Annotated in this window: 88 protein-coding genes, 4 tRNA genes, 8 pseudogenes and 1 riboswitch (1 of these 101 cut by a window edge); of the genes and pseudogenes, 44 read left to right on the top strand and 56 right to left on the bottom strand. The window is 66.2% G+C overall.

Annotated features, from left to right (window positions below; translation table 11 throughout):
- Positions 1-253 precede the first annotated feature (253 nt).
- The 8 genes from kdsB (at position 254) to C0541_RS10660 (ending at position 5832) form a co-directional block, all read left to right on the top strand.
- Positions 254-1033, top strand: a complete 780-nt coding sequence (gene kdsB / locus C0541_RS10625) for a 3-deoxy-manno-octulosonate cytidylyltransferase (RefSeq protein WP_115048223.1) — start codon at positions 254-256, stop codon at positions 1031-1033.
- Positions 1030-1494, top strand: coding sequence for a low molecular weight protein-tyrosine-phosphatase (locus C0541_RS10630; RefSeq protein ID WP_115048224.1), 465 nt, complete (start codon positions 1030-1032; stop codon positions 1492-1494). The genes kdsB and C0541_RS10630 overlap by 4 nt, the downstream gene beginning before the upstream one ends.
- 23 nt (positions 1495-1517) lie before the next feature.
- Positions 1518-2936 (top strand): hypothetical protein, encoded by a 1419-nt coding sequence (locus C0541_RS10635; RefSeq protein ID WP_161960009.1) that lies wholly within the window; start codon positions 1518-1520, stop codon positions 2934-2936.
- A complete protein-coding gene (gene uvrC, locus C0541_RS10640; protein ID WP_115048226.1) occupies positions 2933-4789 on the top strand; it encodes an excinuclease ABC subunit UvrC in 1857 nt (618 codons plus the stop codon). Before C0541_RS10635 ends, uvrC begins: the two co-directional genes overlap by 4 nt.
- On the top strand, positions 4789-5421 hold the full coding sequence (gene pgsA, locus C0541_RS10645; protein WP_016902574.1) for a CDP-diacylglycerol--glycerol-3-phosphate 3-phosphatidyltransferase: 633 nt from the start codon (positions 4789-4791) through the stop codon (positions 5419-5421). Before uvrC ends, pgsA begins: the two co-directional genes overlap by 1 nt.
- A 36-nt stretch (positions 5422-5457) precedes the next feature.
- A tRNA-Gly gene (locus tag C0541_RS10650) sits at positions 5458-5533 on the top strand.
- A 68-nt stretch (positions 5534-5601) separates the two neighbouring features.
- Positions 5602-5675: transfer RNA gene (locus C0541_RS10655), tRNA-Cys, on the top strand.
- Positions 5676-5756: 81 nt separating this feature from the next.
- A tRNA-Gly gene (locus tag C0541_RS10660) sits at positions 5757-5832 on the top strand.
- Positions 5833-6402: 570 nt separating this feature from the next.
- Here C0541_RS10660 and C0541_RS10665 read toward each other — a convergent pair.
- Positions 6403-6486, bottom strand: a tRNA-Leu gene (locus tag C0541_RS10665).
- A 142-nt stretch (positions 6487-6628) separates the two neighbouring features.
- On the opposite strand from C0541_RS10665, the gene C0541_RS10670 reads away from it, so the two are divergent.
- The gene (locus tag C0541_RS10670; RefSeq protein ID WP_115048228.1) at positions 6629-7921 is read left to right on the top strand and encodes a nucleotide sugar dehydrogenase; all 1293 of its coding nucleotides are present in this window, start codon (positions 6629-6631) and stop codon (positions 7919-7921) included.
- On the opposite strand, the gene C0541_RS10675 is transcribed toward C0541_RS10670, so the two are convergent.
- On the bottom strand, positions 7905-9167 hold the full coding sequence (locus C0541_RS10675) for a TIGR03862 family flavoprotein (RefSeq protein WP_115048230.1): 1263 nt from the start codon (positions 9165-9167) through the stop codon (positions 7905-7907). The genes C0541_RS10670 and C0541_RS10675 overlap by 17 nt on opposite strands.
- An 11-nt stretch (positions 9168-9178) precedes the next feature.
- Positions 9179-9613 (bottom strand): FKBP-type peptidyl-prolyl cis-trans isomerase, encoded by a 435-nt coding sequence (locus C0541_RS10680; protein WP_161960010.1) that lies wholly within the window; start codon positions 9611-9613, stop codon positions 9179-9181.
- Positions 9614-9674: 61 nt separating this feature from the next.
- Between C0541_RS10680 and C0541_RS10685 the strand changes: the two genes are divergently transcribed.
- The 3 genes from C0541_RS10685 to C0541_RS10695 all read left to right on the top strand — a co-directional run bounded on the left by C0541_RS10685 (position 9675) and on the right by C0541_RS10695 (position 11695).
- Positions 9675-10040 (top strand): DUF6164 family protein, encoded by a 366-nt coding sequence (locus C0541_RS10685; protein WP_115048232.1) that lies wholly within the window; start codon positions 9675-9677, stop codon positions 10038-10040.
- A 35-nt stretch (positions 10041-10075) separates the two neighbouring features.
- Positions 10076-10837, top strand: a complete 762-nt coding sequence (locus C0541_RS10690; RefSeq protein WP_115048235.1) for a sulfurtransferase — start codon at positions 10076-10078, stop codon at positions 10835-10837.
- Between the two features lie 210 nt (positions 10838-11047).
- On the top strand, positions 11048-11695 hold the full coding sequence (locus C0541_RS10695) for a response regulator (protein WP_016904564.1): 648 nt from the start codon (positions 11048-11050) through the stop codon (positions 11693-11695).
- 183 nt (positions 11696-11878) lie between these two features.
- Here C0541_RS10695 and C0541_RS10700 read toward each other — a convergent pair whose 3' ends face one another.
- On the bottom strand, positions 11879-15622 hold the full coding sequence (locus C0541_RS10700) for an Rne/Rng family ribonuclease (protein WP_115048237.1): 3744 nt from the start codon (positions 15620-15622) through the stop codon (positions 11879-11881).
- A 411-nt stretch (positions 15623-16033) separates the two neighbouring features.
- Here C0541_RS10700 and C0541_RS10710 point away from each other — a divergent pair, with 411 nt between their 5' ends.
- Complete coding sequence (locus C0541_RS10710; RefSeq protein ID WP_115048243.1) at positions 16034-17020, top strand: RluA family pseudouridine synthase; 987 nt, start codon at positions 16034-16036, stop codon at positions 17018-17020.
- 222 nt (positions 17021-17242) lie between these two features.
- On the opposite strand, the pseudogene C0541_RS21685 reads toward C0541_RS10710, so the two are convergent.
- The 4 genes and pseudogenes from C0541_RS21685 to C0541_RS10725 form a co-directional block, all read right to left on the bottom strand.
- Positions 17243-17443 (bottom strand): annotated as a pseudogene (locus tag C0541_RS21685) (zinc transporter ZupT); the annotation flags it as partial.
- 111 nt (positions 17444-17554) lie between these two features.
- Positions 17555-18071, bottom strand: a pseudogene (locus tag C0541_RS21690) (ZIP family metal transporter); the annotation flags it as partial.
- Between the two features lie 278 nt (positions 18072-18349).
- Positions 18350-18772: an energy transducer TonB gene (locus tag C0541_RS10720; RefSeq protein ID WP_115048245.1), complete on the bottom strand. Its 423-nt coding sequence runs from the start codon at positions 18770-18772 to the stop codon at positions 18350-18352.
- Positions 18769-19125, bottom strand: a complete 357-nt coding sequence (locus C0541_RS10725; protein ID WP_065031443.1) for a 4a-hydroxytetrahydrobiopterin dehydratase — start codon at positions 19123-19125, stop codon at positions 18769-18771. The genes C0541_RS10720 and C0541_RS10725 overlap by 4 nt, the downstream gene beginning before the upstream one ends.
- A gap of 89 nt (positions 19126-19214) precedes the next feature.
- On the opposite strand from C0541_RS10725, the gene C0541_RS10730 reads away from it, so the two are divergent.
- The 3 genes from C0541_RS10730 (at position 19215) to C0541_RS21330 (ending at position 22128) form a co-directional block, all read left to right on the top strand.
- The gene (locus C0541_RS10730) at positions 19215-19814 is read left to right on the top strand and encodes an NfuA family Fe-S biogenesis protein (protein ID WP_115048247.1); all 600 of its coding nucleotides are present in this window, start codon (positions 19215-19217) and stop codon (positions 19812-19814) included.
- Positions 19815-19827: 13 nt separating this feature from the next.
- Positions 19828-21633: a transmembrane repetitive protein gene (locus tag C0541_RS10735; RefSeq protein ID WP_115048249.1), complete on the top strand. Its 1806-nt coding sequence runs from the start codon at positions 19828-19830 to the stop codon at positions 21631-21633.
- A gap of 141 nt (positions 21634-21774) precedes the next feature.
- Positions 21775-22128, top strand: a complete 354-nt coding sequence (locus C0541_RS21330) for a DUF3653 domain-containing protein (protein WP_238601306.1) — start codon at positions 21775-21777, stop codon at positions 22126-22128.
- Between the two features lie 444 nt (positions 22129-22572).
- On the opposite strand, the gene C0541_RS21695 is transcribed toward C0541_RS21330, so the two are convergent.
- The gene (locus tag C0541_RS21695; protein WP_429001345.1) at positions 22573-22764 is read right to left on the bottom strand and encodes a TraX family protein; all 192 of its coding nucleotides are present in this window, start codon (positions 22762-22764) and stop codon (positions 22573-22575) included.
- Positions 22743-23144, bottom strand: a complete 402-nt coding sequence (locus tag C0541_RS21700; protein ID WP_429001346.1) for a TraX family protein — start codon at positions 23142-23144, stop codon at positions 22743-22745. Before C0541_RS21700 ends, C0541_RS21695 begins: the two co-directional genes overlap by 22 nt.
- Before the next feature lie 58 nt (positions 23145-23202).
- On the opposite strand from C0541_RS21700, the gene C0541_RS10755 reads away from it, so the two are divergent.
- A complete protein-coding gene (locus tag C0541_RS10755; protein ID WP_057679068.1) occupies positions 23203-23487 on the top strand; it encodes a hypothetical protein in 285 nt (94 codons plus the stop codon).
- A 64-nt stretch (positions 23488-23551) separates the two neighbouring features.
- Positions 23552-24802: a XopAP family type III secretion system effector gene (gene xopAP, locus C0541_RS10760; RefSeq protein ID WP_115048253.1), complete on the top strand. Its 1251-nt coding sequence runs from the start codon at positions 23552-23554 to the stop codon at positions 24800-24802.
- A gap of 98 nt (positions 24803-24900) precedes the next feature.
- On the opposite strand, the pseudogene C0541_RS21705 reads toward xopAP, so the two are convergent.
- From C0541_RS21705 to C0541_RS10780, 3 genes and pseudogenes are all read right to left on the bottom strand, one after another.
- Positions 24901-25046, bottom strand: a pseudogene (locus C0541_RS21705) (DNA-binding protein); the annotation flags it as partial.
- A 951-nt stretch (positions 25047-25997) separates the two neighbouring features.
- Positions 25998-27041, bottom strand: a complete 1044-nt coding sequence (locus tag C0541_RS10775; RefSeq protein WP_115048255.1) for a YopJ family acetyltransferase — start codon at positions 27039-27041, stop codon at positions 25998-26000.
- Positions 27042-27332: 291 nt separating this feature from the next.
- Positions 27333-27476, bottom strand: a pseudogene (locus C0541_RS10780) (DNA-binding protein); the annotation flags it as partial.
- A gap of 1 nt (position 27477) precedes the next feature.
- Between C0541_RS10780 and C0541_RS10785 the strand changes: the two are divergent.
- Positions 27478-28326, top strand: a pseudogene (locus C0541_RS10785) (transposase); the annotation flags it as partial.
- A 233-nt stretch (positions 28327-28559) separates the two neighbouring features.
- Here C0541_RS10785 and C0541_RS10790 read toward each other — a convergent pair.
- From C0541_RS10790 to C0541_RS10810, 5 genes are all read right to left on the bottom strand, one after another.
- Positions 28560-29363 carry an SDR family NAD(P)-dependent oxidoreductase gene (locus C0541_RS10790; RefSeq protein WP_115048258.1) on the bottom strand — a complete coding sequence of 268 codons (804 nt, stop codon included), beginning with the start codon at positions 29361-29363 and terminating at the stop codon, positions 28560-28562.
- A 43-nt stretch (positions 29364-29406) separates the two neighbouring features.
- The gene (locus C0541_RS10795) at positions 29407-30936 is read right to left on the bottom strand and encodes a GMC family oxidoreductase (protein WP_115048259.1); all 1530 of its coding nucleotides are present in this window, start codon (positions 30934-30936) and stop codon (positions 29407-29409) included.
- On the bottom strand, positions 30933-32291 hold the full coding sequence (locus C0541_RS10800; protein ID WP_115048261.1) for an alpha/beta hydrolase: 1359 nt from the start codon (positions 32289-32291) through the stop codon (positions 30933-30935). The genes C0541_RS10795 and C0541_RS10800 overlap by 4 nt, the downstream gene beginning before the upstream one ends.
- A 276-nt stretch (positions 32292-32567) precedes the next feature.
- On the bottom strand, positions 32568-33212 hold the full coding sequence (locus C0541_RS10805) for a LuxR C-terminal-related transcriptional regulator (protein ID WP_115048263.1): 645 nt from the start codon (positions 33210-33212) through the stop codon (positions 32568-32570).
- Positions 33205-34644, bottom strand: a complete 1440-nt coding sequence (locus tag C0541_RS10810) for an ATP-binding protein (RefSeq protein WP_115048265.1) — start codon at positions 34642-34644, stop codon at positions 33205-33207. The genes C0541_RS10805 and C0541_RS10810 overlap by 8 nt, the downstream gene beginning before the upstream one ends.
- Before the next feature lie 216 nt (positions 34645-34860).
- Here C0541_RS10810 and C0541_RS10815 point away from each other — a divergent pair, with 216 nt between their 5' ends.
- Positions 34861-35769 carry a bestrophin family protein gene (locus tag C0541_RS10815; protein ID WP_115048268.1) on the top strand — a complete coding sequence of 303 codons (909 nt, stop codon included), beginning with the start codon at positions 34861-34863 and terminating at the stop codon, positions 35767-35769.
- 14 nt (positions 35770-35783) lie between these two features.
- Positions 35784-36698: a universal stress protein gene (locus C0541_RS10820; protein ID WP_115048269.1), complete on the top strand. Its 915-nt coding sequence runs from the start codon at positions 35784-35786 to the stop codon at positions 36696-36698.
- A 293-nt stretch (positions 36699-36991) separates the two neighbouring features.
- Here C0541_RS10820 and C0541_RS21480 read toward each other — a convergent pair.
- A pseudogene (locus C0541_RS21480) lies at positions 36992-37555 on the bottom strand (LysR substrate-binding domain-containing protein).
- 86 nt (positions 37556-37641) lie between these two features.
- On the opposite strand from C0541_RS21480, the gene C0541_RS10830 reads away from it, so the two are divergent.
- Positions 37642-38088: a GNAT family N-acetyltransferase gene (locus C0541_RS10830; protein WP_115048271.1), complete on the top strand. Its 447-nt coding sequence runs from the start codon at positions 37642-37644 to the stop codon at positions 38086-38088.
- A 166-nt stretch (positions 38089-38254) separates the two neighbouring features.
- Here C0541_RS10830 and C0541_RS10835 read toward each other — a convergent pair whose 3' ends face one another.
- The gene (locus C0541_RS10835) at positions 38255-38563 is read right to left on the bottom strand and encodes a hypothetical protein (protein ID WP_115048273.1); all 309 of its coding nucleotides are present in this window, start codon (positions 38561-38563) and stop codon (positions 38255-38257) included.
- Between the two features lie 595 nt (positions 38564-39158).
- Here C0541_RS10835 and C0541_RS10840 point away from each other — a divergent pair.
- On the top strand, positions 39159-39434 hold the full coding sequence (locus tag C0541_RS10840; RefSeq protein WP_115048275.1) for a hypothetical protein: 276 nt from the start codon (positions 39159-39161) through the stop codon (positions 39432-39434).
- 132 nt (positions 39435-39566) lie between these two features.
- Here C0541_RS10840 and C0541_RS10845 read toward each other — a convergent pair whose 3' ends face one another.
- Entirely contained in the window at positions 39567-40595 is a 1029-nt protein-coding gene (locus C0541_RS10845) for a Gfo/Idh/MocA family protein (RefSeq protein ID WP_115048277.1), read from the bottom strand.
- Positions 40596-41079: 484 nt separating this feature from the next.
- Here C0541_RS10845 and C0541_RS10850 point away from each other — a divergent pair, with 484 nt between their 5' ends.
- The 6 genes from C0541_RS10850 (at position 41080) to C0541_RS10875 (ending at position 45335) form a co-directional block, all read left to right on the top strand.
- The gene (locus C0541_RS10850) at positions 41080-42075 is read left to right on the top strand and encodes an acyl-CoA dehydrogenase (RefSeq protein ID WP_193725913.1); all 996 of its coding nucleotides are present in this window, start codon (positions 41080-41082) and stop codon (positions 42073-42075) included.
- Entirely contained in the window at positions 42063-42824 is a 762-nt protein-coding gene (locus tag C0541_RS10855) for a PIG-L deacetylase family protein (RefSeq protein ID WP_115048279.1), read from the top strand. Before C0541_RS10850 ends, C0541_RS10855 begins: the two co-directional genes overlap by 13 nt.
- Positions 42821-43417, top strand: a complete 597-nt coding sequence (locus C0541_RS10860; RefSeq protein ID WP_115048281.1) for a class I SAM-dependent DNA methyltransferase — start codon at positions 42821-42823, stop codon at positions 43415-43417. Before C0541_RS10855 ends, C0541_RS10860 begins: the two co-directional genes overlap by 4 nt.
- A complete protein-coding gene (locus C0541_RS10865) occupies positions 43414-44094 on the top strand; it encodes a glycosyltransferase (protein ID WP_115048283.1) in 681 nt (226 codons plus the stop codon). Before C0541_RS10860 ends, C0541_RS10865 begins: the two co-directional genes overlap by 4 nt.
- Before the next feature lie 411 nt (positions 44095-44505).
- A complete protein-coding gene (locus tag C0541_RS10870) occupies positions 44506-44724 on the top strand; it encodes a hypothetical protein (RefSeq protein WP_238601308.1) in 219 nt (72 codons plus the stop codon).
- 242 nt (positions 44725-44966) lie between these two features.
- The gene (locus C0541_RS10875) at positions 44967-45335 is read left to right on the top strand and encodes a response regulator (protein WP_115048287.1); all 369 of its coding nucleotides are present in this window, start codon (positions 44967-44969) and stop codon (positions 45333-45335) included.
- Positions 45336-45494: 159 nt separating this feature from the next.
- Here C0541_RS10875 and C0541_RS10880 read toward each other — a convergent pair whose 3' ends face one another.
- The 3 genes from C0541_RS10880 to C0541_RS10890 all read right to left on the bottom strand — a co-directional run bounded on the left by C0541_RS10880 (position 45495) and on the right by C0541_RS10890 (position 48323).
- Complete coding sequence (locus C0541_RS10880) at positions 45495-46178, bottom strand: thermonuclease family protein (RefSeq protein WP_115048289.1); 684 nt, start codon at positions 46176-46178, stop codon at positions 45495-45497.
- 406 nt (positions 46179-46584) lie between these two features.
- The gene (locus tag C0541_RS10885; RefSeq protein ID WP_115048290.1) at positions 46585-47910 is read right to left on the bottom strand and encodes a PQQ-dependent sugar dehydrogenase; all 1326 of its coding nucleotides are present in this window, start codon (positions 47908-47910) and stop codon (positions 46585-46587) included.
- Positions 47907-48323: a hypothetical protein gene (locus C0541_RS10890; protein ID WP_115048292.1), complete on the bottom strand. Its 417-nt coding sequence runs from the start codon at positions 48321-48323 to the stop codon at positions 47907-47909. Before C0541_RS10890 ends, C0541_RS10885 begins: the two co-directional genes overlap by 4 nt.
- Positions 48324-49048: 725 nt before the next feature.
- On the opposite strand from C0541_RS10890, the gene C0541_RS10900 reads away from it, so the two are divergent.
- A complete protein-coding gene (locus C0541_RS10900; protein ID WP_202975392.1) occupies positions 49049-49687 on the top strand; it encodes a carboxymuconolactone decarboxylase family protein in 639 nt (212 codons plus the stop codon).
- A gap of 85 nt (positions 49688-49772) precedes the next feature.
- Here the strand turns inward: C0541_RS10900 and C0541_RS10905 are convergent, their stop codons facing one another.
- Positions 49773-50048, bottom strand: a complete 276-nt coding sequence (locus C0541_RS10905; RefSeq protein WP_115048294.1) for a hypothetical protein — start codon at positions 50046-50048, stop codon at positions 49773-49775.
- Between the two features lie 992 nt (positions 50049-51040).
- Here C0541_RS10905 and C0541_RS10910 point away from each other — a divergent pair.
- On the top strand, positions 51041-53824 hold the full coding sequence (locus tag C0541_RS10910) for a S8 family serine peptidase (RefSeq protein ID WP_115048296.1): 2784 nt from the start codon (positions 51041-51043) through the stop codon (positions 53822-53824).
- Positions 53825-54052: 228 nt separating this feature from the next.
- Here the strand turns inward: C0541_RS10910 and C0541_RS21710 are convergent.
- Together C0541_RS21710 and C0541_RS10920 are read right to left on the bottom strand one after the other, a co-directional pair.
- Positions 54053-56754: pseudogene (locus C0541_RS21710) on the bottom strand (autotransporter outer membrane beta-barrel domain-containing protein); the annotation flags it as partial.
- 186 nt (positions 56755-56940) lie between these two features.
- Positions 56941-65609 (bottom strand): annotated as a pseudogene (locus C0541_RS10920) (autotransporter-associated beta strand repeat-containing protein); the annotation flags it as partial.
- Between the two features lie 731 nt (positions 65610-66340).
- On the opposite strand from C0541_RS10920, the gene C0541_RS10925 reads away from it, so the two are divergent.
- Positions 66341-68155 (top strand): EAL domain-containing protein, encoded by a 1815-nt coding sequence (locus tag C0541_RS10925; protein WP_115050244.1) that lies wholly within the window; start codon positions 66341-66343, stop codon positions 68153-68155.
- Positions 68156-68275: 120 nt separating this feature from the next.
- Here the strand turns inward: C0541_RS10925 and C0541_RS10930 are convergent, their stop codons facing one another.
- The 4 genes from C0541_RS10930 to C0541_RS10945 all read right to left on the bottom strand — a co-directional run bounded on the left by C0541_RS10930 (position 68276) and on the right by C0541_RS10945 (position 72207).
- Positions 68276-68974 (bottom strand): DUF1349 domain-containing protein, encoded by a 699-nt coding sequence (locus tag C0541_RS10930; protein WP_115048300.1) that lies wholly within the window; start codon positions 68972-68974, stop codon positions 68276-68278.
- A 135-nt stretch (positions 68975-69109) separates the two neighbouring features.
- Complete coding sequence (locus C0541_RS10935; RefSeq protein WP_115048302.1) at positions 69110-70030, bottom strand: M14 family metallopeptidase; 921 nt, start codon at positions 70028-70030, stop codon at positions 69110-69112.
- A gap of 460 nt (positions 70031-70490) precedes the next feature.
- Positions 70491-70748 (bottom strand): KGG domain-containing protein, encoded by a 258-nt coding sequence (locus C0541_RS10940; protein ID WP_024940389.1) that lies wholly within the window; start codon positions 70746-70748, stop codon positions 70491-70493.
- 328 nt (positions 70749-71076) lie between these two features.
- The gene (locus C0541_RS10945) at positions 71077-72207 is read right to left on the bottom strand and encodes an NAD(P)/FAD-dependent oxidoreductase (protein WP_115048304.1); all 1131 of its coding nucleotides are present in this window, start codon (positions 72205-72207) and stop codon (positions 71077-71079) included.
- Positions 72208-72444: 237 nt separating this feature from the next.
- Here C0541_RS10945 and C0541_RS10950 point away from each other — a divergent pair, with 237 nt between their 5' ends.
- The 6 genes from C0541_RS10950 to C0541_RS10975 are packed head-to-tail and all read left to right on the top strand — an operon-like array spanning position 72445 to position 78473.
- Positions 72445-73629 carry a glycosyltransferase gene (locus C0541_RS10950; RefSeq protein ID WP_115048306.1) on the top strand — a complete coding sequence of 395 codons (1185 nt, stop codon included), beginning with the start codon at positions 72445-72447 and terminating at the stop codon, positions 73627-73629.
- A gap of 52 nt (positions 73630-73681) precedes the next feature.
- Entirely contained in the window at positions 73682-74455 is a 774-nt protein-coding gene (gene rfbF / locus C0541_RS10955) for a glucose-1-phosphate cytidylyltransferase (RefSeq protein WP_115048308.1), read from the top strand.
- A 4-nt stretch (positions 74456-74459) separates the two neighbouring features.
- Positions 74460-75509, top strand: coding sequence for an NAD-dependent epimerase/dehydratase family protein (locus C0541_RS10960; RefSeq protein ID WP_115048310.1), 1050 nt, complete (start codon positions 74460-74462; stop codon positions 75507-75509).
- Positions 75506-76087, top strand: a complete 582-nt coding sequence (gene rfbC, locus C0541_RS10965; RefSeq protein ID WP_115048312.1) for a dTDP-4-dehydrorhamnose 3,5-epimerase — start codon at positions 75506-75508, stop codon at positions 76085-76087. The genes C0541_RS10960 and rfbC overlap by 4 nt, the downstream gene beginning before the upstream one ends.
- Positions 76084-77385: an NAD(P)H-dependent oxidoreductase gene (locus C0541_RS10970; protein WP_115048314.1), complete on the top strand. Its 1302-nt coding sequence runs from the start codon at positions 76084-76086 to the stop codon at positions 77383-77385. Before rfbC ends, C0541_RS10970 begins: the two co-directional genes overlap by 4 nt.
- A gap of 32 nt (positions 77386-77417) precedes the next feature.
- On the top strand, positions 77418-78473 hold the full coding sequence (locus C0541_RS10975) for an acyltransferase family protein (protein ID WP_238601309.1): 1056 nt from the start codon (positions 77418-77420) through the stop codon (positions 78471-78473).
- Between the two features lie 58 nt (positions 78474-78531).
- On the opposite strand, the gene cobA is transcribed toward C0541_RS10975, so the two are convergent.
- The 7 genes from cobA to C0541_RS11010 form a co-directional block, all read right to left on the bottom strand.
- Complete coding sequence (cobA, locus tag C0541_RS10980; protein WP_193725938.1) at positions 78532-79278, bottom strand: uroporphyrinogen-III C-methyltransferase; 747 nt, start codon at positions 79276-79278, stop codon at positions 78532-78534.
- A 68-nt stretch (positions 79279-79346) separates the two neighbouring features.
- The gene (locus C0541_RS10985; protein WP_161960011.1) at positions 79347-82145 is read right to left on the bottom strand and encodes a nitrate reductase; all 2799 of its coding nucleotides are present in this window, start codon (positions 82143-82145) and stop codon (positions 79347-79349) included.
- Entirely contained in the window at positions 82142-82507 is a 366-nt protein-coding gene (nirD, locus tag C0541_RS10990) for a nitrite reductase small subunit NirD (protein WP_161960012.1), read from the bottom strand. Before nirD ends, C0541_RS10985 begins: the two co-directional genes overlap by 4 nt.
- Entirely contained in the window at positions 82504-84921 is a 2418-nt protein-coding gene (gene nirB, locus C0541_RS10995; RefSeq protein ID WP_238601351.1) for a nitrite reductase large subunit NirB, read from the bottom strand. Before nirB ends, nirD begins: the two co-directional genes overlap by 4 nt.
- A gap of 58 nt (positions 84922-84979) precedes the next feature.
- On the bottom strand, positions 84980-86149 hold the full coding sequence (locus tag C0541_RS11000) for a nitrate/nitrite transporter (protein WP_193725914.1): 1170 nt from the start codon (positions 86147-86149) through the stop codon (positions 84980-84982).
- A gap of 733 nt (positions 86150-86882) precedes the next feature.
- Positions 86883-87953 (bottom strand): CmpA/NrtA family ABC transporter substrate-binding protein, encoded by a 1071-nt coding sequence (locus tag C0541_RS11005; RefSeq protein ID WP_115048322.1) that lies wholly within the window; start codon positions 87951-87953, stop codon positions 86883-86885.
- A gap of 4 nt (positions 87954-87957) precedes the next feature.
- On the bottom strand, positions 87958-88530 hold the full coding sequence (locus tag C0541_RS11010) for an ANTAR domain-containing response regulator (RefSeq protein WP_115048324.1): 573 nt from the start codon (positions 88528-88530) through the stop codon (positions 87958-87960).
- Positions 88531-88612: 82 nt separating this feature from the next.
- On the opposite strand from C0541_RS11010, the gene C0541_RS11015 reads away from it, so the two are divergent.
- Positions 88613-89611, top strand: a complete 999-nt coding sequence (locus tag C0541_RS11015) for an NAD(P)-dependent oxidoreductase (protein WP_115048326.1) — start codon at positions 88613-88615, stop codon at positions 89609-89611.
- Positions 89612-89639: 28 nt separating this feature from the next.
- Here C0541_RS11015 and C0541_RS11020 read toward each other — a convergent pair whose 3' ends face one another.
- Genes C0541_RS11020 through C0541_RS11030 form a run of 3 tightly spaced genes read right to left on the bottom strand, consistent with a single transcriptional unit; the run spans position 89640 to position 91855 of the window.
- On the bottom strand, positions 89640-90002 hold the full coding sequence (locus tag C0541_RS11020) for a hypothetical protein (protein ID WP_115048328.1): 363 nt from the start codon (positions 90000-90002) through the stop codon (positions 89640-89642).
- On the bottom strand, positions 89986-90555 hold the full coding sequence (locus C0541_RS11025; RefSeq protein ID WP_115048330.1) for a molybdenum cofactor guanylyltransferase: 570 nt from the start codon (positions 90553-90555) through the stop codon (positions 89986-89988). Before C0541_RS11025 ends, C0541_RS11020 begins: the two co-directional genes overlap by 17 nt.
- Positions 90556-90601: 46 nt before the next feature.
- On the bottom strand, positions 90602-91855 hold the full coding sequence (locus C0541_RS11030; RefSeq protein ID WP_115048332.1) for a molybdopterin molybdotransferase MoeA: 1254 nt from the start codon (positions 91853-91855) through the stop codon (positions 90602-90604).
- A gap of 204 nt (positions 91856-92059) precedes the next feature.
- Between C0541_RS11030 and C0541_RS11035 the strand changes: the two genes are divergently transcribed.
- Positions 92060-92350: a PQ-loop domain-containing transporter gene (locus tag C0541_RS11035; protein ID WP_115048334.1), complete on the top strand. Its 291-nt coding sequence runs from the start codon at positions 92060-92062 to the stop codon at positions 92348-92350.
- A 10-nt stretch (positions 92351-92360) separates the two neighbouring features.
- Here C0541_RS11035 and xth read toward each other — a convergent pair whose 3' ends face one another.
- A complete protein-coding gene (gene xth / locus C0541_RS11040; protein ID WP_115048336.1) occupies positions 92361-93359 on the bottom strand; it encodes an exodeoxyribonuclease III in 999 nt (332 codons plus the stop codon).
- Positions 93360-93792: 433 nt separating this feature from the next.
- Positions 93793-94008, bottom strand: coding sequence for a hypothetical protein (locus C0541_RS11050; RefSeq protein ID WP_115048340.1), 216 nt, complete (start codon positions 94006-94008; stop codon positions 93793-93795).
- A 104-nt stretch (positions 94009-94112) separates the two neighbouring features.
- Between C0541_RS11050 and moeB the strand changes: the two genes are divergently transcribed.
- The gene (gene moeB / locus C0541_RS11055) at positions 94113-95255 is read left to right on the top strand and encodes a molybdopterin-synthase adenylyltransferase MoeB (RefSeq protein WP_115050252.1); all 1143 of its coding nucleotides are present in this window, start codon (positions 94113-94115) and stop codon (positions 95253-95255) included.
- Between the two features lie 271 nt (positions 95256-95526).
- On the opposite strand, the gene C0541_RS11060 is transcribed toward moeB, so the two are convergent.
- The 8 genes from C0541_RS11060 to ndk all read right to left on the bottom strand — a co-directional run bounded on the left by C0541_RS11060 (position 95527) and on the right by ndk (position 103597).
- The gene (locus tag C0541_RS11060; RefSeq protein WP_115048342.1) at positions 95527-96747 is read right to left on the bottom strand and encodes a molybdopterin molybdotransferase MoeA; all 1221 of its coding nucleotides are present in this window, start codon (positions 96745-96747) and stop codon (positions 95527-95529) included.
- A 210-nt stretch (positions 96748-96957) separates the two neighbouring features.
- On the bottom strand, positions 96958-98355 hold the full coding sequence (der, locus tag C0541_RS11065) for a ribosome biogenesis GTPase Der (RefSeq protein WP_115048344.1): 1398 nt from the start codon (positions 98353-98355) through the stop codon (positions 96958-96960).
- A 10-nt stretch (positions 98356-98365) separates the two neighbouring features.
- On the bottom strand, positions 98366-99583 hold the full coding sequence (gene bamB / locus C0541_RS11070; protein WP_161960013.1) for an outer membrane protein assembly factor BamB: 1218 nt from the start codon (positions 99581-99583) through the stop codon (positions 98366-98368).
- A complete protein-coding gene (locus C0541_RS11075; RefSeq protein ID WP_115048348.1) occupies positions 99583-100221 on the bottom strand; it encodes a YfgM family protein in 639 nt (212 codons plus the stop codon). Before C0541_RS11075 ends, bamB begins: the two co-directional genes overlap by 1 nt.
- Before the next feature lie 70 nt (positions 100222-100291).
- Entirely contained in the window at positions 100292-101152 is an 861-nt protein-coding gene (locus C0541_RS11080; RefSeq protein ID WP_115048350.1) for a helix-turn-helix domain-containing protein, read from the bottom strand.
- The gene (gene pilW / locus C0541_RS11085; RefSeq protein WP_115050254.1) at positions 101149-101937 is read right to left on the bottom strand and encodes a type IV pilus biogenesis/stability protein PilW; all 789 of its coding nucleotides are present in this window, start codon (positions 101935-101937) and stop codon (positions 101149-101151) included. The genes C0541_RS11080 and pilW overlap by 4 nt, the downstream gene beginning before the upstream one ends.
- A 10-nt stretch (positions 101938-101947) precedes the next feature.
- A complete protein-coding gene (rlmN, locus tag C0541_RS11090; protein ID WP_115048352.1) occupies positions 101948-103153 on the bottom strand; it encodes a 23S rRNA (adenine(2503)-C(2))-methyltransferase RlmN in 1206 nt (401 codons plus the stop codon).
- A gap of 18 nt (positions 103154-103171) precedes the next feature.
- Positions 103172-103597 carry a nucleoside-diphosphate kinase gene (gene ndk, locus C0541_RS11095; protein ID WP_024940120.1) on the bottom strand — a complete coding sequence of 142 codons (426 nt, stop codon included), beginning with the start codon at positions 103595-103597 and terminating at the stop codon, positions 103172-103174.
- Between the two features lie 216 nt (positions 103598-103813).
- Between ndk and C0541_RS11100 the strand changes: the two genes are divergently transcribed.
- The 3 genes from C0541_RS11100 (at position 103814) to C0541_RS11110 (ending at position 108212) form a co-directional block, all read left to right on the top strand.
- Positions 103814-104446, top strand: a complete 633-nt coding sequence (locus C0541_RS11100) for a TetR/AcrR family transcriptional regulator (RefSeq protein WP_024940119.1) — start codon at positions 103814-103816, stop codon at positions 104444-104446.
- 25 nt (positions 104447-104471) lie between these two features.
- Positions 104472-106844, top strand: a complete 2373-nt coding sequence (locus C0541_RS11105; RefSeq protein WP_115048354.1) for a 3-hydroxyacyl-CoA dehydrogenase/enoyl-CoA hydratase family protein — start codon at positions 104472-104474, stop codon at positions 106842-106844.
- 162 nt (positions 106845-107006) lie between these two features.
- The gene (locus C0541_RS11110; protein WP_115048356.1) at positions 107007-108212 is read left to right on the top strand and encodes an acetyl-CoA C-acyltransferase; all 1206 of its coding nucleotides are present in this window, start codon (positions 107007-107009) and stop codon (positions 108210-108212) included.
- A gap of 343 nt (positions 108213-108555) precedes the next feature.
- On the opposite strand, the gene crcB is transcribed toward C0541_RS11110, so the two are convergent.
- The 5 genes from crcB to C0541_RS11135 form a co-directional block, all read right to left on the bottom strand.
- On the bottom strand, positions 108556-108957 hold the full coding sequence (gene crcB, locus C0541_RS11115) for a fluoride efflux transporter CrcB (RefSeq protein ID WP_115048358.1): 402 nt from the start codon (positions 108955-108957) through the stop codon (positions 108556-108558).
- A gap of 114 nt (positions 108958-109071) precedes the next feature.
- A riboswitch (Fluoride riboswitch) is annotated at positions 109072-109140 on the bottom strand.
- 2 nt (positions 109141-109142) lie between these two features.
- Entirely contained in the window at positions 109143-110432 is a 1290-nt protein-coding gene (locus C0541_RS11120) for a replication-associated recombination protein A (RefSeq protein WP_429001351.1), read from the bottom strand.
- Positions 110433-110591: 159 nt separating this feature from the next.
- The gene (lolA, locus tag C0541_RS11125; RefSeq protein ID WP_115048362.1) at positions 110592-111221 is read right to left on the bottom strand and encodes an outer membrane lipoprotein chaperone LolA; all 630 of its coding nucleotides are present in this window, start codon (positions 111219-111221) and stop codon (positions 110592-110594) included.
- A gap of 97 nt (positions 111222-111318) precedes the next feature.
- The gene (locus C0541_RS11130; RefSeq protein ID WP_115048364.1) at positions 111319-113253 is read right to left on the bottom strand and encodes a DUF3857 domain-containing transglutaminase family protein; all 1935 of its coding nucleotides are present in this window, start codon (positions 113251-113253) and stop codon (positions 111319-111321) included.
- 185 nt (positions 113254-113438) lie between these two features.
- Positions 113439-114898, bottom strand: the 3' portion of a protein-coding gene (locus C0541_RS11135; RefSeq protein WP_115048366.1) for a DNA translocase FtsK. The gene runs 898 nt beyond the window's last position; only the last 1460 of its 2358 coding nucleotides appear in the window; its start codon lies beyond the right edge, outside the window; the stop codon is at positions 113439-113441.

The raw sequence follows: 114898 nt of genomic DNA on the forward strand, positions 1-114898 counted from the left end.
ATAAGAGACAGCCCGCAGACAGGAAGGCTCTGACGCGGCATCCATGCCGCGTCAGGTCCCGCGACGGCGGGCGGGCAAGGACCAATCAGGATGGTCTGTGTGTAAGTGCGAGCAATGCATGCAGCGGCGTGCTGGTGCTAGGTAGGGCATCGCTGCCAGACTGAACACCGCGATTTCGCTCAATCACACAACGAAATCACGCGATTCGGTCATCTCGTCTTTCACACATTCCAGCATCCAAGAGCGCGCACGTATGACTAATTCAACGCCTGCAGATTTCGTCGTCGCCATTCCCGCGCGTTACGCCTCTACGCGCTTGCCCGGCAAGCCGCTGCAATTGATCGGCGATCGCCCGATGATCCAGCATGTGGCCGAGCGGGCACTGCTGGCCGGCGCGCGCGAGGTCTGGGTGGCCACCGACGATGCGCGCATTGCCGAGGTGATCGACGGCCTGTCGGGCGTGCACGTGGCGATGACCGGCAATGCGCACGTATCGGGAACCGACCGGCTTGCCGAATGCGCGCGGATCGCCGGCTGGGACACCGACACCTGCGTGGTGAACCTGCAGGGTGACGAGCCGTTCGCGCCTGCGGCCGGTATCCGTGCGGTGGCGCAGCTGCTGCTGCACTCCGGTGCCGAGATGGCCACGCTGGCCGCGCAGGTCGACGAGGCGCACGAGCTGTTCGATCCGAATGTGGTCAAGCTGGTGCGTAGCGCTGGCGGCGACGCCTTGTATTTCAGCCGCGCGCCGATCCCCTGGCATCGCGACAGCTTTGCCGATCAGCCCGATACCTTGCCCGGTGACGGGCAGTGGCTGCGCCACATCGGGATCTATGCCTACCGTGCGGGGTTTCTGCAGCGCTTTGCCGCAATGCCGCCCGGCATGCTGGAGCGCGTCGAGTCGTTGGAACAATTGCGCGTGATGGAGGCCGGCTACCGCATCGCGGTGGCAGTGACGCCGGAGCCGTTCCCGCCGGGCATCGATACCCCGGACGATCTGGCGCGCGCGCAGACGCGCCTGGCATCGGCATGAGGGTGCTGATCGTGTGCCTGGGCAATATCTGCCGCTCGCCGATGGGCGAGGGCGCCCTGCGTGCGCGGCTGGACGAGGCGCGCCTGTCGCGGCGGATCGAGGTCGATTCGGCCGGTACCGGCGACTGGCATGCCGGCGATCCACCCGACCCGCGCGCGATCCGCTGTGCACGCGGCCACGGCGTGGACATCTCCGGGTTGCGCGCGCGCCAGGTGCGTCGCGCGGACTTCGAACACTTCGACTGGCTGTTGTGCGCCGATGGCAGCAATCTGCGCGATCTGCAGCGCCTCGCCCCGGCGCCGCTGCGCGACAAGCTCGCGCTGTGGCTGCCCTGGGCAGGTGTGGAAGAGCGCGACGACATCCCCGACCCCTACACCGGTGGCATGGACGATTTCGAGCGTGCCTGGCAGCTGGTCGATACCGCTGCGCGCCAGACCGTGGCCAGGCTCACCCGGAGCTAATCGGGCTTGGGCATAATTGCGGCATGACTGCCCAGCTCACCCAGGAACTGCCGGAGTTTCCTACCTGGCTCAATGCCAGGCCATCCACCTTGCAGGAGCATCGCGGTCGTGCGCTGGTGCTGGCATTCGTCAATGCCAGCTCGGTGTGGTGCGCCGAGCGCCTGGCCGAGCTGGCGCACTGGCAGGCGCGCAGCCCCGGCCGGCTGCAGGTGATCGTGGTGCAGGTGCCGCGTTTCGACAGCGAACGCGAGCCACAACGTGCGCTCAAGCAGCTGCGCGGACACGGCGTCAGTGCGCCGATCCTGCTCGACAAGGACTGGGAGACCTGGCGTCGCTTCGGCATCGACGCCTGGCCCACGCTGGTGCTGCTCGACGCCTACGGCCGCGAGCGTCAGCGCCTGGTGGGCGTGACCGGCGATCTCGACAAGGCGCTGGTCGCCCTGTGCGAGGGCCAGCAGCTGCCGTCCGATGCCGATCTGCATGGGGTAGCCGAGCGCGATCCCGAGCCGCGCCTGCAGCTGCGGTTTCCAACCGGCCTTGCCGCCACCGAAGACCGCCTGTACATCGCCGACACTGGTCATCACCGCGTGCTCGAATGCACCCATGGTGGCCGCGTGCTGCGCCAGTTCGGCCACGGCAATGCGGACTTCATCGATGGTGGTGTCGGTGAAGCCGCGTTCCGGCGTCCGCAAGGGCTGGCGCTGGAGCGCGACCAGCTGTATGTCGCCGACACCGGCAATCACGCCCTGCGCCGCATCAATCTGCGCAACGGGCAGGTCGACACCTTGTGCGGCACCGGGCGCTCCGGCGCGCCGGTCGAAGGGCCGCTGGCGTCCTCCGCCGCCTCGGCGCTGAATTACCCGCAAGGGCTGGCGGTGGCCGACAATCAGGTGTTGATCGCGATGGCGGGCGACAACCGCATCTGGAGCTATGACCTGGGTCGCTCCGCACTGAGCGCACGCGCCGGCACCGGCGCGCTCGAAATGCGCGACGGCAGCGGGCACCTGGCTGCGTTCGCGCAGCCGGCCGGGTTGGCGGCGGTGCAGCAGGTGGCCTATGTCTGCGACGGCCTGGGCTCGTCGATCCGCACCATGCAATTGCGCGGGGATCTGGTGCAGACCCTGGTCGGCGGGCAGGGCGCCTGGCAGTTCGGCGACGCGGACGGCCCGCGCGGCACTGCGCGCCTGCAGTTTCCGCAAGCCATCGCCCTGGCTGCCGATTCGCCGGTGCTCTGGGTGGCCGATACCGGCAACGGCCGCCTGCGCTGCCTGCGCCTGGGTGGCGGCGAACTGACCACGGTCGCGCTGCCACGCCGGCTGCATGGCCCGGCCGGGCTGGCGGTTTCCGCCGGTGCGGTGTGGATTGCCGAAACCGATGCCCATGCCGTGTTGCGCTACGACCTGGCGAGCGGCGAACTGCGCGATGTTTCGATAGACGAATGAACGCAAGGCCCCGATCCGAGTTCGATGGCAAGGCGTTTGCCGCCCAGCTGAGCACCGCGCCCGGCGTCTACCGCATGTACGCGGGCGACGACACCTTGCTGTACGTCGGCAAGGCCGGTGCATTGCGCAAGCGCGTGGGCAGCTATTTCAACGGCACGCCGAAGAATGCGCGGCTGACCTCGATGCTGTCGCAGGTCGCGCGCATGGACGTCACCGTGACCCGCAGCGAGGCCGAAGCGCTGCTGCTGGAAAACCAGCTGATCAAGTCGCTGTCGCCGCGCTACAACGTGTCGCTGCGCGACGACAAGAGTTATCCCTACGTGTTGCTGACGCGCGAGCAGTGGCCGCGCATCGCCTTGCACCGTGGCCCGCGCGCCGTGCAGGGGCGCTATTTCGGCCCCTATACCGGCGTCACCGGCGTGCGCGAAACGCTGAGCCTGATGCACAAGCTGTTCAAGCTGCGCAGTTGCGAAGACAGCGTGTTCCGCAACCGCTCGCGCCCGTGCCTGCAGTATCAGATCGGCCGCTGCAGCGCGCCCTGCGTGGAACTGGTCGCTGCGCCCGACTACGCCGAATCGGTGCGCCGCGCCACCATGTTCCTGGAAGGCAAGAGCGACCAGCTCGGCGAAGAAATCATGCAGTCGATGCAGCAGGCCAGCGAAGCGCTCGAGTTCGAGCGTGCCGCGCGTCTGCGCGACCTGCTGTCCTCGTTGCGCAGCATGCAGAACCGCCAGTACGTGGACGGCCGCGCAGCGGATCTGGACGTCCTGGCCTGCGCCACGCAAGCCAGCCAGGCCTGCGTGCTGCTGCTGAGTTTTCGCGATGGCCGCAACCTGGGCACGCGCTCGTTCTTTCCCAAGACCAATGGTGAAGACAGCGCGGACGAAATCCTGGCTGCATTCGTATCGCAGTACTACGCAGAACATTCCCCGCCACGCGAGATCCTGCTCGATCGCGAAATTCCCGACGCCGAATTGATCGAGGCCGCGCTCAGCAGCGCCGCCGAACACAAGGTCACGTTGAAGTGGAACGTGCGTGGCGAGCGTGCCGGCTATCTGCTGCTGGCGACCCGCAACGCGCAGCTGACCCTGGTCACCGAGCTCACCAGCCAGAGCGCCCAGCACGCACGCAGCGAAGCGCTGCGCGAGATGCTGGGGCTGGCCGAGCAGGTCAAGCGGGTGGAGTGTTTCGACATCAGTCACACCATGGGCGAGGCGACGGTGGCTTCGTGCGTGGTGTTCGATGCCAGCGGGCCGGTGCGCGGCCAATACCGGCGCTTCAATATCTCCGGGATCACGCCAGGTGACGACTACGCCGCGATGCGCCAGGCCATCGAGCGGCGTTTTCGACGCGCGGTGGAGGAAAACGGCGTGTTGCCGGACGTGCTGCTGATCGACGGCGGTGCCGGCCAGCTGGCGCAGGCGAAGGCCGCGCTGGCGGACCTGGGCATCGAGAACGTGCTGCTGGTCGGCGTGGCCAAGGGCGAGGAGCGCAGGGCAGGGCATGAAGCGCTGATCATGGCCGATGGCCGCGAGCTGCGGCCGGGCGCGGCATCGCCGGCACTGCAGTTCATCCAGCAGGTACGCGACGAAGCGCACCGTTTTGCGATCACCGGTCACCGTGGCCGCCGCCAGAAGGCGCGCATGACCAGCAAGCTGGAGGATATCCCCGGCATCGGTCCGCGCCGGCGCGCGAGCCTGCTCAAGCATTTTGGCGGCCTGGTCGGGCTCAAGGCCGCCGGCGAGGCCGAGATTGCGCGGGTGGAGGGCGTCAATGCCGCACTTGCCGCGCGAATCTACGCTAACCTGCACGGGCTGGCGCTTCCCGATGCGGCAGGCGAGTCGAGTCCGTAATGAAGTTGACCATCCCCACGTGGCTGACACTGCTGAGGATCGTGATGATCCCGGTGTTGGTCGTGGTGTTCTACCTGCCGTACACCTGGACCAATTTCGCCTCCGCCGGCGTGTTCGCGCTGGCCGCCATCACCGACTGGCTGGATGGCTGGGTCGCGCGGCGTTATCACCAGTATTCGGCCTTCGGCGCATTCCTGGACCCGGTGGCCGACAAGTTGATGGTCGCGGTGGCGTTGTTCCTGATCGTGCAGGGCCATCCCACGCCGTGGATGGCGTTCTGGGCGGCGGTCATCGTCGGCCGCGAAATCGCGGTGTCGGCGTTGCGGGAATGGATGGCCGAGATCGGCCAGCGTGCCAAGGTGCGGGTGGCGGTGATCGGCAAGGTCAAGACCACCGCGCAGATGGTCGCGCTGCTCTGCCTGCTGTATTCGGTCACGCCCGGGCAGATGCCCACGCACGAAATCTGGTTCGGCAACCTGATCTTCCGCGCCGGTTACTGGACGCTGGCGATCGCCGCACTGCTGACATTGTGGTCCGGATTCCAGTACCTGCAGGCCGCCTGGCCGAGCCTGCGTGCCGACGAAAAAGCCGCGATTACCAGCAAACCGAAAAAAGTCGAAAGCAATAGTTGACAGCGATGCTGTTCGCTGTAGAATTTCGCCTCCCAAGCGGGAATAGCTCAGTTGGTAGAGCGCAACCTTGCCAAGGTTGAGGTCGCGAGTTCGAGTCTCGTTTCCCGCTCCAGTTGTAGACAAGGCCCCTTGCCGGAGGTCTCGTTGTTTCAAGGCAGGATGCCTTGGGTTTGATGTTTCGGCCTGGTGGTAGAGTGGTTATGCAGCGGACTGCAAATCCGCGTACGCCGGTTCAATTCCGGCCCAGGCCTCCACATTGCATGCCTTGTTTCATGCGTCGGCAACGACGACAGGACTGGCGCAACGAAGTAACAAGCTGTACAATTTTGCTCCACGCGGGAATAGCTCAGTTGGTAGAGCGCAACCTTGCCAAGGTTGAGGTCGCGAGTTCGAGTCTCGTTTCCCGCTCCAAATTCAAGCCCCGGATATCACGCGATATCCGGGGTTTTTTATTGGTCGATGGGTCGAGTCAGTCGGCGTGTCTTGGAAGGAGGGCAGCGGTCTGCCTTGGTTCCCGCAGGTGGTGGGCCGCGAACCTGGCGCCAGAGCGGTCGTCACGCCGCGCGTGGCGCCTGGCATCGGGCCTTCCACTGCAAGCTAGATCGAATCGTGACGCGCGGTGCGCTGCGCAGGTGCCTTGGCGGATGCGCGCATGGCAGCCCTGCTGCCTGCACTCGCTACGCAAGCGCGCGCCGCTCGATTTCGCTCACCGCAGCGTCGGTGCCACTGTCGATGTCAGCCGTGGCGTTGGTCAATGATCTGCTCGCGGTCTCTCTCGTCGGGCCGGCACGCGCTGAACGTGGCGGTCCTTCGGGGCAGGGGAGCTGCCTGAGGGCGCGCGATGCGTTTGCCCGGGCACGACGCAAAGGTGTGACCGATCGCCATGCGCTATGGCAGCGACAACGCAACTGGGGAGACTTGTCGGTGCGTGGATGGCGTTGCGCGATTCACGGCGCGATGATTCACGGCGCGATGAGAGTGTGCCCGGGGCGGGGATCGAACCCGCATAGCCTTGCAGCTGAGGGATTTTAAGTCCCTTGCGTCTACCAGTTTCGCCACCCGGGCATTGCGATAGCGTGCCTGATTGCGCGCCGATTGTGAATCGCCGTGCCGCAGGCGCGCTGCACTGATGGCCGCATGGCTGCCTGCGCTATGCTGCCACCGCGCAGGGGCGCAGCAACCGGCTGCGCACGATTGAAGGAACCGCATGTCCAGCACCACGTTACTCGCTCCGCTGCAGGCCCGCATCGCCGTGATCGGGCTGGGCTATGTCGGCCTGCCGCTGGCCGTCGCCTTCGGCGAACAGCGCAACACGCTGGGCTTCGACATCGATGCGCAGCGGGTCGGGCAACTACGCGATGGCCATGACGCCACGCTGGAGCTGGACGACACCGAGCTGGCCGCCGCCACCCGCCTGCGCTACACCGCCAACGCTGCGGACCTGGCCGCGTGCAGCATCTTCATCGTCACCGTGCCGACGCCGATCGACAGCTTCGAGCAGCCCGACCTGGAACCGCTGCGCAGTGCCACCATGCTGATCGCCGCTGCGCTCAAACCCGGCGACCTGGTGATCTACGAATCCACCGTCTACCCGGGCACCACCGAAGAAGTCTGCGTGCCCTTGCTCGAGGCCGCCTCCGGATTGCGCTTCAACGACGACTTCTTCTGTGGGTACAGCCCTGAGCGCGTCAATCCCGGTGACCGCCAGCGCCGCCTGCGCGATATCCGCAAGATCACCTCAGGCTCCACCGCCGAAGCGGCCGATGCGGTCGACGCCTTGTATGCCAGCATCATCACCGCCGGCACCTGGCGGGCGCCGTCGATGCGCGTGGCCGAGGCTGCCAAGGTGGTGGAAAACATCCAGCGCGACGTCAATATCGCCCTGGTCAACGAGTTGGCGTTGATCTTCGACAAGCTGGGCATCGATACGCTGGATGTGCTGGAGGCGGCCGGAACCAAATGGAATTTCCTGCCGTTCCGGCCCGGCCTGGTCGGTGGCCACTGCATCGGGGTGGATCCGTATTACCTGATGCACAAGTCCGAAAGCGTGGGCTACCACCCGGACCTGATCCACACCGCGCGCCAGGTCAACAACCGCGTCGGCCGACACGTGGCCGAGCGTGTCTGCGGCATGCTGGCCACGCGAGGTGTGGTGCTTGCGCAGGCGAGGGTGCTGGTGCTTGGCGCCACCTTCAAGGAGAACTGCCCGGACCTGCGCAACAGCCGGGCGCTGGAACTGGTGCAGCTGCTGCAGGCAGCGGGTGTGCAGGTCGACACCTGCGACCCGTGGGCCGACCCTGCAGAAGCACTGCATCATGCCGGCGTGCAATTGTGCGAGCTTGCAGACGAAGGTGCGTACGACGCCGTGGTGCTGGCAGTGGCGCACGCGCAATACCGCGACTACGACGCCCGCCGCATCGCAGCGCTGGGCAAACCCGGTGCGGTGATCTATGACGTCAAATCGGTATGGCCGCGCGAGGCGGTCAGCGATCGGCTGTAGCGCGCTCGCCCGGTCGCTGCAGCCACTGCACCGCGCCATGCGCGGCACGTAATCCGCTGGCGAAGCAGGCGGTCAGCAGATAGCCACCGGTCGGTGCCTCCCAGTCGAGCATTTCGCCGGCACAGAACACGCCGGGCCGTGCACGTGCCATCAGCTGCGCATCCAGCGCCTCCAGCTGCACGCCACCGGCCGAGCTGATTGCCTCGGCAAGCGGGCGCGGTCGCAGCAGCCGTAACGGCAATCGCTTGAGTGTGCGCGCCACCAGCGCGAGATCCTCGCCCGCCTGCTTGCCCAGGTGTTCGTAGAGCAAGGCGGCCTTGACGCCGTCGATGCCGAGCTGCCGGCGCAGATGCTCGCTGAAACTGCGTCCCTTGCGCGGTTTTTCCAGCTCGGCGCCGACGCGTTCCAGCGTGCGCCCGGGTATCAGGTCCAGCACCAGCTCAGCCACGCCATCGGCATCGATCTGCGCGCGCAGATCCGCAGCCAGCGCATAGATCAGGCTGCCCTCGATGCCGGTGGATGTCGCCACGCACTCGCCCTGCAACTGATGCGGCGTGCCATCGCGATCCTGCCAGTGCGCAACCACGGGCTTGAGTGGCGTACCGGCATGTCGCTGCACAAAGTGCGCGCTCCAGGCGATGTCGAAGCCGCAGTTGGCCGGTACCAGCGGCGCCACCGCGATGCCGCGTTCCTGCAGCACCGGTTGCCAAAGACCATCGGAACCTAGCTGCGGCCAGCTGCCGCCACCCAGCGCCAGCACCACCGCATCTGCAGCGCATTCGACGTCGCCGGTGGGCGAGTGGAAGCGCAATGCTCCGTCATCGCTCCAGCCGAGCCAGCGATGCTGCACATGAAACACCACGCCCTGTTCCTTGAGTCGGTGCACCCAGCCGCGCAACAACGGCGCGGCCTTGCGATCCATCGGGAACACGCGTCCGGAACTGCCGACGTAGGTTTCCACGCCGAGGTCGCGCGCCCAGGCGCGCAGCGCATCCGCATCGAAGGCCTGCAGCCACGAGGCGACCGCCTCGGTGCGCTCGCGGTAGCGCTGCGCAAATACCGGCATCGGATCGGAGTGGGTGAGGTTCAAGCCGCCCTTGCCGGCGATCAGGAACTTGCGCCCGACCGAGCCCTTGGCCTCATATAACTCCACCGCAAGGCCGGCCGCACACGCCACTTCAGCCGCCATCAGACCGGCCGGCCCGCCACCGATGATGGCCAGCCGCCGCTTACTCGCATCCGTCATTGCCCAGGCCTTCAGCGCGGCTGTACGCCAAGCAATTCCACATCGAACACCAGCGAGGCGCCGGGCGGAATCACCCCGCCTGCGCCGTTGTCGCCATAGCCGTACTCGGGCGGAATCATCAGGGTGCGCTTGCCGCCCACGCGCATGCCGGCCACGCCCTCGTCCCAGCCGCGGATCACCTGGCGGCCGCCCAGCGCGAACTGGAATGGCTCGGCGCGATCGAGCGAGCTGTCGAACTTCTTGCCGTGCTTGTCGGCGGCTTTTTCGTCGTACAGCCAGCCGGTGTAGTGCACGGTGACCAGTGCGCCCGGCGTGGCCTCGGTACCGGTACCGACGTTGCGGTCGATCCGCTCGAACGTGGCGATGGTGCCGCCGGACGGCGGCAGGGCAGGCGTACAGCCTGCGAGCAGCAGGAGGGCAGCGCAAAGCGTCAACAGAAGGCGCATGGGTGGGTCCGGCATGGGAAGTGCGCCATTATCGCACCCGGCTCCCGGTATCATCGCGCCCATGGCCAAGCTGCTGCTCAATCTGCGCAATGTTCCCGATGACGAGGCCGACGAGGTGCGGGCACTGATGCGCGAGCATCTGGTGCCGATCTACGAGACCCGGCCCAGCAACTGGGGCATCTCCGCCGGCGGCATCTGGCTCAGCGACGATGCCGACTATCCGCGCGCCAAGGCGGCGATGGACGCGTACCAGGCGCAGCGTGGTGCCCGCGCGCGCGCGCAACGCCAGGATGCGCTCGCTGCCGGCACGGCCGAAACCTTCGGCGCGCTGCTGCGCAAGCGGCCGCTGTTCGTGCTTGCCACGTTGATCGGCATGCTGGTTGTCGCCTCGCTGGTGCTGCTGCCGTTCCTGCTGCTGCGCGGCTGATCGCACCTGCGGCCGCATCGGCTTAAAATGGCCGCATGATCACCAATACCGCTGCCTATCAATTCGTCACCATCCAGGACCCGCAGTCGCTCGCCGACAGCGTCCTGGCGCAGGCCGGGCAGCAGGCCCTGAAAGGATCGGTGCTGGTGGCCGACGAGGGGATCAACCTGTTTCTGGCCGGCCAGGCCGAGCAGATCGACACGTTCTATGCGTGGCTGCAGGCCGATCCGCGCTTTGCGCAGATGCGCATCAAGTACAGCCTGAGCGCGTCGCAGCCGTTCGCGCGGCTCAAGGTGAAGGTCAAGCCCGAGATCATCAGCTTCCGCCGCGACGATGCCTCGCCGCTGCAACGCCGTGCGCCGGCGGTGACGCCCGCCACGCTGCGCGCATGGATGCGGGAAGGGCGCGACGATCGCGGCCGCCCGCTGGTGCTGCTGGACACGCGCAATGCCCAGGAAGTGGCGTACGGCACGTTCCAGGGAGCGTTGACGCTGCCGATCAACAAGTTCACCGACTTGCCGGCTGCGCTGGAACCGCACCGCGCTGCGTTGGCCGACGCCACCGTGGTCAGCTTCTGCACCGGCGGCATTCGGTGCGAGAAGGCCGCGCTGTGGATGCAGGCCGACGGCATGGACAACGTGCTGCAACTCGAAGGCGGCATCCTCGGCTACTTCGAGGAGGTCGGTGGCGAAGGCTACGACGGCCGCTGCTTCGTGTTCGACGAACGCGTTGCTCTCGACGCACACTTGCGTCCCTTGGTCGACGCCGAGCACAGCACCGAAGCAGGAAAAGTCTGACCGGGCGCGCTTGAATTGCCCGATGTTCGCGTATCGGGGGGCGTTCGCATCATTCGATCACGCCGCGATCGTGCATCCAGTGGCTGCGACGACACGCGGCGGCAGCGCGCTTTGCGCTCTTACTCGAATGTAATACGTCGCATCGAGCTTGCCCTGAATTATTCACGGAGATAGGCTGCAACAGCCAGCCGCACAGCGAGGAAAACAAGGATGACCATCAGAGTTTTTCTGATCGACGATCATGCACTCGTGCGTACCGGCATGAAGATGATCCTGTCCAAGGAAGTGGACATCGATGTGGTGGGAGAAGCGGAGAGTGGCGAGGCGGCCTTGCCGCAAATTCGTCAGCTCAAGCCCGAGATCGTGCTCTGCGACCTGCATCTGCCCGGTGTCAGCGGGCTGGAAATCACCGAGCGCATCGTCAAGGGCGATTACGGCACCCGCGTCATCATCGTGTCGGTGCTGGAAGACGGACCACTGCCCAAGCGCCTGCTCGAAGCCGGCGCATCGGGCTATGTCGGCAAGGGCGGCGATGCGCAGGAACTGCTGCGTGCGGTGCGCGAAGTCGCGCTGGGCCGGCGCTATCTCGGCAATACCATTGCGCAGAACCTGGCCCTGTCCAACCTGGAAGGGGGCAGCTCGCCATTCGATGCGCTGTCGCCACGCGAGCTGGAGGTTGCCCTGTTGCTGACCCAGGGCCTGCGCCAGGAAGACATCGCCAAGCGCCTGAACCTCAGTGCCAAGACCATCAACACGCACAAGGCGCGCCTGTTCGAAAAGGTCGGCATCCAGGACAACATCGCCCTGGCGCGTCTGGCCAATCAGTATGGCCTGACCGACCCGGCGCGCACCCTGTAAGCCACGCGGTCGGGTCCCTGATCCTGCGCACTGCCGTGCGCTGCCGCTGCACACCGGCGGGCGCCTGGGGCCGGAATTCCGGCATGACAATCTCCCAGACAAAAACAAGGCGGCCCGAAGGCCGCCTTGTCTGACACCACCTGCCCGGATTTCCCCAGGCAGGTTTCACCGGCCGGAAGACGATCAGTGATCGCCGCGCGGCTTGTTGGTGTCGTCTTGCTGCACCTGCGCGTCATCGCCATCCCGCGATGCATCTGCCGGCGTTGCCGCCTCGGACACGACGACGGTCGGCTTCGGCTTGCCGGCAGGCTGCGTGCTGGCGTCTGCAGGCGCCACGGGTGCAACCGCTGCCGGCTGCTCGGGCGCCTTGTGCGGCACCGGCGTTGCGGCCTGTGGCGGTGTCGCTACGGTTGCATCGGCCGGAGCCAGGGCGTCCAGCAGCGTGGTCTGCACCGGAGCGTACGGCTTGCGTGCCGGCGTAGTGTCGGCAGACGAGGAGCTCTGCGGCACCGTCGTGGTGGACGTTGCGGCGACATCGACTGCCGGGCTTGCCGCCGTCGACGGCTCGGCATGCGGCGGCTTGGACGTCACCACGTCCGCCTGAGCGCTCGACGGCGCAGCGGCGACCGGCGTGGGGGCACTGACGGCTGCCGGCGCTGCGTCGGTCTTCACCGGCTCCGCCTGCGTCGCTGCCGCAGTGGCCACCGATGCCACCTGTTCCTGCCGGGCAACCTCCTGCCGAACAGCGGCGGGCGCTGCAGCGTCGGCCGATACCGACGCCGCCGATGTTGACTGCACGGTCGGGCGGGACGAAGGCACGCCTGGGGAAGCAGCGCCCTCGACAGGCGAAGCTGCCGGAGCCGCTGCCGGCTTGGCGACCGCAGCCGAGGTGGCAACCGGCGTCGACGCAGTGGACGGCGCCGAAGTGGCAACCGGAGCCTGGGCCTGCGGGTTCGCCGATTGCTGCGCAGCGACCGGAGCCTGAGGCGCTTGCGGACGCGGCGCATTGGCAGACGCCTGCGCAGCGGGTTCTGCTGCAGCTGGCGCCGTATTGCCTGCCGCGGCCGTTGCAACCGGTGACGCCGCCGCTGCCGGGGCATCGCCACGTGCCTGCTCGGCTGCAGCGGTCACTGCCGGGCTCGCAGACTGTTGCTCGAACGACGGGGTGGCGTTGGAAACCGGCGCCGTGGTCGATGCGGTATCGGCGGCCAGCGGCGCTTCCGCACGTTCCTTCGGGACCGGGCGCGGCTTCACTGCGGCCGGGGCGCTGGACTCGGGCTTGGCGCGCGCCGACACCGCCGGCGTGGTCGCGTCATCGTCGAAGTCGAACTCCGGCTGGCCGGCGCGCGGGGCAGCCGAGGCGTGCACCTGGGCACCGGCATCGTCGCTCTCGTTGTCACCATCGAGATCGCCCTCGGCATCGCCGTCCAGATCGTCCGTTTCCAGACCATCGACGCCGCTACCGCCTTCACCGTTTGCCCCAGCGCCACGACGGCGACGACGGCCACCGCGACGACCACGACGACGCCGGCTGCCGCCGTCGCCATTTGCCGCGTCATCGCCTGCAGCCTCCGGTGCCTGGCCGTCCGTCGTTGCCTCGGTGCCGCGATCGGCATGCGACTCGGTCACGATGACTTCGACCGGGTGCGCCGGAGCGGCTGGAGGTGCCGCCACCTGCGTTGCCGGTGCCGCGGTTTCGGCGATCGCCGCGCCCACGCTTGCGGTCGTGGCGGTGGCGGCCGTGGAGGTCAGCGTCTGCGCCGAGGCAGTGCCTTCGTCCTGGCGCGCAGGGCGCTGCTGGCGCTCGGACGGCGCGCCGTCCTGCTGCTGTGCAGCTGCACGCGGCGGGCGCGGTGCCTGGTTCTGCGGCTTCTGCTTCTGCTGCTGGGCCTGCTGCGGCTGCTTGGGTTGCTGCGCCTCGCCGCGAGGCGGCTTGGGCACCTGCACCTGCTGCGCCTGCCCGCCGTTCTGCGCAGCCTGGCCATTGGCCGGCTGGCGACGCTCGTCGCGACGCTCCTTGTTGGCGCCATTGCCGTTGCCGCCGTTGCCGCGGTGCTGATTGCCACCGTTACCAGCATGACGGGCATCGCGGCCGTCGCGACGCTGGCCGCTGCGGTCGCCACGCTCGTTGCGGCTGCTGCGGGCGGCATCGTTCTGACGCGGACGCTGGGTCGACTCGGGCGCAGGCGCGACCGGCTCGACACCACCGAAGATGCGCTTCAGCCAGCCGACCACACCGGTCACCGGCGCGGGCAGCGGCAATGCCGCGACTGGAGCAGGAGCAGGAGCAGGTGCGGCGGCAACCGGGGCAGGGGCCTCTTCACGCAGCGGAGCCGGCTGGCTCGGCTTGATCGAGGTCACCGCCGGCGCAGCCGGGATATTCAACTGTGCCTTGGTCAGCGCATGCACCGGCAACTTGCGCGGGGTGCCGCGCTGGTAGCTCGGCTTGCCGCTGTCTTCGCCCAGCTCGTTCTCGCGCAGGCGGGTGACTTCGTAGTGCGGGGTGTGCAGCTGTTCGTCGGCGACGATGATGATCGGCGACTCGTGACGCTGCTCGATCTCACGCAGCGCGCTGCGCTTTTCGTTGAGCAGGTAGTTGGCGATTTCCACCGGGGCCTGCACCAGCACCTGTCCGGTGTTTTCCTTCATGGCGTGCTCTTCGGCCACGCGGATGATCGACAGCGACAGCGACTCGACGCTGCGCATGCGGCCATGGCCGTCGCAACGCGGGCACACGATCTGGCTGGATTCGCCCAGGCTCGGACGCAGGCGCTGGCGGCTCATTTCCATCAGGCCGAAGCGCGAGATGCGGCCCAGCTGCACGCGCGCGCGGTCGTACTTGAGCGCGTTCTGCAGCTTGTTCTCGACTTCGCGCTGATGCTTGGACGAGGCCATGTCGATGAAGTCGATCACCACCAGGCCGCCCAGGTCGCGCAGGCGCAACTGGCGCGCGACCTCTTCGGCCGCTTCCAGGTTGGTCTGGAACGCGGTCTCCTCGATATCGCTGCCCTTGGTGGCGCGCGAGGAGTTCACGTCGACGGCGGTCAGCGCTTCGGTCTGGTCGACCACGATCGAGCCGCCGGAGGGTAGCCGCACGTTGCGCTCGTAGGCGCCTTCGATCTGCGATTCGATCTGGAAGCGGTTGAACAGCGGAATGTCGTCGGTGTAGTGCTTGAGCTTGCGCAGGCTCTGCGGCATCACCTGCTGCATGAACTCCTGGGCGTCGGCATACAGCTCCGGCGTATCGACCAGAATTTCGCCGATGTCGGCGCGCAGGTAGTCGCGCAGGGCGCGGATGATCAGGCGCGATTCCTGGTAGATCAGGAACGCGGCCGGCTTGCTCAGCGCCGCTTCGGCGATCGCCTTCCAGGTCTGCAGCAGGTAGTCCAGATCCCACTGCAGTTCTTCGGCGTCACGGCCGACGCCGGCAGTGCGGATGATCACGCCCATGTCGTCGGGGATGTCGAGCTTGTCCAGCGCTTCCTTCAGCGCGGCACGGTCTTCGCCTTCGATCCGGCGCGAGACGCCACCGGCGCTCGGCGAGTTGGGCATCAGCACCATGTAGCGGCCGGCCAGCGAGATGAACGTGGTCAGGGCGGCGCCCTTGTTGCCGCGTTCTTCCTTGTCGACCTGCACCACGATTTCCTGGCCTTCGCGCAGCAGCTCGCGAATGGTCGACTTGTTGTGGTCGACGCCGGCCTGGAAGTAATCGCGGGAGATTTCCTTCAGCGGCAGGAAGCCATGGCGCTCGGCGCCATAGTCCACGAACGCCGCTTCCAGCGAGGGCTCGAGCCGGGTGATACGGCCCTTGTAGATGTTGGACTTCTTCTGTTCCTTGGACGGCTGTTCGATGTCGATGTCGTACAGGGTCTGGCCGTCCACAATCGCCACGCGCAGTTCTTCTGCCTGCGTTGCGTTGATCAGCATTCGCTTCATTGTTGCGTTCCTCTCGCGCTCTACCGCGCGGAACGCCGTGACGTTTCGCCTCTGGAACAGCTTGTCGGCCCTTCGCGCAACGCGCGGACAGGCCTGACCAGGGTTTCCAGCGCTGCAACACCACGGCAGGCCGCGGGAGCGCTTGTCTTTAAGTTTTATAGGTGTTTCAGGGCCGGCAGCCGCGTCCGGACGGACCGGGGCAGCGCACGGGACAGGGTCAGCGCAACGGTCAAAAACCGCTGGCGATGGCCGGGCAGGCCGGTGAGCCGCTAACATGGCCGCCCCGGGGGCGGTGGTCGCGCACTGTGCCGGAATCATCGGAAGGCAGGCTTCTGGCCAATCAACTTCCAACGAAATCAAACCCTTATCTCGCTCGCCGAGTGTAACAGAATAAAGAGCCGGATGACCGACCCCCAGCCCCCCAAGCCGCCCACCGACCGTGTGGGCGTACGTATCCTCAAAGTTCCGGAAGACCGTGCCGGGCAGCGGCTGGACAATTTCCTGCTCGGCCAGCTCAAGGGCGCGCCACGCAGCCTGATCTACAAGCTGGTGCGCAGCGGCCAGGTGCGGGTGAACGGCGGGCGGGCCAAGGCCGAGCGCAAGCTCGAAGGCGGCGAGGAGGTGCGGATTCCGCCGGTGCGCGTTGCCGAAGAGGGCGACAAGGCCGCGCCACCGTCGTCGTTCCTGGCACGGCTGGAAGCGGCGATCGTGTACGAGGATGCGCGCCTGCTGGCGCTCAACAAGCCCTCCGGGGTCGCCAGCCACGGCGGCAGCGGGATCAGCTTCGGCGCCATCGAGACCCTGCGGGCGCTGCGGCCCAACCAGAGCCTTGAGCTGGTGCACCGGCTCGACCGCGATACCTCCGGGCTGCTGATCGTGGCGAAAAAGCGCTCGGCGCTGACCGAACTGCAGGCGCTGATGCGCGAGGACGACCGGGTCGAAGGCCGCGGCATTACCAAGCGCTATCTGACCTTGCTGGTCGGTCGCATGCCGGACGGGGTGATGACGGTCGACGCCCCGCTGCACATCGGGCTGCGCCAGGGCGGCGAGCGGCATGTGCAGGTCAATGCGATCGGCAAGCCGTCGCTGAGCCACTTCACGCTGCTGGAACGGCGCGGCGGGCACTCGTATTGCGAAGTCCGCATCGAAACCGGCCGCACCCACCAGATCCGCGTGCACGCCCAGCACCTGGGGCACGCGGTGGCCGGCGACGACAAGTACGGCGAGGCGGAGGTCAACAAGCGCCTGCGCGACCAACTCGGGCTGAAGCGCCTGTTCCTGCATGCCGCGTCGCTGGAATTCACGCTGGACGCCGGCAAGACGCCCTACGTCTTGAGCGCGCCGCTGGCGCCGGAGCTGGCCGAGGCATTGGACCGGCTGGGGCGCTGACGCAGCCAGGGCGGGCAGGGCGGCCACATCGGCCGCATCGGCGCGGCTGCATGGAACGGCAGTCGCGCCAGGTGCGGCAGCGCCGGTACCGAACGCTGCCTACAGAGCGGAACCAGCTGGTCGGGGGGGGGGGCACGGGCGATCAAGGCCTGCTTCCGAACGCTGCCGATGTGCACAAGGCAATCGCCTCGTTCCCAGGTCGCGTGGTCGTTACGGGCCGCGCTAGGGCGTGGCGAAGCGGAACAACACCAGGCTGATCGCCAGGGTACCCATGCCGGCCACCAGGCCGTAGACCGTTTCGTGGCCCTGTGCGTAGCGTTTGGCCGCCGGCAGCAACTCGTCCAGTGCCAGGAACACCATCACCCCGGAAATCAGGCCGAAGACGGTGCCGAACACCGCTTCGGACAGCACGCTGGACAAGGCCTGTCTCTTATACANGGAGACAGGTTGTGCTCGACGCAATGCAAGACGATGAAGGGATAACTCCGCTACGCCATCGATGCAGTGGCCGGGTAGATGTGTATAAGAGACAGCCGCTGGCGATGCCCTCGGGAATGTTATGGATGGCGATGGCGAACGCGAGCGGCATGCCGACCGCAGGGCTCTCCAGCGTGGCGAAGAAGGTCGCCAGGCCTTCGGGGAAGTTGTGTGCGGTGATGGCGATGGCCGTCATCAGGCCGACCCGGCGGATATAGGCACGGTTGTCATCGCGGAACAGCGGATCGTCGATGGACAGGCTCTGGTGCGGGTTGGGCACCAGGCGGTCGATCACCATGATCAACAGCATGCCGGCCAGGAACGCCAGCGTGCCGAAGGTGAAGCCGAGTTTGTCGTTATAGGCGATGGAGAACGAGGCGATCGATTTGTTGAGGATTTCCGACAGCGAGACATACACCATCGCACCGCCGGCGAATGCCAGCCCGAACGCCAGCAGGCGCGGATTGGGCTTCTTGGAGAACACGACCATCAGGCTGCCGAGTCCGGTCGCCAGGCCAGCCGCCAGCGTGACCGCAAAGGCGGTCCAGACATTGTGGGATGACACTTCGAGCATGTGACGCGCGACCTCGTGGAATGGAAGCTACTCTGCGGGGAGCGTGGCGACTGCTGCTGCGCACTCTGCGCATGGCCACGCTGCGCCTGCAGGATGGCCATGCCTGGATGACGAACACGTGGTGTCTGACGCGATAACTACGACGCGTGCACGCTGGCGTCGGGCGTGCACCGTGGTTGGCTGGAGCTGATGCAGGCCGTTCGCCGTGCTCAGCCTTGCGTGCCGCGTGCCGCGCATTGCCGTGGCCACGCGCCGGCGCGCACTACATCAAACGCGGCTCAGCCGCCTCGACGCGCCCGCTCTTCGATGGCAAAGCACTCATCCGGGCGCGGCACCGTCGGCTTGAACGCGACAGGTACCTGGATGGTCTGCGGAACAGCCTGACCATTGCGCGTCGCGGCGCGGAATTTCCACTCGCGCACGCGTTTTTGCGCAGCGTCGTCCAGCACCGGCTGGCCGCTGCTTTGCGCGACCGATACGTCGGTCGGGGTGCCTTCGACACCGACCACGACCCGGAGCACGGTGGTGCCGCCGACGCCGGCACAGGCCAGCTGCGGGGAGTACTCCGGTGGCGGCGTCTTCAAGGCGGCCAGTTCGGTCGGAGCCACCGCCGGCGCGGCCGGCTGCTGCGGCGACTTGCCACAGCCGCTGATGCCGACGGCAATGAACAGGCCGGCGAGGGCGGTGCGGGACGTGGTCATGGGGTGGCTCCTTGATCGTAGAGCTGGGCAGTCTTGGCCGCACAGATGAAGTCGTTTTCGCTCAGTCCGCCGACGTCGTGGGTGGAATAGCGCACCACCACGCGGTCGTAATGCACGCCCAGGTCGGGGTGGTGGTCTTCGCGGTGAGCGATCCACGCCAGCGCGTTGACGAAGGCCAGCGTGCGGTAGTAGTCGGCAAAGCGGAACGTACGGGTGATCGCCGTGCCGAGTTCGGCCAGCTCCCAGCCTGGTACCTGCGGCAGCAGTTCGGCCAGGCGCGCCTCGCCGAGCTTGTGGTCGCTGCCCTTGCGCGGCAGGCAGTGGGCCTGTTCCAGGGGAATCAGATCGGTCATGACAGTCTCGCAGGGGTGGCGGACAGCGCGTTCACTCAGGATCACGGTGTTCCATGAGCGCAGGCGCATTGAGCGGTAGAATAACCCGCATGATCCAGATATCCGACAAAGCCCAAACCTATTTCCGCAAGCTCATCGAACGCGAGGGCGTGCCCGGCATGGGCGTGCGCCTGAGCGCGGTGGACGCAGGCACCCCGCGCGCCGACGCCCGGCTCGAGTTCGCCGAACCGGCGGATCTGAGCGGCGACGAGTGGGCGATCGACTGCGACGGCTTCACCTTGTATGTCGTCGCCGCCAGCGTGCCCTGGGTGGATGGCGCCGAGATCGACTACGTCACCCAGTCCACCGGCAACCAGCAGCTCACCATCAAGGCGCCCAAGATCAAGGGGGAAGCGCCGGCCGACTCCGCGTCGATGGTGGAGCGCGTGCGCTGGGTGGTGGAAAACGAGATCAATCCGCAGCTGGCATCGCACGGCGGCCGAGTGGCGGTGCAGGAAGTCTCGGCGGAGGGTGTCGTGCTGCTGCGCTTCGGCGGCGGTTGCCACGGGTGCGGCATGGCCGATGTGACCTTGAAGCAGGGCATCGAGAAGACCTTGATGGGGCGCGTGCCCGGCGTGATTGCGGTGCGCGACGCGACCGATCACGCCACCGGCGACGCGCCATATATTCCGCGCGACAGCGCGGCCTGATTCCGCGCCACCGGTGACCACGGCCGCCGATCTGCTGCAGGCACTGCGCGCGCGCATGCCGGGCAAGCTCATCCTGGATCGGCGCACCGGCCTGCCGTATGGCTGGGCAACCTGGATGAGCAGTCGCACCAGGCCGGCGGCGTCATTCAACGACGGCCAGGTGATGGACGTGCTGCTGGCGCGACCGGCGCCGCCGGCAGGCACTGGCATGGCGTTTATGTTGTCGCCGTTCCAGGCATTTCGCAGTCTGTGGTGGCAACACTGGGAGCCGCGGCCGAAGGACCAGCGACCGCAACACTGGCTGGCGCTGCTCGGCAGCCTCTTGATCCACCTTGGCTTCATCGCACTGCTCATCTGGGTCGTCACGGTGCGCTGGGCGCCGGATGACACCAAGACCGGCGACGAATCGCGGGTGCGCATGACCTTCATTGGCGACGGAGCGGCGGAGCAGGGCGGCGGGCAAGGGCAGCCCGCTGACGGGGCGCAGGCCGCCACGGGCGATGCGGCGTCAGCGTCGCAATCCAGTGCGTCCGCTGCGTCGGGCAGGCCGAGCAGAGCGAATGCAGCACCGTCGGAGCCTGCGCCCGCCGAGCCACCTGTCGATCCTTCAAGTCCTGCCCAGGCGCAGGACATCGCGCCCGAAGCGGTGGCTGCCGCTGCCAGCGAACCGGTGGCGCCTGAAGTGCCACGTGTGAGCGTGCAGGTGCCGCCGGTGACGATTGAATCGCCGCTGCAGGTCACCGAAACACCGGTGCCCACGACCGACTTCGTCGTGCCGCCGCCGCCCACGATCACGGTGGCTCCGCGCCCGGTCGCGCCAGCCGCCCCGCAGATCGAGGTGCGACAGCGCGATATCCAGACCGTGACCGAGCAGCCGCAGCTGCGCGAATTGCAGCATCCTGCAGCTACCGTTGCGGTGCGCGCTGCCAACGCGCCAACGGTGCGCGAGCGGGAAATCGTCGTGCCGGACCGGCCACAGCTCGTTACGCCGTCCGTGCGCAGCCGCGAGATCGCACCGACGGTGCGCATGCCTGATGTGGCCGTTCGAACGGCCGAACTGCCCAGCGTGCCTGATCCGGCGTCCCAGCCGGCACCGGCAGCACCCACCCAACAGGCGCCGGTGACTCCGTCGCCGGCACCGTCTGCGCCAGTTGCCGCAGCAACGCAGCCATCGGCAGCTTCCAGGCAGCCCAGCCAGGCGCAGGCGGATCCAGCGCAAGCGGCGCACAGCAACACCGCAGCGGCGGCTGCATCTGCAAACAGGCCGGCGACCAGCAATGCCGGTCCGGCCCCGGCAGACCGCAGCGGCGGCTGGGATGTCGCGGCCAATGCAGACGACTGGAGCAAATCCGACCGTCGTCGCAGCGGCGAAGCCACCGGTGCCAATGGAGCGCGCAACGGCATGTTCAACGCGGACGGCAGCGTCCACGTCGCCGCCGGAACCGGCGATGCCGGCAACGGCGCGGGTGATCGCGGGCCGCCAGGCAGCGAAACCGACACCTGGACCCGCGACCAGATTGCCCAGGGCGGCACCTGGCTCAAACGTCCGCCGTACGGCTACACGCCGACCTCGCTGGACAAGTACTGGATGCCGAACCAGTCGCTGCTGCAGGAATGGGTGCGGCGCGGCCTGAAGAAGATCGAGATCCCGATCCCCGGAACGACCACCAAGATCAGCTGCGTGGTGTCGTTGCTGCAGTTCGGCGGCGGCTGCGGCCTGAGCGACCCGAATCTCAACGATCAACCGGCAACCGCCAGACCGCCGCCGGATGTGCCGTTCAAGCGGGAGCTGCAGGAAGACAATGGGGCTGTGCGGTGAATAGCTGCCGAGTCGGAACTGACATAATATACATTATGCGAAATCAGCTCTTGGGGCGGCACGGCCGAGGTTCCGCTGGATCTGGCTCTGGATCAAATCTTGCCTGCCTAGCCGTTCCCCTCGCGAAACGGAACTCGCAGCATGACTGATACCTACGACATTGACCGCCGCCCACCATGCTGGCCCGTTGGCGAGCAATGCCCAAACAGCTGCGCGGCAGATCTGCATCGGCGCGTCGTCACCAACCATGTGGAACTTACGGGGCCGTGGGCTGGCTGGCGCTTGGCCGGGCGCGACCTGGTTGCGCCCAGCGGCGAACGGATACCAGAACGGCGCCTGCGCGGATTGGTGTGGCATGCCAATGCCAGCGACATGCGGGATTCGGTCCGCAGGCGGAACGCCAAACGCAAGGCGGTTCAGCAGTCAATGGTCAAGGTCGTCGTGGTGGATCTTGGCGAATGGCGAGACCGCCACTTCGGACGCATCGCGGGATAAGGCGTTATCCGTAGGGGCTATGCCCCTACACCCGGATTATTTGCAGGCGTCTTGGACTGCGTTGTCCCATTGGCTGGAAAGCGCGAAGTCTCGGTGTACTCCGGCAGCCTCATAGACAGTGGCACGGCTACGCTTTGCGGATTCGCATGCGTTACCCGATTGCGAGCCAGAGATATAGGCAGCAGACGATGCAGACCGGTCGGCGGCGTATCGGCGGTCGAGTTGCTTGCGAATACGGTAAAGCCGCCATTGCTCAGCATTGCTCTGTTCAGGAACTGGCGCGGCATCCCACACTTTTTCAGGGGGGGCGGCAGTGCACGGGGCTGACTGATAGACAACCTGACCACGTTCACGGCATTTATGGACTTGCTGAGCCTGGACAGGCATAGCGAACGCGACCAATACAACGAGAAAACTTCTAGCTTCCATGCCCTACCCCTTGGCTTAGGTAGGAATCATAACGACAGCGGAAAGAACAGCAAGATGTCCCGCGTAATAGCCGTAAAACGCCCAGCGCGTGCGTGGGAGATTCCAATTGCGATAGCCGAACTCGCATAGCGGAATGGCCAGAAGTGCCCAGAGGTTGCCGTTGTAAAGGCACAGCAGCGTCATGGTCAGCACGACAGGCACAGGCATGCGGATGTGAGCCAGGGTGGTTGTCGAGTCATACCAGGCAAAAATGTTGACCAAGCGGCCCTGCCCTTGAACCAGTGCCAGGCAGCCAGAACGAGCCAGACGCCCGTCCACTGGCAATCAACGAATGCCGGCGCCAGCAGGCCCAGGAACGCCGCCAGCGGCCACTCACGACGATCTACAGCCCAGACCAGGCATGCAGCCAGGCAGAAGTTCAGCAGCACGTTGAGCGGCCACCAGCTGCCAAAGACCCAAGCGTGAATAGCTGTTAGCTCTCGCAGCCCATCCGGTGCACTGCGCGTAGTGCGCGAAACCCTTCCCGCAGCAGCGAAGCCCAGATGACCCGGTGCGTAGCTGCAGCGCCAAATCAGAAACTCACGCATCCCGCCTACCGGCGCATATCGACAATCAGAGCGTCATCCCGCATCGCCCAGAGACGCTATGAACGACTACGGTTCTTATCGCTACCTGCCTGCCGATGGTTGGTACGCCACCTATTCAAAAGCTGCCGAGGCCGATGAGCCACGCGTCTTCCAGCGCGTGGCCCTATGGCGGGTGGCCCCGCATGGAACGATCGTTGGGCTGATCTCTTCGCCCGACCATAGCCAGGACGAGAGCGAATCGCAGCTTCTGAGCGCACCGCGCGGTCTAGGCGTCCACTACATCCACATTGATGATCTGACCGCAGAGGAACGCGAGCAGATCCGCCGCAGACGTTTCAGTTGATCGCCTTTGCGAGGTCTAATCCCTGCGGACTCATTTGGAATCTGACGAGATGCGAACTGCTTCAATGTCTTTGCTAAGTCTTCCGCACGCGAAGACTGTCGTCCCCGACGTCGGTGCGCCTGTGTCCGTTACCGCTTCCCCCTGTCAGGTGCGCGACAGCGCGGGGGCGTTCGCCGGCCTCAATGCTGCGCCGGTCAAACGCATACGCAAGACGCTGCAATCGACCATGGCAAAGGCAGAGCGATCATGTCACGTGCCTCTGCTGCAGATAGATGCCCAAACCTCCGATCTCGCCAGTGCGATTGCACAGGTGGATGGTGCATCGGCACAGTCGTCCAGGCAGGATGAGCAATGGGAGATGCACTGCCGTGTTGTCCTCGAATGCATGCGCGCATGCGCGGGCGAATCCTACACGGCCGATCTGGCGACGGTGGCCGACATCGGCGGGCTCCATCTTGATGCGCCGATGTCCACGCCGCGGTTGAAATTGTGGGAGGGGGCGACGGACGACGCGATCGTGGTGGTGCTGGGCTTCTCCGGCACTCGCTTGGATGTGACCAACGATCTGCTGTGCGACATGAGAAGCCAGATCGCCCAGCCGCACGTCAACATATTGGACGAACGCCTTCCCACGTTGGGCAAGGTGGGCGCAGGCTGGCAGGAATGGTGGCACTCCGAAGCTCAGCTGCCGCGCGCCGAAGGAGCCATCATGAAGGACGTGCTGATACGCTACTCGAACTTGGCGCGGGACAGCGGCAAGGCATTATTGATGTCATTGACGGGACATAGCTTGGGCGCGTCAGGGGCCATGGTCGCCGGCTTCGATATCGCGCACTTTCTGCGTGCGGCCGGAGCCAGTGGCAAGGTCAGCGTGTATGCCTTCAACCCGCCACGGCTGGGGCAAGCGGGCATCGTGAGGCGCTACAGGGACAGCCTGACATCGGAGCGCAGCGCATTGCACTTCACGCTCCGCCAGTTCACTCGCACGCTGGATCCGATCCAGTCCATGCCCTTTTTCATGCATCACCCGCACTGGAATCAAGACAGGGCAGCCACTGGCGAGCGCGCCGGCAGCGCCAGCGGCGATCGCTTCGCGCAATTCGTCACCATTACAGACCAGCCGGCGAGCAGGATCAATCTGGCGGACAACCACGAATTGACGGTGTGGGGCCCTTATTTCCTGTCCAAGATCGAGCAGGCCAAGTTGCAGCGCATCTTCTCTCCCGTGGAGGTGTCAGAACGGACATCCGGAGACTCGCGTATTTCCCGCAGGCAACTGTTCGTCTCCTTTAAAAATTCTCTAACAGGGTTGTAAGCCGGAAGACGGTCGGCAGGAATCCGTAAAAAATTTCTTGACTTAAAGCAAGTTAGCTCACTTTTGGCTGTTTTTTTACACGAATCCTTGCCGACCCTCTCATTAGCCTGCCGCAGGGCGAGCTGCAACTCCTGCACCTGGTGCTCGTGCCGACGCTGCTCTGGTCTCTCACGGAAGTCCGGTAGTGCTCCAGGGCTTCCCTGGCATGCTCGTGCTCGTGCACCAGCGACTGGACATGGGGTTCAGCCGACATACGTGTAAAAATAGCTCACAAGATTGGATTTCATCCATTGCATCAGTGAGTTAGCGGATATTCTGGCGAAAAACAGCTCCTGCGGTCTATCCCCCGCTTGTCCACGGCCGGCGCGTTGTCCACGGCCGGCGCGTCAGCGCCGCCCCGGTCCCGGAGACCCCCATATCGGAGGGTCCGGGGGCAGCGGTAGGCAAGCCGGGCATGGCGACCCGCACACGCAAACCGCATGACAGAATCAGCGCGATCGACAGCATGCCGCGCCCAGGCGCGCAAGACAGTTTCAGCGTGCCAATGCACGCCAGCCACTGCATACCGCCCATCCCCCAAAATCGGGGTATGGGGAGATGAGCAATCAGCCTTGCGCTTCAGTCATTTAGGCAGCTTTGGGCCCTGGTCATAACGATTCCCTGCCGACCCTCGAAGAGGTTTACCATCGACAACAGGCCGGTGACGCCGAAGCGGCGTCACTCAACCAAGCGATGGTTCTGCGATCACTTGTGCTGGGAGGTTGAGGGTCGGCAGGGATTTGTGTGAAAAAACAGCCAAAATTGAGCTAAATTACTATTAATAAAGAATTTTTTCACAGATTCCTGCCGGCCCTCAATCCCGGCCTCGTGTACTCCCGAATAGTCCTTGCGTGCTCTACCCGACAGCGGCCGAAAATGCCCCATAAAGCCAGTCTAGTGGTCGATGTTGAACAGTATGTCCAGCAGGTTGCGCGCTTTGACACGGTTGCTGATAGTCGCCTGCAGCGCGATGACCGAAGCGGCATATCCCCTTGGTTGTCGTGCGCTTGACTGTGGCTCGTCGCTCGGGCTGATCGTCACACCAGCCGTGTAGTACGGCAACTCGTCCGCAAGCTCCTTCTTGAGGACGCCGTCGGCTTATTGCCGGCGCAGTCGCAGTCGCCGTCGTCACCGAAACCAACAATCAGGCTATCCTTTAAGACTCTATTGCCTTACGGATCTTCCTTGCTCTAGACAACTCGATGGAACTGCTATAAGAGCGCTCCTCGCGGTTCACTCGAAAACTTTCCATGCGATCTTCAAGTGACTCGCCTTCGCCTAGGCTGCTAGATGATATTCCTGGCCGTAAACTCTCCAATTCCTCTAACGTGCTGTTTGCATGAGCATGTTTATAAAAACTTGCAGGGAGCAACTCCATCCCATCAAGAATACACAGCTTCCCGTACTTCAAAATCATATCATTTTGAGGTGGAGGTTTTTTGTCATCAATTGTCCCGGTGTTCTTCAAGTCATTATGCCAATCAGTAAAAGTGTCCCTGTTATAATAAGCTCGGAGCGCATAGTTAAGTGAGAAAATAGTGCAGTCTACTGTCGATTTTTGAGCTCCGGCCTCAATTACCGCAAAGCTCACTTTGTCTCCCAAGGACGCCTTCAAATTTTCCTGAAGCTCACTATAATTTTTCAAAGGCGTTAGATCTGTTGCCATGGCGGGCTCTAGCGCAATGACCGTAGTATGACCGTCGGCATGGTTTCTGACATCCAAGGCAATGTGATGGAGATCATTATTTCCACCTAGTCGCATTACTCCCCTGAAACAAATTCCTGGGGTTCTCCAGGAGCTCACCGAGTCAACAAAATCTTTCCGCCCGACAAATGATCTTAGGTTGAGATATTTATATTTACTATTATATGGAGATATAATTTTTTCCAAATTATTGATGTCGAGCTCTGTTATTTGTGTGGTTGGTTGCTCATTGCAGAGTAATTTGCCAACTACTGCTTTGGCATAAAACTCAAGTGATTCGTCCATGCGCGCACTGTTTTGTTCAATCGAATCCTGCAACTGCTTTGCTTTCCTTCGCGGCTTTGATGGCAAGGAATCAAAAGCGCTCCCAGCATTTAGATTATCCGACGCATAATCTCGGGTTGAAGACCCCGAAGCGGGCATTTGATTGTGGTTTGATGAATTGCTATGTTGAGATCTTGATGATCTACCGATGGAGCTAAAGAATTTTTTCATTTTTATGAAGTGTATTTAATATAAACTGACCAGCGTCCGATATCAGCTTGACACTCAGGCCCAAGCTATCCGAGGGTTGGCAGGAAGCGATTTCCTTTAGCAACCGTCTGCAGATCACTGAGCCGACGCTGCGCTCGGCTTTGAACATAGTCCTAAGTCGATCTTCTGCAGGTAAGTGTAGAAGCAAGTGTGGCAAGAAGCTTTCCGATTCGCATCGCCTCACCGAAGGCATGTTTGGGATGGCGAAGCATTGACGCGGGGATTCCCGAGCCTTCTTCACCAAGCGGCTAATCACCTGCCTGCCGGCACACCGGCTGCGATGGCCTTTTCGGGTTCTCCAACGGGGCGCGGTGGCCGCAGCTGCTCCAAGAGCTGTTCCAGCGTGCTCAGACGTACCGTGGCCCGCAAGGTGTCCGCCTCGGCGCGTTCCCGGCGCTACGGCGGCATCGCCTACCACCACGTGTCCGATACGCACGTCGCGCTGTCCAGCCACTTCATTCCGTGCGGTGTGTGGGAGGCGGTCTACATCATCGATGGCCTGCTGAAGAACACCTCCGACATCCAGCCTGACACCGTCCACGCCGACACGCAGGGGCAGTCGCTGCCGGTGTTCGGCCTTTCGCATCTGCTGGGCATCCAGCTGATGCCGCGCATCCGCAACTGGCGCGAATACAAGTTCTTCCGCCCCGATGAGGACATTCGTTACGAACGTATTGATGCGCTGTTTCGGGACACTGTCGACTGTGATCTGATCGAGACCCACTGGAAGGACCTGATGCAGGTCGTGCTCTCGATCAAGACCGGCAAGATCGCGGCCTCGACGCTGATGCGCAAGCTGGGCAACTACAGCCGCAAGAACCGGCTGTACCAGGCCTTCAAGGCGCTCGGCTCGGCGGTGCGCACGTTGTTCCTGCTGCAGTACATCTCCAACCGCGAGTTGCGCGAACAGATCACCGCCTCGACCAACAAGGTGGAGGCCCACAACGGCTTCGCAAAGTATTTCTTCTTCGGCGGGGAAGGAGTGATTGCCGACAATGACCCCGTTGAGCAGGAGAAGGCCGTCAAATACAACGACCTGGTCTCCAATGCCGTCATCTTCTACAACGTGGTCGAACAGACCCGAATCATGACGTCTCTGATGCGGCAGGGGTGGAAGATCACGCGGGAGGACGTGGCTTTCCTCAGCCCGTACGTGACCAGCCATGTGAAGCGCTTCGGGGATTACCTGATTGATGTGGAGGCGGTCCCGGAACCGTATGACACTGAACTGGCATTGGTCGTGTAGTTTTGGTGCGCCAAAATATCCGCTAACTCACTGATGCAATGGATGAAATCCAATCTTGTGAGCTATTTTTAGTGGCGCCCCACTCCGCTGAAACGAGCTGGTTTCCTGGGCAACGCGGCTGCGGTGTTCCCGCAGCCGGTTGCGCTTGCGCTTACTTATCGGCACCGGTTACCGGGTGCAGAGAAAGGACGCGGCAGCTTATGTAGCTCACCGCATTCCGGGACGACGCCGTCTCAACCCGCAATGGTAAAGACCGATCCCGAATCCACCCGGATCCCGGCACCGTTGATGAAGCTGGCGCGCTCCGAGCACAGGAAGGCAACCGCCGAGGCCACTTCTTCCGGGCGGCCGCGTCGCTTGAGCACCATGCCGGGGCGCTCTTCGTCCAGGAACGATTCAATCGCCTGCTCGAACGTGGTTCCGTTTTCGCTGGCGCGCTTTTGCATCATCTTGTCGGTCATCGGGGTGGCGATGAATGCGGGCGAGACCGTGTTGACCAGCACGTTGTCCGGCCCGTAGGCCTTGGACAGGCCCTTGGCCAGGCTCAGGATGCCTGCCTTCGATGCGCAATAGGCCAGTTCGTCCACGTACGGCTGCACCGCGTCTTCCGAGGCGAACAGCACGATCCGGCCCCATTGCTTGCGGCGCATTGCGGGGATGGCCTGGCGGCACATGCGCACCGCGCCCATCAGGTTGATGTCCAGGGTTTCCAGCCAGCCGGCGTCGCTGACGTCCAGGAAATCGCCGGTTGCGCCGGTCACGCCCGCCGCGTTGATGTAGATGTCGGGGTCGCCCAGTTGTTCGCGCACCTGTGCCCAGATGGCGGTGACGTCCTGCTCGCGGGTGACATCGCCCTCGATGGCGATGATCTGCCCCAGGCCCGACAGCTCCGCCACGGCCTGGTCGAGCGTGCCGTCCGGCAGATCGGTGATCGCCACGCGCACGCCGGCTTCAAGCAGCTGCCGCGCGGTTTCCTTGCCCATTCCCGAGTCGCCGCCACTGATGAGGGCGATGCGATTGTTGATTCCGAGATCCATGCTGAACTCCTGGTGGTAGGGATTGGTGGTGATACGCGCGTCACTAGCGGGCGAGGAATCGCTCCGCCGTGCGCAGGCCAAGTGCCATCTGCGTCAGCGCGGGATTGGCGGCCAGTGCACTTGGAAAGATCGAGTTGTCGCAGATGTAGAGGTTGGCGATATCGAAGGCGCGGCCGTCCCGGTCCACCACGGCCTGCTCCGGATCGGTGCCCATCCTGCAGGTGCCCAGCGTGTGCGCGGAGCGGGCGGCAGCGAAGATGCGTTGGGCGCCTGCCGCCTCCCAGATTGCGTGCAGCGCTGCGCGCGCGTGGGCATCGATCGCGCGTTCGTTGGGCCCGTAGCTGAAGTCGATACGCGCCTTGCGCTGGCCAAAAGCATCGCGTTCGTCGGACAGGCTCAGCTGGTTGCCGTCCTGCGGCAGGCATTCGCCATTGATGCCGATGCCGGCCAGGCGGTTGTAGCGCGCCATGGTCGCCACCAGCTCCCTCCCCCACATTCCCGCGCCACGTGCCAGCGTGTTGGCCAGGGTGATCGGTTGCACGCCCAGGCTCTGCACCAGATAGCCGCCGACGAAATCGGCATCGGACGGGCGCAGCATGTCCTCGGAGATCAGCGACGAGGGGTAGCCACGGTTCATGCGCATGTCGGCATCGAACTCTCCCCACACCTGGGTGGCGACATGCGCCATGAAATTGCGCCCCACCTGGCCGCTGGAATTGGCCAGGCCCAGGTTGAGCAGCAGGCGCGGTGTCTCCACGCCGCCAGCGCACAGGAACAGGCTTGCGCAGCGTTGGCGCAGTTCGCGCCCATCCTGTTGGTAGACCACCGCGCTGACCATGCCACGGGCGTCGCGCTCGATAGCGATGACCCGGCAGTCGGGTCGCAATTGCGCGCCGTGCGCGCGCGCCAGCGGCAGCCAGGTGGTATCGACGCTTACCTTGGCGCCATTGCTGCAGCCCTGATGACAGGCACCGCAGTTGTTGCAGGCCGCGCGCATGCCGTGGTGCGGCTGCGCATGCGCCGTGGTCACCAACGCGGCAGGCGCATCGGTGGCAGTGATGCCCAGCGTGCGGCAACCGCGCTCCATCGCGTTGGCCGACGCATTGCGCTGTGGCGGCGCATAGGCGTAGCTGCGCTCGGGATCCCACGGATAGTACGCGGGCCCGGAGACGCCGATGAACTCCTCGACGCGGCGGATGTAGGACAGCAGCTCTTCATGCGCGATCGGCCAGTCCATGCCGCGCTGCCCGGTCTGCGTCGACAACCTCAGATCGCGCTTGTCCGGACGCGGGCAGAAGGCGCCCCAATGCAGGGTCGAACCGCCCAGGCCCGACCCGGAGTTATTGGCGCCAAATGCGGTGGGCGTCTGCCCGCCACTGAGGCGCTCGTCCATCCAGTAGATGCCGGTCGTCAGCTCATCGGGCAGATGGGACGCCGGGCTGAAGGCCGCACCCGCCTCCAGCACCACCACCGACAGACCTCGTTGCGCGAGCCGTGCGGCCAGTGGACCGCCGCCTGCCCCGCTCCCCACCACCACCACATCGACCGCAGCATCGTGGGTACCCGGGCTCATCGAAGACCCTCGGCAGGAAGCTGCCAGGCTTCCTGCCGGTCGGCTGCGGTCTGCTGATAGCCGGGGCTGTCGATACCGGCACCGCCGACCGCGAAGCCGTCGTAGCCCAACGCCGCCATCGTGGCGGGAAGGCTGACCCAGATCCGCGCGGCTTCGGCGCGCACGTCCTCGAACCAGTGCGCCAGTTGCGCTGCATCCAGCCCGTGCGCCGAGGAACGACCGGCCGTCGATTGCGACACCGCGCGCAGCCAGCGATCCTGGATCTCGGCAGGCAATCCGGCGAAGCCATTGCTCAGCGCGTCGAGCGTGTCGAGCCCCAGCGGCAGCGCAAGCCGGTCGGGCGGCAACGCGGCATGGCGCCAGCCATCTCCCGCGCCATCGGCAAGCTGGACATCGATGCGTCGTGCAATCGCGCGCGCGTCGCCGGCCCCATCCAGGACCCGCGCGACCACTGCAGTGAGGAGTTCCAGCTGGTGCTGGCTCAACACGCCTTGCGCACTGGCAGGTGGGCCCGCATGCCGGCTGAGCAACAGCTTGCGCATGCGCGGGGCGACCCTGTCTGCATTGAGCAACCTTATGAAGTCATCGGGCAGGCACTTGTCCACGCTGCGGTCCACATGCGCGGCGATCAGCTGCGCCAGCTCTTCCGGCTGCTCATACGGGATCAGGTGCGCGGCATCGGCCACCACGGCGATACGCGCATCGTGATAATGCGGCGCGTTCAATGCGGTTTGCGCGGTTTCGCCAAGGTCGCCATCGTCACTGCCGGCGATGATCAATGCAGGCACGTCCATGCAGCCGGCCTGCGCGCTGCAATCCTCACGACTGGCATATGCGAGCCAGGCGATCCACGCGTTGGCATCGGTTCGCAGCACATCGTCGACAGCGGCATTCCTGATCGGGGCCGGCAGTGGCATCGCACAGTTGTCGTCGATGAACTGCTCCGCCTCGTCCCACGTGGGGTGGCCCTTCTCGAACCAAGCCAGCATCGTGCCTCGCCGCGCCTCGTCCATCGGTTCGGGCGCCGGCGGCGACGCCGCGACCAGGATCACGCCAGCCAGTCCGGCAAGCCCGGCCATGCCATCGCGTGCCTGCGCTGCAGCGAGTGTGGCGATCTTTCCGCCCATGCTGTGTCCGATCGCGAGCCAGCACGTCGGTTGCCGCCGGATGACCTCGTCGACGAACCAGGCGACCAGGCCGGCGGTGTCGAGATGCGCCAGCGGCGGCGCGTCCCCAAAGCCGGGAATATCGAGTGCCACACAGTCGAAACGCGGCTCCAGTCGCCGGATGACGGCAGACCACTCATTGCTGCTGGACCCGAGGGCGTGCAGGAAGAACAGCGTTGGCTTCGCCATGTAGCACCTCAATCCATCAGGCGCGCATGATGACCGGCGCGTCGTCCACGCATCGTGCAGATGAGTCCGACACGGTGTGATGGTTTGAGGCCGCGGACACTGCCCGTCGCATCCGGGGCGGCGTGCTCGTCGGGTGGCAGGCCGGCGTCACACCTGCTGCCTCGTTGCACGGCCCTGGACCTGACCCCGCGTCACTGCGACTGCATCCTTGGCTTCAACCAGTGAGCACCTGCGCCTGCAGTGCTCGCCCGATGTCTTTCAGGGAAATCAGACGCCTCACACCAGGTCGCGATAATCCTGCAGGATCACCATCACCAACTGGCTGCGCGAGCGCACGTCGAGCTTGTTGAACAGTTGCTGGAAGGTCGCCTTGATGGCGCTCTCCGAACTGCCCAGTTGGCGTGCGATCAACTTGTTGGACTGCCCGCGCAACAGGCCGCGCAGCACTTCGCGCTCACGGTCGGTGAAGCTGGGCCGGCTTTCCTGGGTACCCTGAGCGACCAGCGACTGCAGGTAGCGCTGGTCAATCAGCACCCGGCCCATCGCCACCGCATGGATGCTGTCGATCAATTCGTCGGTGGAGACATCCTTGCGGCAGATGCCGGACACGCCGAGCCGGATCAAGGCCAATGCGTCGCGTTCGGGCAGGCCGGCGGTGACGACCAGCGTGGCCGGGCGGCGCGCCTGCTCGGCCTGGCGCCGCATGTAGTCCAGCGCGTTGTATTCGCCCATGTCGTAGTCGAGGATGACCACGTCCGGCGCCAGCGACGCGATCTGGACGATGGCCTGCGCCAGTGCGCCGGACTGCCCCACCACCTCGAAGCGGGCATCGGCACCGAGCAGGCGCAGCAGGCCCTCGCGGAACAGCGTATGGTCGTCCAGCAGGTAGAGGCGCACCGGCTCGCGCTGCGACTCATCCATCCAGCGCCTCCGCATACGCAGCATGCGCCAGCGGCAGATGCAGCTCGAAACAGGCGCCTTCGCCGCCGGGCGCATGGCGCAGCAGACCGCCCTGGTTGGCCATCAGCGCACGCGAGATGTACAGGCCCAGCCCGGAGCCGTCGCTGTCGCTGCGGAACGGCTGGAACAGGCGGCCCGGCTCGACGATGCCCGGCCCGGTATCGCGCACGCTCAGCACGGCGCGTTGTTGTTCCAGGCGCGCGCTGACGATCAACTGGCGGCGTTGCGGGGGCAGCGCCTGCACTGCGCGCAGCGAATTGCGCGCCAGGTTGAGCAGCACCTGCAGCAGCGCATGGCGATCGCCATGCACCGACGGGAACTCGGCCGGGATCTGGATCACCAGCTGGCCATCGACGTCCTCCCAGTCGGAACGGATGATCACGTCCAGTTCGCTGCATAGCGTCTGCAGCCGGGTTTCATGCGCCTCGTCGGGCAGCTGCCGGCGCAGGTTGAAGGACGCCAGCTCCATCAACGCCGCCACCAGGCTGCGCAGCGCGGCCAGGTCCGGATCTGCGCCAATGGCCGGATGCCGCGCCAGGTTGGAGGTGACCACGCCCGCGGCCGAACACAGGTTGCGGATCTCGTGCGACACCGCACCGGCCAGCAGGCGATTGTTCTTGAGCACATCGTCGAAGTGCGCCGATTCGCGCGCGCGCACCTCCTCGCTGGTGTCGACCAGGATCGCCGCAAGGTGCCGCTCTTCACTGTCTTCGTAGACCGAGAACCAGGTGGTGGCCGGGAAGCGGGTGCCATCGCTGCGGCAGCCCCAGGTGCTGGCGGAAGTGCGCATGCCATCCAGGTTGGCGCTCATGCTCAGCGCATCGTCCAGCAGCGGCAGGAACTCGCGCACCGCGCGGCCTTCCAGCCCGCCCTCCTCGGCCATGTCCAGGATCTCGTGCGCGGCGCGGTTGGCCGCCACGATGCGGCCGTCGCCGGCCACCGTCAGCAAGGCCGCCGGGCTGCTCTCGGCGAGCAGCCGCAATTGCCGCTCCAGCCGCCGGCGCAGCCGCTGTTCGGCGCGCAGCTGTACGTAATGGGCCAGGATCACCCGGCGGGTGCGGCTGATTTCGGCCACGAGCAGGCCGCAGCCGGCATAGGCAATGGTCGCCATGAAAAAGCGCAGCGCCTGTTCGACCAGAGTCTCGTCGGTCACGAACAGGCCGCGCAACACCGCACAGGCGATCGCGGCGATGACGATGTCGCGCCGCGACAGCACCGTGGCCGCCAGTACCACCGGCAGGATGTACAGCAACCCCAGCGATACGCCCAGGTGCGAGTACCACTCCGCCCACACCAGCAAGGCCAGCATCGCCAGCGACACCCACAGCGTCGGGCCGCGATTGAGCTTGACGACCTGGCCGCGCCACTTGAATGGCAGTCTCAGTCTGTCCATTGCCTACCTATGCACTCGCGCTGCAATGCCGCTCCTCGCTTGCGTGATTGATGCCACAGCATCGTGGCCAGGGCTGCGGATTTCATCCTATCGAAAGATAGCCTGCGCGCATCGTTCGGACGGTGCGTGCACTGTCCAACGCTGGCGCAAGGATGGCAGACACGACCGTAGAGGCTGGGTGTAATGGCCCTAACCCACGTCGATGTTGCCTTTCCCATGATCACCCGCGATACGTTTCCATTGCGACGCATCTGGCCCAAGACCTACAAGCGCCTGCTGGTGCTGCTGGCCTTCGACTGCGCCGTTGCCGTGCTGTACACCTTCTTCGGTTGGCAGTGGTTGTCGATCGAAGCCTTGCCGCTGGCCCAGCTTGGCTCGGCGCTTACCATCTTCCTGGCGTTCCGCGCCAATGCGGCCTATGGCCGCTGGTGGGAGGCGCGCCAACTCTGGGGCTCGCTGGTGAATACCTCGCGCGCCATCGCACGCCAGGCCCTGACCGCGCTGGATGTGGACCCGGCCGACCCGCGCCAGGCCGCACTGCGCGACGACATCGTGGTGCACCAGGTCGCCTTCGTGCATGCCTTGCGCTGCCACCTGCGCCGGCAGAACCCGTTTCCGGAGTTGGCCGGCCTGCTCGGCCAGGCACGCGCCGACGATTTGCGCGGCTACGCCAACATTCCCAATGCGCTGACCCTGCGGCTGGGCGAACAACTGCAACAGGCGCGCGACTGGGGCATGCTCGACAGCCTGCGCTGGTCGTCGCTGGACGCCAACCTCACCACCCTGGCCAACATCCAGGGCGCCTGCGAACGCATCAAGAACACCCCGCTGCCACGGCAGTTTTCCTCGCTGCCGCGCACGCTGGTGAACATGTATTGCTGGCTGGTGCCGCTGGGCCTGATCGCCGGCATGGGCCTGGCCATGCCGATCGCCTCGGTGCTGATCAGCTTCACCCTGATCGCCATCGACAGCGCCAGCAGTGCCATCGAAGATCCGTTCGAGAACACCGTACACGACACCCCGATGACCGCCTTGTCGCGTGGCATCGAACTGACCCTGCGCGAAATGCTGGGCCAGCGCGTGCCGCTGCGCGAGGTGCGCGCCATCGACGGTTTCATCTACTGACTACGGAGCCCACCATGCAGACCACCCCCACCCACCTGATCTTCGCCACCAACTTTTCCGAAACCTGCCATGCCGCGATCCCGACCGTGGCGCAACTGGTGGACCGCCTGCGTGCGCGCCTGACCATCCTGCACGTGCACGCCAAGGGCAAGCGTGCACAGGCCCAGCAGTCGCTGGACTCCTTCTTTGCCGAGGCGTCCAACTACCCGGGCTGCGAGCGCGCCCTCGCCGGTGGCCCTGCCGCCGCCGGCATCGTCTCGTTCTGCCGCAGCCGCGACGACGCGCTGCTGATCATGCCGCCGTCCGAACGCACCGGCCTGCCGCGCCCGCTGCACGTCTCACTGCGCGCGCGCGTGCTGCAGCGCGTGGCCACGCCCATGTTGACCCTGCCCTACGCCGATGCGATCCCGCGCGACGGCGCGGTCGGCGGCCATGTCGCCTGCTGGATCACCGGCCGCGAAACCAGCCTGGAATCGCTGCGCGATGCCGCCGCCCTGGCACGCCGCCGCGGCGCCGATCTGCACCTGCTGCATGTCGTGCCGGAAGTCAGCGAAGGCCTGCTGGTGGACAGCCTGTTCAACGACAAGCCGCTGAGCGAAGACGCGGCCGCCAGCTGGCTCGGCGACCTGGTCCAGCAGCTGCCCGACGAGGACCTGCGCGTGCGCATCCACGTGGCGGTCGGCAACCCGCGGCGCGAGATCGCCGGCCTGCTCAAGCGCGCCTGCGCCGACGTGCTGGTGGTCGAACACGATGCCCTGGTCCGCCGCGGCGTCTGGCGGTCCTCGCTGCAGTCCGCCCTGGCGAAAACGCCGTGCGTGCTGATCTGCCTGCCGCCGCCCCATCTGCGCCGCCCGATCCTGGGCACCCATGCCGACCAGGCAGGCACAGCGCCTGGCCGCAGCCTGGCAAGCCGGCTACTGCGTGTGTGAGCGCTCGGCGAGCGTCTGGCCAGGCATCCGGGATTGTCGGCGGCACAATCGCGCAAGTGGCGCATTCCGATAGACATCCCGGAGCGCAAGGCGGCTCCAGATCAAGATTCGGCGGCATGAGCCGCAGGCCAGCGTGCCTGCGGGCGCGCAACTGCGCCTACCCTTCGTGCGTCGACCGGTGGATTGATCGAGCGCCCTGGCAGCTCCGTCCGGACGTCGATGGCAGGTCTCTCCACGGCGGTGCCTTCAGGCCGGTTGCCACGCAGCCTGGCCCGTAGGCGGGAGCTGGCGCGCTAGCCCTTCAACACAAGCAACGCAGCCGTACACCTGTCGCAGATGAAGTCCACGAAGGTGCGCACCTTTGCAGCAGCCAGGCGTCTTGACGTGTGCAACACCCACGGCGCCGGCTACACATCCGCGATCGTGCCCCACTGCAGCAGTTCGCCACGCGCGAGCTGATTCCATGCGATCGACTGTGGAATGAGGGCCACGCCACCGCCGGCCATCGCTGCGTCGCGGACCATGAGGAACGAGGAAAACCGCAGTCTTGGCACGGGTTCCAGGACCAGACGCCGGACGCCTCGTCTGCAAGTCAGGCGCAAGTTACCCGTCTTATCCAGCGCGACGCCGCCGGTCACTCGAACTGCGCATCGATGCGCACGACCAGCCCGGTCGTCTCCACAACGTTCAACCGCATGCCGAAGCCGCTGCTGTGTCGCCTGCAGGCATCGCCGCTGGCGACAGCCTGCAAGGAGGTGCGCTGCGCCCTCGCCCTGCTGCCGAGTGCCCAGGGTGGTATATGCACGTGAGGCGCTCGCTCGTTGGCGAGCTGTGTTGTAGATGGCATGGGAGGCCATGCCGCTGCATCGCGCCTGCCCGTCTGAGGCAGACTACGCACATGGACACGATTCGGCCGTACCACTCCCGGGACTTCGATGCGTGCATGGCGCTGTTCGACGCGAACGTGCCGGCGTTCTTCAGTGCCGGGGAGCGTGTCGACTTCGCTGGCTTCCTGATCCAGCACGCCGCAGCGTGGCACTACCAGTTGCTGGAGCGTGGCAACGCGATCGCTGGCTGCGCCGGTTATGCGGTCAATGCCGATGGCAGCACGGCGAGCCTGTGCTGGGGCATGGTCCACCCGAGCCTGCACCGCTGCGGCGTGGGAACGCAGTTACTCCAGGCCCGGCTGGATGCGTTGCGCCAGATGCCGGCGGTCCGGCGCGTCATGCTGGATACGAGTCAACATACCCGGCAGTTCTATGCCCGCTTCGGTTTTGTCGTGCAGCAGGTCACGGTGGATGCCTATGGACCGGGTCTGGAGCGGTGGGACATGGCGCTCGATCTGCACCCCAGCGCGCAAACTGCAGGCAGCGCCCGGTCTGCACGGTAGCGATGGTGTACGCGGGCTGGTGGATGGTGTGCGCAGCTGGTGGATGCCCGGGCAGCACGCGGGAATGCACAAGCCCGTCGCGATGGCGCTTTCTTTCACGTAGCTCGCAAGATGCACGGCCGGGGCGACTTCTTCCGAGCGCTCCGAGCAGGGTGATGCGGCATGCCTATCGCGCTGCGTCCTTGTTGACCTGGGCACGTGCGAGCGCGGTGGCGGACACCAGCAGGTCCGGCAACTCCTCGCGAAAGGCTTCGGCTTGCCCGGCCTGGAGCACCCCGTAAAAGCTTGCATTGTCGAACACCGGCCTGCCCTGCAGGAAGAAGCCATCACGGCCCTGCACGACGAAGTGGAAACATGCCTGCCAGCGTGGGTCCGGACTGGCCGACAGCTGCACGACGACCTCGCTGCCGGCAGATGCCGTGCTTGCCGGGGTGACGGTGATCGTTCGCGCGGTAATCTGCTGACTGCGGTTCATGCGCAACATGATCGCGCTTGCGGCGTGGTGGCGGAGTGAGCCGGCGACGCGCGGCGTGGCATGCGGCGTGCAGGGGGCCGCTGCGCCGCATGACTCCCCAGCGGTGCCCGATCATCCGGCCGTAGCGTGGCGACACCTTGCACCCGTACTGTCGGTGCGTCGCTGGCGATTGCGCAGCACGCCGCCTGAGCGCTGCGGACCGCGCCTTCGCGTTGCCATCACGATGCTTATGTCCGCCGCGAGACCGGCTGCCGAGTTGCTGCCGTTGCCCAGGGCCGGTGATGCCAAGGCGCCTCAAAGCGGGGTGTGGCTGCAGGTCCCGGCCGGATGCATGCAGCTGGCAGGAGCGTTGATCGTCTGCCACTCCAACGGCCTGGCTGGTCCGGGCCGTTTGCGTATGAGGGGGATCCACACCGCGGCCGCTCAGCGCGCCACGGTCCTCCATCCGCTGCCCCGCAAGCACGTGCACGATGCTTTGACCCGGCCGGCCCATGCTGCGCCGGGCTGGACCGCGTGCCGCGCTGCCTGTCGTCATGCATCGACTGCAGGTGTCGTCCATGCCCCCGGGGATCAGAGAAAGCGCAAAGGAGCTTGTATGAAGAAGCTGCACACGTTGATGGCTGTCGGTTGCCTGCTGGGCCTGAGTTCGCCTGCATTTGCCGAAGTCGCCAATCTGACCAAGAGCGCCGATGGCGCCAATCGCGATGCAGGTATCGCAGCAGTGAAGCAGAAATTGCAGGACGCCTGCAAGTTGCGTAACGGCAGCGTGGATCTGGAGTCGTTCGAAGTGGTGTTCGAGAAGACCAGCGCAAACCCGGTGGTTCCCAAGCCCTCTCATGTGGACGCAAGAATCAAGTGCGATCTGGCCTGAGCCCGGCGCTGCGTGAGCGCGTCCACCACGCAGCGAGTAGTTAGATCGCGCGGCGAGTGGATAGATCACGACAAGGCCCCGCGCATGCGGGGCCTTGTTTTTTGTAGCGGCAGCCGGCGGGCGTGCCGCCGGTTACCCCAGCTGCGCCCGCGCCGTATCCAGCGTGCTCATGATCTGGATCACTTCGTCCAGCGGGTGCAGCGGCGACTCCTTGCGCCCTTCCCCGATGTAACGCGCGGCGGCGGTCGCTTGCCACGACAGGCCGGCATAGCCGGTGATTCCGCTTGGATCCCTCCATACCGCGGGCCGGCTGGCGTGGTCGTTGCCGACCAGGCTTAGCGAGGTCGGGTTGTGGAACTCGCCGGCAAGGTCGATGCGGGCCAGGCTGCCGGTGACATAGGCGGTGGAGCTGCTACGCGCCACGATGGAACTGACCAGCGTGGATTGCGCGGTGCCCCCATGCGACAGCACGATGGTCGAAAACGCATCCACGCCGGTGTCGGTCAGCGCGCCGGTCGTCGCGATCGCGGTGGGTGCGCCAAGAATCATCGAAGACAACTGCACTGCATACACGCCCAGGTCCAGCAGCGCGCCACCGCCGAGCGCAGGATTGCGCTGTCGGTGCGCGGCATCCTCAGGGCCGCATTGGCTCAGGTCGGCAAACACATGGCGAAGCTCGCCCAGCGCGCCGTCCGCCAGCAATCTCCGTAGCACCGAGGTGTGCGGCAGGTAGCGGCTCCACATGGCCTCCATCAGGAACAGGCCGCGCTGCCGCGCCTCCTGCACCAGCACACGCGTGTCGTCGGCGCAGGTGGTGATGGGTTTTTCGATCAGTACATGCTTGCCCGCGCGCAGCGCCAGCAGGCCCTGCTGCAGATGCTGGCTGTGCGGCGTGGCGATATAGACGATATCGACATCGCGGTCTTCGACCAATGCCTCGTAGCTGTCATGCACGCGCTGCATCGCCCACGTCTTTGCAAAGACCTCGGCACGCGCACGCGTACGCGAGGCCACCGCGAACGGCTGCTGTCTGGTATGGCTGCGCAGCGCGCTCACGAACGCAGAGGCGATCGTTCCAGGCCCGAGCACTCCCCATCGCAGCGCCGGCTCGCCGCACTCCGGCAGAAACAGCTCGGGCTCGGGAAACACTGTTGGCGGCATACGCCCGGGCTCCTGGGTAGCACGTGCGCGCATCCTAACAAAGGCGGGAATGCCGTGGCGCTCGCCGCCGCGCTCCACCTTGCAGGGATCGAGCATCATCGGCCGTTTCGACGCCGACGTTCCTGCGGTCGCGTGCGACACTTCCGGCTGTCGCTTCGAACTGCCTGGCGGAAGCGGTTCCGGTGACGACTCTTTCAGTGTAAGGCAGCTGCGCAGATGGACGGGCGATACCGGCGTCATTCACCGGATCGACGGCCTGCCAGCTGGGCAAGGCGCTGCCCATGGTGTTCCGCCAGCACGTCTTCATCAGCGCATCCAAGAGGCCAATGCAGTGCAGCAACGCGTGCGGATGTGGCCATCGATTCGGTTGCGCGTGGCACGTTGCGGGTTGCGACGATGCCCCTGCGCTTCCGTTCGCTTTGCGCGTCGACAACCCTCCTGACGCGTCACACGCCTTGCACCATGCGCTGCTTAGCTTGGTCCGATGAGCGCACGTATTTCATCGAACACCCTCGCCCTTGCAACGAACCCGGATTCAGCCCTCGCCGACGGACTCAAGCATTCGATTGCGGGCAGGTGGCTCGGTACCCATCCAACGCTGCCGCTACCCGGAGGCGGCCACACCGTGAAACGCTGGCAGACGCTTGCCGACATCGCCGCAGAAGACCTGTGCGCTGCCAAATTGCTGGAAGCCCATTACGACGCGCAGGCCATCTGCGCCGATCTGGGCGTGGACCTCATGATGCCGACACAGTGTTGGGCCGTGTGGGCGGCAGAGCCGCCCGGCTCCGACATGTGTTTTTCGGGGCAGGCGCTGAGCGGTACCAAGGCGTGGTGCTCCGGTGCCGCGCAAGTGACGCACGCGCTGGTGACCACGCGCCATGCCGGCACCAGTTGCCTGTTTGCCGTGGCGATGGATCAGCCCGGTATCCAGATCGACAGCAGTGCCTGGCAGGCAGTCGGGATGCAAGGCATCGAGACGGCCAATGTGCGCTTCACCGAGACGCCAGCACGGCAGATCGGCGCAGCCGATGCCTACCTGACCCGCCCGGGCTTCTGGCACGGGGGTGCCGGCATCGCCGCGTGCTGGTTCGGCGCCACCGTCGCGGTTGCCGATGTGCTGCGTGCCTCTGCACGCCTGAGCAAGGACCCACATGCGGCCGCGCACCTGGGCGCCATCGATGCGGGCCTGGCATCTGCCGCTGCGCTGTTGCGTCAGCTGGCCTTGCGCATCGACGCGCAACCGCAGCAGACACATCGGCGTGCCGTACTGCAGGTACGCAGCGTGGTCGAAGCGGTGGCACGCGATACGCTGGATCGGGTTGCCCGGGCACTGGGCCCGGGGCCGCTGTGCGGCAACCGCGAACATGCGCAGCGCTGCGCCGACCTGGCTGTCTTCATTCGGCAGCATCACGCAGAACGCGACCTGCAGGCCCTGGGCGAGTTGTGCCAACAGGAGGCATCGCCATGGAGGATCTAGCCGGGCAACCGATCGAAGGCGCAGGAACACCGGAAGCGGCCTGGCGTGCCGCACCGTGCCTGCACGAGCTGCCACGTGCCACGTTGTCGCAACTGATGCAGGGTGGTCAGCGCCTGGTGGTGGTGGCACCGCACCCGGACGATGAGGTGCTCGGCTGTGGCGGGTTGATCGCGGCCGCGCGTGCGGCCGGCATGCCGGTACTGATCATCGCGCTGACCGATGGGGAGCAGGCCTACCCGGACGAGCCGGGCTGGCGTCCACAGGTACTGGGCCCGGCGCGGCGCCGGGAACTGGAAGCGGCCATGCAGGAACTGGACGTCCTGCCTGGCGCATTGGTCCACCTGGCATTGGGCGACGGTGCGCTGGCGGCCTGCGAGGTACGCATGGCAGCGGCCATCGGCGACCTGATCACGGCGCAGGACACGCTGTTGGTGACCTGGGAACGCGACGGCCACCCGGATCACGAGGCAGCATCGCGTGCGACTGCTGCCGCGTGCAAGGCGCAGTCCGCGCGGCGCCTGCAGTATCCGGTGTGGGCCTGGCACTGGTCGCGTCCGCACGATGCGGTGTTTACCGAGGCGACTGCCCTGCGCTTGGATCTGTCGCCGGCGTTGCTGAGTGCCAAGCAGCGCGCCATTGCCTGCTTTGCCACCCAGCTCGGCCATTGCACGCCGGCCGTTGCAGACCCCATCCTGCCGCCGTCGGTGCTGGAGCGCTTCGCGCGGCCGTTCGAGGTATTCATCCGATGACGGCGCTGAGCGTTGAGCACTTCGAGCAGATGTATGCCGACCAGGACCCGTTCGGCTATCGCTCGCGCTGGTACGAGCAACGCAAGCGCGACCTCCTGCTCGGCGCCCTGCCCTACCCGAGGTTTGCGCGGGGCTGGGAATTTGGATGTTCCAATGGCGAGCTGACCGCACAGCTGGGGCAACGCTGCGACATGTTGCTGGCGACGGACCTGTCGCAGCAGGCAGTCGAGCTGGCCAGCGTGCGTGTGCAGGGCCAGCCCGGGATCACGCTGCAGCAGGCCGCACATCCGCAGCAGTGGCCGCCAGGCCGGTTCGACCTGATCGTCTTCAGCGAGGTGGGCTATTACCTTGCTGATCCGGATTTTGAAAAGACCACGGCGCTGTTCGCCGGCTCGCTCACCGCAACAGGCTGTCTGGTGGCATGTCACTGGCGGCACGACTTCGACGGCGCATTGCGCAGCGCCGAGCAGGTCCACGGCGCGCTGGATCACGCACTGGGCATGGATACGCTGTGCACCTATCAGGACGCGGACTTCGTGTTGCAGGCCTGGATGTCAGGGCCGTCGATTGCGCAACAGGAGCAGCTGCGATGATCGCGGTCACCATCCCGGCGCATAACGAGGTGGACCTGATCGGCAAGTGCCTGCAATCGATTCTGGTGGCGGCCGCGCATCCACACCTGTTCGGAGAGCAGGTGGAAATCCATGTCGCCCTCGACCGCTGCACCGACGGTACCGGCCCGATCGCGCGCGCGCATGGCGCAAGAACCGTCAATACCTGCGGTGGCGTCGGCATTGCGCGTGCAGCGGCAGCGTCGGCCGCAATTGCACGCGGAGCGCGCTGGCTTGCGTTTACCGATGCCGATACCTGCGTGCCGCCGGATTGGCTGTCGGCGCAGCTGGACTGTGCCGCGGATGTCTTCTGTGGCGTGGTGGACGTGACCGATTGGCACGATTACCGTCCCGAGACACGGCAAGCCTTCCTGGCCCAGGAAATTCGCCGCGACGGCCACCCCCATGTGCATGGCGCCAATCTCGGGATGAGTGTGGCTGCATACGTGGCGGCCGGTGGGTTCTCCGCGCTCAAGTGCAGCGAAGATGTGGCGCTGGTTTCGGCACTGGAGCGCGCAGGCATGCAGATTGCCCGCCTGGTCAAGCCGGTCGTCAACACCAGTGCCCGACGCATCGCCCGTGCCACTGGCGGATTCAGCGATCACCTGGTCCGCCTGGAGATGGCCGTGCTGGCAGGCGAGCCGCTGCTGGGGAACTAGCGTCGGCGCGCGGCGGTCGGCACCCGCGTGATCGCCATGCTGATGGCGCCACGCCAGGTTGCTTGCTGCGCCGGCAGGGCAAGGTGGCAAGCAGCCGCATCGGCTGCAGGCATGCGACATCACGGCGCTGATGACGGCCCTTTGGAAACATCGCAGGCGGCGCGATTCGTTCACCTGATCGACGGCTCGTGGGCAGTCATCCGACACGCAGGCAAACACCGCCTCCATCCAGGCAAGCGAGCTGTGCACCATTTACTGCGGTCGCGTTCTTTTACGTCCAGCGCCACGCGCAGTGCGTGATTCATGGCGCTTGCAAGTTGAAAAAATAGCGATCAAGGTGCAATTGCTGGTTGACTGACCACACGCGGAAAGCCGTCCACTATTGCTGCCGAGGTTACGATGGAGCCCGCGATGTTTCGGCAAATCGGTCGTTATCGACTGACCGCGCACACGGTTCCGGTGGACGGCGTCTTTTCCCCGGAGATCCTGGTGTCGTTGGATGATGGAATCACCTTGTACGGCCACAAGCATGCAGTGCGATTCGACACGCAACCTGCCGCGCACCTCTATGCCAGGCAATGGATGGGCCGATGCACCATTACGCCGCAGGGCGTTCTGCAGGGCGCCTGAGCGTCGCTGGCATGTCTGGTTCCAGGAGCCTGCCCGCTCCACTCGCAGAAAGCGCCACGCGTGTCGAGGCACCACACGGGTTGATCCGGTGCGCTTGCTTGCCGGCATCCTGCGACAGCTCGACAACGGCGCAATAGCGCGGGCCTGGAACATCGCGCCCTTCATTCAAGGTGTTCAAATCGATCACGTGTTTTTCGCGCGGGAAACGTAGGGTGATGCATGCATCCTCGGAAACCTGATTTATGGGCTCTCACAACGAAAAACTGATCCTGATTGTCGAGGACGATTTCGATACCCTCGAGGTCGCCGCCTTGTTACTGAAGGAAAGTGGCTATGCGGTCGTGACTGCCACCGATGCGCAGGGTGCACTGGAACATATCGATCGTTTTCCTGCGATCGCGCTGGTTTTCACCGACCTGCAAATGCCGGGTCTGCTGGATGGGTACGGCCTTATTTCGTATCTGCGTGCGGACGGCAATAATCTCCCGGCGATCCTGACGTCGGGGCTGGGGCATTCTCCCAAGGGCCTGCCCAGCCGGACGATGTTTTTAAGCAAGCCTTACACCCGTCGCAGCCTTGTCCAGAATATCGAGGCATTTGTCGGCCATTAACGTGGCCGGCTGCGCCTCAACCGCGTAGCGGTGCGTGCACGTGCCTGTTTCATACGTGACGGGCGCCCTGCCGGGCGATCGATCAGACCCGGCCCGGCGAAATCGATCGACACCCCGCATGACTGCGGCGCCACTGCGGATCTGCCGCGCTGTCGGGCATCATCGTGCCGCGCGTCGCCAGCCTGCCTTGATCGCATCCTGGCTGGTGCAGAAGTACCGCTCGCCCCGGGCAGGCGAGACGCTGGTGCGCTCGTAGTCGCGCTGACCGGGCATGTGGAAGATCTTGCTGCCCTTGCTGGAGATATTGCCCTTGATGGCACAGTGCGCAGGCGCTTGCGTGTGCGTCGCCTGGACACGTTGTGCCGATTGCCTGCGCTTGCCGCGTCGGTAATCGGCCGGCATCTGGAAGCTGCCGGCCCAGAGGTTGCGACGCTGTTGCTGCGCGGTGCGTTCGTCGGCGACGAAGGCGGTGGCGTATTCGCGGTAGGCCACGGCCCAACCGGACTGCACCATCCAGCGGTTGACCGACTGCCCCTGCACGTAACACTCGGCAACGATCCGTCCATAGCGATCGGTGTCCTTGGGCTGGCAGCGAACCGTCCTGTCGCGTAGATGACCATCCAGGGCTGCGGCGGAACGTCGGCCGCAAGGCCATGCGCTGCCGGCATCGTTGGTGCATTGCTGTGCGCTTTCGGGCGCATCGACACCCCACAGGCGGATACGTGTCTGCGCGAGCGTGATGGTGTCGCCGTCGGTGACGGTTGCGCGGCCAACCAGCTCCGCTGCGACAAGGGGTGAGGCGAACAGCGCGACAACAATTCCCACCGAACATCTGAACAACATCAACAACAAGCCTCGGGTGATCGGCAGAGCGTGGTCCGTCTGTGCTTGCCGGGGTGACGGCGTCCAGCCGATCAACTCAGCGATCCATCGCACGGGTGCACGCAGCGGAGCCCGGCGCGGGGCGGCACTGTACGCCAACGCGACGGCGATGCCTATCCCTTGCCGCAACCTGCGAAGCCGCGTTGGCGTGCGGCGTTCATCGACGCATGCGCATGGCGGTTGCGTTGCAAGCCGGTCGTTCTTGTTGCCAGGCGGGCGCACGGCCGTGTGCGCCGCGACCCGCTGCGTTTACGCAGCTGCAACGCTCCCGACTAGGGTTCGGGTGATGCCTATGTGACTGCGCCCCTGGCGCAGTCCATGTACCGCGCACGCCCGGTTCGTTTCAAAACCGGGCGTGCCGGCAGGCTTACTGCGCAGCCGGTTGCGGCGCAACGGGCGCGGTGTCCGGCGTCACGCGCCAGATCGTATTGGCCAGATCGTCCGCAACGATCAATGCGCCCCGCGGGTCGAGCGTGACGCCGACCGGTCGGCCGCGGGTCAGTCCATCGTCGCCATGGAAGCCGGCAACGAAGTCGATCGGGTCGCCCGCCGGGCGGCCATCGCGGAACGGCACGAACACCACCTTGTAGCCCACCGGCGGGTCGCGATTCCAGCTGCCGTGCTCACCGACGAACACGCCGTCGGCAAACTGCGTTCCCATTGCGGTGGACGAGAACGCGACACCGAGTGCGGCGACATGCGAACCCAGCGCGTAATCGGGCACGATGGCCGAGGCGACCTTCTGCGGATCCTGCGGCATCACCCGCGTGTCCACGTTCTTGCCCCAATAGCTGTAGGGCCAGCCGTAGAAGCCGCCTTCGCGCACCGAGGTGAGGTAGTCGGGCACCAGGTTCGGACCGATCTCGTCGCGCTCGTTGACCACCGCCCACAGTGCGCCGCTGCCGGGCTGGATCGCCAATGCGGTGGGATTGCGCAAGCCGGTGGCATAACTCCTGTGCGCGCCGGTTGCCGGGTCCACCTGCCAGACCTGGGCGCGGTCGACCTCGGCGATCATGCCGCGCTCGGTGATGTTGCTGTTGGAGCCGATCGCGACATACAGATAGCGTCCGTCGGCACTGGCGGTCAGCGCCTTGGTCCAGTGGTGGTTGATGGCCGACGGCAAGTCGGTGACCTTGCTGGGCGCGGCACTGGCTTTGGTCTGCCCTTGCTGGTAGTCGAAACGCACCAGCGCGTCCTGATTTGCCACGTACAGCGCGTTGCCGATCAGCGCCAGCCCGTACGGTGCGTTGAGCTTGTCGGCAAAGACGGTCTTGAGCTCATATGTGCCGTCGCCATCGGCATCGCGCAGCAGCGTCAGGCGATTGCCGCTCTTGACCGAGGTGTTGCCCCTGGCCTTGATCGCTCCGGCAATCACGTCCTTGGGCTTGAGGTTGGGCGCGCCACCGCCGCGGCCTTCGGCCACCAGGATGTCGCCGTTGGGCAATACCAGCGTCTGGCGTGGAATGCCCAGATCGGTGGCGATGGCCGCGATGCGGTAACCCGCAGGCACGCTGGGCTTGCGCTCCCCCCAGGCTGTCGGCTCGGCGATGGTCATGTCGGGCAACAGGCCACGCTCCGGCGCCGACAGCTCGGGGCTGGTGCCGTGTTGCTTGAGCTCGGGCGCCTTGCCGCAGGAGGCGAGCGCGGCGGCAAGCATGGAGACCGACACGACGGTCAGGGCATGACGCTTCATCGGGCACCTCCCACACGCAGTCCGGACAATCCGGACCAGGTCGCAACCAGCGCGAATGCGGTTGCAATCACCGAAAATGCCAACGCCGCCGGCATGATCGCCCACGCATCGCGCGCATGATGCAAGGCATTGAAGAAGCCGGCGATCCAGGCAGCGCCGAGCGCGATCACATAGATCACGTTGCGGCTTCCGCGAACGAAGCCGACGATCGCCAACAGCAGCGCGATGGTCGTCAGCACCATCGCACCGATCAGCAGCCATGCGGCGAAGTTGGCCCACTGGATCTGATGGCTGCTCCAATATGCGTAGTCGCTGAGCAAGGCGCCGAGGAACAACGGCCACACACCGCCGAGCACGGCTGCGTGGAACGGATGGATGGCCCAGGATCGGGCGGGCATGGCAGTGGAATTCATGGCGGACTCATTGGGCGCGTTGGTGAAACGTGCTCCGATGCTGCCAGCTGCCACGTGATGAGCGCGGTGATGGATCCCACCCGTCTGGGCGTGCATCTGGTAGCGATTGCGGCAGATAAGACATACGCCGCTGCCATCGCGCTGCGGCCCGAACACCGCACCTGGCTGGGCAGCTAGCGTTTTGCCGGCGCGGATGTGCAGGTGCGGGCCGAGGTGGATGGCAAACTCCAGCTGCAACGCAAGCACGAAGACCCGGTAGCGGTCACCGCGCACGCCTGGAAACAGACCCGGCTGTCGTTGCCGACCGCCTCGATCACCCGCACATCGCGCGGCTTGACCAGAAAGCAGTGGCCGTCCTCGATGAAGATGGCGCTGTCCATCGCGCGCCGTGCCGGCGCCACTCAGTTTCTGGATCGCCTGTGCCAATCGCTGCGGCTCGATCGGCTTGTTTCGATAAAGAAGGAGGCAGCAATGAAAGCGCATCATCGGTGCGGTCGCTCCCGCGTGGTTTGCCTGCGATTGCGGTGCCTTCTGCAATGCACAGTGTGGCGTCGGATGCTTGGATTTGCGCTGTGTTGCCCCTGGATCGGCGGGGAGATGCGATGCCATGCGCGAGCGCGCTGCATCGCTCTTTGTTGTCCATGGCTGCGCTGTGGTCGGGCATGGTTGCCTTGTTCTCTGTTGCGCCCTCCCCCGCGGCAGCACATCCGTCGGAGATCATGTCCATGACGTCCCACGCCACCTTGTCGCCCAGGCACCAGGCCATCGCACCGATTGCCGCGTTTGCGGCCACCGGCGACATCCAACGCCTGCAAACCGCATTGGAGACGGGCCTCGATGCAGGCCTGAGCATCAGCGACTGCAAGGAGGTACTGGTGCAGCTCTACGCGTATGCCGGGTTTCCGCGCAGCCTCAACGCACTGGCGGCGTTGATGCAGGTCAGCGATGCACGCGGGCTACGCGGCATCGCCGATGCGCCGGGACGCGAGCCCGGCCCGGTGCCGGGCGGCGATGCGCTGCTTGCACTGGGCACGGCCAACCAGACCCGTCTGGGCGGCGCGCCGATGACCGGGCCGTTGTTCGCGTTTGCGCCGGCGATCGATCGCTACCTCAAGACGCATCTGTTCGGCGACATCTTTGCCCGCGACAACCTGGACTGGGTGAGCCGTGAACTGGCCACGATCAGCGTGCTCGCCAGCCTGGAAGGCGTGGAGGCGCAACTGCAGGCGCATTTGAAGATCGGCTTGAACATCGGTGTGACCGAGGCGCAGCTCCACGCACTGGCCCAGGTGCTGGACAAGCGGGTTGGAGCGGCCGCCGGCACGCGCGCCAAGGCCGCGCTGGCCACGGCCCGGGCGCGATGAGCCCGCAGCAAGGCACGCTGATCGTGGCGCAGGCTGCCGGTGCAGATGCGGATGCCGGCACTGCATCCAGACCGATCGGGCCTGGCTAACGTGGCGCCGGACCAATGCCGAGCGCGGACCGCGCACCGGCCTGCTTGACGATCAACTGGCCGATGTATTGCTCGGCCAGCCTGGTGCCGATCTCCAGTGCGGTCTGCAGCGAGCCGAAGGTGGGTGCAGTCGGCAGCGGAACGGGATGCCCGCAGACCTGCAAGGTCTCCAGCACGATGCGCCGGTGCCCAAGCTGTCGAGCGACCACGCGATATGGCAGACCCTGGTCGGTGCCTTCGGCGGACATGCTTTCTACGCAGTAGGTGCTCATCAGACTCGAGCATAGCTGCGATGCCTAAATTCGCTAACCGCGGAACTTGAACCGTTTATGCAGACGCTAGCGCTGCGGGGGCAGCGCGGGGGCGCCCCGGATGACACCGATGCCCCACCCTGGCCCGGCAGGCGCGTTGGCCGGAAGGGGGAAGCATTGGAATGATCCGCCGTAGGGGAATGCCGACTTTTGCGCGCGCTCCGGAAAAGAAGGGCTTGTATATTCCCTCTGCATTCAGCTTGACGGCACCGGGACGGTAGCTGCTGGCCTTGAGGGTTTATTGCATAGTCGGACTATCTGGAGCTTTTGCCAATCCTGTTTGTCCGCCCCTTCCGTGCCGGAAAATGCAGTGAATCAGGCGCAATGGCCGGGTTCGCTCGTTTTCGGCGAGTATAAATTAGGTGGATATAATCCGAATGGGGCAGGAAATTTAATATAACACCGGTGTCATCAGAGTGACGCGCGCCCTTGCGCACCTGGTACGGACGAGTCCGTTAGAACTGCTGACTCACGGTCGAATCCGCTACAGCGCGTGGGTAATTCTCCGACATCCGCGACGCATTTCCTGATTACCTGCGATATCCATCGCATTTAGGATTGCCGCCCCCGCGGATTCGTGACCAGTTATTGTTGCGTCCGCTCTGACATTTTCTTGCGCTCGGGCCTGTTAGCGCGTTTTATCATCCGATTTCGCTATGGATTAAATCGCCAGGCCCTATACGCGGCATTTTTCTCTGAATAGCAACTGTCCGTTCAGGCTTTAGAGTTTACCGATAGCGCCGTTAAACAATCTCGCAAGCACACGGCGCGATGCATCGACGCATCACCGTGTTATCCAGGGCGCTTATCCGAGGGGACGGATTGGCGGCGGATAAAAGTGAATAACCCGTGAAATAAAATGCCACGCCGGTCATCCCCGGTGCTGGAATCGTCTGCGCCAATTTTTTGAATCTTGCAGTTGCGGCGCGCCAATTACCGGAATCGACCAACCCATGAACCGCTCGCTCCTTGCAACCACGATCGCCTCCTGCCTCGTCCTGACCGCCTGTGGCGGCGGTGGCGGTGGCGGCAATGTCCGCAACGATCCGCCGCAGACCACGCTGGTCGCTCCGACTCCGACTCCGACGACCCCGACAGCTCCGTCAACCCCGACGACGCCGACAGCTCCGACGACGCCGGGTACCACCACCGCCGACCCGTTGCCCAAGGCCGCGCCGGCGCCGGCACCCGCCCGTTACCAGGGCCTGGGCAGCAACCTGCTGGTGCCGACCAATGCGGATCTGGCGCAGCAGGCCGGGGCCAGGGGCCAGGGCGTCAAGCTGGCCGTGCTGGACGACAATCTCTACGGCAGCTATGCGCCGATCGGGGGCAAGGTCGATGCATCCACCGACTACACCGCCAGCCCCGGCACGCCGGAATCGGCGTCGAATGCGCTGCGCGGCCACGGCACCGTCATCTCGGCACTGGTGCTGGGCAACGCGCAGGAGGGCTTTGCCGGCGGCATCGCCCCGGATGCGGACCTGTTCTATGCGCGCATCTGCGCCGAAAATTCCTGCGGCACCCAGCAGACCCGCAGCGCCGCGGTGGACCTGGCCGCTGCCGGCGTGCGCATCGCCAACCTGTCGATCGGTGCCTCGTATGCGGATGCGGCCAGCAGCGCGAACGCTGCCCTGGCCTGGAAGTACGCGCTGACCCCGCTGGTGCAGGCCGATGCGCTGATCGTGGCCGCCACCGGCAACGACGGCGCGGCGGAAGCCTCCTACCCGGCAGCGACGCCGGTGCAGGAAGCCAGCCTGCGCAACAACTGGCTGGCCGTGGGCGCGGTCAACATCGACAGTGCCGGCACTGCCGCCGGCCTGACCAGCTACTCCAACCATTGCGGCGCCGCCGCGCAGTGGTGCCTGGTGGCGCCGGGCAGCTATTCCGCGCCGGCACTGGCCGGTACCGAGCTGCAGGGCCAGATCGCCGGCACCTCGTTCTCCACTGCCGCAGTGAGCGGCGTCGCGGCGCAGGTCCTGGGCGTGTATCCGTGGATGAGCGCCTCCAACCTGCAGCAGACCCTGCTGACCACCGCCACCGACCTGGGCGACCCCGGCGTGGACGCGTTGTACGGCTTCGGCCTGGTCAATGCGGCCAAGGCGATCCAGGGCCCGGCACAGTTCATCAACAACTGGTCGGCCAACGTGACCTCCGGCTACGACAGCACCTTCGGCAACGACATCTCCGGCGCCGGCAACCTGACCAAGAACGGCGCCGGCAAGCTCACGCTCAGCGGCAACAACAGCTACACCGGCGGCACCAGCGTCAGCGACGGCGTGCTCGCCCTGTCCGGCAGCCTGCGCTCGGACGTGATCGTGCTCAACTCGGCCACGTTCGAATCGCGCGGCGGTGTCATCAACGGTGGCTACAGCCTGGCCAACAGCACCGGCACCACCGCCATCGAATTGGGCAAGGGGCTGACCGTCACCGGCCAGGCCAGCTTGAAGGGCAACCTGCTGTTGCTGCCGGAAGCGGCTGGCTACAGCGTCGGCAGCAGCGAAAGGATCGTCAGGGCCGGCACGCTGCAAGGCAGCTTCGAGCGCGTGCAGTACGCCAACAACTTCTTCTGGACCGCCTCGCTCGCCTACGACCCCACCACCGTCACCGCCACGCTGACCCGCAATGCCTCCGCTGCCAGCGCGCAAGCGGCCGGTGCGCCGCAGTCGGTGGTCAACGGTGCCAGCCAGGCCGATGCGCTGGTCAAGGTGCTGGACACGCGTGTGGCCGCCGGCGATACCGATAACCTGGGTGGCCTGATCAGCGCCACCGGCGCGTTGCTGGCCGCCAACGATGCGCAGGTGGCCGCATCGCTGCCGACCCTGGCCGGTCAGGTGCACGGCATCGAGCGCACCCTGGGCTTCCAGTCCGCGCTCAACGATGCGCGCGTGGCGGCCGATCGCCTGCCCCATCTGGCCGACACCACGTCGCTGACCACCTGGATGCAGGGCAGCTATCTGGACGGTGCGCTGGGCGGCAAGGGGTTCGACTCGGCCGATTACACCCAGCAGGCCACCACCGTCGGTGTGGATCTGCCGATGGGCAACGCCGGCACCGTCGTGGGTGCGGCGCTGAGTTCGGGCCAGGATCGTGCGCAGATCGATGCATCGGCCAGCCGTCTGCGCTCGGACCGTTATGCGATGACCGCGTACCTGTATCAGCCGATCGGCCAGGCCTATGTGTCCGGGATCGGTTCCTACGGCATGAGCAACGTGGACACCGAGCGCACGGTGCAGGCCGGCAGTATCGGCGAGCGCCTGCAGGATCGCCGCCACGACACCAACTGGTCGCTGCGCGCCGAAGTCGGGCTGATACCGCAGGCAGGGCTGTCGCCGTTCATCGCCGCAGGCGTGGTCAGCCAGACCCAGGATGCCTTCAGCGAGGCATCGGTGACCGGCCTGGGGTTGAGCGCCAACAGCGACACGCTGCGCGCCGGCTACGGCGAGGTGGGCGTGCGCGGCCATCTGGTGCGCGGCAAGTGGGGCTTCGATGGCGTGATCGCCTACCGTTCGCTGCTCGGCAACCCGGACCCGGCCTTCACCGCGTGGTTCACCGGCTTGCCGGAAGCGCGCTTCAACGTGGCCGGCGAGCCGGTGTCCAAGCAGTCCGCACGTGCCTCGGTCGGCGTGCGTTACCAGCTCAACGATGCCTTCTCCATCTATGGCAACGTCGGTGCCGAGCGCGGTCGTTCCGATGCCAACAGCATCAATGCCAACGTGGGTCTGCGCTGGCAGTTCTAGGCGCCGGCTGCAGACTCGCGGTGCAGCCGCGGGGCTGCGTGGCTGGCGTGCGGGGTCGGCATGCGCCAGGTCCGGGCGACGCGTGCCGACACAGCCGACCGATGTCTGCCAACGAAGGAGCGCTGCGGGTACAGGTGAGGTGCAGGGCAATCGCGGCGATGTGCGTGCGTGTTTTGCACCGGCAAAAAAAAGCCCCGGCAGTGCCGGGGCTTTGTGGTCTGCGCTGACTCAGAAGCTCCAGCCCCAGGTGACCTGGCCGCCATAGGCGGTCTGGCCATCGCCGTTGAGTCCCTGCAACGACAGCGCCATGCGGCTGTTGGGCGAGGTGATCAGGCTCACGCCCAGTTCGCCGACCACCGCGTTCTTGGCCAGCGTGACGCTCTGCACCGAGAACTGCGAGCCGGTGCCGATGAAGCCGGCCGAGCGCTCCACCGCGCGGTCGCCGAATGCATGCCGCCAACCCAGCGAGGCATACACCCCGGCCGCCGCACCCAGCTGCCAGCGCCCGCGCATACCCACCGTGCTGGTGGTGTACTCGTCCCTGGCACTGTCCACCGACAACCCGGCAACACCGCCGCGCTCGTTGAAACCATCGGTCTTCAGATGCGTGTAGTCGGCCGCGATGAAGGGGCTGTATACCGCATTGCCGCTGCGCAGGTTCCAGGCCGCTTCCACCGACACGGTGATGGCCTTGGCATCGTAATCGCTGGTCAGCCGCTCTTCGAGCACGCCGGGCAGCATCACCCGACGCGTGCTGTCCACGCGGTAGTCCGCGTAGTCGACCGAAGCCTGCAGAGCGAACGCGGACCAATCGGCCTGGCCGTAGATGCCGGCGTGGGTGCCATCGATATCGGAACGATCGAGCGATTCGCGCGAGCGGGTTTCGATGTCCTGGTTACCGACCGCGACACCGACCACGCTGCGCTCGCCGATGCGCCGTTCTGCACCGGCCATGATGCCGTTGTCCTCGCGTCGCACCGAGGCGGTGTTGGCATCGCCATCGACACGATTGGGCAGGCTACGGCCGGTGACCCATACCGTGGTGTCGCCCACCTGTGCGTCCTGAGTGTCGCCACGCAGGTGATTGCCGACCCCGCTCAGCAGGAAGCGGCCATCCAGCAATGCGGTCGCCGTGCTGGCATGGCTTTCGCCGGACAGCGATGCAAACGCGGTGCCGATCGCCTGCGCGTTGTCGGGCAGGCGCACCACCGCCTGGTAGACCGGGCTGGTGGTCGGCAGGCCTTCCACGGCCGCTGCGGCGGCCTGCTGGTTGGGTACGGTAACCGCATCGACCATGGCCGCGGTGTTGCGGCCGAACGACACCGACAGCGCGGTGGCACTGGCGCTGACATTGGGCTCGATGAAGGCGTAGTCGGAGACGACGTTGCTGAACTGACCGCTCAGCCCGCCAGCGGCGTTGACCACCGGGATCTGGGTAAACAGCGGCAGATCGGTCGCACGCACCAGTTGCAGGGTGCTGCCGGGCGCCAGCGTGGCGGCACCGCCCACGCTGATCGGCGTGACCGCACCGCCCGCCCCCGGCGTGACCTGCAGGGTGGAGCCGTTTCCGAAGCTGGCGTTGCCGGCGACGCTGATCGTGCCGGTGCTGCCGCCGATCGCCACGGTGCCGCCGGAGGTCAGGCCGCCGATGCTGCCGCTGCCGGTGAGCGTGCCGCCCGGGCCTACCGTGACCGGCCCACCCAGCGCGGCACCCGGATTGGCCGGATTCCCCACGCTCAAGGTGCCCGCGGCAATCGTGGTCGGTCCGGTGAAGCCACTGCTGTTTGCGGTGACCAGCAAGGTGCCCGCCCCCTCCTTGAGCAGGCTGCCGGTCCCCGACAAGGTCCCTGCGTAGGTGCCAGTGGTGGCTTGCTGGAACACCAGCGCGCTGGCGTTGGCGATGTTGCCCTGCAGGCTGTCGGTATCGCCGACCAGGGTGCCGGCGTTGATCGTGGTGCCACCGAGATAGGCGTTGACACCATCCAGCGTCAACGCGCCCGTGCCGTTCTTGATCAAGGTGCCGCTGCCGGTGACGTTACCGGCAAACGTGCCATCGCCGGCCTGGTCGAACACCAGTGTCGCGTTGTCGACGATGTTGCCCTGCAGGCTGGTGGTGTTGCCGATCAGGCTGCCGCTGGCGATGGTGGTGCCACCGCTGTAGGTGTTGGGCGCCACCAGCGTCAACGCTCCAGCGCCCTGCTTGACCACACTGCCCGTGCCGCTGACTGCACCGGCGAAGACACCATCGCTGGCCTGATCGAACACCAGCGTGGCGTTGTCGACGATGTTGCCCTGCAGGCTGGCGGTGGTGCCGATCAAGCTGCCGGCGCTGATCACGGTGCCGCCGGNTCGAACACCAGCGTGGCGTTGTCGACGATGTTGCCCTGCAGGCTGGCGGTGGTGCCGATCAAGCTGCCGGCGCTGATCACGGTGCCGCCGGTGTAGGTGTTGGGCCCGAGCAGTTGCAGCGCGCCGGTGCCGGCCTTCTGCAATGAGCCGGTGCCGCTGAGCGTGCCGGCATAGACGCCGGCCGTGTTTTGGTTGAACACCAGGGCCGCGTCGTTGGCGATATCGCCCTGCAGGCTGGCGGTGTCGCCGATCAAGGTGCCGGCCGCGATCGTGGTGCCGCCGGTGTAGCCATTCGCGCCGTTGAGCAGCAACGCGCCGGCGCCGTCCTTGATCACGCTGCCGGTGCCGGTGATCGTGCCGGTGAACACGCCATCGGCCCCCTGGTTGAACGCCAGCGTCGCGTTGTCGACGATGGTCCCCTGCAGGCTGGCGCNGCCGGTGATCGTGCCGGTGAACACGCCATCGGCCCCCTGGTTGAACGCCAGCGTCGCGTTGTCGACGATGGTCCCCTGCAGGCTGGCGCTGTCGCCAACCAGCGTGCCGGCATTGACTGTCGTGCCACCGCTGTAGCTGTTGCTGCCAGCCAGCGTCAGCGTTGCCGCACCGTTCTTGACCAAACCGCCAGCACCGGTGATTGCGCCGGTCAGCGAAAGGTCATTGCTGCCCGCCAGCGCAAGCACACCTGCCAGATCGACGGCATTGCCCACCGTCAGCCCCTGAGTGGTATCCAGCGTGGTGCCGGTTGCCGCAGCCAGGCCGCCGGTACCCAGTGCCTGCGCATCGCCCAGCACCAGCGTGCCGCTGCCAAGCGTGGTGCCGCCGCTGTAGGTGTTCGGAGCGACAAGCGTCAACGCACCGGCCCCCTGCTTGACCACCGTACCCGTACCGCTCACCGCGCCCGCGAACACGCCATCGCTGGCCTGGTCGAACACCAGCGTGGCGTTGTCGACGATGTTGCCCTGCAGGCTGGCGGTGGTGCCGATCAAGCTGCCGGCGCTGATCACGGTGCCGCCGGNTCGAACACCAGCGTGGCGTTGTCGACGATGTTGCCCTGCAGGCTGGCGGTGGTGCCGATCAAGCTGCCGGCGCTGATCACGGTGCCGCCGGTGTAGGTGTTGGGCCCGAGCAGTTGCAGCGCGCCGGTGCCGGCCTTCTGCAATGAGCCGGTGCCGCTGACCGCGCCGGCATACACGCCGCCGGTGGCCTGGTTGAACACCAGGGCCGCGTTGTTGGCGATATCGCCCTGCAGGCTGGCGGTGTCGCCGATCAAGGTGCCGGCCGCGATCGTGGTGCCGCCGGTGTAGCCATTCGCGCCGTTGAGCAGCAACGCGCCGGCGCCGTCCTTGATCACGCTGCCGGTGCCGGTGATCGTGCCGGTGAACACGCCATNGTTGGCGATATCGCCCTGCAGGCTGGCGGTGTCGCCGATCAAGGTGCCGGCCGCGATCGTGGTGCCGCCGGTGTAGCCATTCGCGCCGTTGAGCAGCAACGCACCGGCGCCGTCCTTGATCACGCTGCCGGTGCCGGTGATCGTGCCGGTGAACACGCCATCGGCCCCCTGGTTGAACGCCAGCGTCGCGTTGTCGACGATGGTCCCCTGCAGGCTGGCGCNGCCGGTGATCGTGCCGGTGAACACGCCATCGGCCCCCTGGTTGAACGCCAGCGTCGCGTTGTCGACGATGGTCCCCTGCAGGCTGGCGCCGTCGCCAACCAGCGTGCCGGCATTGACCGTCGTGCCACCGCTGTAGCTGTTGCTGCCGTCCAGGGTCAGCGTGCCGGTGTTGGTCTTGATCAGCGCGCCGCTGCCACTGATGTCGCCGGCAAGTGTGAGGTCTGCCGGGTTGTCGACGCTCAGCGCAGCGCCGAGGGTGAGTGCATTGCCCACGGTGGCGGCAACAGGGTTGGTCAGCACCGCATCGCCGGCCACCGCCAGGGTGCCGCTGCCCAACGCGTTGTTGCTGCCGATCGACAACGTGCCATCGTTGAGCACGGTCCCGCCGGTATAGCTGTTGTTGCCACTGAGCGAGAGCGTGGACGCGCCGGCCTTGATCACGCCGCCGGCACCGCTGATCGCGCCGGTCAGGGCTAGATCGTTGCTGCCGGGCAGCGTTACCGCACCGTCCAGCACCACTGCGTTGCCCACCGCCAGTGCCTGGTCGGTATCGAGGCTGGTGCCGGCGGCCGCGGTCAACGTGCCGGTGCCCAATGCCTGCGCATCGCCCAGCACCAGCGTGCCGCCACCGAGCGCGGTGCCGCCGCTGTAGGTGTTGGCGGCACCCAGGATCAGCGTCCCGGTATCGAGTTTCTGCAGCGTGCCGGTGCCGCCGATGCCGACATCGATGGTGCCGGTGACGCCAGGATCCACGCGGATGATGGTGGTCGCCGCATTGGCGCTCAGCGCACCGGCGCCGGCATCGCTCAGCACATAGCCGTCGCTGACGAACTGGATCCCGGTGATGCCTTGCGTGCCCTGCACGCCCACGTTGCCTGCCGGGCCTGCGAAAACGGCGAAGCTGTCTTGCCAGTCGCTGTTGAGCAAGCCATCGGCCGTGGTCCAGTTGGTGGGACCTGCTGCCCAGACGCCCGCGCCGCCATCGATGCTGCCATTGGCCAGCGTCTGCGCCCCATCCCAGAACTGCACGCTGGTGCCGGGTGCGGAGACCACCACGTTGACCTGCTGCGACAACGCAGTCTGCAATGCCAGCTGGCTGAGATCGATCGTGCCCGGAATCGTGCCAAAGCCCAGGCCGTTGTCGGTCAACCCACCGGTGTAATCGATCAGGCGATACACGCCATTACCGAACCCACCGATGTCGGTGATGTTGAGCGTGCCGTCCAGGGTGAGATCGCCATTGACCGCCAGCACGCCCGTGCTGCTCGGTGCGCCGAGGAACGCATCGATCGCGGCATTTGGCGCCAGATTCAAGGTGCCGGTGGTCAACACCGCGCCACTGGTCACCACCAGGCGGCCGCCGTCGTCGACGGTGACCGGCGCGGCGACTTGGCCGCTACCGCTCAGCGCGCCGCCCGTCGCGACGGTCACGCCACCGGTGCTGGCGAGCAGGCCGTCCACATCCAGCGTGCCTGCGGTGATCTGCGTGCTGCCGCCGAGCGCGCTGACGCCGGTGAGCTGCAGCGTGCCGGCACCCACCTTCTCCAGAGTGCCGGCGTCGCTCAAACTGCCTGCAAACGTGCTGCTGACATCGTTGACGCCCACTTGCAGGGTGTTGCCGCCAAGGATTGCGACATTGCCCTGCCCGGTCACCGCGCCCAACGCCGTCGTGCTGCCCAGCGAGAGCCCGGCACCTGCCGCGACATCCACCGCGCCGGTAGCACCCAACGCGCCAGGTGCGGCGGTTGCCAGCACGCCGGACTGCACTGCCACCGGCCCGGTGAAGCTGTTGGGACCGGACAAGGTCAGCGTGCCCAGCCCGTTTTTGGTCAACGCACCGGCACCACTGATGGCGCCGGTCAGTGCCAGATCATCGCCACTGGCAATGGTCAGATCGGCACCGAGAGTGACCGCGTTGCCCAGCGCCAGTGCGATGGCGTTGCTCAAGGTGGCGTTGCCCAGCACCGACAGGCTGCCGACGCCAAGCGCCGTGTTGCTGCCCACCGCCAGGGTGCCCGCGTTCAACACGCTGCCGCCGATGTAGCTGTTGGCGCTGTCGAGCGTGAGCGTGGACGCGCCGTTCTTGATCAGGCTGCCCGCACCGCTGATCGGGCCGGACAGGCCCAGGTCGTTGCTGCCGGCCACGGTGAGCGCACCCGTGAGCGCCACCGCGTTGCCGAGCGCCACTGCCTGGTTGTTATCGAGGCTGGTGCCGGCGGCCGCGGTCAACGTGCCGGTGCCAAGTGCCTGCGCATCGCCCAGTACCAGGGTGCCGCCGCTGAGTGCGGTGCCGCCGGTGTAGCTGTTGGCCGCATCCAGCACCAGCGTGCCGGTGTCGAGTTTTTCCACGCCACCACTGCCGGAGATCGCCACATCGATGGTGGCGGTGGCACCCGGATCCACGCGGATCGCGGTCAACGGGGCGGTCACCGCCAGCCCACCTGCGCCAGCGTCGGTCAACTGATAGCCATCGGTGACGAACTGCAGGCCACCGATGCTTTGCGTGCCCTGCACGCCCACCGCGCCGGCACTGCCGGCGAAGACCGCAAAATCGCCCTGCCAGGTGCTGTTGGCGGTGCCGTCCTGGCTGGTCCAATTGGTGGCCGCACCCCAGGTGCCGGCGCCGCCATCGACGGTGCCATTGGCGGTGGTCTGCACACCGTCCCAGAACTGCACGATGCTGCCCGGCGCGGTGACCACCAGATTGAGCTGCTGGCCGATGGCGGTCTGCAAGGCGAGCTGGCTCAGATCCACGCTGCCGGGTATCACCCCGAATGCCAGGCCGTTATCGGTGAGCAGGCCGGTGTAGTCGATCAAGCGATACACGCCGGTGCCGAAGCCACCGAGGTCGGTGATGTTGAGCGTGCCGTCCAGGGTGAGGTCGCCGTTGACCGCGAGCAGACGCGTGTTGCTCGGCGCTGCCAATGCCACATCGAGAAACGCCCCCGGTGCCAGCGACAAACCACCCACGCTCAGCGAGGAGCCACTGGTCAATGCGAGCCGGCCGCCATCGCCAATGGTCACGCCACTGGCCACGTTGCCGTTGCTGCCGGTGCCGGTCAGCGTGCCGCCCAGCGCAACGTTCAACGCGCTGGTGCCGAGGCTGCCGACCACATCCAGGGTGCCGCCGCTGACCTGGGTGGCACCACCGATCACGCTGCTGCCGAGCAGGCGCACCGTGTCCACGCCGACCTTGTCCAGATTGCCGCCACCGCCCAGGCTGCCGGCAAAATCGCCGCCACCCAGCTGCAACGTGCCGCCGGTATCGGTATCGACAGTGCCGGCGCCGCTGAGCGCGGCGATCAGGCCACCGCTGCTGAGATTCAGCACCGCACCCGCTGCGACATCGACGTTGCTGGCGTTGCCGAGCGACGCGGCCGTGCCGGCCACCAGCGTGCCGGCCTGGATCGCCAGCGGGCCGGTGTAACTGTTGCTGCCGGTCAAGGTCAGGGTGCCGGCGCCGGTCTTGATCAAGTCGCCGGTCCCGCTGATGGCGCCGCTCACCAGCAGGTCCGCACCGTTGTCCACGGTGAGCGCGGCGCCCAGTGCGATGTCGTTGCCCAATGCCACGGCAACTGCATTGCTCAATGCCGCATTGCCGACGACCGACAGGCTGCCGGTGCCCAGTGCATCGGTGGCGCCGACCGCGATGGTGCCGGCGGTCAACGTGGTGCCGCCGGTGTAGCTGTTGGCCGCGTTGAGCGACACCGTGGTCGCGCCGGTCTTGACCAGACTCCCGGTGCCGCCGATCGCACCGTTCAACGCCAGATCGTTGCTGCCGATCAGCGTGAGCTGATCGTTCAACTGCAGCGTGTCGCCCAGCGTCAGTGCTGCAGTGGCATCCAGCTCGGCAGGGCCGCCGACCAGCAGGCCGCCTGCACCCAGCGCGGCGGCGTTGCCGAGCACCACACGTCCCGCATCCAGCGCAACGCCGCCGCTGAAGGTATTTGCGTTGTTCAAGGTCAGCGTGGCAGCACCTTGCTTATCGAGGCTGCCGATGCCGCTGACCACGCCATCGAGCGTGATGTCCTGCGTGCCGGGCAACGTCAACGCGCCGTTCAATGCCAGCGTATTGCCCAGGGTCACTGCGGTGGTGGCATCCAGCGTGGTACCGGCCTGCGCAGTCAGCGTCCCCAGCCCCAGTGCGGTATCGCTGCCGACCAGCAACGCGCCGGCCTGCAATTGCACCCCGCCCACCCAGGTGTTGTCGCCATTGAGCGTGAGCGTCTGCGCGCCGTTCTTGACCAGGCTGCCGGCACCGTCGACCACGCCGTCCAGCGTGAGGTCCTGACCATCGATGCCGACTTGGCCGGCAACGTTGAGCGCGTTCTGCAAGGTCACTGCAGTGCTGGCGGTGAGCTGGGTGCCAGCGGCGGCCGCGAGCACGCCGGTGCCCAGTGCGGTGTCGCTGCCGACCACCAAGGTACCGGTGTCCAGCACGGTGCCGCCGGTGTAGAGATTGTTGCCGGTGAGGGTGAGCGCACCGGCGCCCTGCTTGATCAGGCTGCCTGCGCCACCGACGATGCCGGCGATGCCGAGGTCGTTGTTGCCGGTGAGCGAGAGCGCGCCGTTCAAGGCAAGCGTGTTGCCGATGGTGGTGGCGGTGGTGGCCTGCAACTGCGTGCCGTCGGCTGCAGTCAGCACGCCGGTGCCCAGGGCTGCGCCGTTGCCGATCAGCAACGCGCCTGCATTGAGATCCACGCCACCGGCAAAGCTGTTCGGTCCACCCAGCGCGAGTGTGGCGCCGCCATCCTTGATCAGCCCGCCCACACCGCTGACCACCCCATTGAGCGCAAGATCCTGGCTGCCGCCGAGCTGCAGGTCCGCTTCCAGCGCCACGTCGTTGCCGACGATGCGCGCCGCGGTGCTGTCGAGCAGGCCGCCGCCGACGGTCAGGCCGCCAAGGCCCAACGCCGTATCGCTGCCCAGGATCAGGCTGCCCGCACTCAGGCGCGTGCCACCGACATAGCCGTTGTTGCCTGCCACGGTCAGGCTGGCAGGACCGAGCTTGTCCAGGCTGCCTGCGCCGGTGATCGTGCCGTTGAGGGTGAGCGCGTTGCTGCCGCCCACATCCACCGCCCCCGCCAGTGCAATCGCATTGGCAAGCGTGCTCACTGTTGCCGTATCCAACGTGGTCCCGGCGGCAGCATTGAGTGCGCCGACACCCAGTGCGGTATCGCTGCCGACGACCAGCCGGCCCGCGTTGAGCGCGGTGCCGCCGCTGTACAGGTTGTTGCCGCTCAGGGTGAGATCGCCAGCGCCGGCCTTGACGATGCCGCCGGTACCGCTGACGTCACCGCTCAGGCCCAGTGCCGGCGTGCCGTTGAGCGTCAGCGCACCGCTGGTCAGTGCAACCGCATTGTTCAACGTGGTGGCTGCGGTGTTTTGCAGCGCCGCGTTGCCGGTGACGTTCAACGCCCCCGTGCCCAGTGCCGTGCCGCTGGCCAGCTGCAAGGTGCCGGCGTTGAGATCGGTGCCGCCGGCATAGGTGTTCAGGCCGCCAAGTGTCAGGGTGCCGGTGCCGAGTTTGTTCAACACACCAGTGCCGCCGATTGCGCCGGTCAGCGTCAACGCGTTGCCGCTGCTGCCCACGCCCAGCGTTCCGTTGAGCGCGAGCGTATTGCCCAGGGTCGCTGCAGTGCTCGCATCGAGTTCACCGCCGTTGGCGGTCAGCGTGCCGGTGCCCAGTGCGGCGTCGGCACCGACCACCAGCCGGCCGGTGCCCAGCGTGGTACCGCCGGTGTAGGCATTGTTGCCGGTCAAGGTGAGGTCGCCCACGCCGCTCTTGGTCAGACTGCCGCCGCCGTTGATGGCACCGCTCAGTGTCAGCGCCTGCGCGCCGGTCCAGTTCAACGGCCCGGCGAGGCTGATGCCGTTGGCCACGGTCAGCGGTGCACTGCTGCCGAGGCTGGACGCGCCGGTGACATTCAGGGCGCCGCTGCCCAATGCGCCGGCCGTACCGAGCTGCAAGGTGCCCGAGGCCAGCGTGGTACCGCCGGCAAAGGTGTTGACGCCGTTGAGCGCCAGCGTACCGGTGCCGGTCTTGTTGATGCCGCCTGCGCCGGCAAGTGTTCCGGTCAGGGTCAGCGCGTTGCCGCTGCCACCCAGGCCCAGCGTATTGGTCAGTGCAACGTTGTTGGCCAGGGTCAGCGGGGCGCTGGTCTCCAGTTGCCCGCCGGCAGCTGTCACCGTGCCCGCACCAAGCGCCGTGTTCGTTTCGATCAGCAGCGTCCCCGCAGCCAGCGTCGTGCCGCCTGCATAGGTATTGCTGCCGCCCAGGGTGAGCGTACCGTTACCGATCTTGTTCAGCGCGCCGGCGCCGCTGATGTCGCCACCAAGCCGCAGGGTGTTGGCACCGCCGATACCGATGAAATCGCTGAGCACGAAAGCATTCGGCAGGTTGACCGCAGCACTCGAAAGGAGGCTGCCCGCAGCGGCGTTGACGGTGCCCGTTCCCAATGCGCTATTGGTGCCCACGGTCAGCGCGCCACCGAGCAGGTTGACGCCACCGCTGAAGGTATTGGTGCCGGTCACGCCCAACGCAGCGGTCCCGGTCTTGGTCAGCGCGCCGGTGCCGGCGATGGGGCTGGTAACCGTCAGCGCATTGGCACCCTGCAAGGTCAGGCCACCTGCGCCCAGCGTGATGCCGCCGGCAGGCGACAGGCTCAGGCCGGCGGCCGTCGCCTCCAGCGCACCGCCGTTGGCGGTGATGGCGGTGCCGAGCTGCGCAGGATTGGCGAACTGCAATACGCCGCCATTGAGTGCGCTGCTGCCGAAGTTGCTCCCGCCTCCCACCGACCAGGTGCCGCTGTTGACGCGCAGGCTGCCGAAATTGATGTACTGCGCGGTGCTGAGCGTTCCGACGCCGGTGCTGCCGCTGCCGGTTCCGGCGGCCGAATTCTGCAGGATCAGCGTATTGGTGCCGCCTGCACCGCCATCCACCACGCCGGTCTGCGCAAAGTTCAGCAAGCCGTTGGGACCCAGCAGTTCGAGCGCCAGCCCGCCGCCGCTGTTGACGCTGCCACCCGTCACGGCGGTGAAGCTGTTGGTGCTGCCCGCCCCCATCGACACGCTGCCGTTGATGGTGCCGGAGTTGACGAAGCTGTTGCCGGTGGCCGAACTCTGGAAGCCCACGCGCCCGTTGATGGTGCCCGTGTTGACCGCATTGACGGTGCCGCCGCCGCTGACCGCAATCACCGGCGTATCGGCACCCAGGATCGACAGGTTCAACAACGCACGGCTATCGATCAGGCCGGCGTTGTTGATCTGCACGACGCCGTTGCTGGCCGAAGTGATGCCAAGCGCCATGCCGTCGAGGTTGAGCAGGTTCGCCCCCAGCAGGCCGCCGGTGCCGTAAATCGTGCCGGTGGCGAGATTGTTGGCGGTCACCGCGGTGGAACTGGCGTTGCCCATGGTGACGCCGGTGCTCAACACCGACAGCAACCCGAGTACCGAAGGATCGATGGTGCCGCTGTTGTTGAGCGTGGCATTGGTGCCACTGAGCGCAATGGCGGTGCCACCCAGCAGCCCGGCGGTCATTTGCGTGCCTGCGGCGACGTTGACCGTCAGGTTGTTTGCGCCGCTGGCGAAGCTGTTGCTGACGATTGGCAGCCCCGTGCAGGTGACGGTTGCACCCGCTGCGGGGAGCGCAGGTGTGCATGCTCCCCAGGCCAGCATCGGTGCGGCGGCTCCCACCGCCAGGACGACAAGGCGCGACACGCTGCGGCGGGTTGACCCGGGTTTGCGTCGCCGACGCACCAGTTCGTGCGTGACGACCCAGTTGCCGATTGCCGCGTTCCAGACCAGCGCAAATGCACGATTCATTTTATTCCCCCTGTAGTGCCGTGCAGAGACTGACGCGCACACGGACGCGCTCTCCAACAGCAGAAAGTTGATTTACTGTCGAGCCGGTTTAAAGCAGCTTATTCCGCGGTCAATCCGCACCCGTTATGGATGAGTACGTTTAATACCATTGCATGGCGATAATATTGGGAGATTAATAGAAAAATCGCCATGCCTGAAACCGTGATTAATATCACTAACCGAAAAACTCTCCATGACACACGTCAAAACTGTCGACTGGTTTGCTCGTGATCGCCACAGGGGCCCGCCACGTCATGCAGACGGGACCGCAGCCCATGCGTGGCAGGCATGGCGGGGCAAGCAGAGAGCTTGCCGGCTTCAGGGTGGAGATAATCGGATGAGCCCGGATTATTCAGGGCAATCTGGTCCGGCGATTTCGATGCTAGCGAACCGAGCCATTTTGACCGCACTTTCGATTTGCAATGTTGCAGCGCAGAAGGCTTTTTCTCATCGGCATGGAGCGGCCGGCACATTAATGAGTTCGCCTTCACCATTAAGACCACCGCCGGCTGTCGACGCCGGTCACCGAATACGGTATTTGTGTGCGACCGTCCGGCGGGTCCGGTTTATTGTCGCGCTCGATCACCGGCGACGGGTTTAACGGGACATGCTGGATTATTCAGAAACGTTTTATCGGCAGTCGGTCGTCACCTGTCGATGACCCCGGTTTGTTTCTAGTAGCCATGCAGTGTGTGATCTTCAACACGGAACCTGACGACATGACGCTCGCTTTGGATACCAAACGGCAGCAGCAACACTCCGACTGGTCAGGTGTGCCAATCGACCTCGGTGGCATGGAGCCGCTCGATCAGATCGCGCGCCTGCTGTGTCATGCACTGGTTGCGCCTGCGGCTGCGCTGACCATCATCGAGGGCGGGCGCGTGCGCGTGCTGGCGGCGCGCGGCATCAGTCCCGAGCATGTCGAGCAAGCCATCGAACTGTGCCGGCATGCAGCATCTGCCGCGAACAACGGCGTGCGGGAGCTGATCGAACCGGCCGCACTCGCTCCGATCCAGCTCGGCGACGCGGCCTTCCCGGGCCTGCCGGCGCGATTCATCGCCTGCATCCCGGTGGGGGCGCCACAGACCGGCGTGTCCGGCACCCTGTGCGTGATCGACACGCGCGAGCGTCGCCTGGCCAGCCAGGAACACCAGCAGCTGTCGATGTTCGCCAACGTGGCAGCGGCGCAGCTGGAACTGCAATTCGGCGCCGGGCGGCGCGAACCGCACAGCGGCCTGCTCAATGCACGCCAACTGCAGTCGGACCTGGATGCCCTCGCCTTCGGCAGCCACTGCGTTCCGACCATCGCCGCCTTCATCGAGGTCTACGACACCCAGGCGGCCAACGAAGCGCGTCAGGCGCTGGGCATGCAGCCGCTGGAAGAACTGATCCGCCATGCCAGCTATGTGCTGACCCGCGCATTGCGCGGCAAGGCGACCGTGTATCACGTGGCACCGATGCGGTTTGCATTCTTTCTGTTGAACTCCGCGCCCGACGAGATGGAAGACCTGCTGCTCGATCTGAGGGATATGCTGCATCAGCCCGTGGATGCGGCCGGCGTGCCGATGTCACTGACCTTCCATGCCGGCGTGGTGCGCTTTGCACCGCAGCAGCCGGACACCAACGATGTCATGCGCAAGGGGCTGGTGGCGCTGGGCGATGCGATCAGCAACCACGCCATCGTGTGTTGGTACAGCGCATCCCACGACGATGCCATCCAGCGTTCGTACCGATTGGCGCTGGATGCGGAGAAGGCCCTGGAGGCCGGCGATTTCCGCCTGGTCTTCCAGCCCCGGATCAATCTCGAGGACCTGTCGGTGACCGGCTTCGAGGCGCTGTTGCGCTGGCGACATGCCAGCCTCGGCCCGATCGGCCCGGACGAATTCATCCCGTTGTTCGAAAAGACCGCCCTGATGTGCACCGTCACCAACTGGGTGATCGAGAACGCATTGGTGCAATTGGCCAGCTGGCGGGCGCAGGGGCTGGATTTTTCCCTGTCCATCAATCTGTCCTCGCGCGATTTCGGCAACCTCAACCTCGCTGCGGACGTCATCCATCGCTGCAGGGAGCTGGCCATTCCCACCCAGCGGATCGAACTGGAAATCACCGAGGGCCGCTGGCTGCGCAGCAATGTGGAAGCGGTGCCGCGGCTGCGCGCCCTGCGCGATGCCGGCGTCAGTGTGGCCATCGACGACTTCGGCACCGGCTACAGCAACTTCGGTTACCTCACCGAGCTGCCGGTCAACGTGCTCAAGCTCGACCGTTCACTGGTGACCGGCATCGCCACCAAGGCCGGCATGCAGATGCGCGCCGAGGCCGTGGTTCGCCTGGCCAGTGCGCTGGGATACCGCACCGTGGCCGAGGGCATCGAGCACGCCGAGGAAATCGCGCTGCTGCGCAGTTGGGGATGCGATGAAGCGCAGGGCTATCTGCTGGCGCGGCCGATGGAGGCCGAGCTGGTCGCCGCCTATGTGGCAAACGCGTTGGCCCAGCAGCGCTTGCCATGATGCGGTCCGTTCGAGGCGCGCCATGCGCGCGCCTCCGCCGTGATCGATGCGCGCAGTACCGCACCGGCCTCCTGCACTGAGACTGGCAACGCAGCGCACATCCTGCGTGCCACGCGGCGATCAACTCAGATCGTGCAAGTCCTTGCCCAGCGGCGGGCCCAGTGTCCAGTCGGAAAAACGCACCTTCAGCCCGGCGCGCTCCGGCGTGCAGCACATCGGCCCCACCTGATATGCGTCGGCGACAGGAAACGGACAGAGCCGCACCAGCGGCCAGGTCTGGCCATCGGCCGATACCTGCAGGCGCAGCACGCCGTCGGCAACGGTGGCGCGGATCCAGAAATCCTTGGGGTCGGCCTCGTAGGGGCCGGTCGCCCAATCCGAAACCGGGTTGGTCAAGACGCTGCTGAGCATCGCGCGGCCATCGCTCAATTCGATGCCTGCCTTGACCCAGTGCTGCTCGTCCACGCGCACCATGATGCCGGCCTGGTCGTAGAGCGACTCGTACTGCGCGCGCACCCGCAGCTGTGCGGTGAAGCGCGCTGCGGCGGTAAGGCCGAGAAAATGCCCGCTGTCGCGGGTAAATCCGTAATGCGTCCTGCGCCAGAAATCGGTGGCCTTGTCGGTGACCACGTCCAGCGTGCCGCCGCTGATTTCAACGGTCCGCGGCCGATTGAGCCAACTGCCATCCTGCCACTGCGTGTGCTGCGCCATCGTGTTCTCCGTGTCGGGTTGCCGGGCCAGCACGCCGCCGCTGATGGCCATTCCCATCGCGCCGCCCAGCAGGCGTCTGCGTGCACCGTTTATCGCATCGTGAGTCATTCGGTCGTCCATGCAAATGAAGAAGACCCGCACAGTCTAGCCACGGGTGGAGTGAAAACGCGTCGTCCGCAGCCAGCATTGCGCAGGCCCGGCATCGCCGCGATCACCGCTGCGATGCCTGCGCAGACCCTGCGCTCAGCGGTGTGCGAGCGCGTAATCCAGCGCCGCGCAAATGGCGGCCACCTGCGCGGCGTTGCATTGGGCAGGCGTCGCGTGCGGGCTGTCCGGATACACCTCGGTGGTGGTGCGATAACGTGCGTCGGTGATGCCCGCGCATAAACCCAGGCGCCGCACCGGGTAATTGATCACGCCAGGCGCGACCACCGCTGCGCCGATGATCTGCCCGTTCGCGTCCGCAGGTGCGATATGCGTGACCTCGGCGACGGCGGCAATGATCGCCTGCTGAAACTGCGGTTGCGGATCTTCGCTGTCGCCCACCAGGTAGAAGCCATCAGGAATGCTGCCAGGCACGAAATCGACGCCGTCACGTGCGGCCAGGGCCGGCCGGAATTCGCTCTCGTCGCTGTCGGTGGTTTCATGCAGATCGATATGCACCAGCATCGTCCCGGCCGCTGCGGCGACCAGCTGCATCAATGCGGCCGCCTCGGCTGCCGGGCTGTCCTGGCCGAACGCTCGATTCGGGTCGATGGCATCGGCATTCCAGCGCTGGACCCGCTCGTAGCCCCACGGATTGACACAAGGCGCTACCAGCAGATTGAGCTTGCCCGCGTAGGCTGCGGCGCGTTGCTGCAGGAACTGCAGCGCGCCCTGCACGCCACTGGTTTCGTAGCCATGCACGCCACCGGTCACCAGGGCGCAGGGCAATGCGCTGTCCCACCCGGCGCTGCGCAGCGCAAGCAACGGATACTGCTCGGACGCTGCCTGGATCGTTCCGTACTGCACGCGTTGGTAGCCGGCATCCAGCGCGTCGATCGCCTGCACCACGTCGGTGGCATGGCTGCGCCGGCGCACCTGGCGTTTCCGCCAAGCGGCACGCTCTGCCTCGCCCCAGGGCTGTCGTGGGATGCCGATCGAATACGCCATGCGTTCAGTCATTACCGGTGCCGTCCATTGAAGGACGGCCAGGGTAAGCGCTGCGCGCTGGCCGGTCCATGCGGTGACAGGAGCGCCGATGGAACTGCCTGCAAGGCCGAGTCCGGTTGTGGCATACGATTGTGCAAAGGCTGCGGCGGATGCAAATCCTGCATTCACCCGCGCCAGCGCATCGCCCAATCGCGAAATATTTCCCTGCAATCGATGGCGCGCGCATGCAGGCGAGTGAAAAAACTTCCGGTGCCCGGCGATGCGTTGCACATCAACCGCTCCGTCAGCTGCCGACCGCGCCGGGCAGCGCACAGGTGGCGAACGGGCGCATCGGGCTGCAATCGATTGTTCATTCCCTGCCCGTGGCACTGCGGTCATCACCGCAAAAACGATGCAGGCCCCGCACCTGGCGTGCGGGGCCTGCAGTCCGCTGCAGCAAGAACGGTGCGCCGCAGGCGCGCCGCACTCTTGCCTAGACGGCCTCTTCCTGAGGTTTGGCTTGCTTGGAACGTCCCCCCTTGCTGCCGATCCGCGACATATGATCGCGATCGCGGCTCACGGCCTGCCCGCCTTTGCGGCCAGCTTCGCGTGCTTCGTCGCTGGTGAATTCGTGCGCGTTGCCACTGGCATGCGCGGCCTTGCCGCCGCTGCTGGCCAGCACACGGCGCTTTTCAGGATCCAATGCGGCAAAACCGCGCCGGCTACGAGTACTGCTCTGTCCGTCTTCCACTGTGCCTCCTCTCGATGCGTCGATCACGCCACTGGTAGGAGGGGTAACGCAACTATCGTGCCAACCCGCAAACCCAGGCGAGCCGGTGGCACGCCGCACGATGCAGGAAAAAACAGCTGCGCTCGCTGTGCAAATCTTGCACTCCCGATCAAGCGCCGGCCGGCGCTGCGCGCGCGACTGACCGATAGCGCTACCAATGCGGTCGCACGCGCGGCCCACGCGCGCCGCTGCCGGCGACATCCAGGCATGCAGCATCGTCGGATCGATCGATGTCCTGGCGGGAAGGGTGCATCGGGCAACCCAGGCCAGGCGCAAGACGCAGGCAATGTCACAGCGACAGCGCTGCCGCGCTGCGCCCGGCAGCCAGCAGTGCGGCCACATGCCGGGCGATGCTCAGGCAGCAGGTCAAACCGGGCGACTCGATCCCGAACAGGTTCACCAGACCGGCAATGCCGTGCATGGACGGACCGTCGATACGGAAATCGGCCGCCGCCTCGCCAGGTCCGCTGATCTTCGGGCGCACACCGCAATAGCCGGGCTGCAACGCGCCGTCCGGCAAGCCAGGCCAGTAACGCCGGATCGCTGCGGCAAACCGCGCGGCATGCGCCGGCTCGCAGTGGTAGTCGGGCTGCGCGACCCACTCCACGTCGGGGCCGAAGCGCGCACGCCCGCGCAGATCCAGCGTGAGATGCACACCCAGGCCGCCAGGTTCGGGCATGGGATAGATCAACTGCTGGAACGGCGAGCGCCCTGCCAGGGTGAAGTAGCTGCCCTTGGCGAAATAGCCGCGCACCTGTGCATGCGCCGGCAGGCGATCGATCCGCGCAGCCAGCGGCGGTGCACCGTGACCGGCCGCGTTGACCAGCCACGCGCAGCCAAGCTTGGTCGTGGACTGACCTGCGACGCTCACGCGCAAGCCCTGCGCCAATGGCTGGACCTGCGTGACGCGCGCACGCAGCGCCACGGTGGCGCCATGCGCTTCGGCATCGCCCTGCAATGCCAGCATCAGCGCATGGCTGTCGATGATGCCGGTGCTGGTGGACTCCAGCGCCGCCACGCAGCGCAACGCCGGTTCGCGCGCCTGCATGTGCGCCGCATCGAGCGGCAGCAAGCCGTGCGCGCCGCTGGCGGTGGCACGGCGGTGCAGCTGCTCGAGCTGGTCGCGCTGTGCGTGATCGCAGGCGATGATCAACTTGCCGCAGCGCCGGTGCGGCACGTGGCGCTGCTGGCAGTACGCATACAGCAACGCGTTGCCGGTGATGCACAGCTGCGCTTTCAAGGAACCGGCCGGATAGTAGAGCCCTGCATGGATCACCTCGCTATTGCGTGCGCTGGTTCCGGTGCCGATGCTGGCTTCGGATTCCAGCACCAGCACCTCGTGCCCCCGCATCGCCAGCTCGCGCGCGATCGCCAGCCCCACCACTCCGGCACCGATCACGATGCACTCGACGTCTTGCATGGCCGTTCTCGCACGAGGGAACGATCAGTCTATGCGCACACTAGAACGCGCAGGCTTGTCGTGATCGTCATCACTTTTTTCTCACAATCCAGTCCTATATTCGACCCTGGGACATGACGTAGATCACCTTTTCAACGCCAACAGGCGTTTTCCTGCGTCTGCGGTGTGCCTCCTTCCCCCCACCCGGGCGCGAACCGTCGCGTCCGGTCCGAAGCTGCAGTCATCGAAGGAAGTCGAATGGACGCAACGCGTTCGGTCCTGCTTGCCTCCAATTACGAGGCATGGCCAGAGGCCTTCAATGGGCAGGCATATGCGTTGCTCAACGTGGTCCGCAGCCTGGAACACGCGCAGTTGCTGTGTCCACCGGCCGCCGATTACACCCGCGGGCGCGGCGTCAATCCCGGCGTGTCGTATCTGTTCAACGAGCTCAGACATCGTGGCGCCTCTGCACTGCAGCGGCTGGGTGGGCAAGCGGCGCGCTCCAACGCGCAGCCCCGGATCGTCGAACAGGACCACGACCTGTTCTTCTACGTGTGCCAGTTTCCCAGGGAATTGAGCACGCTCGGGCGCATCAAGGGATGGCGCGAGCGCTGCCGTACCCGCGCGGTCTATCTGCTGGAAACCTGGCCGGAATTGCTGGAATCGCAGAAGGCCGAGTTGAAACTGCTGGACCACTTCGACCATGTGTTCGTGCTCAATGCCAGCTGCGTGGACGCGCTGCGGGGCTACACCAGCACGCCGGTGTCGTTTCTGGCCAGCGCCTGCGACACCTTGCTGGCAACGCCGTTGCCGCGGCCGCCGCAGCGCTGCATCGACGTGGTCAGCATCGGCCGGCGCATGCCGCAGGTGCACGCACAGTTGCTGGCGCATGCGCAGGCCAACCCCGATTTCTTCTATCTGCACGATGTGCTGCGCGGTGGCGCAGTGCAGGACTGGGCAGCGCATCGGCTGCAATCGGCAGCCATGATCAAGCGCGCCAAGTTCTTCATGGCGCACGACTTCGTGGTCGACACCCAGGGAGTCTTCAAGGGCGTGAAAAAACAGGCATTGGCAACGCGCTACTTCGAAGGCGCTGCCGGTGGCGCGGTGATTCTCGGCTCCGCGCAGGCCTGCCCGGAATTTGCACAGTACTTCGATTGGGACGATGCAGTGATCGAGCTGCCGGCCGATGGCGGCGAGATCGGTCTCTTCCTGCGCGAGCTGGAGCAGCAGACCGATCGCCTGGAGCGTGCCCGCCTGCACAACGCCGTGCAGTGCCTGCGACGGCACGACTGGGCGCACCGGTGGGCGCAGATCCTGCAGACGCTGCAGTTGCCGCGCCCGCCACTGATGGCCGAGCGCCTTGCCGTGCTCGACAACCTGGCCACGATGGCCGAGCAGGCTGCCTGCCCGCCGGCGATCGTGCTGAGCATGACCGCCTAGCACTTCATCGCACTGCGCCGCGACCAGCGGCGCGTCAGTTCAAGGATCAGCAATGAAAGCAGTCATTCTGGCGGGCGGCCTGGGCACGCGCATCTCCGAAGAAACCGCCATCCGCCCCAAGCCCATGGTGGAAATCGGCGGCAAGCCGATCCTCTGGCACATCATGAAGATCTATGCGCATCACGGCATCCAGGATTTCATCGTCTGCCTGGGCTACCGCGGCGAGGTGATCAAGGATTTCTTCATGAATTACCACATGCGCGAATCCGACGTCACCTGCGACCTCGGCAGCAACACCACCACCTTGCACAACACCCGCGCCGAACCCTGGCGCGTGACGCTGGTCGATACCGGCGCACAGACCATGACCGGTGGCCGGTTGCGCCGCGTGCGCGAGCATCTGCGCGACGAGGTGGCGTTCTGCATGACCTATGGCGATGGCGTGGCCGATGTGGACATCACCGCCGCCATCGCGCTGCACCAGCGCGAAGGCCGCATGGCCACGGTCACTGCCGTGCAACCGCCCGGCCGCTTCGGCGCCCTGCGTGTGGAAGGCGAGCAGGTCACCGGATTCCGCGAGAAACCGCTGGATGGCGATGGCCTGATCAACGGCGGCTTCTTCGTGCTGGACCCGCGCGTGATCGATGTGATCGAGGGCGATGCCACCGTGTGGGAGAACAGCCCGCTGGAAACGCTGGTCGATCGCGACGAACTGAGCGTGTATCGCCACGACGGCTTCTGGCAGCCGATGGACACGCTACGCGACCGCAATCATCTCGAAACCCTCTGGTCGTCCAATCGCGCGCCCTGGCGCGTGTGGGAGTAACAGCATGCGTATTCTGATCACCGGCAACATGGGCTACATCGGCCCGGTCGTGGCCGCGCAGTTGCGGCAGCGCTATCCGCAGGCCTGGTTGGTGGGGCTGGACCGCGGCTGGTTCGCGCACTGCCTGTCCGACCCACGCCGCCTGCCGGAAGTGGTGCTGGACCAGCAATGGTTCGGCGACGTGCGCGATCTCACTGCGCAGCAACTGCAGGGCTTCGACGCGGTGGTGCACCTGGCGGCGATCTCCAACGATGCGATGGGCAAGCGTTTCGAGCTGGTCACCGATGCGATCAACTGCCGCGCCAGCGTGGCGGTGGCGCAGGCGGCCGCGCAGGCCGGCGTGGGGCACTTCGTGTTCGCCTCCAGCTGCAGCGTGTATGGCGCCGCCGCCGATGGCACGCCACGGTCGGAAACCAGCGCCATCGCTCCGCTGACCGCGTATGCGCATTCCAAGGTCGACACCGAGCGTGCGCTCGCACAGCTGGACACCGACATGGTGATCACCTGCCTGCGCTTTGCCACCGCCTGCGGTGCCTCGCCGCGCCTGCGGCTGGATCTGGTGCTCAACGATTTCGTCGCCAGCGCGGTGGCCAACGGCACCGTGGAGGTGTTGTCCGATGGCTCGCCCTGGCGGCCATTGATCCATGTGCGCGACATGGCGCGCGCCATCGACTGGGCAGTGAGCCGTACGCCCGCGGCCGGCGGACAGTTCCTGTTCGTCAATGCCGGCTCGGAGCGCTGGAACGTGCAGATCCGCGATCTGGCCCACGCGGTCGGCGTGGCGATCCCCAGTGCGCACGTTGCAATCTCCACCAACGCACCGAGCGACAACCGCTCCTATCGCGTGGACTTCTCCCTGTTCGAACGCCTGGCGCCGGAACATCAGCCGCAGGAAACCCTGCGCTCCACCATCACCGAGCTGCGCGACGACCTGCAGCGCGCCGGGTTCAACGATGGCGACTTCCGCCAGCGCTCGGATTTCATTCGTCTGCGCATCCTGCAGCAGCTGGTCGACACGGGCGTCCTGGCACCGGATCTGCGGGTGGCGGCATGATCTTCCACCCCACCCCGCTGGCAGGTGCGTTCGTGATCGAGCCGCAGCAGCGTGGCGATGACCGCGGCTGGTTCGCACGCGTGTTCTGCACCCAGGAGATGGCGCAGGCCGGCCTGGTCGATCAGTTCGTGCAGGTCAACAACTCGTTCAATGTGCAGGCCGGCACCCTGCGCGGCATGCATTACCAGTTGCCGCCCGCCGCCGAGGTCAAGATCGTGCGCTGCATCCGTGGAGCGTTATGGGACGCGATCGTGGACCTGCGCCCGGATTCGCCCAGCTATCTGCAGTGGTACGGCACCGAATTGACGGCCGACAATCGCCTGGCGCTGTATGTGCCGCGTGGTTTTGCGCATGGCTTCATCACCCTGCAGCCGCAGACCGAGGCGTTGTATTTCGCCAGTGCGCTGTACACGCCGCAGGCCGAGCGCGGCTTGCGCTGGAACGATCCGCGCCTGGGCGTGCAGTGGCCGCTCGAACCACAGCTGGTGTCCGACAAGGATGCCACCTGGCCGGACTTCAACGCACACCAACACGGCATCCCCACCCTTGCCGGACTCACCCCGCGGGAGCGCGCATGAATATCGATCGTCTGTTGCAGGCCCGTGCCGCCGAAGGCCGCCCATTGCGTGTTGGCCTGTATGGCGCCGGCTTCATGGCACGCGGCATCGTCAACCAGATCGCGCACTCGGTGCCGGGCATGCGGGTGTCGGCGATCTGCAACCGCAGCGTGGACAAGGCGCTGGAGGCCTACCGCCAGGCCGGCCAGCACGCGCGTGTGGCCGATGGCGCCAGCGAATTGAAGCACCAGATCGCTGCCGGCATCCCCGCCGTGACCGACGATCCGGCATTGCTGTACGAGTGCAATGCGCTGGATTGCCTGATCGATGCCACCGGCGCCATCGACTACGGCGCGCGCATCAGCCTGGGCGCCATCGCCCACGGCCGCCACATGGTGACGATGAATGCCGAACTCGACGGCACCGTCGGCCCGCTGCTCAAGCGCAAGGCCGATGCGGCCGGGGTGATCTTCAGCGCCTGCGATGGCGACCAGCCCGGCGTGCAGATGAACCTCTACCGGTTCGTGCGTTCGATCGGCCTGACGCCGCTGCTGTGCGGCAACATCAAGGGCCTGCAGGACCCGTATCGCACCCCGGCGACCCAGGCCGGTTTCGCAGCGAAGTGGGGCCAGGACCCGCATATGGTCACCAGTTTTGCCGACGGCACCAAGATCAGCTTCGAGCAGGCGATCGTGGCCAATGGCACCGGCATGTCGATCCTGCAGCGCGGCATGACCGGCCACGAGCATCGCGCACATGTCGACGAACTGACCCGGCGCTACGACATCGAGGCCTTGCGTGCGGTGGGCGGCGCGGTGGATTACGTGGTCGGCGCCCTGCCCTCGCCCGGCGTGTTCGTGCTGGCCAGCCACGACGACGCCAGGCAGCAGCATTACCTCAATCTCTACAAACTCGGCGAAGGCCCGCTGTACAGCTTCTACACGCCCTACCACCTGTGCCACTTCGAGGTGCCGCTGTCGGTGGCGCGGGTGGTGCTGCTGGGCGATGCAGTGCTGCAACCGCTGGGCGCGCCGCTGGTGGAAGTGATTGCCACCGCCAAGCGCGACCTGGCCATCGGCGAAACCATCGACGGGCTCGGCGGCTACATGAGCTACGGCCAGTGCGAGCGCGCCGATGTCACTGCAAACGCACGGCTGCTGCCGATGGGCGTGGCCGAAGGCTGCGTGCTCCGCCACGCGGTACCCAAGGACCAGGTGCTGACCTACGACGACGTGCAGTTGCCGGCCAACCGCCTGATCGATCGCCTGCGTGCCGAGCAGGCCAGCGTCTTTGCCGACGCTGCGGAACTGGCGGCCTGAGCACGCAGGCAGCGGCCTGCTTCCATGCGCCGATGCCGCAGCCGATGGCCGCGCTGCCTGCCCGTCCCACCATCGGCGTCCTGCAGGCCGGGCGTGCGCTGGCCGCCACGATGGTGGTGCTCAGCCATAGCGTGCTGCCCACCGCGCACCTGGTACAGCCGTTACCGGCATGGCTGGCCGCGGCGCTGGCGCACGGCTATCTGGGCGTGGATTTCTTCTTCGTGCTGTCGGGCTTCATCATCTACCACGTCAACCATGCCAGTGCGGACACGCCGGGCTGGAGCCGTGATTACGCCAGCAGCCGCATCAGCCGCATCTACCTGCCGTACTGGCCGGTCGGCATTGCGCTGGCGCTGGCCTATACGCTGCGGCCCAGCCTGGATGATGGCGACACGGGGTGGTCATGGTTTGCCACGCTGACCCTGCTGCCGGTCGATGGGCAGTCCGCGTTGGGCGTGGCGTGGACGCTGGCTTACGAGCTGATGTTCTACGCGCTGGCGTGGCTGTTCTTCCGTAGCGGGCATCCGCTGCGCTGCGCGCTGCTCTGGGCCGGCGCGACGCTGCTGTACGCGGCGCTTGGCGCGCCGTTCGCGCAGCCGGTGGAGGTGTCCTGGCGGGCGTTGTTGCTGCATCCCATCACGCTGGAGTTCGTGTTCGGCATGCTGGCGGCACGCGCGGTATCGAGCGCTCCGGCATGGACGCCGTGGATCGGCGCTGCAGTGGCGGTCGTGGCATCGGCGTGCTTCGTGCTCGATGGCATGCAACGCGTGCATTCGCCGCTGCTCGGCCTGGCGATCGCCGGCGCAGTGGTCGTCCTGGTGCGCGCGGAATGGCGCGGCTGGCTGCGTATCGGCCCGCTGCTGCTGTTGCTCGGCAATGCGTCGTATGCGATCTACCTGGTGCATATGCCGCTGATGTCGCTGGTGGCACGCACCACGCGGCGGATGGGGCCGCTGGCCACCTGGCCGGTGAACCTGTTGCTCAGCGTCAGCGCCGCGCTGCTGCTCGGCGTGCTCTATCACCTGTGCTACGAGCGCATCGCGTTGCGGCATGCACGCCGCGTGCTGGCGCGCCAGGTGCGCCCATGACGTTGTCTACAACCGCGCCGCACGTGGACCTGCACGCCCGGCGGCCCGGCAATCGCACTCACCCCACCGCCTGCTCCAGCACCAGGCCGAAGCGATCGTCGCACTGCGCTGCCGCCTCGGACAGGGCATCGCCCACCAGCAGCAGGGTCGGCAGGCCGGGCAGCATCGCCGCAGCGGTGACACCCAGTTCGCCCAGCGTGGTGAGCCGGCGTTGCTGCTCGGGCCGGGTGGCGGCCTGCACGATGGCCGCCGGCGTGCTGGCCGGCAGATGCGCCAGCAGCGCGCTGGCCAAGGCATCGGCGCGGCGCAGGCCCATGTAGATGCCCAGCGTCGTGCCGCTGGCGGCCAGGGCACCCCAGTTGGGTTCGCCGTGATCGTGCGTATGCGCAGTGACGAAGGTGATGCCATGGCAATGGCTGCGATGGGTCAAGGACACTTCCAGCGCGGAGGCCGCGGCGAATGCGGCACTGACGCCGTTGATGATCTGCACGCCCACACCGGCGCGACGCAGGAAGCCGATCTCCTCGCCCGCGCGGCCGAACAGCAGCGCATCGCCGCCCTTGACGCGCACCACGCGCAGGCCCTGCAAGGCATAGCGCCGCATCAGCCGGCAGATGAAGTCCTGTGGCGTCGAGCGGCAGCCACCGCGCTTGCCGACCCGGATCACCCGCGCCTGCGGTGCGAGTTCGACGATCTGCGGGTTGGCCAGATCGTCCAGCAACACCACTTGCGCGGCCGCCAGCGCCTTGACCGCCTTGACGGTGAGCAGGTCCAGATCGCCGGGGCCGGCAGACAACAACACCACATCACGCGCACAGGAAGGAAGGACTGACATGGGAAGGTCTCGCAGTAGGTGATGGTCAGCACGGCCGCTCAGGCGTGCCGTGATTGCCGGCACAGCCGGGTGAGTTGCGGAACGCAGGAGCCGCAGACCGTGCCGCAGCCCAGGCGTTGCTTGAGCTGGGGCAGATCGGCACCGTCGTCGATGGCGGCATGGATCGCGGAGGTGGACACGTGCATGCAGCTGCAGACGATCGGGTCGCTGGGTGCGCCCTGTGTCTGCGCAAACACCGCCAGCCGCGGACCGTGCCAGGGCCGGCCTGCCAGTGCAGTACGCAGTAACGCCTGGTTGGCCTCGCTGGGCTGCGCTGCGGTGAGCAGCAGGCCGTCGATATGGCTGTGGCCGTCCTGCATGCGCCAGCCCACGCGACGCATCAGCCCGCGGCGCAGGTCGCGATACTCCAGCACGTCTGCACCGGCGGGCAGCTGCAGCGCGGCGATCAGGCGATCGAGCCAGCCCGCATCCGGGGCGCGTTCGCAGGCCGCATGCAGGACCGCCCAGTGCCCGCCGGCCTCGGCCAGCGGCTCGGCATGCAACCGTAGCGCTGCATAGCCGCAGTCGCGCAGCAGTGGCTGCAGCGTCTGCTGCAGGGCCAGCGCATCGCCACGTCGCGCAGCCAGCAGATGCCAGCCGAATGCGGCCTTCTCCACCCGCACCGCTGCATGCTTGAGTTCGGGCTGCTGCGAGCGCGCATCCACCGCCGGAATGCTCACTTCGTTGACGCCGCCGCTGGACAGGTGCTGCCCGCTCCAGTGCATGGCGGCGAACACGGTGCCCGAGCGCAGTTCGTCGGAGAGTTCCAGCGGCAGCACCAGCGCCCCGCGCTTGCTGGCGATCTGCACCAGTTCGCCGGCCACCAGCCCGCGCCGCGTCGCGTCGTCCGGATGCATGCGCAAGGCCGGTTCGGGGCTATGCGCGAACGCCGCGGGCACGCGCCCGCTGCGCGACATGCCATGCCATTGATCGCGCAGCCGCCCGGTCAGCAGCCGCATCGGAAACCGCGCCGAGGTCGGCTCGGCCACCTTGCGATACGGCGTGGCGTGGAAGCGTGCGCGCCCGTTGCCGGTGGCGAACACGCCGTCGGTATAGCGCCGCGCCTGCCCGTGCACGGCGCCGGCAGGAAACGGCCACTGCTGCGGGCCGCCATCCAGCATCGGGTAGTCCAGCCCGCCGATATCCAGGTCGCGCCCCACCGTCAACGCACGGTGTTCGTCGAAGATCTGCGCGGCGCTGTCAAACCCGAACAGGCCTGCGCCGCTCGCTGGTGCAAGACGCGCCTCGAGCCGGCGCGCCACTTCGCGGGCGATCCACCAGTCCGCACGTGCCTGGCCCGGCGCCTCCACCGCCTTGCGCACGCGGGTGATGCGGCGCTCGGAGTTGGTCACGCTGCCATCCTTCTCGCCCCAGCTGGTGGCCGGTAACAGCACGTCGGCATACGGCACGGTGTCGGTGCCGGAGAACGCGTCCTGCACGATCACCAGCTCGGCCTGTTCCAGCGCGGCGCGAATGCCATCCACCTCCGGCATCGAGTGCACGGGGTTGGTGCAGACGATCCACACCGCCTTCAGCGTGCCGGCACGCAACCGCTCGAACAACTGCACGGCCGGTGTGCCGGTCGTAGCGCTCAGACGGCCCGCCGGCAGCTTCCACAAGCGTTCCAGTTCCGCGCGGTCGTCGGCGTTGCCGATCTCGCGATGCGCCGCCAGCATCGTCGCCATGCCGCCGACCTCGCGCCCACCCATCGCATTGGGCTGGCCGGTCAGCGAAAACGGGCCCGCCCCCGGCTTGCCGATCTGCCCGGTCGCCAGATGCAGGTTGATCAGGGCCAGGTTCTTGTCGGTGCCATGCGCGGACTGATTCAGGCCCATGCAGTACAGCGACAATGCCGCCGGGCTGCGCCCGAACCACTCGGCCGCCTGCACCAGGTCCTCATGCGAGATACCGCAGATCTCGGCGCTCATGCGCGGGGTGTATTCGCGCAGCATGTGCTTGAGGGCGTCGAAGTCCTGGGTATGGGCCGCAACGAAACGCCCATCCACCAGACCCTCCCAGATCAGGTGATGCAGCATGCCGTTGAACAGCGCAACGTCGGTTCCGGGCTCGATCGCCAGGTGCAGGTCGGCCATGGCCGCGGTGTCGGTGCGACGCGGATCGATCACGATCCAGCGAATCTCCGGGTTGCGCGCGCGTGCGTCTTCCAGCCGGCGAAACAGCACCGGGTGTGCATACGCCATGTTGCTGCCGGCAAACAGCACCGTCTGCGCCAGCTCCAGGTCCTCGTAGCAGGTCGGCGGCCCATCGGCGCCCAGCGCCAGCTTGTAGGCGGTGACTGCGCTGGACATGCACAGGCGCGAATTGGTGTCGATGTTGTTGGTACCGAGCAGGCCCTTGGCGAGCTTGTTGAAGACGTAGTAGTCCTCGGTCAACAACTGTCCGGACAGATAGAAGGCGACCGCATCCGGGCCGTGCTGCTCGATGATCGCCGCCAGTTTGCTGGTGACGTGGCGCAGTGCCTGGTCCCAGCTCACCGCCGCCCGCGGCGCCTGCCGATGCCGACGCAGCTCGGGTTCGAGCACGCGCCCCTGCGGACTGGCGACAGTCTGCGGCAAGGCCAGGCCCTTGCTGCACAGGCGGCCCTGATTGGCCGGATGCTGCGGGTCGCCTTCGATCCCGACGATGCGCTCGCCAGTGGCATCGTGCTCGCTGTGGATCAGCACCCCGCAGCCCACCCCGCAGTAGCAGCAGGTCGAGCGCGTGATGCGATGCATCGGCGAGGATGGCTGCGGCGGCGACGCCGCGCCGATCGACGGGAGCTGCAGGCCGTCGCTCATGCGGCCGGCTCGGCGACGGCATCCGCCTGCGGCACCGGCTGCAACACGATCCACACCGCATCGGCCTCCACCTTGACCGGGTAGCGCGGCGCGCAGCCCACATCCGGTGCACAGGCCTGGCCGCTCTGCAGGGCGATCGCCCAGCCGTGCAACGGACAGGTCACCGTTTCGCCGGCCACGATGCCCTGCGACAACGGCCCGCCCTTGTGCGGGCAGCGGTCGCGCAACGCAAACACCTGGTCGCTGGCGGTGCGGAACAAGGCGATCGGCGCAATGCCGTCGACCTCCAGTACGCGCGCGCCCAATGCAGGCAGGTCCTGCAACGCACACACGCGGATCCACGCGGTCTGCTGCATGCTCATTCCTCCACCGTTGCGGCCGGCGCGGCGATGCGCAGCGGTTGATACTCCTGCCGACGTTCGCCGGCGATACGCGCCTTCCACGGGTCGACCAGACCTTCCAGCGAGTACAACAGGCGCTCGTACAACGCACGCCGGTTGGCCGCGTCGTCCACCACCTGTGCGCGGATATAGTCCAGGCCCACCCGTGCGATGTAGTGCACGGTGCGATCCAGGTAGTACGCCTGCTCGCGGTACAGCTGCAGGAACGCGCCGGTGTATTCGCGCACTTCCTCGGCGGTCGCCACCTTGACCAGGAAGCGCGCCACCTCGGTCTTGATGCCGCCGTTGCCGCCGACGTGCAGCTCCCATCCCGAATCCACCGCGATGATGCCGACATCCTTGATGCCGGATTCGGCGCAGTTGCGCGGACAGCCGGACACCGCCAGCTTCACCTTGTGCGGGCTCCACATATTGGCCAGCATGGTTTCCAGGTCGATGCCCATCTGGGTGCTGTTCTGGGTGCCGAAACGGCAGAACTCGCTGCCCACGCAGGTCTTCACCGTGCGGATCGACTTGCCGTAGGCGTGGCCGGAGGGCATGCCCAGATCGCGCCACACATCGACCAGATCTTCCTTCCTGACCCCGAGCAGATCGATGCGCTGGCCGCCGGTCACCTTGACCATCGGCACAGCATATTTATCGGCGACATCGGCAATGCGGCGCAGCTCTCCGGCATTGGTCACCCCGCCCTTCATCTGCGGAATCACCGAGAAGGTGCCGTCCTTCTGGATGTTGGCGTGCGCACGCTCATTGATGAAGCGCGATTGCGGATCGTCGATGGCCTCGTGCGGCCAGGTCGACAACATGTAGTAGTTGATCGCCGGCCGGCAGGTCGCGCAGCCATTGGGCGTGCGCCATTCCATGAAGGCGTAGGCCTGCGCATGGGTGAGCAGCTTGTGCTCGCGGATGGCACGACGCACCTCGCCATGGCTCAGATCGGTGCAGGCGCAAACCGCCTTGGTTTTCGGCGTTTCCTGGAAGTTGGAGCCCAGGCAGTTCATCAGGATCTGCTCGACCAGCCCCGTGCACGAGCCGCAGGAACTGGCCGCCTTGGTGTGCTTCTTCACCTCATCGACGGTGAACAGCCCCTGCTCGCTGATCGCCTTGACAATCGTGCCCTTGCACACGCCATTGCAGCCGCACACCTCGTCGCTGTCGGCCATCGCACTGGCGCGGTCCTGCCCGCCGGTACCCGAGTCGCCGAGCGCGCTCTCGCCGAAGATCAGTTGATCGCGCTGCGCCTGGATCGGCGTACCGTCCTTGAGCAGCTTGAAGTACCAGCCACCGTCGCTGGTATCGCCGTACAGGCAGGCACCGACCAGCACATCGTCGCGGATCACCAGCTTCTTGTAGACCCCGCCGGCCGGATCGGACAGCACGATCTCCTCGCAGCCATCGCCGCCCATGAAATCGCCGGCCGAAAACAGGTCGATGCCGGTGACCTTGAGCTTGGTCGAGGCCACCGAACCGCGATAGATGCCGATGCCGAACTGCGCCAGGTGATTCGCACACACCTTGGCCTGCTCGAACAATGGCGCCACCAGGCCATACGCGATGCCACGGTGGTTTGCGCACTCGCCCACCGCATACACGCGCGGATCGAAGCTCTGCAGACTGTCGTTGACCACGATGCCGCGCGAGCAATGGATGCCGGCTTCCTCGGCCAGGCGCGTATTCGGGCGGATGCCCGCCGCCATCACCACCAGGTCGGCCGGGATCTCGCTGCCATCGGCAAACTTCACCCCGACCACCTCGCCCTGCGCGTTGCCCAGCAAGGCACTGGTCGCGGTACTCAGCTTGAACTCCAGCCCGCGCGCGCGCAGCGCCTGCTGCAGCAGGTTGCCGGCCACCGGGTCGAGCTGGCGCTCCAGCAACCAGCCGGCCAGATGCACCACGGTCACCTCCATGCCGCGCAGCTTCAGGCCATTGGCCGCTTCCAGGCCAAGCAGGCCGCCGCCGATCACCACCGCATGCTGCTTGCTGCGCGCAGTCTCGATCATCGTGCGCGTGTCCTGGATATCGCGGTAGCCGATCACCCCCTTCAAGTCGTTGCCGGGAATCGGCAATACGAACGGAACCGAGCCGGTGGCGATCAACAGGCGGTCGTACTCGGCCTCGGTGCCATCCGCGGCGATCACCCGGCGACGCACCCGATCGATGCGCGTGACTTCCTTGTTCAAATGCAGGTGGATGCCGTTGTCCCGATACCACTGCAACGGATTGAGCACGATGTCGTCGAACTCCTGCTCGCCGGCCAACACCGGCGACAGCAGGATGCGGTTGTAGTTGGGATGCGGCTCGGCCCCGAACACGGTGATCTGGTACATGCCCGGCATCAGCTTGAGCAGTTCCTCCACGGTGCGGATGCCGGCCATGCCGTTGCCGATGACGACGAGTCTGGGTTGCTTCATTGCCTGGATTCCTGTCGTCATGTCAGACCCGCGCCGCGCCGGCGCCGGACCATTCGCTACGCCACTGGGTCTTGACCCCGGCCAGCAACGCCCAGCCAGCCAGTGCGAACGCAGCGAACAGCCACATGCCGAGCGCATAGCTGCCGGTGTGCTGCTTGAGCACGCCCAGGCCGGCAGCCAGCGCGAACCCGCCGATGCCGCCGGCCATGCCGATCAAGCCGGTCATCACCCCGATGTCCTGCGCAAACCGCTGCGGCACCAGCTGGAACACCGCACCGTTGCCGGCACCCAGGCACAGCAGGGTCAGCACGAACAAGGCCAGCGTCACCATCGCGCCACCCGCACCGATGCCTGCGATACCCACCAACGCTGCCACCAGGAGATAGACCGTCAGCAAGGCACGCGTACCGCCAACGCGGTCGGCAATCACGCCGCCCAACGGCCGCATCACCGACCCCGCCAGCACGCAGGCTGCGGTCGCCCATCCTGCAGTGCGCGCATCGAAGCCGAACTGGTCGTGGAAGTAGCCCGGCAACGCACTGGCAAACCCCGAAAAACCGCCAAAGGTCACCGAATAGAACAACATGAAGCGCCATGCATCGCGGTTACCCACCAGCACGCGGCCATAATCGGACCAACGCTTGCGCGCCACCGGCACCGGCGCCTCCTTCGCAATCAAGACAAACACGATCAGCGTCAGCAGCAGCGGAATGCACGCCAGTCCGAACACGTTCTGGTAACCGAACGCCAACGCCAGCATCGGTGCGAACAACGCCGCCAGCACGGTGCCGGAATTGCCGGCACCGGCAATCCCCATCGCGGTGCCCTGGTGCTCGGGCGGGTACCAGCGCGAGGCCAGCGGCAGCGCAACCGCGAAGGAGGCGCCGGCAATGCCGAGCAATACCCCCAGCAGCAACACCTGCCCCATGCTGTGCACGCCGAACTGCCAGGCACCGAACAACGAGGCGATCACCGCCAGTTGTGCGACAACGCCCGCGCGCTTGGCACCGATACGATCGGCCAGCATGCCCAGCGCCAGCCGGAGCACCGCGCCGCACAGGATCGGCACCGCCACCATCAGGGCGCGCTGCTGCGTATCCAGTCCCAGCGATTGCGCAATCGGCACCTGCAGCGGACCGAGCAGGTACCACACCATGAAACTCAGGTCGAAATACAGGAAGGATGCGAACAAGGTGGGCGTGTGCCCGGATCGCCAGAACGAGCGCTGCATAGAGACCTCTTCGAATGCGATGGCCAAAAAAAAACGGCGCCCCTCCGGTAAGACCGGAAGGACGCCGTTGTCCTGGATGCGTGCAGATCGCCGTTGATCCGCTGCATCGTATGCGTGTTGTTGCAGGCACGCCGTTGCACCTGCACGTAAGGACCAAGCAATCAACGTGCCAACTTGCTCACCCAGGCCTCACGCTGCTGCAAGTCCCTGGAAAATAGCGGCTTTCTGGCGATGCCCCACGTTCGCCAACAGCCTATCGACGGACGAATGCAGCTTGCCATTCCCGGCTTTCGTGCGCCGATGCACCAAGAGCGTGCGTCGGGTAGTACATGCTCTAGCGCATCGCAGTGCCAAGAGCGCCGAACAAATCTCATGCACTGCAAGGAAGCGGTGTCCTTGTCAGATGCAGTCCAACGCCTGGCTAGTCGAGGGCGCGATGCCCTCACCGCTTGCCGGACACGCCGTGAACCCCTCCGGCATGGATGCCGCGTAAGCGCTTACAGGGACGTACCTGCAGCGTGTCCCGCGATGGTGGGCGGGCAAGGGCCCTGCAGCCAGGCCGCAGACCGCATGCTTTATGCCGTTGCCGTTGCCGTTGCCTCAGTCTTTGCTCCTGCTCCCGCAGCTGCCCGATCCAATGCATCCCGCCACCCCACTCCAGCCTGGCTGGCTGCATGACCCTGCCCAGCCAAGCTCAGGGCGTATCGAACAACCGGTTGCTGCGGTGATCGCCTTCTGGCACGGCCACGCCCACGCGTGCCGCAGCGCGCCGATAGTTGTCCAGTCGATGGATGTCGCGCAGCCGCGCGATGTCGTCTTCCTGGATGTCATGCCAGCCCCAGCGTTGGAACTGGGTCAGGAACCACTCGCCGTCCGATAGCCACGGCATGTTGACTGCGCCGCCGCGGTGGAAGGCCAGCGCCGTGTCATCGCTGGCATGCGCCTTCGCATCGTCATCGGCGTCCAGGCAGGCCGCCAGATAGGTCGCCGACACGCCGATATGCTGCGGCTCGGCCAGCCATTGCGCACACTGCGCGCGGTTGGCCGGCGCCGCATCCAGCCAGCGGCAGGCGTCCAGTATGCAGGCAGTGAGGCGTTCGATCGACTCGGGCTGCAGCGCGGCGAATTCGCGCCGGCAGGCCAGTACCTTCTCCGGATGTCCGGCCCACAGCTCGCCACTGCGGATCACGCGGCGACCGCTGCCTTGCGCCTGCGCCACCGCCGCCCACGGCTCGCCCGAGCAATAACCATCGATCAGGCCGCTGGCCAGGGCATCGGGCATCTGCGGCGGCGGGATGCTGAGCACCTCCACCTCGCGCATCGGGTCCACGCCGCGCGCGGCCAGCCAGTAGTACAGCCACAACGCATGCGTGCCGGTCGGGAAGGTCTGCGCAAACACCGCGCGGCGACCGAGGCCGGCCAGCGCCTGCGGCAACGGCTGACCATCGGCCAGGGCCTGCGCGAGCGCCGGTGCCAACGTGATCGCCTGGCCGTTGTGGTTGAGTGTCATCAACAGCGCCATCGGGCACTGCGGCCCGGCAATGCCCAGGTCGATCGCATAGACCAGGCTGGCCAGCGCGTGCGCGGCATCGACCTCGCCAGCCAGCAGGCGGTCGCGCACGCCGGCCCAGGATGCCTGCCGTTGCAATTGCAACTGCAGCCCATGCACATGGTCCAGGCCCAGTCGTTGCGCCGCGACCAGCGGCGCGCAATCGATCAGCGGCATGTAGGCCACGCGCAGTACGGGAAGGTCGGCTTGGCTCATCTGTTCATCCCAGCAACTCGGCCATGGCCACGATGCGTCGCGCCACTTCGGCCAGTTTGACGCCCTGCTTCATCGCCTGCTGGCGCAGCGCCGCGTAGGCGTCGGCCTCGCTCAGGCCGCGTTTTTCCATCAGCAGGCCCTTGGCGCGATCGACCAGCTTGCGGTCCTGCAAGGCCTGCTGCACATCGTCCAGGCGCTTGCGCATGCTGCTTTCCTGCGCAAACCGCGCCAGCGCCACCTGCACGATCGGCGCCAGCCGCGCCGGCGCCATGCCGTCGACCACATAGGCGGTGACGCCGGCGCCGACGGCCGCATGGATCAAGGCATCGTCGCCATCGCCGGAAAACATCACCACCGGGCGCGGCGCATGGGCATGCAGCATCGACAGTTGCTCCAGGGTGTCGCGCGAGGGCGAGTCGACATCGATCACCACCACGTCCGGCTGCTGGCTCTGTACCGCATGCAGCAAGGCACCGACCGAGGCCACATCGTCGAGCACCGTGTAGCCGGCGCGCGTCAATGCCTGGCGCAGTTCGCCGATCGGCTTTTCGGTATCGTTGACCAGCAAGACACGCATTGGCGGCAGCGAGGCGTGGACGTGGCCTGATGGTGCCATGCAACATGCCGTCGGTGCGAGCCATCCTTTCGGAGTACGTCTGATGCCGTTGTTCCCGTTGTTCGCAAACCTGCAAGCGCGCGCCGTGCTGGTCATCGGCGGTGGCGAAGTCGCCACGCGCAAGGTGCTGGCGCTGCTCAAGGCCGGCGCGCAGATCCGCCTATACGCGCATGCGCTCTCGCCCGAACTGGCGGAGCTGATGCAGGCCGGCCGTTTCGAACAATTGGACGGCCAGTTCGATCCGGCCTGGATCGACGACGTGTGGCTGGTGGTGGCCGCCACCGACGATGGCGCGTTGAATCAACGTGTCGCCGCTGCCGCCGGCGCGCGTCAGCGCCTGGTCAACGTGGTGGACGATGCGGAGCTGTCGACCTATCAGGTGCCGGCCATCGTCGACCGCGACCCGCTGGTCATCGCCATTTCCTCCGCCGGCGCCGCGCCGATGCTGGCACGCCGCCTGCGCGAACGGCTGGAACGCGAGCTCGATGTCTCGGTCGGTCGTTTTGCCGGCCTGTTTGCGCGTCACCGCGAGCGTATCCGCAGCCAGTTCCCCGACATGAATCGGCGCCGGCGCTGGTTCGACCGCGTCATCGACGGCAACGTGCCGCTGCTGCTGCAGGCCGGCAACGACGACGCGGCCGAAAGCGCCTTCATCGCCGCACTGGACGATGCCGGCGCGGTGTCGGCGCGTGGCAGCGTGCAACTGGTCGGCACCGGCCCGGGCGATCCCGGCCTGCTCACCCTCAAGGCGCTGCGCGCGATGAACCTGGCCGACGTGCTGCTGATCGGCGAGGGCATCCCCGATGCCGTGCTGGAACTGGCAAGGCGCGATGCCTCACGCCGCGGCTTGCCGCACGATGCCACGGCACAACACGATGTGTTGCTGGAACTGGCCACCGAAGGCCTGCACGTGGTCGCGTTGCGGAGCGGCGCCGGCTACAGCGATGCCGATGCCGCTGCAATCGAGGCCGCGCTGCAGGCGCGCGGGCTGGCATGCGAGCGTGTGCCCGGCATTGCTGCGCGGCCTGAAGCCGACGCATGAGCGGTGCGCGTGTGCAGCCACCGCCACCTCAGGTTTTCGCAAAGCGCTTGCGCGCACTGTCGCGCACATCGATGTCGAAGGTCACCTGCAACGCCGTGTGTTCGGCATGGCCGGCACCGGCGTCGAAGCTGAAGCGCAGTCCCTCGCGGCTGGGCAGTTGCCGTGCATGGTCTTCCAGTGCGTGGCGCGGCACCGACAACTGCCAATGGTCGGTGGCGCAGTTGCAGGCCGCATGCCCGCCGGTCAGGCTCACGCTGTGGCGCACCAGGCGCGCGCCCTGCCCGCTCGGCAAGCGGCTCAGGTTCTCGACCGTGCGCCCGGCGAGCAACTCGGCCAGTTCGGCTTCGTCGATGCGAAAGCGCAGCTGCTGACCTTCAATCTGGATTTTCATGAATGAGCTGACTCCACTGCTCTGGCGTATTGCAATTGACGAACGCGGCGCGTTCTTTGGCGGTGACAGCCACGCGATGGCAGTGCAATGCGGCCTGCAGGGCGCGCAGCGAGCGTGACGACCCGGCGCCGGCCATCAGTGCAGCGAGCGCCTCACGCACAGCGGCGTCCACGTACAGACGCATCGGCAACATCTGGTCGTCGAAGGCAACGCAGCGCCCATGTGGTGGCGCCAGCAGGCGCTTGAGCAATGGCCTGGACAGCAGCGGCATGTCGACCGGGACCACCACCAGCGTCACCGCATCGGCCAGGCGATCAATCACGCTGGCCAGGCCGCCCAGCGGCCCCAGGTCCGGCTGCGCATCGGCAATCCCGGCATAGCCCGGGCGATCGCCGCTGATCACCACCTCCAGCGCGCCGGCATCGAGCAGCAAGGCCTGCATGTGCTCCAGCAATGGACGTCCGTGCCACTGCAGCAGCGCCTTGTCCCGCCCCATCCGCGAGGACCGGCCGCCGGCCAGCACCACACCCGTCCAGGCAGGGGTGGCAGTCATGCCGCCTGCCTGCCGGCACCGCATCGCGCCGTGTGCAAGTCCATGCTCATGGCACAAGCGCCGGCGCAGCCGGTTGCAGGTGGCCCAGCCCGAACACCTGCGCCGTCGTGCTGGGCGCGGCGCCATCGTCCTGCGGTTCCAGCACTGCCCACACATTGGCCTGCAACAACGGCGCCACGCGGAACGACTCCTGCTGCGGCAGGATCTGCACGCAGAGCACGCCGGCCGCGTTGCAGGTCAAACGTGCGCGCAGGTGCTGCCGCCAGAGTGGCCGTGCCTGCATCGGCGTCTCCAGCGCAACCTGCAAGCCGCGCTCGGCCGGCATGCCAAGCAAACCGCGCAACGCCGGCTCGACGAAAAAACGCAGCCCGGCGGCGCTGGCCATCGGATTGCCCGGCAGGCCGACATACAGTACGCCGTCCTCGAAGCGCGCCAGCAACACCGGCTTGCCCGGCCGCACTGCGACCTTGTGGAACAGCACCGCCGCGCCATGCCGTGCCAAGGCATCCGGCACGAAATCGTAGCGACCGCGCGACACCGCGCCCGTGCTCAGAATCACATCGGCGCCCGCAGTGCGCGCCTGCGCAAGCGCCGGATCGAAGCCGGCAACGTCATCGCCCACCTGTCCATGCCACACGACTTCGGCGCCGGCTGCACGCAGCTGGCTGAGCAGATAGCTGCTGGTGCCATCGCGGATCTGTCCAGGCTGCAGCGGCTGCGCCGGATCGCCGACCAGCTCGCGGCCGGTCGCAATCAGGGCCACGCGCGGACGCCGCACCACCTGCACACGCGCACAGCCCAGCGCGGCCAACAGCATCAGGTGTGCGGCGCGCAGCACGGTGCCGGCCGCGATCACGCGATCGTGCAAGGCCACATCTTCTCCGCGCCGGCGGATGTGCTGGCCGGCGCGCAGATCGGCACGCAGACGGATGCGACTGGGTCGCAGGCCATCGTGCGCCAGCACTTCCACCTGTTCGATCGGCACCACTGCATCGGCGCCCGCAGGCAAACCGGCACCGGTCATGATTTCCCACGCGTTGCCCGCCGCGATGCCGCCGGCATCTTCGCCTGCGGCAATGCTGCCGCCGACCACATGTTCGCTGCCTGCAGGCGCACCACGACCGGCAGTGAGCAATGCGAAGCCATCCATCGCGCTGTTGTCGAAAGCCGGCAGCTCGGCCGGGCTCGACAACGCCTGCGCAAGCACACGCCCCTCGGCATCGGCACTGTCCACCCACTCCGCGGCAAGCACGGCGATCTGCTGATGGACAAGCGCAACTGCGTCGGCGTAGCTGATCATGAGCAGGGCACGGTCGACCGATGGATGACCTGGCTAGGATACCGGCAGCCGGCACAGGCGTGGCGAGCCTGGCATCACAGCGCCCCGCACCTCGCGCCGCCCTCGGCGCACGCGCACTGCGCACATCGCTTGAAGCCGCTAGGACGCCTTGCGCACATGGCAACCCGCACAGTGGCCTGCAGCTCCCCACGGTATCTGTGCCGCATGCAATTCGTCGACCTTGTGGGCTGGCTTGCCAGCGCCGTGTTGATTGCCACCCTGGTCCGCCAGATCTACAAGCAATGGCGCGCGGATGCGGCACACGGCGTTTCGCGCTGGCTGTTCATCGGACAGATCAGCGCCTCGGTGCTGTTCATCCTCTACAGCTACCTGGTCGGCAATGCCGTGTTCATCGTCAGCAACGTGCTGATCCTGCTGACCGCCCTCATCGGGCACGTGCTGCACCGGATCAAGCAGCGCCGGATGGAGCGCGACCCTGCCGGCAGCACGGGTTAGCACGCTGGTGTCAGTCGGCGCGTTTCTTCTTTGCCGCCTTGCGCGGCGCGGCGGGTGCGCCCGACTTGCTGGCCGCAGGCCGCGTGACGGTTTTTTTCTTCCCCCCGGTCCTGGACGCCGTCTTCGCGATCGGCTTGCGGACTGCAGGTGTCTTGGCAACGGCCCGCTTGCGTGGCCTGGACACGGCCGTGGCCTGCGTCGCCGGCTCGATGACCGCCTCCGGCACGCGCACGCTGATCCAGGTCGGCGCGTGATCGCTGGCCTTCTCCAGTGCACGGACCCACTTGTCCACGCCGGCGTCCTGCAGCCCGGGCGCCAGGGTGCGATTGAGCAGCAGATGGTCGATGCGCAAGCCGCGATCGCGCGCAAAATGCTGGCGAAAATAGTCCCAGAAGGTATAGATCGGGGTCTGCCCGTGCACCGCGAGCAGGCTATCGGTCCAGCCCTGCCCGAGCAGGGCCTGATACGCCTGGCGGCTCTCCGGCTGCAGCAGTGCATCCTTGCGCCAGCCCTTGGGGTCGTAGATGTCGGCATCGGTCGGCACCACATTGAAGTCGCCGATCAACGCAACCGGGTGCGGCAGGTCCACCAGCGTCTCGGCATGCCGGATCAGGCGTTGAAACCAGGCCAGCTTGTAATCGAACTTCGGCCCGGGCTGCGGATTGCCATTGGGCAGATACAGGCAAGCCACCACGACCCCATGAATTGCCGCCTCCAGGTAGCGGCTCTGCGTATCGCGCCGGTCCCACGGCAGCCCACGACGGATTTCCACCGGATCGGCGCCGCGCGCCAGCAGCGCCACGCCATTCCACGACTTCTCGCCTTGCCAGGTCACGCCGTAGCCGGCGTCGCGAATCGCCTGTTCCGGGAAGGCGTCCTGGGTGGCCTTCAGCTCCTGCAAGCCGACGATGTCCGGTTGCTCGCGCCGCAGCCATTCCAGCAGATGCGGCAGCCGGCTGGTGATGCCGTTGACGTTGAAGGTCGCGATCTTGCGGGTGATGACGGACATGGGCGAGCGACCAGGCGTACATAGCAGGCAAGCATCGCCGGCACGGCATGAAGCAGGTGCTCAAGCGAGGTGAAGCCCGCGCCAGTGCGTGCTGCTGTCCTCGACCATTGCCGTGGCGCCAGCGGCATCGCGGCCCTGGCGTTGAACTGCTGCAGCCTCGCCAGCGCGGCCCCGTCCGCGACCATCTGCGCCCTGGCGCGGGCGCCGGCAGCGGGCGCGTCCGCCACCACTGTGCCAGCTTCCAATCGTCCTCGGCATGCTGCCTGGCCGTCTGCCTGGCGGGTCGCTGCGCTGCCGGGCACCCGCTTCTGCAGCGCAAGCCGCCGCTACGGCAGCACCGCGCCGGCTTGCTGCTGGGCGATGCGCTGGATCGCCGGATCGGGTGCAGGTCGAGCTGACACGCCGCAGCGCCCACGCATCGAGGACCGCTGGCTCAGGCACCGGGATCCGCGGGCCCCAGCTGGTTGGCGGACAGGATTTCATCGATCCGCTTGACGATTTGCGCAGCCTGCTCCTGCGACTCGGCCGCAGCGGTGATCTTCTCTGCACGTGCATGGAATGCATCCCAGAAATCGTCCGGATGCTGGCGACGGATTTCAGGCAATGCGTCGGCGAGGTGTTTCAATTGCGCGTCGATATCGGGGGTCATTGAGGGTCTCCTTGTAGGCCCACGCTACCGCCGTGCCGGTGAGCCTGACGCCAACATGGCAACCCCGAACATCGCATGGCCTGCCTTTGCGCGACAATGGCGCCATGAGCAGCCACGACATCTCTCCTGCAACCGCCCGCCTGCGCGCCCTGCAAGGCGCCTTGCTGGTCGATATCCGGCAGTTGCACGAGCGTGCCGGCGGCCAGGCCGAAGGCGCGTTGGCCATTGCTCAACACGAGCTGGAAGCCGCACCCGCACGGCACCTGTCGGAACAGGCGCGCGAGATCGTGCTGATCTGCCAGAGCGGCAAGCGCTCGGCACACACGGCGCAGATCCTGCGCGCGCAGGGCTATACGCAGGTGTCCTCGGTGCTGGGGGGCACCAACGCATGGACGCATGCCGGCCTCCCCCTGGTGCGCCCGACCCTGCCGCCCGACGAGCAGGATTTTCTCGAGCGCTATTCGCGCCATCTGCGTCTGCCGCAGGTGGGCCCCGAGGGCCAGCAGCGCCTGGCGCGTTCGCGCGTGCTGCTCGTCGGTGCAGGCGGGCTCGGCTCGCCTGCGGCGTTCTATCTCGCCGCCGCCGGCGTCGGACACCTGCGCATCGCCGACGACGATGTGGTGGACCGCAGCAACCTGCAGCGCCAGATCCTGCATGTCGAAGACAGCGTCGGGGTTGCCAAGGTCAGCTCGGCCGCGCAGCGCATTGCCGCGCTCAATCCACGCGTGCAGGTCCACGCGCTGCAGGCACGCGTGACTGCCGGCAATGTCGACGCCCTGCTGGAGGGCGTGGATGTGGTGATCGACGGCGCCGATAATTTCCCTGCGCGCTATCTGCTCAACGATGCCTGCGTCAAACTCGGCAAGCCGCTGGTCTACGGTGCGGTACAGCAGTTCGAAGGGCAGCTCAGCGTGTTCGATGCCGGCCGCAGGCGCGGCCAGGCACCGTGCTATCGCTGCCTGTTTCCCGAGCCACCGCCAGCCGAGTTCGCGCCCAGCTGCGCCGAAGCCGGCGTGCTGGGCGTGCTGCCCGGGGTGATCGGACTGCTGCAGGCCACCGAGGCGATCAAGTTGCTGCTGGGCATCGGCGACACACTCACCGGACGCCTGCTCAGCTTCGATGCGCTGGCGATGCGGTTTCGCGAGATCCGGCTGCCGCCCGACCCGCATTGCCCGGTGTGTGCACCCGGTGTCGCATTCCCTGGTTACGCCGATTACGCCGCGTTCTGCGGCAGCGCCATCGGCTGAGCGCGGCGATCAAACGCACCTCAGTGGCGTGCGTTACCACGTATCGTGCGTGCGCCGGCCTGCCACGTGGGCAGGCGATGTCTTTCACTGCCCGTCGTCATTGCCTCAGCGTCGCCGACACCCAGCTAATGCACCGTTGGCAGCCACATGCGAACGGCGCGGAAGCAACGGCATGCCAGGAACCGGGGCGCATGCCGCAGCGTGCAGCGGTTGCGCCCGCCTGGCGGTGAGCGCAGTGCTTGCTGCAAGCCGCGCCTGGTTCACCAAGCGATCAAAGCGCGTAGGGAATCACCCGCACGATCTCGCCCGCCTCGAAGCGCCGCGCCTGCTCGGGCAACACGATCAAGGCGTTGCTGTCGGCCGCGCCACGCAACAGATGCGAGGCATCGCCGCGGTGCGGCGAGGCGCTCAGGCGCCCGTCTTCGCCGCACTCCAGGCGCCCGCGCAGAAACTCCAGGCGCTCGTGGCGTTTTTCCCACGGGCTTGCCAGGGCCGCATGCCACGACGGACGCGGCTCGCCACGTCCCTGCAGGCCATCCAGCAACGGCACGCCGTAGGCGATCAAGGTCGCCAGCACCGAGACCGGGTTGCCCGGCAGGCCCAGCACCAGGCAGCGGCCGATCTGCCCCAGCACCGCCGGCATGCCCGGGCGCATGCGCACGCGCCAGAAGTGGATGCGGCCCAGTTCGCCGATCAGCCGTGGCAGATAATCCTTCTCTCCTGCCGAGACGCCGCCACAGGTGATCACCACATCGAAGGCCGCCGCCGCATCTTCCAGCATCGTGCGGATGCGCTGCGGATCGTCCGGCAGGGTCGGCCATGCGGTCGGCGCATAGCCCAGCGCCCGCAGCTGCGCCATCAGCATGTCGCGGTTGCTGTTGTAGATCTGTCCCGGCCCCAACGGCATGCCCGGCTCCACCAGCTCATCGCCGGTGGCCAGCACCGCAATGGTCGGCCGCGGCGCCACTGCAAGCCGCGACAGGCCGAGCGCGGCCGCCAGTCCGATCCGGGCAGGCGTCAGCACCTGCCCGCTCTGTATCACCAGCTCGCCCGCGCGCACGTCACTGCCGGCCTGGCGCACCGCCGCACCCGGCGCAGGCATGCTATGGAAACGCACCACGCCATCGCGTTCCTGCGCATCCTCTTTCGGGATCACCGTATCGGCACCGTCGGGCAGCGTCGCACCGGTGGTGATGCGCAGGCATTGGCCCGCGCCCAACGTACCGGTCCAACGCTCGCCGGCAAACTGCTCGCCGACCAGTTGCAACGACGCATCGCCGCCCGCGACATCGGCATGCCGCAACGCAAAGCCGTCCATCGCGCTATTGGCGAAGGGCGGCAAGGCGATTGGCGCGATCAGGTCGGCAGCGCAGATGCGCCCGTCGGCACGCGAGGTGGCGATGTTCTCGTCAGGCGGACGGCTGCTGGCCGCAACGGCCTGCAGGATCTGCAGCGCCTGCGCGTAGGGAATGCGGGAGGGATAGTCGGTCATGGCGCGCAGGATACCAGCGGGTAGCGCCGACACAGAACGGCGACCAGCACGATCGCCTGCTTCTCAGCGGCCATGGCCGGCACTCCGGCCAGCACGCATCGCGCGAACACCGCAGCGTCCTGGCGCGTTACCCAACCCGCGCTGGAGCTGGCACGCCACACACACCAGGCCTTCGACGATGGCACGCCGCGCCAGGCGCGGCAGCACTGGCTACTTGCCCTTGACGTGCTTCATCAAGCGCCGCTTGCGTGCCACCTGCCGTTCGGTGAGCGTATTCTTCTTGCCCTCGTACGGGTTGGCGCCTTCGCGGAAGATGAAACGCACCGGCGTGCCGACCAGCTTGAAGCGCTTGCGGAAGAAGTTTTCCAGATAGCGCTTGTACGACTCCGGCAGCACCTTCAGGCGCGTGCCATGCACGATAAAGGTGGGCGGATTGGCGCCACCCGGATGCACGTAACGCAGCTTGGAGACGTGGCCACGGATGCTCGGCGGCGGATTGGTCTCGTAGGCGATTTCCAGCGCCTGGTTGACTTCGCTGGTGCTGAACTCGTGCGTGGCCGACGCGTGTGCACGATGGATCGCCTGGAACAGCTCGCGCATGCCCGAGCCGTGCAGCGCGGAAATCCGCACCGCCTCGGCCCAGCTGACAAAGCCCAGCTTGCGCGACAGCAGGTCTTCGGCCTGCGCACGCTGGTAGTCGCTCTGCCCGTCCCATTTGTTGATCGCCACCACCAGCGCACGGCCAGCGTCCAGGATCGCGCCAAGAATGGTCGCGTCCTGATCGGTGACGCCTTCGCCGGCATCGAGCATCAGCACCGCGACCTGGCATTGCTCGATCGCCTGCAGCGTCTTGAACGCGCTGAACTTCTCCACCGCCTCCTCGACCTTGCCGCGGCGACGCAGGCCGGCCGTGTCGATCAGGCGGTACTGGCGCCCGTCGCGGTCCATGTCCACGGCGATCGAATCGCGCGTGGTGCCCGGCACTTCCGAGGCGATCATGCGTTCTTCGCCGAGCAGGCGATTGACCAGCGTCGACTTGCCCACGTTCGGGCGGCCGACAAAGGCGATGCGCACGCGCGCCGGGTCGGTATCCAGCAACTCGCCGGCACCTTCCTCGGGCAGGCGTGCGCCCACTTCTTCAAGCAGCTCGTCGATGCCCTGCCGATGCGCGGCAGACAGCGCCACCACATCGGAGAACCCGTAGCGCGCGAACTCCGAGCGCACGGTTTCTTCGTCGGTGCCGTCGATCTTGTTGATGACCAGCACGGTCGGACGCGCCAGCTTGCGCAGCCAGGCCAGGATCTCGTCGTCGAGCGCGGACGCGCCTTCGCGGCCATCGACCACGAACAGCACCAGGTCGGCTTCGCCGGCAGCGGCGCGTGCCTGACGTGCGGTGGCGCCGGCCAGGCCTTCCTCGTCGCCGGCGATACCGCCGGTATCGACGACGATGAACGGGCGTTCCTCGTCGAGACGACAGACCCCGTAGTTACGGTCGCGGGTGACGCCGGGCTGGTCGTGGACCAGCGCGTCACGGGTGCGCGTCAGCGCATTGAAGATGGTGGACTTGCCGACATTGGGCCGTCCGACCAGGGCGACCAGGGGCAGCATCGCGAAGTCCTTATTGTGCCAACCGGAAGGCGGTGATATCGCCATCGGTGTTTTGTACCAACAGAATGCCATCCACGACGATCGGCTGCGCCAGCAGCGTGTCGCGTCCAGCGCGAGCGCGCGCGGCCAGTGCACCATCGCTGAGCTTCAGCCAGTGCAGGTAACCCTTGTAATCGCCGACCACGGCGTAATCGCCCTGGATGGCCACACCGGTCAGGGAGCGACGTGCCAGCGCGGCCTGCGACCACATCGCCGCGCCGCTGCTCTTGTCGAGGCCCCACACCGAGCCGGCGTTGTCGGACACCACCACCACCGCAGACGACACGCCGACGCCACCGGCGCCGCCGTGATCGCGCGTCCACAGCGGACGGCCACTCGGGCCTTCCAATGCGAGAGTCTCGTTCTTGAAGCTGGTTGCATACAGCGTGGTGCCATCCAGCACCGGCGCGCCGTCCACATCGGACATGCGCTCCAGCTCGGTACGGCCTTCCGGCACGCCAATCGCCTGTTCCCACAACGGGCGGCCGTCCTGCAACGCCAGCGCGCTCAAGGTGCCGCTGTCGTTGCCGACGAACAGCACGCCCGGACCGGTCACGATCGGCGCATTGCCGCGCACCGACAGGGTGGGGCCTTCCTCGGCATGGAACCAGCGACGTTCGCCGGTGGCTGCGTCGAAGGCAGTGACGCGACCATCGTTGCTGCGCACCAACACCAGGTTCTGTGCAATGGCCGGTGCGGCGATGACTTCGTTCGGCACCTTGGCACGCCACTTTTCGGTGCCATCGGCCTGGTTCAACGCAATCACGTCGCCAGACAGCGTGCCGATCACCACCAGGCCGTCGCCGACGCCGGGGCCACCGGACAGGCGCTGCTTGAACTTGCGATCGTTGCGCTCTTCCTTCTTGGGCTTGTATTCCCACACGCGCTTGCCGGTCTGCAGGTCCAGTGCCTGCACGCCCCCGGTGATCGCCGAGGCATACACCTTGCCATCGGCCACTGCCGGACGCTGACGCACGCCGATATGGCCCTGGCCCTTGCCCACGCCGGTGGACCAGAGCTTGTCGACCTTGACCGACGGCTCGAACTTGACCAGCTCGGCAGGTTCCTGCGCCTTCTTGGCGGCAGCGTCCTTGCCGGCAAACCAGCCCTTGACGGTGCTGCAACCGGCCAGCGACACACCCATCAGGGCGAGCAATGCAATGCGCTTGTACATATCAACCTGCTTCATCAAATCGGCTCCGCCGGATCGGGCACCTTGCCGCCCACATCCATCAGCTTGGTTTCCAGCAGACGGCGCTGCGGCGAGGCCACATCCACCGTGGTCAGGGCCTTGGCGTAGAGCGCACGCGCTTCATCCGGCTTGCCCTGCACGACCAGCGCATCGGCGCGGATCTCCAGGCTGGTGTGATCCTGCGCATCGGCCAGCAGCTTGATCGCCTCGTCCGGCTTGCCGCTTTCGGTGAGCACGCGCGCCAGGCGCTGCTGCACGATCTGCTTGAGCTCGCCTTCGGCGGGCACGTCGCGCAAGGTCTTGATTGCTTCGGCGTTTTTGCCGGCATCCACCTGGGCCTTGGCCAGGCGCAATGCAGCCAGCTCGGCGTAGATACCGCCCTTGCCGTCATCCAGCGCCACGATGTCCTTGGCCGCCTTGTCCAGGTCCTTGCCCTGGATGGACTTCACCACCGCCTCGTAGCGGGTGTTGGCTTCCACCGACTGGGTGGCGGTGTGCTTCTGCCACCACTGCCAGCCCAGGATCAGGGCCAGGCCCAGTACGACGCCGCCAATCAGCCCTGCGCCATTCTTTCTCAACCAGGAACGAACGCGTTCGCCTTGTTCGTGTTCGTCCAGCAGATCGTCGATCGCCATGCGTACTCTCGCTCCGTCATCCCGGAGGCGCGGAACATCAATAGGGAAAAATGAAAAACCGCAGTCCGCTTCACTCGGAAGCAGGTACCACGGAGCCGTCGGAGGATACCGCAAAACGGGCCACGTTAGCGCGCTGGAACGGTTTCACATCGACGATACTGCCGCCTTGCTGAACCTCTACCGCCGACGCGTTGCCCAGCACCACCCGACCCACCTGCCCGGGCGAATAGCTGCGACGCTCGCCGGAACGCACCAGTGCTTTTTCGACCGCGCTGCCATCCGGCGCCAGGATCTGTACCCAGCTGTCGCCACTGAAGCTCAACGACAGACTGCCGCCAGCGGCGGTCGCCGCTGCAGGCGGCTCGGCCTCGGGCGTGGCGCGCGGCACTGGCGTCATCGAAGCGATATACGGCGCCGGCTGTTCGCGCGGCGCGCTGGCCGGCTGCGCTGCGGCATTGGCCGGGGTACCGGCCCTTGGCGCTTCGGGCATGCTGTCCAGCGACACCGTGCTGGGCACCTTGCCATCCAGGTGCGAGCGGGTCGCGTACCAGACCGGCACCGCGAACACGCCGGTGATCACCACATACATCGCCTTGCGCGCCGTGCTTTCCAGGATGCGCCGCGCCCGCGGCGTGTGCGTATGACTGACCAGCTTGACCGGTTCGATCGGCGCAATGGCCGCCTGCTGCAGCAGCGGCTCCAGGTCCACATGCAACAGGCGCGCATAGCTGCGCAACTGACCGCGCACGAAGACCGGCGCGCCCAGGCGCTGCCATTCCTCCTGCTCCAGCGAGCGCACCACATGCGCCGGCATGCGCAGCCTGGCGGCGACCTCGTCCAGGCTCAGGCCTGCCGCTTCGCGCGCGTCGCGCAAATGCTGTCCGCAGCCCTTTTCCTGCTCGAAAGGGTTCGGATTGGAATCACTGATCACAATGCATTGGCCCCGGAGTTGGCGGTCGCTGCGTCAGGAAATTCCTTGACCAACCGCTGTTGGTAACGGCTGGCAGCAACCTTGTCGCCCAGCCCTTGCTCAATCTGAATGGCGAGTTGTAACACGGAAGCGGTTGCCGGTGCAGCCGCGAGCCGTCGTTCGATAAAGGCGCGCGCTTCGAAAAAATTGCGACGCATCGCTTCGGAGCGTGCCATCGACTCGAGTGCGTACGGATTAAGCGGATCCAGTTCCAGCGCTTTACGCAAGTCACTGGTTGCACGCTCCGGCTGCCCCGCCTTGAGTGCGCAACCGCCTGCATTACCCAATGCAGAAGCGGGCGATGCGTAGTTTCTGTCGGTCAGGGCGCGATCGAACCAGAGCAACGATTCGGCCGGCGAGCCGTTGGCGCATAACCATGCGCCGTAATTGTTCAAGACATCGCCACGCTGCGGTGCAAGCTCGGCAGCGCGGCGGTAGGAGGCACCGGAGCCGACAACGTCGCCCTTGGCGCCTTGAATCAGCGCCAGCAACCCGATCGCATCCACGGATCGGGGATCTTTCTTCAAGGCCGCGCGCACCTGCTCTTCGGCAGCGGCGTAGTCGCCTGTCTGCAGCCGGTTATTGGCCAGGCCAAGCTTTTCCTGCACCGCCAGGCGACTCTTGGTCGCGGCACTGTCGCGGAACGAATGCACCTGCGCGACCTCCTCGACCGTCTGGACCGAGCCCGCCTTGGCATTGCGACCGCCGCAGCCGACCACGCTCAGCGCGATCGCCAGCGCGGCCATGGCGGCGAGATCACGCTGCCGCATCTCGCCCGGCCTGCCCTTCCAGGGTGCGCAGGAAGTCCGCCTGGCGACGGGTACGGTCCATGACCTGGCCCTTGAGCTGTCCACAGGCCGCATCGATATCGTCGCCACGGGTACGGCGCACCATCGTCAGCACCTGCGCGTCGAGCAGGATCTTCTGGAAGGCGCGGATCTCGGTCTCGCCCGAGCGCTCGTAGCGCGTGCCAGGGAACGGATTGAACGGGATCAGGTTGACCTTGCCGGCATCCTTGGACTGCACCGCATTGTCGAACTGCCGCATCAATCGGGCCAGCTGGCGCGCATGCTCGGGCTGGTCGTTGATGCCCTTCATCAAGGTGTACTCGAAGGTGACCGAATCGCGCTTCTTGTTGCCGCGCAGATAGCGCGCGCACGATTCCATCAGCTCGGCGATCGGGTATTTCTTGTTCAACGGCACCAGGCTCTCGCGCAGCGCGTCGTTGGCAGCATGCAGCGACACCGCCAGCGAAACATCGCTTTCGGTCGAGAGCCGGTCGATCATCGGCACCAGGCCCGAGGTCGACAGCGTCACCCGCTTGCTGGCCAGGCCGTAGCCCAGGTCGTCGCGCATTACGCTCATCGCGCGCACGACGTTGTCGAAATTCATCAGCGGCTCGCCCATGCCCATCATCACCACATTGGTGAGGCGGCGCTGCTGGTGCGGCACGTTGCCCAGATGGCGCGCCGCCACCCACACCTGCCCGACGATCTCGGCAGTGGTGAGGTTGCGGTTGAAGCCCTGGGTGGCGGTCGAACAGAAGGTGCAGTTCAGGCCGCAGCCGACCTGGGAGGACACGCACAGCGTGCCGCGGCCCTTGTCGGGGATGTAGACGGTCTCGATCGCGTTCTTGCCGTCGGTGCCCATGGCCAGCAGCCATTTATGGGTCCCGTCGGTGGATGGCTTGTCGAACACGACATTCGGGACCAGGACCTCGGCATGCTGGTGCAACTTCGCACGCAGCGCCTTGCCGAGGTCGGTCATCTGGTCGAAATCGGTGACGTAGCGATGGTGGATCCACTTCATCACCTGATGGGCACGGTAGCGCGCTTCGCCGAGCGTGTCGGCGAAGAAGCGCTCCAGTCCCTCGCGGTCGAGGTCGAGCAGGTTCTGCTTGCGCAGTTCCGGGGTACGGACGGGAACGTCCTGCAGCACGGAGGGGATCACGACCTCATTCACGATTCGACTCTCTCGGCCTCAGCGCGAGACCACTTCGGTGGCGGCAAAGAAATACGCAACTTCGTTGGCAGCGTTCTCGACCGAATCCGAGCCGTGGGCGGCGTTGGCATCGATCGAGTCGGCGAAGTCGGCGCGGATGGTGCCCGGCGCAGCGTCCTTGGGATTGGTCGCGCCCAGCAGGTCACGGTGTGCGGCAACGGCGTTCTCGCCTTCCAGCGCCTGGATCATCACCGGGCCGGAGATCATGAACTCGACCAGCGCGTTGAAGAACGGACGCTCGCGGTGCACGGCGTAGAAGCCTTCGGCTTCGCGACGCGACAGCTGCTTGTACTTGGATGCCACGATCTTCAGGCCGGCCTTCTCGAAGCGGCTGTAGATTTCGCCGATGACGTTCTTGGCGACGGCGTCGGGCTTGATGATGGACAGGGTGCGCTCCAGCGCCATGGGAAGATCTCCGTTGGGCGGGCCACTGAAGGCCCGAGATTATCATGAAAAAAACCCGCGTCAAAACGCGGGCTTAGGCTTGTTTGCGATGGTCAATTCTATCTCTTCGTCGCTGCATTTGCACACCGCCCCCTGAATCGTGCTGCGTTGCCGCATGACCGCTGCAACGTCCAGTCGTAGACTCAAACAATCGTTTGATTGAGTTTCGCCCCGCGCATGCCCAAGCCCGCCCACTTCTCCACCAAGGACCGCATCCTCGGCGCGGCCGAGGAGCTGTTCGCCCAGCATGGCTTCGCCGGGACCTCGCTGCGCCAGCTGACCACCCAGGCCGACGTCAATATCGCCGCGGTCAACTACCACTTCGGTTCCAAGGAAAACCTGGTCAACGAGGTGTTCCGTCGCCGCATGGACGAAATGACCGCCGCGCGCCTGCAGCAACTGGAGGCGGCCAGGAAGTCGCAACCAGGCGAGCTCACCGCGGTGCTCGCCGCCTTCGTCGAGCCGGCCCTGGCGATGGCCCAGGACCGCCAGAGCGGCGGCGCGTTCGTGCGGGTGATTGCGCGCGCCTACGCCGAAAAGAACGACAACCTGCGCAAGTTCCTGTCCGACCACTACGGGCATGTGCTGCGCGAATTCGGCAAGGCCATCGCGGCCTGCGTGCCGGGCCTGAGCAAGGAGGAGCTGTACTGGCGCCTGGATTTCCTCGCCGGTGCGCTCACCTATGCCATGGCCGATTTCGGCCTCATCAAGCGGCCGGCCGGGGTCAGCGAGGCCGACCACCGCGCGCGCGCCGCGCGCGAACTGATCCGTTTTGCAGAACCGGGTTTCCGTACCCATTCCACACCGTAGTCGCTCACACCAAAGGCTCATCGCTATGTCCAATCCGTTGCTAGTCCGTCGTGCTGCCGTGCTCGGTGCCGGCGTCATGGGCGCGCAGATCGCCGCGCATCTCACCAACGCCGGTGTCGACACCGTGCTGTTCGACCTGCCCGCCAAGGAAGGTCCTGCCGACGGCATCGTGCTCAAGGCCATCGCCAACCTGGGCAAGCTCAGCCCTGCCCCGCTCGCCAGCAAGGCGCTGGCCGAGGCGATCACCCCCGCCAACTACGAGAGCGGCCTGGAGCAGCTGCGCGATTGCGACCTGATCATCGAGGCGATCGCCGAGCGCATGGACTGGAAGCAGGACCTGTACAAGAAGATCGCCCCGTTCGTGGCCGAGCATGCCGTACTGGCCTCCAATACCTCGGGCCTGGGCATCAACAAGCTTTCCGACGTGCTGCCCGAGCAGTTGCGTCACCGCTTCTGCGGCGTGCATTTCTTCAACCCGCCGCGCTACATGCACCTGGCCGAACTGATTCCCGCAAAGGGCACCGACAAGGCCGTGCTGGAAGGCCTGGAGAGCTTCCTGGTCACCACCCTGGGCAAGGGCGTGGTGTATGCGAAGGACACCCCGAACTTCATCGGCAACCGCATTGGCGTGTTCTCGATCCTGTCCACCATCCATCACACCGCCGAGTTCGGCCTGGGCTTCGATGAAGTCGACGCGCTGACCGGCCCGCTGGTCGGGCGCCCGAAGTCGGCGACCTACCGCACCTCGGACGTGGTCGGCCTGGACACCATGGCGCACGTGATCAAGACCATGGGCGACACCCTGCCCGACGATCCGTGGCACCAGTATTTCAAGTCGCCGAAGTGGCTGGAGGCGCTGATCGGCAAGGGCGCGCTCGGCCAGAAGGTCGGCGCCGGCATCTTCCGCAAGGTCGGCAAGGACATCGTGGTGCTGGACCTGGAGAAGCAGGATTACAGGACCGCCGACCGCAGCGCCGCGCCGGAAGTGGCCGAGATCCTCAAGATCAAGAACCCGGCCGAGAAGTTCGCCAAATTGCGCGAGAGCCAGCACCCGCAGGCACAGTTCCTGTGGGCCACGTTCCGCGACCTGTTCCACTACAGCGCCTACCACCTGGCCGATATTGCCGAGACCGCGCGCGACGTGGACCTGGCGATCCGCTGGGGCTACGGCTGGTCGCTTGGCCCGTTCGAGACCTGGCAGGCCGCCGGCTGGAAGCAGGTGGCGCAGTGGATTGCCGAAGATATCTCCAACGGCAAGAGCATGAGCAGCGCGCCGTTGCCGAACTGGGTGTTCGACGGCCGCGACGGCGTGCATGCGGGCGAAGGCTCGTACAGCCCGGCGCGCGATGCCAAGCTGCCGCGCTCGGCGCTGCCGGTGTACAAGCGCCAGCGCTTCCCCGATCCGCTGCTGGGCGAGCAGTTCTCGCCGGGCGAGACGGTGTTCGAAAACGACGGCGTGCGCATGTGGCACGACGGTGACGACATCGCCGTGGTCAGCTTCAAGACCAAGATGAACACCGTCTCCGACCACGTGCTCAATGGCTTGCAGGAAGTGGTCGGCCGCGCCGAGAAGGACTTCGCCGGGCTGGTGATCTGGCAGCAGAAGGAACCCTTCTCCGCCGGCGCCGATCTGGCCGGCGCGCTGGGCCTGTTGCAGGCCGGCAAGGTCGATGCGTTCGAAGCGCTGGTCGCCAACTTCCAGGCCACCAGCCAGCGCATCAAGTATGCGCAGGTGCCGGTGATTTCGGCGGTGCGCGGGCTGGCGCTGGGCGGCGGCTGCGAGTTCCAGATGCATAGCGCCAAGACCGTGGCCTCGCTGGAAAGCTACATCGGCCTGGTCGAAGCCGGCGTCGGCCTGCTGCCGGCCGGCGGCGGGCTGAAGGAAATCGCCGCGCGCGCCTCGGTCGCGGCAGGTCCGGGCGGCGACGTGTTCGCCGAGCTGAAGAAGACCTTCGAAACCATCGCGATGGCCAAGGTCTCCAACTCGGCGGTCAACGCCCAGGAACTGGGCCTGCTGCGCACCACCGACAAGGTGGTGTTCAACAGCTTCGAGGCCTTGCACATCGCCAAGGCCGAAGCGCGCGCACTGGCCGAAGGCGGCTACCGCGCCCCGCTGCCGGCACGCCGCATCCAGGTCGCCGGCGACGTCGGCATCGCCACCTTCAAGATGCTGCTGGTCAACATGCTGGAAGGCCGTTTCATCAGCGAATACGACTATGAAATCGCCACCCGCATCGCCACGGTGATGTGCGGCGGCGAAGTCGATCGCGGCGCGCTGGTCGACGAGGAATGGCTGCTCAAGCTGGAGCGCAAGCACTTCGTCGAACTGGCCCAGCAGGAAAAAACCCAGGCGCGGATTGGGCACATGCTCAAGACGGGCAAGCCGTTGAGGAACTGAGATTCGGGAGTCGGGATTGGGGATTCGTAACAGCGGGTCCCCTGCCCTCCACCATTCTCGCTTCCACCAAATTCATCCGCCGGGCAGGACCATTCGGACATCGGGATTCGCTTTGACGAATCCCCAATCCCGAATCCCCAATCCCGGCTACCGGAGATAGCCATGAGCAAGCAGATTCAAGAAGCCTACATCGTCGCCGCCACGCGTACGCCGGTGGGCAAGGCGCCCAAGGGCGTGTTCCGCAACACCCGTCCCGACGACATGCTGGCGCACGTGTTGCGCGCAGTGGTGGCGCAGGCGCCGGGCATCGATCTGTCGCGGATCGACGATGCCATCATCGGTTGCGCGATGCCCGAGGGCGAGCAAGGCATGAACGTGGCACGCATCGGCGTATTGCTCGCCGGCCTGCCCAATACCGTGGCCGGCCAGACCATCAATCGCTTCTGTTCGTCCGGTATCCAGGCGGTGGCGATGGCGGCCGACCAGATCCGCCTGGGCAATGCCGACCTGATGCTGGCCGGCGGCACCGAGTCGATGTCGATGGTGCCGATGATGGGCAACAAGGTCGCCATGTCGCCGAACGTGTTCGCCGACGACCATGTCGCCATCGCCTACGGCATGGGCATCACCGCCGAGAAAGTGGCCGAGGAATGGAAGGTCTCGCGCGAGGACCAGGATGCGTTTGCGCTGGCATCGCATCAGAAGGCGATTGCCGCCATTGCCGCAGGCGAGTTCCGCGACGAGATCACTCCGTACGAAATCCTGTCGCACCAGCCCGACCTGGCCGGCAATGTCATCGCGCTGCGCAAGCGCCTGGTCGACACCGACGAAGGCCCGCGCCCGGACAGCTCGCTCGAAGGCCTGGCCAAGCTGCGCCCGGTGTTCCGCAACGGCCAGTTCGGCGGCAGCGTCACCGCCGGCAACTCCTCGCAGATGAGCGATGGTGCCGGTGCGGTGCTGCTGGCCTCGGAGCAGGCAATCAAGGATTACGGCCTGACGCCGCTGGCGCGTTTCGTCAGCTTCTCGGTGGCCGGCGTGCGTCCGGAAGTGATGGGTATCGGTCCGATCGCAGCCATTCCCAAGGCGCTCAAGCAGGCCGGCCTGAGCAAGGACCAGATCGACTGGATCGAGCTCAACGAAGCTTTCGCCGCGCAGGCCTTGGCGGTTATCCGCGACAGCCAACTGGACCCGGCCAAGGTCAACCCGCTCGGCGGCGCCATCGCCCTGGGTCACCCGCTGGGCGCCACCGGTGCGATCCGTGCCGCCACCCTGGTGCACGGCCTGCGCCGTCGCCAGCAGAAGTACGGCATGGTCACCATGTGCATCGGCACCGGCATGGGTGCGGCCGGCATCATCGAAGCGCTGTAAGTCGCCAGTTGCGAGATCGGCCGCCAAGCCGATCTCGCAACGTCGACGCGGCTGTCAATCAAGCAGGGCGCGCGCAAGCGCGCCTTCTTCATGCGCAAGTGCCGGCGGTCGTCAGCGACTGCTGGCGACACCATCTATCCGTTACAGCGCCCGGTAGGCACGCCGGCCAAGCCTTGCGTTGGGAGCATGGCTCCTGATGGGCATTGCCACTACCGCCCGGTCGCGCCTGCGGCAATGACGCCCAGAAGATGCCAGCCGTTGGACAGCCAGCGCGGCGCACACACGCAATGCCACCGCATCCCGGCCCTGGCGTCACTCCCCCGATGACACGGCAGAGCTGCGCCTAGCGCGCCACCAGCCATTGACCGGTACGCGCACCGAGGAATACCAGCGCCAGTCCGGCCACCAGCGTGATGGCCAGATACACGCCGATCATCGCGGAACGGTCGCTGCGTGCGAACACCAGGCATTCCATCATCAATGACGAGAACGTGGTCAGCCCGCCGATCACGCCGACGATCAACAAGGCCCGCAGTGGCCAGCTCGACGGTCCGCGCGCATCCAGCCAGACCAGCAGCACGCCGGCGACGAAGGAGCCGAGCAGGTTCACCGTCAGCGTGCCCCACGGAAATCCGTTGCCCAAGCGCTGCAGCAACGAGGCGCCAATGGCAAAGCGCAGGCCGGAACCCAGCGCGCCGCCGGTCATCGCCAGAAGCAGTTGCTGCCACCACACCGGTGCGTTCATGTGCGCACTCGGCAGGCGGCCGAAGGGGTTTTCAACGACGTGTCGTGCATGGTCGGCAGCATCCAGATCCTGGGCAAGAAACGATGCCGGGGCACAGGCCTGCCGCCCCGGCGGGGGTGGGCAGGCATCATCAGCGCGCAGACTGCGTGCGGTTCAAGGAGGAATGCCATCTCCTGCGCGGCCGATTATGCCGTGGGCTTGCCGCCCTTGTCAGCCCGCGCCTGTTCGCGCGCGGCGCGCAGGCGGTCGAGCTTTTCCTTGAGCTTGATTTCCAGCCCGCGCGGCACCGGGTTGTAGTAGACCCGCTCGCCCATCGCATCCGGAAAGCCGGTCTGGTCCAGCGCGATCCCGCCTTCGGCATCGTGGTCGTACTGATAATCCTGCCCGTAGCCGAGCGTCTTCATCAGCCTGGTCGGCGCATTGCGCAGATGCAGCGGCACCTCCTGCGTCCCGGTGGCGCGCACCTCGGCCTTGGCCTGGTTGAAGGCGGCATAGCCGGCATTGGACTTGGCGGTGCTGGCCAGATACAGCACCAGTTGCGCAAACGCCAGTTCGCCTTCCGGGCTGCCCAGACGCTCGTAGATGTCCCAGGCTTCCAGCGCCATGCTCTGCGCGCGCGGATCGGCCAGGCCGATATCCTCGATCGCCATGCGGGTCAGCCGACGTGCCAGGTACGCCGGGTCGCAGCCGCCGTCGAGCATGCGGGTGAGCCAGTAAAGCGCGGCATCCGGATTGGAACTGCGCACCGATTTGTGCAGCGCCGAGATCTGGTCGTAGAACTGCTCGCCGTTCTTGTCGAACCGACGCGTGCGGTCGGCCAGCACCTGCAGCAGCGTCTGCGGGGTGATCTGGCCACCCTCGCCGCCTGCCAGTTCCGCGGCGATCTCCAGCAGGGTCAATGCGCGGCGCACGTCGCCGTCGGCGGCGCTGGCAATTTCCAGCAGCGCGGCATCGCTGACCTGGAGCGTTTCCTGCCCCAGCCCGCGCTCCGGATCATGCAGGGCCCGCTGCAAGGCCTCGACGATGTCCTGCGGCAAAACGCCTTCCAGCACGTGCACGCGACAGCGCGACAACAATGCGGAATTCAATTCGAACGAGGGATTTTCGGTCGTCGCACCGACGAACAGGATGGTGCCGCGCTCGATATGCGGCAGGAATGCATCCTGCTGCGCCTTGTTGAAGCGGTGCACCTCATCGACGAACAACACCGTGCGGCGGCCGCTGGCGAAACGCTGCGCGGCCTCGGCCAGGACCTGCCGCACCTCCGGCAAACCCGACAACACCGCCGAGATCGCCTTGAATTCGGCATCGGCGTAATGCGCCAGCAGCAACGCCAGGGTGGTCTTGCCGCAGCCGGGCGGGCCCCACAGGATCATCGAATGCACGCGGCCGGATTCCACCGCGCGTCGCAATGCGCTGCCGGGGGCGAGCAGACGCTTCTGCCCCACCATCTCGTCGAGGGTGCGCGGACGCATGCGCTCGGCCAGCGGGCGCAGATGCTCGCCGTCTACGCTGAGCAGATCGGCTTCGGGAGCGATGGGGAGCTTGGTTCGTGCCACGCGGCATTGTATCGCGTCAGCCCACGCCCTTCTGCGAAGAAGGCCATGGGCTGCGTGGATGCTGCAGGCGATGGCTTACTGCGCGTCGCCGACCACGTCCACGCCTTTGCCCGGGGTGTAGCGGAAGGTGTCGGCAGCGAATGCCGGATTGCGCTTCCAGCCGCTGAAGCTGATCGCGGTGCGCTGGCCGACCGCATCGACCACTTCCATCCTGGCCAGGCCGTCCTTGCCGAACCCCAGCGAGGCCATCTGGAAGCTGGCCTCGGTGTCGACCTTGGGCGTCAGCGACAGCCACTGCAGTCCGTCGCGTGGCGCGGCTTCTTCGCTGACGTCGTACTGCTTGTCCAGGCGCGCCGGGTCGATCAATGCGACCAGGGGGCTGTTCTGTTCTTCGCTGCCCTGCGCGCGCACGGTCACCTGCTCCAGGTCCGGGTCGAACACCCAGACCTTCTTGCCGTCGGCCACGATCAGTTGCCGGTACGGCTTGGCGTACTCCCAACGGAACTGGCGCGGCGCCGACAATGCCACCCGCCCGCTCGCGCGCTCCTTGACCCGGCCATTGGCATCGGAAACCTGCTGGCTGAACTGCCCGTCCAGGCCTTTCAGCCCGCGCGTGAACGTATCCAGCTCCTGGCGCGCGCCGGCGAACGCGGTGCCGGCGAACAGGGCGGTGGCGAGGACGGCATAACGGAGCTGGCGATGCATCGCGGTGTTCCAGAAAGGGAATGCGGGAATTCTGATACTTCGTAGATGAATGGGCGAGCGCTATCGCATGATGCGTTCAGATCGCGGCGACAAGCGGTCAGTCCATTCCCGGTGCGGTCTGCACCCTGGACAGATCGCCATACACGATCTGCCCGCGAAAACCGCGCCGCACCTGCTGGTAGAGCTCGCGAAACGCGCGGTAATCCTGCGGCTGACACAGCGCCTGCGGCCCTCGCACCGCAGCGCGCTGCAACCGGTGCACCGCCGTCACCGTCTGGCCCTGGCGCGTCCACGCGACCGCGTACTCGCCAGCGGCATTGCGAAAGCGGCGGCTGCGCGGGATCGCGATGATCGGCACCGTCGCCGGGAAGCTCACCACATAGGTCTCTTCGCGCACGCTGTCGTTGCAGTAGAACGAGGTCAGGTTGTCGTCGGCCGAGGTGGTCGTGTAGATGCCGCGGGTGGATTCGGCGCCAGGCATGTCCGGCAAGGTCATGCCGCCGACCACCGAAAAATCCACTGCGTCGTCGGCCTGGAACGCGTAGCGATAGTTGAACGGCGCATCCAGGTCCAGCGGGTCGCCCTGGATCAGCAGATCGCCGGTGCCATCGAAGCCGGACTGCGCAATGATCGACTCCTCGATGCGATTGCGGTTTTGCGCATTGAGCTGCACGAACATCGCCCGCAGCCCCACCTCGCCGGTCTGCCCGCTGTCGAGCGTGGTCAGGCCGTGCAGCCCACCCTCGGGGGTAAAGCGGTACTCGGTACGCGCGACATAGCGATTGACCTTGCGATCGTTGGGCGGGGTATGCGTGACCTTGCCGTCCAGCGTATGCACCACCGGCGCACCCAGGTCGCCGGCCGGCAACTGGCCGAAGCGCGCATAGGGGTTGGTCGAATCCACATACAGGTCGAACGCCGGGATGTAGGTGATGGCGTGGTTGAAACGCCCAAGCACCGGAATCGGCGGCAGCGTCGGCCCGCCTTCGGCACCGATCAGCACCGGTGTGCTGGCGATGCCCTTGGCCGCCAGCAAGGCTTCCAGGATCACGGTGTGGTCCTTGCAGTCGCCATAGTGGTTGGCCAGGATGCTGTCGGCGCCATTGGGCTCCAGCCCGCCGTTGCCCAGGTACACCGCCACGTAGCGGATATTGCGCGCCACCCACGCGTACAACGCGGCGGCCTGCGCGCGCGGCGCGTCGATGCCGCGGGTCACCTCGTCGGCCAGCGCCTGGATCGCCGGCGTCACCGCAGCGGCGCGGCCGCCCTTGACGTGATAGGCCAGGCCCATCTGCGACCAGCTGTCGAAGGTGCTGGCCATCAGGGTGGGGCTGAATTCCCAGGTCGCCGCGCTCCAGTTCTGGTTCTTCATCGGCGTGGTGCGCTGATAGCGCCACTCCCAGCGCGCCTGGTCGCCGCGCACCACCGGCCTGGTCCCGCCCTGCAGCCCGCGCACCGACAAATGCATCGGCAATGCCTTTGGCGCCACCAGCGTGACCACCGCGTCGTCGTATTGCGCGAACACGCTGAAGGTTTCCCACAGGCTGAAATACCCGGGGAAGTACGGCGTGTTCTGCGCCCGCCGCACGCGATAGACGATGCGCGCGCCCGGCGCCAGGTTCGGGAACACCACCACCTTGACCTTGCGGTCGGCATACATCGCCGCCGCCGCACTGGAATAGCTCTCCTGGGTGTAGATCTTGTCGGACGCCACGTCCTGGCGCAGTCCTTCGGCGGTGACGGTGTAGGCCTGCAGCACCTCCAGGGTTTCCATCTTCTCGCTGAAGCTCAGCCGCACCTGGCTGAACTGCTCCACCGCCGATTTGGTCTTGAGCAGGATCTCGTACTCGTCGGTCTCCACGCTGCTGGCGTCGGCACGCACTTCGTAGTCGGCGCGATAGCGCACGAAGCTGTAGTTGGTGTCGGCCTGCGCGCGCGCCGCGGCGGCAGCAGGCGCGGGCTGTTGCTGGGCCTGGGCCAGCAACGGCAATGGGATCAGCAGCAGGAGCAGCAACACGGAACGACGCAGCATGGGCCTTGAATCGCGGCGGACCGGAGCGGCCCTCGTGCAACAGGGTAGCCGGTGCACGCCACAGCGTCAGGCACCGGCCTCCAACATCCCCGCATCCCTGCGCGCAGACACGCACGGGCAACCCGGATCAGCGCGCAATCCGCTGCCACCGGCAGGCGGACCTGCGCCGCGTTGCCGGCCACCGGCTACTTGGGTGGCGGCGGCGCCAGCACGGTACGGTCGCCATTGTGTTCGGGCGGGCTGACCACCCCGGCCGCCTCCATCGCCTCGATCAGGCGTGCGGCGCGGTTGTAGCCGATCTTCAAGCGCCGCTGCACGCCGGAGATCGAGGCACGCCGGGTTTCGGTGACGATACGCAAGGCCTCGTCGTACAGCGGATCGGATTCGTCGCCGCCACCACCGCTGCTTTCCGGCAAGCCGGTCGCACCGACCACGGTGCCATCGCCCATGGTCTGCACTTCGTCCAGCACGCCTTCGACATAGGACACCGGTCCGCTGGCCTTGAGGTGCTCGACCACCCGATGCACTTCCTCGTCGCTGACGAAGGCGCCATGCACGCGGTCCGGCAGCGCCGTGCCCGGCGGCAGGTACAGCATGTCGCCGTTGCCCAGCAGCGCTTCGGCGCCGGATTGATCCAGGATGGTGCGCGAGTCGATCTTGGAGCTGACCTGGAACGCCACGCGGGTCGGAATATTGGCCTTGATCAGGCCGGTGATCACGTCCACCGACGGCCGCTGCGTGGCCAGGATCAGGTGGATGCCAGCCGCACGTGCCTTCTGCGCCAGGCGCGCGATCAGCTCCTCGACCTTCTTGCCGACGATCATCATCATGTCGGCGAATTCGTCGATGAAGATCACGATGAACGGCAGCGTCTCCAGCGGCCGCGGCGCCTCGCCCAGCTCCGGATTGGGCTTGAACAGTGGGTCCATCATCGGCTGGCCGGCGTCGATGGCGTCCTTGATCTTCTTGTTGAAGCCGGCCAGGTTGCGCACGCCCACCGCGCTCATCAGCTTGTAGCGGCGCTCCATCTCGGCCACGCACCAGCGCAGGCCGTTGGCGGCCTCCTTCATGTCGGTGACCACCGGCGCCAGCAGATGCGGGATGCCCTGGTAGACGCTCAGTTCAAGCATCTTCGGGTCGATCATCAGCATCCGCAGCTCCTTGTGCGAGGCCTTGAACAGCAGGCTCAGCACCATCGCATTGACCGCCACCGACTTGCCCGAGCCGGTGGTACCGGCCACCAGCAAATGCGGCATGCGCGCCAGGTCGGCGACGGTCGGACGCCCGGCGATGTCCTTGCCCAACGCCAGCGTCAGCGGGCTGGCCGACTTGTCGTATTCCTTGGAGCGCAGCAGCTCTGACAGGAAGATCATCTCGCGGCTGACATTGGGGATCTCCAGGCCGATCACCGACTTGCCCGGGATCACATCCACCACGCGCACCGACTTGACCGACAGCCCGCGTGCGATGTCCTTGTCCAGCGAGCTGATCTGGCTGACCTTGATGCCCGGCGCCGGCTCGATCTCGAAGCGGGTGATCACCGGACCCGGGTAGGCCCCGACCACCTGCGCCTCGATGCGGAAGTCCTTGAGCTTGAACTCGATCTGCCGCGACAGCGTCTCCAGCGTCTCTTCCGAATAGCCCT

It is taken from the genome of Xanthomonas arboricola (assembly GCF_003353015.1).
Classification (GTDB): Bacteria; Pseudomonadota; Gammaproteobacteria; order Xanthomonadales; family Xanthomonadaceae; genus Xanthomonas; species Xanthomonas arboricola_E.

What these genes read in the sequence shown, in the direction of transcription:
- kdsB (WP_115048223.1), top strand. Translation starts at nt 254, where the DNA reads ATGACTAATTCAACGCCTGCAGATTTCGTCGTCGCCATTCCCGCGCGT.
- C0541_RS10630 (WP_115048224.1), top strand. Translation starts at nt 1,030, where the DNA reads ATGAGGGTGCTGATCGTGTGCCTGGGCAATATCTGCCGCTCGCCGATG.
- C0541_RS10635 (WP_161960009.1), top strand. Translation starts at nt 1,518, where the DNA reads ATGACTGCCCAGCTCACCCAGGAACTGCCGGAGTTTCCTACCTGGCTC.
- uvrC (WP_115048226.1), top strand. Translation starts at nt 2,933, where the DNA reads ATGAACGCAAGGCCCCGATCCGAGTTCGATGGCAAGGCGTTTGCCGCC.
- pgsA (WP_016902574.1), top strand. Translation starts at nt 4,789, where the DNA reads ATGAAGTTGACCATCCCCACGTGGCTGACACTGCTGAGGATCGTGATG.
- C0541_RS10670 (WP_115048228.1), top strand. Translation starts at nt 6,629, where the DNA reads ATGTCCAGCACCACGTTACTCGCTCCGCTGCAGGCCCGCATCGCCGTG.
- C0541_RS10675 (WP_115048230.1), bottom strand. Translation starts at nt 9,167, where the DNA reads ATGACGGATGCGAGTAAGCGGCGGCTGGCCATCATCGGTGGCGGGCCG.
- C0541_RS10680 (WP_161960010.1), bottom strand. Translation starts at nt 9,613, where the DNA reads ATGCGCCTTCTGTTGACGCTTTGCGCTGCCCTCCTGCTGCTCGCAGGC.
- C0541_RS10685 (WP_115048232.1), top strand. Translation starts at nt 9,675, where the DNA reads ATGGCCAAGCTGCTGCTCAATCTGCGCAATGTTCCCGATGACGAGGCC.
- C0541_RS10690 (WP_115048235.1), top strand. Translation starts at nt 10,076, where the DNA reads ATGATCACCAATACCGCTGCCTATCAATTCGTCACCATCCAGGACCCG.
- C0541_RS10695 (WP_016904564.1), top strand. Translation starts at nt 11,048, where the DNA reads ATGACCATCAGAGTTTTTCTGATCGACGATCATGCACTCGTGCGTACC.
- C0541_RS10700 (WP_115048237.1), bottom strand. Translation starts at nt 15,622, where the DNA reads ATGCTGATCAACGCAACGCAGGCAGAAGAACTGCGCGTGGCGATTGTG.
- C0541_RS10710 (WP_115048243.1), top strand. Translation starts at nt 16,034, where the DNA reads ATGACCGACCCCCAGCCCCCCAAGCCGCCCACCGACCGTGTGGGCGTA.
- C0541_RS10720 (WP_115048245.1), bottom strand. Translation starts at nt 18,772, where the DNA reads ATGACCACGTCCCGCACCGCCCTCGCCGGCCTGTTCATTGCCGTCGGC.
- C0541_RS10725 (WP_065031443.1), bottom strand. Translation starts at nt 19,125, where the DNA reads ATGACCGATCTGATTCCCCTGGAACAGGCCCACTGCCTGCCGCGCAAG.
- C0541_RS10730 (WP_115048247.1), top strand. Translation starts at nt 19,215, where the DNA reads ATGATCCAGATATCCGACAAAGCCCAAACCTATTTCCGCAAGCTCATC.
- C0541_RS21330 (WP_238601306.1), top strand. Translation starts at nt 21,775, where the DNA reads ATGACTGATACCTACGACATTGACCGCCGCCCACCATGCTGGCCCGTT.
- C0541_RS21695 (WP_429001345.1), bottom strand. Translation starts at nt 22,764, where the DNA reads ATGCCTGTGCCTGTCGTGCTGACCATGACGCTGCTGTGCCTTTACAAC.
- C0541_RS21700 (WP_429001346.1), bottom strand. Translation starts at nt 23,144, where the DNA reads ATGCGTGAGTTTCTGATTTGGCGCTGCAGCTACGCACCGGGTCATCTG.
- C0541_RS10755 (WP_057679068.1), top strand. Translation starts at nt 23,203, where the DNA reads ATGAACGACTACGGTTCTTATCGCTACCTGCCTGCCGATGGTTGGTAC.
- xopAP (WP_115048253.1), top strand. Translation starts at nt 23,552, where the DNA reads ATGTCTTTGCTAAGTCTTCCGCACGCGAAGACTGTCGTCCCCGACGTC.
- C0541_RS10775 (WP_115048255.1), bottom strand. Translation starts at nt 27,041, where the DNA reads ATGAAAAAATTCTTTAGCTCCATCGGTAGATCATCAAGATCTCAACAT.
- C0541_RS10790 (WP_115048258.1), bottom strand. Translation starts at nt 29,363, where the DNA reads ATGGATCTCGGAATCAACAATCGCATCGCCCTCATCAGTGGCGGCGAC.
- C0541_RS10795 (WP_115048259.1), bottom strand. Translation starts at nt 30,936, where the DNA reads ATGAGCCCGGGTACCCACGATGCTGCGGTCGATGTGGTGGTGGTGGGG.
- C0541_RS10800 (WP_115048261.1), bottom strand. Translation starts at nt 32,291, where the DNA reads ATGGCGAAGCCAACGCTGTTCTTCCTGCACGCCCTCGGGTCCAGCAGC.
- C0541_RS10805 (WP_115048263.1), bottom strand. Translation starts at nt 33,212, where the DNA reads ATGGATGAGTCGCAGCGCGAGCCGGTGCGCCTCTACCTGCTGGACGAC.
- C0541_RS10810 (WP_115048265.1), bottom strand. Translation starts at nt 34,644, where the DNA reads ATGGACAGACTGAGACTGCCATTCAAGTGGCGCGGCCAGGTCGTCAAG.
- C0541_RS10815 (WP_115048268.1), top strand. Translation starts at nt 34,861, where the DNA reads ATGATCACCCGCGATACGTTTCCATTGCGACGCATCTGGCCCAAGACC.
- C0541_RS10820 (WP_115048269.1), top strand. Translation starts at nt 35,784, where the DNA reads ATGCAGACCACCCCCACCCACCTGATCTTCGCCACCAACTTTTCCGAA.
- C0541_RS10830 (WP_115048271.1), top strand. Translation starts at nt 37,642, where the DNA reads ATGGCGCTGTTCGACGCGAACGTGCCGGCGTTCTTCAGTGCCGGGGAG.
- C0541_RS10835 (WP_115048273.1), bottom strand. Translation starts at nt 38,563, where the DNA reads ATGAACCGCAGTCAGCAGATTACCGCGCGAACGATCACCGTCACCCCG.
- C0541_RS10840 (WP_115048275.1), top strand. Translation starts at nt 39,159, where the DNA reads ATGAAGAAGCTGCACACGTTGATGGCTGTCGGTTGCCTGCTGGGCCTG.
- C0541_RS10845 (WP_115048277.1), bottom strand. Translation starts at nt 40,595, where the DNA reads ATGCCGCCAACAGTGTTTCCCGAGCCCGAGCTGTTTCTGCCGGAGTGC.
- C0541_RS10850 (WP_193725913.1), top strand. Translation starts at nt 41,080, where the DNA reads ATGAGCGCACGTATTTCATCGAACACCCTCGCCCTTGCAACGAACCCG.
- C0541_RS10855 (WP_115048279.1), top strand. Translation starts at nt 42,063, where the DNA reads ATGGAGGATCTAGCCGGGCAACCGATCGAAGGCGCAGGAACACCGGAA.
- C0541_RS10860 (WP_115048281.1), top strand. Translation starts at nt 42,821, where the DNA reads ATGACGGCGCTGAGCGTTGAGCACTTCGAGCAGATGTATGCCGACCAG.
- C0541_RS10865 (WP_115048283.1), top strand. Translation starts at nt 43,414, where the DNA reads ATGATCGCGGTCACCATCCCGGCGCATAACGAGGTGGACCTGATCGGC.
- C0541_RS10870 (WP_238601308.1), top strand. Translation starts at nt 44,506, where the DNA reads ATGTTTCGGCAAATCGGTCGTTATCGACTGACCGCGCACACGGTTCCG.
- C0541_RS10875 (WP_115048287.1), top strand. Translation starts at nt 44,967, where the DNA reads ATGGGCTCTCACAACGAAAAACTGATCCTGATTGTCGAGGACGATTTC.
- C0541_RS10880 (WP_115048289.1), bottom strand. Translation starts at nt 46,178, where the DNA reads ATGTTGTTCAGATGTTCGGTGGGAATTGTTGTCGCGCTGTTCGCCTCA.
- C0541_RS10885 (WP_115048290.1), bottom strand. Translation starts at nt 47,910, where the DNA reads ATGAAGCGTCATGCCCTGACCGTCGTGTCGGTCTCCATGCTTGCCGCC.
- C0541_RS10890 (WP_115048292.1), bottom strand. Translation starts at nt 48,323, where the DNA reads ATGAATTCCACTGCCATGCCCGCCCGATCCTGGGCCATCCATCCGTTC.
- C0541_RS10900 (WP_202975392.1), top strand. Translation starts at nt 49,049, where the DNA reads ATGACGTCCCACGCCACCTTGTCGCCCAGGCACCAGGCCATCGCACCG.
- C0541_RS10905 (WP_115048294.1), bottom strand. Translation starts at nt 50,048, where the DNA reads ATGAGCACCTACTGCGTAGAAAGCATGTCCGCCGAAGGCACCGACCAG.
- C0541_RS10910 (WP_115048296.1), top strand. Translation starts at nt 51,041, where the DNA reads ATGAACCGCTCGCTCCTTGCAACCACGATCGCCTCCTGCCTCGTCCTG.
- C0541_RS10930 (WP_115048300.1), bottom strand. Translation starts at nt 68,974, where the DNA reads ATGACTCACGATGCGATAAACGGTGCACGCAGACGCCTGCTGGGCGGC.
- C0541_RS10935 (WP_115048302.1), bottom strand. Translation starts at nt 70,030, where the DNA reads ATGACTGAACGCATGGCGTATTCGATCGGCATCCCACGACAGCCCTGG.
- C0541_RS10945 (WP_115048304.1), bottom strand. Translation starts at nt 72,207, where the DNA reads ATGCAAGACGTCGAGTGCATCGTGATCGGTGCCGGAGTGGTGGGGCTG.
- C0541_RS10950 (WP_115048306.1), top strand. Translation starts at nt 72,445, where the DNA reads ATGGACGCAACGCGTTCGGTCCTGCTTGCCTCCAATTACGAGGCATGG.
- rfbF (WP_115048308.1), top strand. Translation starts at nt 73,682, where the DNA reads ATGAAAGCAGTCATTCTGGCGGGCGGCCTGGGCACGCGCATCTCCGAA.
- C0541_RS10960 (WP_115048310.1), top strand. Translation starts at nt 74,460, where the DNA reads ATGCGTATTCTGATCACCGGCAACATGGGCTACATCGGCCCGGTCGTG.
- rfbC (WP_115048312.1), top strand. Translation starts at nt 75,506, where the DNA reads ATGATCTTCCACCCCACCCCGCTGGCAGGTGCGTTCGTGATCGAGCCG.
- C0541_RS10970 (WP_115048314.1), top strand. Translation starts at nt 76,084, where the DNA reads ATGAATATCGATCGTCTGTTGCAGGCCCGTGCCGCCGAAGGCCGCCCA.
- C0541_RS10975 (WP_238601309.1), top strand. Translation starts at nt 77,418, where the DNA reads ATGCCGCAGCCGATGGCCGCGCTGCCTGCCCGTCCCACCATCGGCGTC.
- C0541_RS10985 (WP_161960011.1), bottom strand. Translation starts at nt 82,145, where the DNA reads ATGAGCGACGGCCTGCAGCTCCCGTCGATCGGCGCGGCGTCGCCGCCG.
- nirD (WP_161960012.1), bottom strand. Translation starts at nt 82,507, where the DNA reads ATGAGCATGCAGCAGACCGCGTGGATCCGCGTGTGTGCGTTGCAGGAC.
- nirB (WP_238601351.1), bottom strand. Translation starts at nt 84,921, where the DNA reads ATGGCCGGCATCCGCACCGTGGAGGAACTGCTCAAGCTGATGCCGGGC.
- C0541_RS11005 (WP_115048322.1), bottom strand. Translation starts at nt 87,953, where the DNA reads ATGAGCCAAGCCGACCTTCCCGTACTGCGCGTGGCCTACATGCCGCTG.
- C0541_RS11010 (WP_115048324.1), bottom strand. Translation starts at nt 88,530, where the DNA reads ATGCGTGTCTTGCTGGTCAACGATACCGAAAAGCCGATCGGCGAACTG.
- C0541_RS11015 (WP_115048326.1), top strand. Translation starts at nt 88,613, where the DNA reads ATGCCGTTGTTCCCGTTGTTCGCAAACCTGCAAGCGCGCGCCGTGCTG.
- C0541_RS11020 (WP_115048328.1), bottom strand. Translation starts at nt 90,002, where the DNA reads ATGAAAATCCAGATTGAAGGTCAGCAGCTGCGCTTTCGCATCGACGAA.
- C0541_RS11025 (WP_115048330.1), bottom strand. Translation starts at nt 90,555, where the DNA reads ATGACTGCCACCCCTGCCTGGACGGGTGTGGTGCTGGCCGGCGGCCGG.
- C0541_RS11030 (WP_115048332.1), bottom strand. Translation starts at nt 91,855, where the DNA reads ATGATCAGCTACGCCGACGCAGTTGCGCTTGTCCATCAGCAGATCGCC.
- C0541_RS11035 (WP_115048334.1), top strand. Translation starts at nt 92,060, where the DNA reads ATGCAATTCGTCGACCTTGTGGGCTGGCTTGCCAGCGCCGTGTTGATT.
- xth (WP_115048336.1), bottom strand. Translation starts at nt 93,359, where the DNA reads ATGTCCGTCATCACCCGCAAGATCGCGACCTTCAACGTCAACGGCATC.
- C0541_RS11050 (WP_115048340.1), bottom strand. Translation starts at nt 94,008, where the DNA reads ATGACCCCCGATATCGACGCGCAATTGAAACACCTCGCCGACGCATTG.
- moeB (WP_115050252.1), top strand. Translation starts at nt 94,113, where the DNA reads ATGAGCAGCCACGACATCTCTCCTGCAACCGCCCGCCTGCGCGCCCTG.
- C0541_RS11060 (WP_115048342.1), bottom strand. Translation starts at nt 96,747, where the DNA reads ATGACCGACTATCCCTCCCGCATTCCCTACGCGCAGGCGCTGCAGATC.
- der (WP_115048344.1), bottom strand. Translation starts at nt 98,355, where the DNA reads ATGCTGCCCCTGGTCGCCCTGGTCGGACGGCCCAATGTCGGCAAGTCC.
- bamB (WP_161960013.1), bottom strand. Translation starts at nt 99,583, where the DNA reads ATGAAGCAGGTTGATATGTACAAGCGCATTGCATTGCTCGCCCTGATG.
- C0541_RS11075 (WP_115048348.1), bottom strand. Translation starts at nt 100,221, where the DNA reads ATGGCGATCGACGATCTGCTGGACGAACACGAACAAGGCGAACGCGTT.
- pilW (WP_115050254.1), bottom strand. Translation starts at nt 101,937, where the DNA reads ATGGCCGCGCTGGCGATCGCGCTGAGCGTGGTCGGCTGCGGCGGTCGC.
- ndk (WP_024940120.1), bottom strand. Translation starts at nt 103,597, where the DNA reads ATGGCGCTGGAGCGCACCCTGTCCATCATCAAGCCCGACGCCGTCGCC.
- C0541_RS11100 (WP_024940119.1), top strand. Translation starts at nt 103,814, where the DNA reads ATGCCCAAGCCCGCCCACTTCTCCACCAAGGACCGCATCCTCGGCGCG.
- C0541_RS11105 (WP_115048354.1), top strand. Translation starts at nt 104,472, where the DNA reads ATGTCCAATCCGTTGCTAGTCCGTCGTGCTGCCGTGCTCGGTGCCGGC.
- C0541_RS11110 (WP_115048356.1), top strand. Translation starts at nt 107,007, where the DNA reads ATGAGCAAGCAGATTCAAGAAGCCTACATCGTCGCCGCCACGCGTACG.
- crcB (WP_115048358.1), bottom strand. Translation starts at nt 108,957, where the DNA reads ATGAACGCACCGGTGTGGTGGCAGCAACTGCTTCTGGCGATGACCGGC.
- C0541_RS11120 (WP_429001351.1), bottom strand. Translation starts at nt 110,432, where the DNA reads ATGCGTCCGCGCACCCTCGACGAGATGGTGGGGCAGAAGCGTCTGCTC.
- lolA (WP_115048362.1), bottom strand. Translation starts at nt 111,221, where the DNA reads ATGCATCGCCAGCTCCGTTATGCCGTCCTCGCCACCGCCCTGTTCGCC.
- C0541_RS11130 (WP_115048364.1), bottom strand. Translation starts at nt 113,253, where the DNA reads ATGCTGCGTCGTTCCGTGTTGCTGCTCCTGCTGCTGATCCCATTGCCG.